The sequence below is a fragment of the Cylindrospermum sp. FACHB-282 genome, from assembly GCF_014697195.1.
In the GTDB taxonomy this organism is placed as follows: domain Bacteria; phylum Cyanobacteriota; class Cyanobacteriia; order Cyanobacteriales; family Nostocaceae; genus Cylindrospermum.
The window spans coordinates 1-115343 of the sequence record NZ_JACJRJ010000001.1; the positions used below are offsets into that span (position 1 = coordinate 1).

A 115343-nucleotide genomic window follows, 5' to 3' on the forward strand; every position below is an offset into this window, starting at 1 on the left:
AACATTCTCTCATTTAAAATGGATGTTTGAATGGTTTATCCGACACACTACCTTTGATTTTCCCACCCTTCAGATGTACGGAGCTTTTTCAAAAATCAAATATTAGTCCTATATCAATTGACGAAAGTTGAGAAATCTAGCTTTTGGTTGCGGTGAGTTATGTTGATTTTTGTCAAATTTCTGCGGATTCTTTTGACTGATAAAATCAGAAAACGTAAAGATTAATCAGATAAAAGTATCTTAGGCTCTGACTAATGGCAAATTAGTTTTAATATTTGTGATTAATCAGGGTAAGCTAATGTTACCTCAACCCAAACAGCATTGGACACCGGAACATTGGGCAAGTTGGAAGCCCTTTGGTATTGGCGAACAGTACCCTAATAATTACTGGGAAGTTCTGCGCGCAATTTGGCTTTCTCGTGACCAATTATCTTATGCTTGGGATATCCTAAATCAGGGCGTTTGTGATGGTTGTGCCCTGGGAACTACTGGGATGAAAGATTGGACGCTAGACGGTATCCATCTCTGCAATGTCCGGCTGCGGTTATTGCGGTTGAATACCATGTCAGCTTTTGACCCTAATTTACTGGCGGATGTCTCCCAACTGCAACAACAAAAAAGTGCCGAATTGCGCGACTTGGGAAGGCTCCCTTATCCAATGATGCGCCAGGGAGGAGAAAAAGGCTTTCGTCGTGTTAGCTGGGATGCGGCTTTACAAGAAATTAGCGATCGCATTCGCGCTGCAAAACCAAATCGCCTCAGTAACGCCATGGTGCGTCTGGAAAGACTTACCGGCAACCTGAGCTAGAGTTAAGTTATAGACAAACGACTTTAAACTGAGATTTTGGGGGTTGAGAACAGAAAGATGTTCAAATACAATCCTTTAGAGTGCCTACCTTCATCGGCAGAATTACCAGATTCTGATGATACTCCTGTGGATAACGAACTACAAATCTTAATTCCCAACTTATTATTAGCCATCTTAGCCACCTTATGGCAAACCCGCGATGATTGGTTTTTTGGGATTAATATGGGAATTTATTTTACACCCAGTAAACCTGCCATCGTTCCCGATGGTTTTTTGAGTTTGGGTGTAGAAAGATTTGTTGGTGAAAATGGACGTTCCAGCTATGTCCTTTGGGAAGAAGAAGGAATTCCGCCAGTTTTAGCTTTAGAAATTGTTTCTCAAACTTATAACGGCGAATACGAACAAAAGAAAATAGATTATGCCCAGTTAGGCATTTTGTATTATGTCATTTATGCACCAACACGGCTACGTCGTAGGCGTCAACGTTTAGAAGTTTATCGCTTAGTTGAAGGTAAATATATTTTACTACCAGGGGATAAAATCTGGATGCCAGAAATTGGTTTGGGCATTGACAGAGAACGGGGAACTTATCAAGGAATCACGCGAGAATGGTTGTTTTGGTATGACGAAAGTGGTAACAGATATTCTACACCTGAAGAATTAGCAGTTAAGCAACAGCAACAGCTAGAGCAAAGTCAACAACAACTTCAGGAACTTTTAACTAGGTTACAACAGAAGGGAATTGACCCAGATACAATATAAAATCAATTACAATAGACTTGCGCTGAAACTCATGGAAGTGCAACCAAGGGAGATTAAGAGTTATCTCACAAATAACGGAATAAGTCCTTTCTATAATTGGTTTGATTCTCTACGAGATAGAAAAGTAAAAGCTAAAATCAGAGCTAGACTTGACAGGGTAGAAGAGGGTAATTTAGGCGATTATAAATCACTTGGAGATGGTGTTTATGAACTGAGAATTGATTACGGTTCTGGGTATCGTATATACTTTAGTCAAGAGGGGTTAACAATTATTATTCTTTTGTGCGGTGGTGATAAAAGCACCCAGGAAAAAGATATAGAGAAAGCAAAAAAATATTGGCAAGACTATAGGAGTGGGGATGATGTCTAGAAGTATAAGCTATCATAAAAAACTTATTGCCGACCTGAAAGATCCATTAGAAGCGGCAGCTTATATAGAAGTTGTTTTAGAAGAAGGTGATCCGAAAATGTTAAGTAAGGCACTGAAAAATGTGATTGAAGCACAAGGTGGAATTGATCAGCTTTCTATACAATACAAGCAACTTTACAAGAAACTTGACCAAGGGTTATCTGAGAAAGGAGAAATTGAATTTTATTGTTTGACTGCTTTGTTGAATGCGTTAGGTTTACAGTTAGCAGTAACAGTTAAGTCAAGGTAATTCAGCGTTTTTTAAGCCTCCTCCAGTGTTAAAACTCCTGTGGGCAATCTACTAATAACCGCTGAGTTTTCAGCCATTGACGGATGAAGAGATTAGGCAATGCTACCGACGTCAACAGATACTTATTTTAATTTTGCCGGATCTCGCTTGGGCATAGAGGGTAATTTTCAATAATTAATTGTGTTTATTATAGTAGGTAATTAATCCGCTTACTGAAAGCAAAACAAAAGCCACTGTCTGGGTAGTGGCAAAAGGTCAGTTAAGAAGGTAGACATAATTAAATGTCAAATAAAAATTTTGTTCGTAGTGAGAGATTTATCGCTCGACCAAGCATTTTAAGGACTAAAGTCCTTACTACGTGCCTCTATTTTAACATTCTCAATTTAAAATCTGCAAACATTTAGAATTGGTTTTTACGTTCACTCTAATTTTGTTAGTTTCTATCTATTGCCAGATATCTAAAACTTTATGTGAAATTTCGGCTGACAATAAGAGTGGTATGAGAGTGTAAGCAAAATCTACTAAACCTAATTCATGAGTAAGCCGCTGGGAAGCAAAACTAAAAGTACTGTCTGGGTGGTGGAAAATGGTAAAATGCTATTTCGTAGTCTATCGAGTTCAGATTATCTCACCACTGAAGAACCATTAGAGATTCGTCTGGTGTCTCCAAATCGGACAATAGCGGTGACGATGCGATCGCCTGGTGCAGATTTTGAATTAGCTGCCGGTTTCCTTTACGGTGAAGGCGTGATTAACTGTAGAGAAGATATCCACCGCATCAGCTACTGTGTGGATAAGTCAGTAGACGGTGAGCAACGCTACCTTAATCGGCTTCCTGCGCGGGGAAAAATTCAATATCTACACTGGCGAGGAGAGAATTAGCACCACGTAGAACAGGCGTCACGAGAGACTAGCACTCTCGTGACGTCCTACATTAGATTATGATAAAAATAGATATGCAATATGCTCATGCACTCGTCACGATAGCGGCGGTTAATTTTGACAATTTGGTGAATTTCTATACCAAGTTACTAGAACAAAACCCAGCCAACCTGATTCCCAATGTCTATGCTGAATTTCAGCTTGCTGGTTTGCGATTAGGTATTTTTAAACCAAAACAAATACATGAATCGGAATTTAACATCAGTGCCAACAGTCCGCTAAGTTTGTGTTTAGAGGTGAGTAATTTAGAATTGGCGATCGCACATCTGGCATTTTTGGGTTACCCGCCACCCGGAGAAATTACCACAGCGTCCCACGGCAGAGAAATTTACGCCTACGATCCTAACGGCAACCGTTTAATTTTACATCAATCCCACAACTAAAGCATTTCCCTAAAATTACCTTTTTCCAATGGCTATAACTCAAAACTACAAATTAAATCTGATTCAATGGTATCCAGGTCACATTGCGAAAGCTGAAAAGAATCTCAAAGAGCAGCTAAAGCGTGTAGATGTGGTGCTGGAAGTCCGAGATGCTCGAATTCCCTTAGCGACAAACCATCCCCAAATGAATGAATGGGTAGGGGAGAAGAAGCGGGTATTGGTGCTTAATCGACTAGATATGATTTTGCCCAAAATGCGATCGCTTTGGATCGATTGGTTTCGGGAACAGGGAGAATTTGTTTATTTTACCAATGCTCAACATGGTGAAGGCATCACAGCAGTAGCAAAAGCCGCCCAAGCTGCGGGGGTAGAACTCAATCAAAGAAGACGCGATCGCGGAATGTTACCCCGTCCAGTCCGTGCTGTAGTCATTGGTTTTCCCAATGTCGGTAAATCAGCTTTGATTAACCGTCTCATAGGAAAGCGTGTCGTCGCCAGTGAAGCTCGTCCTGGCGTAACTCGCCAATTACGCTGGGTGCGAATTTCCGATCAGTTACAATTGCTAGATGCTCCTGGTGTTATCCCTGCTAGGTTAGAAAATCAAACAGCAGCATTGAAATTAGCCATTTGTGACGATATCGGCGAGGCATCTTACGATAATCAGCTAGTCGCAGCAGCATTAGTCGATTTACTCAATGAAATCCAATATGCAGAGCCTGATTTGTTGCCCAAGCTACCCTTAAAGTCTCGCTATGAACTAGATTCTACACCCTACAGCGGAGACGAGTACTTGCGCGCCTTAGCAGAGCATCGCTACAAAGGTGATATCGAACGGGCAGCTAGGCAGATGGTAACAGATTTTCGCAAAGGGCTTCTAGGAGAAATTCCTTTGGATTTACCACCGAGTGGAATTGCTTAAGCTTGCGACTGGAAATTTCGGCTATTTGTTAGGACAGGAGTTTCTTGTCCGACCCTTCCAAATCCAACCCGACTCAGGAGAACTAATTTCTATCCAACCATCCTTGGTTTTTCCAGTAACTATCACCTTAGTACCTGCTTTCACAACCTTGCCTGTTCTCCTCTGTCCAGATGAAGAACGTAAATTTGATGAGCTAGTAACAATCAGACAACTTTGTTTTTGTTCAGCTTGATTCGGATTACTTGTTACTGGCTTAACTGCATTTTCAGTAGACTTGAGAGCAACTTGTTGTGAGCGATTACTAGAAATGATCCCGAAAGTAACTACAGCGATCGCCGCACCTACCCCAATTAGCGACCGCGATTTTTGAGGAGATTTAAGAATAGAATCCAAGCGCAGCCGGGAACCTCTGAGTAATGGAGATGGATTCACAGGAGTAGTAGCTAACAGCGCCTTTTCTTTAGCCGGGATGGCGATAGTAGTGACGTCAGTTACTGATTGTAGAGTAGAAGTCTCAGCGGTTGTTACCTCATCTGGCGGCACATAGCAAGGCTTTGCCAATTCCTGAAGATATTGCATCACCTTGGTTGCAGACACATAGCCATCTGCCAAATAGTTACCTAACACCTGATTCATCGCAGATGCTACAGCTGCCGGTGAATTGCTACTGCTGAGGGGAGTGACTGCTTTAAGTGCCTCGTTTGCCGACTGGTAGCGATATTTGAAGTAATGGCGTACCATCTTATTCAAAACAGACGCCAATTGGCTGCTAACTTGGGCATGATGCTGCCACGATATCTCACCACTGACAGCATCCTCTCCAAACTGCTGGGGACTCAAGCCTGTGAGAGCTTGAATAGCAGTCATGCCTAATGCATAAATGTCACTACAAGGACGCGGTCTACCCTGACCCTGCTCACTTGGCATAAAACCTGGGGTACCAACAGCAATAGTTTCGTTTTTCAGATTTTCTGAAGTTACGAGTGAGAAGCTCTTGACTTGCTTAACAGCACCAAAATCAACCAAGACTATTTTATTGTCTGAAGCCCGGTGGATTAAATTGTCGGGTTTGATATCTCGATGAATCACCCCATGACCATGAATAAATTCTAGAATGGGTAACACTTCTTGCAGTAGTGTAATTACCTGCTCTTCGCTCCACCTCTCTCCCCGTGGCATTTCTGACGACAGCGGCTGTCCGTCGATAAACTCCTGCACCAAATAAAATTCTTCGTTTTCCTCAAAGTAAGCTAAAAGTCGGGGAATCTGGTCATGATTGCCCAAGGTTTCCAAGGATTCGGCTTCTGTATTAAACAAGCGTCTAGCTATTGGCAAAAAGTCCGGGTCGCTAGTAGCGGGTTTGAGATGTTTGACGACGCAAGTGGGGTTTCCTGGACGGCGAGTATCTTGAGCGATATAAGTATGCCCAAATCCGCCTTTGCCTAATAGTTCGACCACCTGGTATCGCTGGTCTAGTAATCTGCCGATCATGTTATAGCTGGACTGAGGTTAACTGTTAACTAGAATACACTTTTTTATGAAAGGAGTAATTTCCTGGGACTTTCTCCAGAATATTCGTGTATCCAAAAGACGAACAAATTGTATCAATGTTCCGCATTCAGAAATATTTGGACTAGGCACTTATTTTGGTTCCAGCATCGCTTCTTTAATTCATAATAGTTGTTGGAATGCCATTAACAATGTCATCAACAACAGGTAAAGGAACCCTGCGTATCTTTTACCTCAGAGATGCAAGTTTCCCAGATCCAGGATAGACATACTCATGACAGAACTCACACTACGCCTACAACAGGGAAATACCGAAACGACAGTTTCAGTGTCTCAAAATGTATTTACTATCGGTCGCTTGCCAGAATGTGACTTGTACTTACCATTTGGGGGAGTTTCCCGCAACCATGCTCGATTGGTAAAAAGTGCTGATGGTGTGTGGATGATTGAGGATTTGGGCAGTAAAAATGGAACTATAGTGAATGACGCTCTTGTTACTGTTCCTCAAGAGTTGCATCAAAATGACATTATTTTGCTAGGTAATGTTAGTTTGGTAGTGCTGTTAAGAAGTACTGCTGTACAGTCGCAGCCTCAGTATGTACCAACGGTGCCTATTAGTGAACAAAGAACAATTCTTCGCAATGTCGAACAACTGCAACAGCAATGGATAGAAGCTGATGGCAATAATGGCGGCAACAACAATAAAGATACAACCATTGCCCGCCTCAAAGACTTAGTAGATATAGCCAAAAATCTCTCTGCGGCAACATCTATAGAAGAGATTTTTTCTCAAGTACAACAAGTTGTTTTTCGCTATCTCGATAGTATTGACCGCTTGGCATTATTAATCGATGTCGATGGTTCTGGTCACTTAGAGTTAATGAATTCTGCCACCAGAAACATTTCTCAACAGCAACAGTTGGCCACTGATGGCAGTTGGATTAGTCGTAGTATCTGTCAAAAGGTGTTTGACGAAAAAGTGGTGATTCAAACCGCTGACACTCAGAAAGATGAGCGATTTGCTAGTGAACAAAGTATTTTGGTAAAAGGGATTCGCAGTGCCATGGCGGTGCCTTTATGGGATGAAAACAAAGTTGTTGGCGTTCTTTATGCCGATGCTAATCTTTCTTCTTACCATTGGGCAAATGAGGGTGAGGAAGAACTGAGCTTTTTTTCGGCTTTAGCTAATCTTGTTGCTTCTAGTGTCCAACGGTGGCTGCTGGTAGAGAAACTCAAAACCGAAGAGATGATTCGACACCGACTAGAACGTTATCATTCGCCGGCAGTTGTACAGCAGTTGATATCTGTAGGGGGTTTACCAGGTGGTCGTTTGGCTCCTGCTGAGAGTGAAATCAGCATTTTATTTGCAGATTTAGTGGGCTTTACCGCAATTTCTGAACGTTTAACACCAACTGCGATCGCTCAAATGTTAAATAAATTATTTGAAGAAATGTTGCAAGAAGTGTTTGCTTGTGGCGGCACTTTAGATAAGTATATTGGTGATTGTATTATGGCATTTTTTGGCGCTCCGGAATTGCAAATAGATCACGCTGATCGTGCTGTAGCTGCTGCTAAGGGAATGCTTACTCGTCTCCAAAGTCTCAATGACAACGGTTTTTGGCAGGAACCCTTGCAACTAAGAATTGCGATTAACAGCGGTAAAGCAGTCGTGGGTGATGTTGGTAGCTCCCAACGGGTAGACTATACGGCATTGGGAGCTACGATTAATTTGGCGGCTCGCATGGAAGCAGTTTGTCCCCCCAGTGAATGCGTGATTAGCGAAGTTACCCATACAATGCTTTCACAATCTTTGGATTTTCAGGAAATGGGGGATTATCGTTTTAAAGGTATTGATCGATTAGTCAAGGTTTATCAGACCAAATTGCATTAAGTAGACGGTTGTCAATAAATATAATTCCTCTAATAGAAGGATGTAATTGCCACTTTCGTCATTGTAAAAGATTGTTTGCTCCGCTCAAATAGTTACTATGAACCGAGAGCCGTTACGTGAGTCTTTAGGCAATATTCTGCTACCTTTGGGATTAATTTTTGGTCTAGTTCTACTTTTAAATCTCAACGTCAGCGAAAGTAACCCAGCAGAAGCATCTAGAGAAATATTAGACTCATGGTTAAAGTTAATTGTTGGCTACTTAGCAGCAGGGGCAGAAATTGCCGCTGCATTGGTGATTGGGCTGGCAGTGATTCGTGGTATCACTGTTTATCTACGGCAAGTATTTTCTCGTTCTAAACAACATCTTGATTCTACGGAAGTGGTACGTCTGCAATTGGGAAGAGCGCTGGCATTGGGATTAGAATTTACCGTTGCTAGTGATATTTTGCGAACTGCGGTTGCACCTACACGTCAGGATATTTCTAACTTAGGGGCGATTGTTCTATTGCGAACTTTGCTGAATTACTTTTTAGAACGGGAGATTAAGCAGGTGGAGCAAAGCCGTTTACTAGATAGGTAATTGGTAATGGGTAATTGGTAATGGGTAATGGGTAATTGGTAATTGGTAATGGGTAATGGGTAATTGGTAATTGGTAATTGGTAATGGGTAATAAAGTTTCTCACGAATGGTTTAGGATTGCTATATTATCTATATTTCAATTTTAAACACAGTTTGCTATGTTATGTTAAACGTGGTTAATACTTAGCAAATAGTATATTTTAGTTACCAAAGTTGAAGATTGAGCAACTAATAGTTGATTGTGAGACTAAAATTTTGGTGTAGCTTCTGTAATTGATCTGTGTAACACTAGGAAGCTACCTCAAGCTATTTTTAACCGGGAGGTCAGGTAATGGCTATCGCCACCATTAATCCCGCCACTGGGGAGAGGCTCAAAACCTTTGAGCCGCTCAAGGATGCAGAAATTGCCGCTAAACTAGATTTGGCTGGTCAGGCTTTTGATTTGTACCGCTTGACTAGTTTTCAGCAGCGATCGCACTGGCTGCAAAAAGCGGCAGAAATTTTAGAACAAGAAAAGGCAGATTTTGCCAAGTTAATGACGCTGGAAATGGGCAAACCATTCAAAGCAGCGATCGCCGAAGTAGAAAAATGCGCCCTCGTCTGTCGCTACTACGCCGAACACGCACCTGGTTTCCTGGCTGATGTGCCAGTAAAAACTGATGGTAGCCAGAGTTTTGTCCGCTATCAGCCAATGGGTGCAATTCTCGCAGTTATGCCGTGGAATTTCCCCTTCTGGCAAGTTTTCCGCTTTGCTGCACCTGCACTGATGGCGGGAAATGTCGGCTTACTTAAACACGCTTCCAATGTGCCCCAGTGCGCTTTGGCAATTGAAGATATTCTGCAACGGGCAGGTTTTCCTCAAGGTGCATTTCAAACTTTGTTAATCGGTGCTGCTAAAGTTGCCGATTTAATGGCTGATGACCGAGTCAAAGCTGCTACCTTAACAGGAAGTGAACCAGCAGGGGCATCTCTAGCCGCCGCAGCGGGTAAGCAACTGAAAAAAACTGTTTTGGAATTGGGGGGAAGTGACCCGTTTATTGTCTTAGAAAGCGCTGATTTAGAGGCAGCAGTTGCTACAGCGACAACAGCGCGGATGTTAAATAATGGGCAATCTTGTATTGCAGCCAAGCGGTTTATTGTTGCCGATGCGATCGCCGATAAATTTGAAAAACTGCTGCTAGAGAAATTCGCCGCGCTGAAAGTTGGCGATCCCATGGAGCCAGATACCGATTTAGGCCCATTGGCAACTCCCGATATTCTCCAAGAATTAGACCAGCAAGTGCAAAAAGCCGTCAAAAGTGGCGGTAAAGTCCTCATCGGCGGGCATCCTTTAGCAGATCGGACTGGGAACTTTTACCCGCCAACCATTATCATAGATATTCCCATAGACAGTCCAATTGCCCAAGAAGAATTCTTTGGCCCGGTAGCGTTATTATTCCGCATTCGGGATATTGATGCTGCTATCAAACTAGCTAATGAAATACCCTTTGGTTTGGGTGCAAGTGCTTGGACAACAAACGACCAAGAACGCGATCGCCTGATTGAGGAAATCGAAGCAGGTGCAGTATTTATCAACAGTATGGTCAAATCTGACCCCCGCTTGCCCTTTGGAGGCACTAAGCGTTCTGGGTACGGCCGAGAATTGAGCATTCAAGGCTTACATGAATTCGTCAACGTCAAAACTGTGTGGATTAAATAATTTGGGATTGGTAATTGGTAATGGGTAATTGGTAATGGGTAATTGGTAATGGGTAAAAACTAATCTCCAACCTCCAGTCTCCAACCTCCAGTCTCCAATCCCTAATCCCCAATCATCAATCCCCAATCCGCAATCTCCAGTATTAACTATTTGTTGCTAATGAGGAAATCAAATGAATACCGCTGAACTATTGGTGCAGTGTTTAGAAAACGAAGGAGTTCAATATGTTTTTGGACTCCCTGGTGAAGAAAACCTGCACGTTTTAGAAGCACTAAAACATTCTTCCATTAAATTTATTACTACTCGTCATGAACAAGGTGCAGCCTTCATGGCAGATGTTTATGGACGCTTAACAGGCAAAGCCGGAGTCTGTCTGTCTACTCTCGGCCCTGGGGCAACTAACTTAATGACCGGTGTCGCCGATGCCAACCTTGATGGTGCGCCTTTGGTAGCAATTACCGGGCAAGTGGGAACCGATAGAATGCACATCGAATCACACCAATATTTAGATTTGGTGGCAATGTTTGCACCTGTAACCAAGTGGAATAAGCAGATTGTGCGGCCGAGTATTACACCAGAAGTAGTGCGAAAGGCATTTAAGCGATCGCAATCTGAAAAACCTGGTGCAGTTCACATCGACTTGCCAGAAAATATTGCTGCCATGCCGGTAGAAGGCAAACCCTTGCATAAGGACAATATCGAAAAAACCTATGCTTCCTTTGCCAGTATTCGCGCCGCCGCCGCCGCCATTTCTCAGGCAGTTAACCCCCTCATTTTAGTTGGAAATGGGGCAATTCGTGCCCAAGCTAGTGATGCGGTGACACAATTCGCCACCCAGATGAATATCCCCGTTGCCAATACTTTCATGGGCAAAGGTGTGATTCCCTATACCCATCCCTTGGCTTTGTGGTCAGTAGGATTACAGCAAAGAGACTTTATTACTTGTGGCTTTGATAACACAGATTTAGTAATTTGTATTGGCTATGATTTGATAGAATTTTCTCCCAAAAAGTGGAATCCTGAAGGTAATATTGCGATCGTGCATATTGCCGCAGACCAATCAGAAATTGATAGTAGTTATATTCCCAAAGCCGAAGTTGTTGGTGATATTTCCGATTCTCTCAGTGAGATATTAAAATTAGCAGACAGACAAGGCAAACCTAATCCCTACGCCATCAGCTTACGGGGAGAAATTCGTGCCGATTATGAACAATATGCCAAGGATGATGGATTCCCCATTAAACCCCAAAAGTTAATTTATGACTTACGGCAAGTGATGGGCCCAGATGATATTGTCATCTCAGATGTAGGCGCACATAAAATGTGGATGGCCCGTCATTATCATTGTCATAGTCCCAATACTTGCATTATTTCTAATGGCTTTGCAGCCATGGGAATTGCCATTCCTGGTGCATTAGCAGCAAAACTCGTCAACCCTAACCGCAAAGTTGTAGCCGCAACCGGCGATGGTGGTTTTATGATGAATTGCCAAGAATTAGAAACAGCTTTGCGTGTTGGTACGCCCTTTGTCACCTTAATTTTTAATGACGGTGGCTATGGTTTAATTGAGTGGAAACAAGAAAATCAATTTGGTAAAGGTAACTCATCCTTTGTCCATTTTGGTAATCCTGATTTTGTCAAATTTGCCGAAAGCATGGGTTTAAAAGGTTATCGAGTTGAATCAGCTACCGATTTAATTCCTGTCCTCAAAGAAGCCCTAGCTCAAGATGTGCCAGCGGTGATAGATTGTCCCGTAGACTATCGCGAAAACCGCCGCTTTACCCAAAAAGCCGGCGAGTTACATTGTGATGTCTAAACATTTGTGTAAATAGTAATCTGCAACGCCACAGATTCCCGACTTCTTTGAGAAGTCGGGAATCTTGTTGTTCTGCAACGTCTCTAGATAGCGTAATTTTTCAGGTTTTTTCTATTACACAGAAGCGCAAAATCAATTTTTATACGTTTATATCTAGAATAATCATTCCTCCAATACAAACATCCCTCTCCTTACGGGATAAAATCATCATTCCTCCAATACAAACATCCCTCTCCTTACGGGATAAAATCATCATTCCTCCAATACAAACATCCCTCTCCTTCGTAAGGAGAGGGACAGGTTTTGCATAGCAAAACCAGGGTGAGGTCTCTTTCAACTCCTAGGACGCAACAATTGCACAAAGGTATCACTCACAGTATGATCTTTAGTATCAGCAGCATATTGAATTAACTTCTCCCGCAATTCCTTCGCAGCATCTAAAGGTAATAAAGTCGCTAACAAAAAATAAACGCCGCGAAATCTGGGGTCGTTGATATGGTCAATTAAACGGTCTTTTGCTTCAGCACCATCACCGAGAAAGTTTTGTACTAAGAAGAATTCCATAATTTTATCGTGGCGGAAATACCATTCTTTCTTCGCGTCGCCTTTTTCGTCTTTCCACTGACGGCTGATAACCATCTTATATTTTTCATCTTCTAAAGACATCAACACTTGATAAAATTCATCTCCAGGTAAAGCTTGTTTATCTTGCAGTCGCACTTGATAAACTGCTTCCGAAAACCTTTTTAGCGGAAATTCCTGTTTCCATTCTTGCAGGTATTCTGCCGCCATCAACTTATATTGCTGTGCTTGCAAATGGAATAAATCGGGGTATTCGTTTTGCGCTATCATCAAAGCTACGAGAGTTAAATCCATTGGATTAGAAAGAATCCGACGGGCTGCATCTAACTCTTCTGGTGAATGCTGGGAGTTGAGGGCTTGTTTCAGGTAGTCGGTGCAGGCTTTATCGTAATCATTACCCTGATTTTTAGCATCTTTGGGTAATCGCGGCTGACGGGAAATTAAGAAATCTTGAATTTGTGTTTGTTCCAGGGGTTGCAATTGATATATCTTGGCTGTTGAGGGGGGTGTCCACTCTAAGGGCTGAGTAGTCATAATAATATTGCCCCGGAAATAGCTTTCCACAAACTGAGTAATTTTCGCCCTGGTGTCAGCAGTGACTTCGTTAAGTCCGTCAATGCAGATATCTAAAGCACCGCTATAAATTAGGTTTTTCAAAAAGTCCGCATCTTGTACTTGTCCATGCAGCTTGGCTTGAATTGCCTCAATTACACCTTTATCACACTTCTGTGCCGGCAAATAAACCACAATACGCTGGGAAGTTTTCACCAGATAGCGGAGAAACATCGATTTACCCAAACCAGAATCACCTTCTAGGACAATTTGCCCTTTGATGCTGGGTAGCGCTTCGTTAATGGTGATGATTTCTTCTGAACCGGGAATTTTAACTTTAGATTCTGGGAAATATCCTTGAGGATTGAAATTATCTAACCCAGCATCTGCTAACAGGGAAGGCTTGAACGGTTCAAATAATTTACCTCGGAAGAATGGAACCCAGGTGAGGCAAAAGCCAACATAGCCAACGCCCAAAATACGCCTTACCCAAGGGTTCCAGAAGAAGATGGCTTGGACTTGGGGCGATTTGGGGTAAGCGAAGATGAGGGCTAGCCAAAAGGTAATGTGAATGAGGATAGTTTGCCAAGCATTAAAAAACCACTTCCAACCCTGAAGGTTAATTATCACTGACTGTAAAGAATCAGCTTCGTTGAATTCAGCTTTTTTGAGGTTGTTATAGTGAGTTTCAAGGATGGCAATATCTTGGGGTTGCCAAGAAGCTTTTTTGGCAACTATAGCAATCTTCATTGCTAAGTCTGTTGTTAATCCCTCCAGCCCCTTACTGAGTTCCCAAGTTTTGAGGAATAAATTCAGAATTTTAATACCTTCATCGTGTGTCAGCTTGTCTGGAATTGCTTTAGGCTTACCAACCCATTTCAGCAGCGTTTTCACGTCTTCAGTGCCACCACCAAGGAAATAAGTTAAAAAACGCCACCTTTGAAATTCTGATTGACCTTCGTAATAGATGCTATCCAAGACGACAACAATGTTATTTAGGTTTAGTTGTTCTATCTTTCCTAATGCTTTAGCCGCATAATAACGAACATTGGTGTCAACGGTTTTATCTTTGAGGATGTCAGCAATGTCTTTGACGTAGGGTTTGGCAGCATCCCCCAGGTTTCCTAATGCTTCAGCCGCATAATAACGAACATTGGTGTCAACGGTTTTATCTTTGAGGATGTCAGCAATGTCTTTGACGTAGGGTTTGGCAGCATCCCCCAGGTTTCCTAATGCTTCAGCCGCATAATAACGAACATTGGTGTCAACGGTTTTATCTTTGAGGATGTCAGCAATGTCTTTGACGTAGGGTTTGGCAGCATCCCCCAGGTTTCCTAATGCTTCAGCCGCATAATAACGAACATTGGTGTCAACGGATTTATCTTTGAGGATGTTGACCGCTTTCTGTGCAATATCTTCCGGCTTCTTAAATACTGATTTCAAGTCTTTCAGGTCATATTCAGTTAATTTGTATAGAGCATATTGCTTCACTCTGTCATGTTCATCATCAAGGGCGGCTACTATGCTGTTAATCTGCCAGTCTTGGGGCTTGGGTTTGGGTGCTTCTTTGGCGCTAACCCAAGGGAGGGTGAGGAGGAAAGAAAGGATGAAGACTAAGGGATAAAGAATTAAGGGGGAAGGCTTTTTGGTTTTGGGGGGAGTTTGCAGCATGATTTGGAGGTTAGAACCAGGGGACTTGGGGCAGAAATGAGGCGGGTAATTGTCTCCTTACTGTCTAATTGAGTGAGCCTATCCGAAAATCTAACTTCTAGGTAGATGATAAAAGCTTTTAGAAGATTTTGCTGAGGTTTTACCTTGTTATCTGCTATTTTCCTGGTATTTTGATACAAATCAAGGTTGAAGTTTTAAACGCAGAGGGGTGCAGGGTAAGGAACACGCCGATTCAAAACCTCACCCTGGTTCTGCTACGCACAACCTGTCCCTCTCCTTCGTAAGGAGAGGGGTTTGAGTCAACCCCTTCCCTACGGGACGCCAAAGGCGAACGGGGAATTCAAAATTAAAAATTAAAAATTAAAAATTAAAGACAATCAGTGGTGGGTTCAGAGCTACCACTGATTGATTGTAGACCGCTAATTCTTAGAATCAGTGGGAGCCTGTACTCGGAATTAATTAATTCAAAATTGTTTTTATTCTGACTAACAGAATTTTGTATCCCTTACGGGAGCCGTAGGCTCTATTTTGCATTTTGAATTCAAAAAAGGTCAGGAATCTTTGAGGTTTTGAAGTACTTTTGGGTAATCGGATAACTTGTGTGTACACCATAGGCAAGCAGAGAAAGAAAAAATTAGCCCCCTCTCCTTACCAAGGAGAGGGGGTTGGGGGTGAGGTTCCGGAAGTATAGCAACGCAGCGAGAGATTTTGAGTAAAAAACAGGCGTTAAATCTCTGCGTTCTTTGGCGTTAAAGTAATGCACACACCCGCTAGGAAGAAAGCTAATGCACCGACAATGGCAGCTACTATTGGTGTAATCCCTGGGGGAAATATAAACGCAAATACACTCATGGCTAATGAGAAGCCACCAAAATATATCCCTATTCCTAATCCTGCCCAGCGTTGAGGCACTAAACCCAAAATAAAGGGAATTGCCCCGTTGACAATTAAGCTAAATCCAATTACTATAAAAAATATAATGGGAATCTGTGCGCGCATATAAGGTAGCGCCAGAATTGCGAAAACAGTCGCAATGACTCCATAAAGCATTGCTTGACGATTTCCAATTTTGGTAGCGATGAAACCAGCAGGTAGGGCAGCAAATGCTAAAGCTAATCCAATACCCAACATGAGCAAGCTGATATCATCGGTGTTGAATTGCGATTTCAGGACTTTGCCTAATGCATCCATCATCAACCGGGAACCCCAAGCGATACTAAATCCCGTGGCGAATATTAAAGTTAATGGCTGTAAGGGTAAGTTTGCAGTTTCGGTGTGATGTTTCTCGGTTGGTGTTTCTGGGGGGTTGAGATAGCGCAACACCGCCGCAGCTGCTAGGAGAATGAAGGAAGCGATGGGCTACGCCCCGCTGGAAGCGATCGCAAATGCAAAAATCGGCCCTAAGCTAAGAATAAAGTTATTGGCAATTCCTCTAAATGCGCCAATGGTTCCCCCGGCTAAAGTCACGAAGCTGACGGCTAAGGGTAACTCTTTGGGTGTAGAATATCTTCCGAGTAATGCGATCGCCTTTGGCGGGGCGTAGCCCATCGCAGGCGAGCGAAAAACTGTCATCGCTAACGCCCAAGCTACCATTGCGATAGGTAAAATCCAGCGGAACACATCACCAGGCGGGATAAAGGTTACAATACAGGGGATGGCGATAAACAAAGCCGATGCCAGGATGACTCCGACGGAAATGAAGGGAAAACGACTTCCTAAAGAACGTTTGGTTTGGTCAGAAAGTCCGCCCATCAGCGGTTCCATCACTACAGCTAAGGCATTTTCTACTACTAATATACCAACTGCCAAGGAGGTGGGAAATCCAAACTGAGTTAAAAGTTTGGGCAGATATGAGTTATAAATTAACCAAGTGAGGGTAATTGCTCCTTGCAAAAGAGCTAAGGCCCAAACTTGCATCCATAAGATATTTGGCGGAGATTTTGAGGTATTCATATTTTGGCGTTGCTGAATCAGGATATGAATATCTCACGCAGAGGCGCAGAGGCGCAAAAGTAGAAATAAAAATTCAATTTTGATTCAGCAATGCCTTTAATATCCAGGACTTACGCAAAATCACGAAGAAACAAACCGCAAAGGACGCAAAGGACACAAAGGAAGAAGGGTTTGGCAGAGTTCTTGCGTAAGTCTTAATGTGAAGGAAGAGAGAGTGAGAAAAGTTTTCTTTGTCCTCTCTGGGTCTACGTTTTTAATATTCTGGAACGGAAGAATCTACTTCACGACTCCAAGCGGTGATTCCACCTTTGACGTTTGTGCCGACAATTCCGGCTTCTTTGAGAATACCCAAGGCTTTGGCAGAACGTCCACCCATTTTACAATGAGCAATTAAGCGGTGTCCGTTGAGTAATTCTTTGACTTTAGCAACGCCTCCCCCGTTTTCAATATCGGGTAAGGGTACTAGTATGGAACCGGGAATTTTGGCAATTTCGTATTCATGGGGGTTGCGGACATCCAACAGTACAAAATCTTTTGCACCGCTATCCAGCAATTGCTTCAACTCCACCACTGTCATTTCTTGAATTTCCATTTGCTGTTTTGCTTCCTCTGCTTGTGCTTGGGGAATACCGCAGAATTGTTCATAGTCTATTAGCTTTTCAATTACTGGGCGGATGGGGTTAGGACGCAGCTTTAACTCCCGGAATTTCATTTCTAAGGCGTTGTATAGCAGCAAGCGTCCGCTGAGGGTATTACCGTTACCAAGAATAATTTTGACTGTTTCCGTCGCTTGGATAATACCAATCATTCCCGGTAAAATTCCTAGTACTCCACCTTCTGCACAGGAGGGAACCATTCCTGGTGGTGGTGGTTCGGGATATAAGTCACGATAATTTGGCCCGCCTTCGTAGTTAAATACGGTGGCTTGTCCTTCAAAGCGGAAAATGGAACCGTAGACGTTGGGTTTGTTTAGCAATACGCAAGCGTCGTTGACTAGATACCTGGTGGGGAAGTTGTCGGTTCCATCAACAACGATGTCGTAAGGACGAATGATATCGAGGGCGTTTTCTGAACTCAGACGAGTTTCGTACAAATCAACCTGACAATAGGGGTTAATTTCGTGAATGCGGTTTTTCGCTGATTCAATTTTGGGTTTACCTACCCAGGATGTACCGTGAATGACTTGGCGTTGCAGGTTGGAGGTATCGACGATATCGAAATCTACAATTCCAATGCGTCCCACACCGGCTGCTGCTAAATATAACAGCAGCGGTGCACCTAGTCCACCTGTGCCAATACACAAGACACTGGCTGCTTTCAGGCGTTTTTGTCCTTCCACTCCCACTTCCGGCAAAATCAAGTGGCGGGAGTAGCGTTCGTAATCGTCTTTGTTCAACTGGATTTCATCCAGATTGGGATTGAGCATTTTCTGTTTTGATGTCGCAGTTAGGAGTATTAATGGTAACCAAAAAAGATATCCGTTGTTAATTGTTCAATTTATGTATTCGATTGTTTCGGCTTGGAACTGGTGACTATCATCTAAAGTCCAGCTTTGGAGTTCGCCTGCTTTTCTGTTTTGGACGGATATTATTATATATGAGTATTCTGTCCATGCATATAGCCTGTCCCATTCTGAGGGAATAGCGGGATAATCTGGATGGGAGTGGTAGATGCCAATGATATTTAGGTTACGGTTTCTGGCGTCCCTTTGAGTTTGTAACATGATTTGGGGCGCGATCGCATATCTTCTTCTGGTACTATATTCTCTGGGGTCATGGGCAAAATCTGCCGCTTCTGTATTCCAAGCGTTTACTGTGGGGATTACTTCCACTACAGTTTTACACCCACTAGCCAGAGAACCAAGCATTATCCCACAGCACTCCTCCGGGTAGATGCTTTCGGCATGGGTGCGGATAATTTGCCGATGTTCTGGGAGGAGTTTGATTCGCGCTGCATTCATCAAAAATTCCGGCTTTGCTCGTCAATGAAGGATTCCAGCAGGTCTTTGACTTCTACTACACTGCTGATGAGGCGATCGTAATCTGATGAGTCGAGCAGATTTAACTCAAAACAAAGCAGCAGGTGATATTCTACCTCAATCGTGGAATCATTTGCCGATTCCAAAAAATCTAATTGTTCTTCTGGATATTGGCGATCGCATCCCTGAGCTATTTTAATCGGTATCGCCGCACAGGCTAAACGAATTTGTTGTGTTAACCCCAGTAATTCCTCTTCTGGAAAACTTTTGGTCACCTCATAAACTGCAACTGTCAGTTCATGAGCTTTTTCCCATGCTTTGATTTCTCTGAAGTCTGTCATTATGATGCTCGTATCCTTGATATCTGATAGGGTGAGCAATGCCCACCCTACTACTATGCCACTAATTTTTGTGTGCGTCTCTCAAGCTAGCTACTCACATTAAATAGCCACATAGTTATTTCATTTCTTTACATTTTTATTTACAAAAACCCATCTCATCTCAAGCTACCAAGGTAACTTTTCCAGTAGCCAAGTCATAACGACCACCAGCAATTTTAAGTTTGCCTTCCTTGATTAAACTTCTTAAAATAGTTGAGCTTTCAGCCAATCTTTCGGCTTGATATTGAACATTGGCAATGACAGAATTATCTTCTATATTACCAGTTTTGCTTCTAGCATTTTCTACCGCAGGTTTGATTTCTTCCACAAAGGAGCTAATTCTTCCAGGGAGAGGATCACCTTTGACAGCAGCGGAGACTGCACCACATTTAGAATGACCCAGAACTAGGATTAATTGGGCACCCAATACAGCTGTGCCAAATTCCAAACTACCTATAGCCTCTGGAGAAACGACATTACCAGCCACTCGCACAACAAATAAATCTCCAAGACCTTGATCAAAAATCATTTCTGCGGGTACTCTAGAATCAGCACAACCTAATACAGCTGCAAACGGATATTGGGCTACGGAAGTTTCTTGTAAACGCAACTTTGATTGGTTGGGGTTGAGACGTTTCCCATTAACAAACCGTTGATTACCCTCTACCAGACTTTTCAAAGCAGCTTGAGGAGTAACAGGTTGAGGTTTCACAGCGGTAGATGGGTTATCTGCAATAGCTGGTTCTCCTTTCCACAGTACAGTGCCAGCAGCAGCAGTAGCACCAATGCCGATACTACCCACACCTGCTAATTTTAAGAAATTACGACGCCCAACAAATCCATTAATACGACTCATCAATCTACCTCCAGGGGAATAAGCAAATTTGATACGAAGTTGCTTGTATACCTAATTAAGTTATATCCTTACCCCCAACTATGGTTGAGCAGGTAAGGAGCAGTTAAAGTATGGCTGCAACAGAGTAACAAAAAAACTATGTTATTTACTGGAATATACCAAACTATAGTATTCATAGTTAAATTGTTTTATATGAAAAAATTATCGTTTCCTAAGAGGTTTCTCTATGGTTTCCTAAGGATATCCAGTCATGGGTAATACCAATTCAAAATTCACTCATAGAGCCTACGGCACACTAGGCTGTCTTGGCAGATCCTCTGAAAGAGGCACAAAATTCAAAATTCCGTTAACTCTACTCATTAACCCACCTGACAAAAGCTCCCTTATTGCCAGGAAGATATCAGAATCATGGAAGATTTAAGAGTAAGTTTTTACACAGTTTAAGAATCATTTAATCTTTTGCTTAAATAAAAAATAATATATTGACAATATAGCTTATCTTCAAATAGTAAACGTCTAGAAAAATTCCCCTCTTGCGTTCTTCTCCGCGCCTTTGCGCCTTTGCGTGAGACAAAAAAAATCCTCTAAAAACTAAAACCACCAACAAAAATATATTTTTATCGGTCGTTTAGTTAAATAACATCTCGGAAACGGTGCGTTCCTAACGCACCCTACGGTTAATGTGCTTTACCGGCACCTAAATATAATTCTCCCACTTTGGGATCATGCAATAATTCTTGTCCTGGGCCAGAGATGGCATCACGTCCTGATTCTAATACATAACCGCGATTAGCCATTTCTAAAGCTTTACGGGCATTTTGTTCTACCAAAACGATCGCAGTTCCCCCTTGATTAACTTGCTTAATTTGCTCAAATACTTGCGTTACCAAGATGGGGGATAAAGCGGCAGAAGGTTCATCTAACAGCAGTAAACTGGGTTCTAGCATCAAAGCTTTACCCATCGCTAACATTTGGCGTTCCCCACCGGAGAGAGTACCTGCACGTTGACGACGGCGATCGCTTAATCTAGGAAACATGGTAAAGATTTTGTCTTTTAGGGGTTTCAGGGGAATATTCCGGACAAAAGCCCCCATTTCTAGGTTTTCTTCCACTGTGAGAGAGGGAAAAACGTTGGCTATTTGCGGTACATAGCACATTCCCCGTTGCACAATTTGGTTGGACTTTAAACCAGCAATATTTTCGCCTTTGAAGGTAATTGTGCCTGTGTGGGGGGTCAAAAGCCCAAAAATGGTTTTTGCTAAGGTAGATTTGCCGGCACCGTTGGGGCCAATTACTGTTACCAGTTCCCCTGATTCAACCCGAAAATTTACGCCTTGTAAGATATCTACATCTTTAATATATCCGGCATGGACGTTTTGAACTTCTAATAAATAGTTATTAGTCATAGGTGATAGGTGATAGGTGATAGGTAATAGGTAATAGGTGATAGGTAATAGGTGATTGATTTCTATTACCAATTACCAATTACCCATTACCCATTACCCGTTAATTTATTCGGTTATTTTTTGCAATTCGGGTCGTTCTTCTGGGAGGATTGCTCCTTCAACTGGGCAAACTTGGAGACAAATACCACAGTCGATACAGGTGGCAAAGTCAATCCAAAACCAATCGGTTCCTTTGACGTTTTTACCTGGGCCAGGATGAATGCAAGCTACAGGACAGGCAGATTCGCAGTCAGCGACACCTTCACAAACATCAGTAACAATCGTGTGCGGCATATTCTCGATTCCCTCTCTTCTGCATCAGTTTCTAGCCTAACAATTAGCCGTGTTACGTTTTAGTGCAATGGTTCAATTGTTGGTACACCATCAGGTTTGATCCAGGCAATTTGGGCAATTTGGCGATCGCGTGCATATTTATGGATAGCTTGTGCATCTCTTCCCCCCAAGTCAATTTCTACTCGTACCAACTCGGTAGAAGCTCGCAGTTTTTGGGCATAGGCAAAGGCGGCAGCGTTAGCACTTGCTGTCTCTGGTACTACCAACCAGTTGCTAGCTGGGATTGCTTGGGGTAATTGCTGAGTAGACGAGAGTACTTGGTATAAATCCTCAATATTGAGTCCAAAACCAATTCCGGGGATATTTTCTCCTTGGGGATGATATAGCCCCAAAAGTTGGTCATAGCGACCACCTCGCCCTAAAACCTGAGCTTGGTTTTCTGTGTGACTGACGACTTCAAACACGATGCCAGTGTAGTAATCTATGGTTTGGATCAGGCTGAGGTCAAGGATGAGGGGGAATTTTTTCTCTGATTCTAGTAACTCTACTAGGGATTTGAGATTATTTACCGCTGCTTGCTGCTCTGTGTCTAGATTCAAGCTGCTGACTTGTTGCAAGACATCTGCACTGTTGCCTCGCAGATCCAACATGATTCTGGCACGTTGGCGTAATTCATCGTCGAGGGGTAGAGTATCTATGGTAATCCGGTCGAGATGTGCGATCGCCTGACGTACTTTACCTTGTAGATGAGCGGGAAAGGCATTGAGAAGCGATCGGGTAATTCCCGCTTCACCTAAGATTAAATGCCAATCCTGCAAACCCAATGCGAATAAACAATCTGCTACCAACAACAGCACTTCTGCATTTGCCAGCAATCCCCCAGTCCCCAACAACTCCACCCCAGCTTGATAATACTCTTGCTGGCGATTATGCCTACTTTCCCAGTTACGGCGAAATACATTGGCATTGTAGTACAGCCGTTGGGGATAAGTGACACCTGCCATCCGCGTCACAACGGTACGAGCAATGGAAGCTGTCAGTTCTGGACGCAACCCCAATTCTTGATCTTGGGCATTTTGCAGTTGAATCACCATCTGGCGCACAATTGCTTCACCTGCCATTAGGGTATCCATACGCTCCAAGGTTGAGGTGATAATCCTGTGATATCCCCAACGATGAAACACTTGCTGTAACCTTTCTTCAATCCAGCGTTTTTGAGTCACATCTAAGGGCAATAAATCCCTAGCTCCCGCTGCTGGTTGATACACCATTATTTTTTCTTCCCACCAAACAAACCACCAAACAAACCGCCACCTCCAGTATTATCTGGCTGCTTACCTCCATTTTTTGGAGATGAATTCACCTGACTAGCACCGGATTGTCTCCCTAAAGCCTTTTCTATTTTGGGTATCCATTCCAAAGCTGATTCGTCTTTAGGGTTTAATTTCAGGGCGTTGTCAAAGTGAATTTTTGCCATTTTCAACTGATTTTGCCGTAAATAGACCATTGCAATCAAGCTATGGCTACGACTATTTTTCGGCTCTAGTTTCAGGGCGTCCTGTAATTCTACTTTGGCTTGGGCTAATTGGTTTTTATCAATTAAGGTTTGAGCGCGGCGGATGTACTGTTCAGCTGCTGAGTCTTCTTTAGGTAGTGCTGCTGGTGGTGGTGGTGCTAGATTTTTGGCTGCATTTGGCGTTGTCGTACTGGGGTTAATTTTGGCTGGGGGTGTTGACCCTGCCAATGATTGGCCAGCAATCCGCATTAAGTAGACTAAATTTAACTCACTAATTTGGGCAATGACTTGCGGCACTTGCTGCAACGCATCAAATTGAGTTTCAGCAATTTTAGCGATCGCACTTTTATAGAAAAGATCGATATTGGGAGCATTAGCTAATTGCTTGGCCAAGTTGCTGTGCAGTTCCACCGCCGATGATTCTTGTACTAGGCGCTTGCCCATTTGCGACAAAACTAGGATGTATTCGGTGCGAGTGCGTTCCAAAGAAAGTTTTTCATAAGCTGGGTTAACCAGCTTAGATAACAATTCACTGGATAGCTGTTTTTCAGCTTCACTCGCAGCAACACGGCTATCAGGGTGCAAGCGACGGGCAATACTGAGATAGCGTTTGCGGATATCTTTGACATCCGCATCAACTGCAACGCACAAAACTGCGTGATGGTCTATGAAATCATATTTAAAAAGTCCACGATCTATTCTCAAAGACATATACAGCTGTTGCACCCAAGGAGCAGTTATATTCTCTCCAGTTTACTTTGCCAGATTAGTCAATTGTTTAGTTGATAACACTGAATTAGCGAGGTTATAATGATTTATTATTTACTCCGCCATCACCCCTCATTACCAAGTTGAAAGGGGCGGAACTTGCATCAATGCATCACTGAGGCTGTCGTGAAGATGACTATTAGTGGCAAGGATTCTACCAGACTCAATTTTGAAGGGAGTACCATCGTAGGCGGTGATTTTACCCCCAGCTTCTTGTAACAAAATCACGCCAGCGGCGATATCCCAAGGAGCAATACCCCTTTCCCAGTAGCCATCAACACGCCCACAGGCAACATAAGCTAAATCTAGAGATGCTGAACCACCGCGCCTGACTCCTTGGGTAAGATGGGTGAGGTGACAAAATTCCGCGTAGTTGTTGTCAGATGTTTCGCGGCGATCGTAGGCGAATCCTGTCGTTAGCAAGCTTTTACTCAGTTCAGCTGTTTGGGAAACCGTGATGGGGCGGCGGTTGCGCGTTGCTCCCAAGCCAGCGGCAGCACGGAATAGTTCATCATGGAAGGGGTCATAAATTACGCCGACTTGGGGAACGCCATTAATTAACAACCCAATGGAAACGGCAAAACACGGGTATTGATGGGCATAGTTGGTTGTGCCATCTAGGGGATCAATTGCCCAGAGGTATTCATTATCTTGATTTCCTAATTTACCCGACTCTTCAGCGAGGATAGAGTGTTCAGGAAGATGGCAGTGCAAAACTTCTAAAATCAACTTTTCTGAAGCTTTATCGGCGGCGGTGACTAAATCACCAGGGCGTCCCTTTTCAATAATTGCCCCTTCTAACTTACCGAAATAATCTTGCAACACGACACCAGCAGCTAAGGCCGCCTCTGTGGCAATATCTAGAAAAATTTGTAGGTTAGTCATTGGTCATTGGTCAAACAGGTCAATTGTCCCCCTTCCAGTATCCAGTATTCAGTCCTATACTTACCGATTCATGCGGCGGAATTGTGCGGGGGTCAGACGCATGGGTTTTGCGGTATTCCAAATTCCTTGCCCCATGAGTCTAGCCCATTGTTGGGCACGTTCTAAACGCTGGTCATATTTGTGATTAGGCGATCGCCCTACGAATAGTGCATACCCTTGTTTCACTAATTCTTCGTTTAACAATACTTTATCTTTCCACACATAAGCCAAAGTCCGCCCAATTTTGTCTTGCGCTTCGAGATCAAATTCCAGCACTACGGGTTTTTCTACATTGCCAATCAGCGTTTCTAACAGTTGTTTAGCCTCATCTCCCCAAGGACGCTGTCTCACATCTGGGGCATCAATCCCAATTAACCGCACTTGGGAAATCAAATTTGGTTGCTCTGCCATACCTAGCACTTCCAAACTTTGTCCACTCACTACCCGCGCTACTTTTACCTGAGCCTGATTTTCTGCTCCCTGATTTTTCGCTTGACAACTCACCAGCAGGAGCAAGCAAGCTAATATTGCCATGTTTCGCGCCCAGACGCCCAGACGTGCCGCCAAAGTTGGCATTTGCGCCCAGACGCCTAGACGCCAAGGCGCAAACAAAACCCTATTCCTCATCTAAGGGTAAACCCGCTTTAACTTTCCCCCTACCAAAATAGCGCCCAAATTGGAGTTCATAGACTTCATCTTCGTCTTGTGTCTCTACTTCCAAGTCAGAACGGGCATAACTCACACACAGTAGAGCATAACCTTTGCGGCGCAATTCTGGCGACAGTCCAATGGCTTCCGGTTGGTAAATCTCTCCTGAGATGACTCTGACGGCACAGGTAGTGCAAGCCCCATTACGGCAGGAAAACGGCAGTTCTACCCCTTGGTGTTCGGCAGTGTGCAGGATGTAGCGGTCTTCGGGTACTTGCAGGGTGTGTATTTTGCCAGTAGCGCGATCGTGAACTTTAATCGTGTATTTCCGATCCATCTTGATGATTGAAAATGTGGGGTCTCAGACTAATTATAAAAATGTCTTCTCTAATCTTTGCATTTTTTTGAATTTCATCGTACAATCGTAAGTCATGGCACCTGGAGAGGTGGCCGAGTGGTTGAAGGCGCAGACCTGGAAAGTCTGTTATGCAGAAATGTATACGAGGGTTCGAATCCCTCCCTCTCCGTTTTACTGAGACAAGAATACCCGTCCCTATATAGGGCGGGCAGCGGCAATAAAGCTAGTTCACATAGAAATGATTGATTTGAGGCAGACCTGTACAAGCGGTCTAGTTTGATTTTTTGCTGATCGCCCAATCAAAATATGACAATCGCTAAAATAACACGCTCAACCAATCCAAATTGATTTTATTTTCGGGCTTTTTTCCGGGATCGTTCCAGCAAGCCAGCACTCACTAGGATGAGTGAACCCACGATAGTTGTAGGTTCAGGAACTTCCTCAAGATTCCCATTTTTAACATCCAAGGCTGATGAAGTAACATAATCACCCACATCCACAACCCCAAAACCGAGGTTGTAGGTTCCAGCAGAATTAAAGGTGTAGCTAAAGGTATTGAAACCTGTATTTGTTTGGAAACTGCCAGATGTTCCAGACTGTAATGCATTGGTGAAGTCAGCGAGCTTGATAACGTTGTTGTTCACCAGAAAAAAACCGAAGTCTTTGTTACTGGTTTCGTTAGTAGAAAATCGCCATTCAAAACTTAATTTATCCCCAGCTTGAGCAGTGATTACAGATTTAATTGCCGATCCCTCATAAGCTTGACCATCATCATCTAGGGATTCGGCATCTAAGCCAAGAAAGTCTTGCAAATTTGGGTTTGGACTTGCTTCTTCTGGGTTATTGCCTGATAAATTGTAATAACCAGAGGCTTGAGGGGAATCATCCTGAAAGTTGGCGTTGTCATTGCTCAAGCTCGCTTCACCTGGTTGAGTATACACATCACCCAATTTGTCCCAACTGCTGAAGTCTACAGAAACAGCTTGTGAGGGGCTGGCAGCTAAACCGAAGCTGGCAAGGCTAAGAATACCTGTAGTGATAGCAGAATGCTTGATCAAATGAGAAACAGACATAAAATACCTCCTTTGATATTTAACTATCCTAAACTTGGCAAGCAAAAATTGCTACACGCATAAACACTGGTTTCTTATTTCTCCCCTTCAGGGAGGAACAAAGAAAATCAAAGAGGCTGCACTTAGAACAAGAAATTATTGGCACTGGCAAGTGTCCCTTGGTCAACACCTTGAACTGTAATCAAGGATGTGGAACGAGCGGAACCAAGTAAGCCATCTGGATCAATAAGTACATTTGTATCGCTGCCAGTAGTACGAAAATTCAAGTAGCCCTGTACCGTGGCAGTTGCATAGTCGAGGCTACCGAGACTGTAGCTCTGGAACAGTTGTGTCAAGACAATTTTGTCGATACCAGCTTGAAAATCAGTGATGGTATCGCCGGCATCCCGGATACTGGTATAGATAAACTGGTCGCTGCCAGCCCCACCAGTTAACATATCTCCACCTTGGAAGCCTGTAATGTAGTCGCTGCTGGAAGAGCCAGTTAGGGTGTCGCGGCCAGCAGTACCGTTAATCACCGTGTCATTGTCCGTAATGCCGACATTGATTGTGGGGAAGACAAGCTGATTGTAATTGGCATCAACACTGGCTGCAGTTATGACAATCGTGCCGCTATGGCTGCCTTCTACTACCGCATCATCTACTGCCGTCACCGTGACATTTCGCGCGACATTCCAGTTCTGGGCAGTGAAGGTGAGAGTATTGGTATCGCTTGTGAGTTGGTTGCTGCTATTGATGCTAATGGTGACATCAGCGGTGGGTTGACTATTAAGGACAAGAGAGTAACTGTCAGTAGCGCCGCCTTCGGTGACGTTGGTGCTGCCACCAGTTTCATTGATAATCAGGTTTGGGGTATCGTTGTCACTAATGTTGGCGCTGACAGGGTTAATGGTAATGCCGTCGTAGTCAGTATCGCTGCTGGTGGCTGTATATTGGATGGTGGCGACGCGATCGCCTTGTGCGACTGCATCATTGACGGCAGTCACCGTGACAGTTTGGGCGACATTCCAGTTGTTGGCAGTGAAGGTGAGATTATTGGTATCGCTTGTGAGTTGGTTGCCGCTATTGATGCTAATGGTGACATTAGCGGTGGGTTGACTATTAAGGACAAGAGAGTAACTGTCAGTAGCGCCGCCTTCGGTGACGTTGGTGCTACCACCAGTTTGGCTGATAATGATCCCTGGGGTATCGTTGTCACTAATGTTGACGCTGACAGGGTTGATGGTAATGCCGTCGTAGTCAGTATCGCTGCTGGTGGCTGTATATTGGATGGTGGCGACGCGATCGCCTTGTGCGACGGCATCATTGACGGCAGTCACCGTGACATTTTGAGCGACATTCCAGTTGTTGGCAGTGAAGGTGAGAGTATTGGTATTGCTTGTGAGTTGGTTGCCGCTATTGATGCTAATGGTGACATTAGCGGTGGGTTGACTATTAAGGACAAGAGAGTAACTGTCAGTAGCGCCGCCTTCGGTGACGTTGGTGCTGCCATCAGTTTGGCTGATGATGATGCCTGTATCCGTGGCGCTATATTCAAATGCTCCAATATCAGGTTGGCTGTCACGGGTCAAACCACGGGCATCAGTTGTTGATCCGCCCTCAACTCCTGCATCAATGGCGGGACTGCCCTTCAGCAAAGGACGTACTAGTACACCGTCAATCTCTTGGAGTTCGCCCAGTTGAGGGTCAATAACTTGAGCGTTGGCTGTTACTTTAGAGTTTTTAGGCTGTGGTTCGGGATACTCAATATTACCGCCGCCATCAAGTAACTGGTACGCGACTTGCTGACCTGTTCCTTGACCATCGTTTGCTGTATTGTTGGCAACGATTGAATTGGTAAGGGTTGTTTGTTGCGATGGCTCAACAACCCAAAACGCCCCTCCGTTTTCTCCGGCATAGTTATCAACAATCGTGGAGTTGGTGACGTTGAGTGTGGCAGTTGCGCTGGGGTTAATGGCGATTGCACCACCAAAACCACCATCTGTGTCAGTGGCGGTGTTTCCAGAAAAGGTGCTGTTCTCGATATTGATGACTGCATTTGCTGAAGTTGAATCCCCATCTAGCCACAATGCACCACCTTGTTTCTCGGTGGTGTTGTTGGCAAGGGTAACATTGCGGATTGTTACATTACCATTGGCTCGTATTCCCCCTCCCTGGGCATTGCCTTTACTGTTGGTAGTGGTCGTGTTGTTAATAATCGTGCTATTTTCAACAATTACCTGATCGGGGTTGTAGATGTACAGATAGAGCGCTCCCCCGCCACCAACGCTTTCATTTCCCTCAAACCAGCTGTCACTGATCCTAATTGTGCCCCCGACAGTGCTAGAAGTAGGGTTAGGCCCAGAAGGGTTTGCTCCATCTGTGAAAATTGCTCCGCCCTCAAGGGTTGCGGTGTTATTGACGAAAACTGAATTTTCTACAGTGAGTGAACCTAATAGGTTATACACTGCTCCGCCTGACACACCACGGTTATTGGTGAATTCGCTATCTTTGATACTCAGTGAGCCATCATTCTCAGTAGCGATCGCCCCTGCACTAAAGCCTGACCCTGTCGCTGTACCATCATTGTTGTCGAAGCTGCTGTTAATTATTGTTGCATGGCTAGTATAGCCTACCTGAACTCCTCCACCTTGATCGGCGGTATTATTGTTAACCTGAGAATTAATTAACGTTAAACTACTGTAAGAACTAACTTGAATTCCCCCACCTTTGCCTGTGGTTTTTCCGTTGGTAATAATCAAGTCTTTTATAGTAGCGTCTTCGGATTGCGCTATAAAAAACACTCGGCTGGCATTATTACCACTAATGGTTAAATTTGCTGCTCCACTGCCATCGATTGTGATACTTTCTGTAATAGATAGTTGACCACTGGTGAGGGTGATAGTTTCATTCGCCAGACTAGATGCAAATTCGATAGTGTCACCCGCTTGAGCATTGGCGAGTGCATCTCTCAATGAACCAGGTCCACTATCTTGGGAGTTGGTGACAGTTATGATAGACATTTAGAAATTTCTCCAAAAAACTTTTACTTCAATAGTGATTCTGATTAACTAGAGTGGGAAATCGAAATGACTGTTTTCCAAAATCACAAGTAGGACTTGCAAATTGATCGATCTAAAACTGGCTATGCAAATGCAACTTTTATTTCTGTTTAAGGTGTTTTCGTATAAAGTTACTAGCCAGATGAAGAGAAAATTTCTATAGAAGGAGCTTATACTAAGTTTTGATGAATTTTTATGCTTGAAGCAAGCGTAACTGATGGTACTTAGGAAAATAAACGTGGTTTCTACCGAAAAATTATGTTTTGTAAACAAGCATCTAAGGACTAAATAAGTATAAATACTTATTTGGTTGATGCCATGAGTAAATTTGCTGAAAAATTGTCATTTAAGGAATAGGAGAGCGGGCACTCCGTGACATCAAAGCAGAATTGCGGGAAACTGAGAGCAGATATATTAGGAACGGAGAACCTAATGAGTTGGACTAAAGTTCTTGCAGCCGATGCCCTTTCATCTGGTGCGCGACAAGTGGTGAAAGTAGGTAATCGGAATATCCTGCTTTTGAACCACGAAAATCAGTTTTATGCTGTTGATAACATTTGTCCTCACTTAAAACTACCGTTGAAAAGTAGCAAAATCACAGAAGATGGTGCGATCGTTTGTTCTTTCCATCGCAGTGCTTTTGACCTAAGTACTGGTGAGGTGAAAACATGGTGTCCCTGGCCGCCTGGAGTAGGCAAGCTACTCTCAATGGTTTCACAACCAAAAACACTACCCGTCTTCCCTATTCGCGTGGAAGAAGGCAGTATCTGGATTGATTTGCAAGAGGGATAATTAAATCGCTTTCGTTGCCGGACAATCAGATACAAAGCCGAGTAAATGCACTGTGCTATGATCAAATCGCTCATCTGGCAGTGCTGAATAATTGCGGCTGGAAGGGGTATGACCGAATCTAGCAAAAACAACAACATTCACTCCTGCAATCACCAAGTTAAGTATAGGTTTGGATTCAGGTTTGACTTTGAGGGATAGCTTCTGTGCAATGTTTTCGTGGCCTTGCTATCGTTCGGGATCTCGGCTTGTCGGCTATTGTCCGGCGCAAATGTATCAGCAATCAAATATTTGCAATTCACATACAGAGGATGATTATCCTCTGTACTGTTCTAATTTTTTGTCAATTCCCAAACCTTACCAAGGGCCTGAGATAGCAAAGGTAATTCCTGGTGTCTGTATATTCACAAACATAATTTGTCCATTAGGTGAGAAACAAACGCCAGCGAACTCATTTGTATTTAAGGCATTCCGGGCAAATTTATAGAGTGAGCCAGTTGGTGTCACGCCCACAATAAAGTCAGTACCGCCGCCATCCTCACACAGGAAGATATCATTATTGGGCGCAACGACTATGTTATCAGGGAAATCTAGAGTACCCGAATTGTTAGGTTCTATGTACAGCCGGAGTGTCTCTGTGGACGGAGTGTAGCGCCAGACTTGACCTAATCCAGCACTACCGCCACTAGTACAACAGAAATAGATATCTCCATTACCATAGAAAATACCTTCGCCACGAGCAAACTTGGCGGCTCCTAGGTTAAAGCCCGCAACCCGCACTGTATCGCTAGCAGGATCGGGGTTAGCAATCTGAACCCAACTCACTGCGTGGGATTGACCGACTGTAAACCCTGTTGTGGTGTTTGCTTGGGGTATTGCAGTAATTTTCAAAGCATACAGTGTGCCCCCTGCACTCAGATTATTTGGTGTATTGGGCACGAAGCGATATAACAAGCTATCATCCCGGTCTTCGGTCAGATAGACATAACCTGTGTTGGGGTCTACTGCTGCTGCTTCGTGATTGAACCGACCCATCGCTACCAGAGGTACAGGCGTTACAAACCCAGTTGCACTACTAGGCACCTCAAATATATAGCCATGCTTCTTGTTACCAACTTCAAAACTCTCTTCACAACTAAGCCACGATCCCCAAGGTGTTGGGCCACCAGCACAGTTGCGGTATGTACCAGCTAGAGTACCGTAGTGGCTAACTAAAGCGCCATTAGAACTGACTACCAACGTTGTGGTGCCACCTCTTCCTTTGGTGTCGTATTTTTGAGAGTTAGGTGCGCCTACACGAGTACTCGATGATGAGTTGAGTTCATGGTTGCGGATCAAAACTGTATTGCCATTAGCTCCTGCAAACGCCCCCATACCGTCGTGTCCACCTGGGACTGTGTAGCCATCGTTCATCATTTGCCCCGTCTCAGACAATCTCACATAAGAGAAGCCGGCAGGCAAATCTAGAACACCTAAGGGGTCAGTTACAAGGGCACCGTAGGGCCCAGCTGCTAAAGTGCGTTTAGCGTAGAAAGCTTGTAAGGGTGATAAGAGTAAAGCACCGGCAGTTCCCGCACCGGCCAAGGAGAAAAATTGACGTCTTGATAAGGTCACTGCATACTCCGTAATTTTGGAATCAAAGTCTACTGACAGCAAATGAATCAGTAGCCATTATGGAGAAGATGCAGTCAATTTGTGTTAAGGGCAATCTAAGATGTCTTTATGTTTATAAGATAGATAAATTAAAAATTAAAGTTATGACCACCGATAACTATATCATTCGGTCAATGAGCAGGTCGGAAGTTGATTTGGCGATCGCTTATGCTGCGGCTGAAGGCTGGAATCCGGGCAAATATGATGCTGAGTGTTTTTATCAGGTTGACAAAAACGGTTTTTTATTGGGAGAGTTGAACGATGAGCCTGTGGGGTGCATTTCTGCTATGGCTTACGATCAGCACTATGGCTTTATTGGATTTTATATTGTGCGTCCGCAATTTCGGGGGCGGGGGTTTGGGCTGAAACTTTGGCAAGCAGCAATGGCTTATCTAGGGGCTGATCGCAACATCGGCTTAGATGGGTTGATTGTCCAACAGGAGAACTACCAGAAATCTGGTTTCCAAATCGCCTACAACCATATTCGTTATGAGACTCTGGGCGGCGGCGTTGTGCCTCCTGGTGTTGTAGAATTGAGTACATTGCCTTTTGCAGAGTTGGCGGCTTACGATCGCCAATTGTTCCCAGCCGAGCGATCGCTATTTTTGCAAAATTGGATTCAGCAACCAGAGAGTTCTGCTTTAGGAGTTCTCACAGACGGGCATCTTGTGGGTTATGGAGTCATCCGGGCTAGCCACACAGGTTTTAGAATTGGGCCGCTGTTTGCTAACGACGAACAGATTGCCGAGACACTTTTTCAAGCCTTACTTGCCAAATGTCCTGATGCTCCCGTGTTTCTCGATATACCAGATGCTAATCCAAATGCGAACGCCCTCGTTCAACGCCACAAGATGCAGCTAGTCTTTGAAGCGGCACGGATGTATACAAAAACGATTCCTAGTTTCCCCATCAACCGCGTGTTTGGTGTGACGAGCATGGAACTTGGCTAGAGATGGGTCATCTAAATTTTACCCAAAAAATTCTGTAGTGATTTTTGAGCGACAATAGAGATAGATGTAGGGAACTGGTGTTTGTTTCCTGCCATTACTCAAAACCTCAAATAGCTTTCTAGCAAGCTGCAAATGGAGGTAAAAAACATGATGTACGATGTTATCATCCCTAACAGCACCACATACCTAATTGTTAAAATCTTTGTGCTGATTTTAGCGTTGTTGTTGTGGTTTACAATCACTGCTGCCCCAGTTGTTTAGAAACTAACTCGCGTGATCCCAGTCACTGAGTAATTCATTAGCTTGCTTTGTCTTGTTGGATTTGCGGAGTGGTACTTGAGGAGTACCAAGATCCACATCAGGAAAGGACTGTTGTTTTTTCTTGGTGGTTCTTTTTTCTTGTATGTTGGAATCCGTCTGTGTGGTTTTCATGGCTCAATGAATTTGCGATTAAATCTTGAACATCAATGTATATCATCACTTTTCAAGGAGTAAGCCTCTACAGCAGGATTTTTTTTAATTATTAATCTATAAAATGCTGGGATACTGGAGGATGAGCGAGAGAAAAGCCGCGCCGTATGGGTTTTATAGCAGCTAACTCCACCCGAAAACTTACTTTGTCGCTGCTAGAACTACTCGTTGCTGTTAAAGTCCAGTTACCAGGGCGCAAGTGCCAAAAGAAAGAATTAGCTGACTGTGTAGCTAATTTTTCACCATTTAACCACCACTCTACAGCCGTTGCAGATGTTCCTGCTAGCTTGAATTCTAATTTTTGTTTCGCTGTTTCACCGGGATACAGCAAAAATAAATCGCCATTATGGGGAGATAAAATCCGCAGATTCCCAGCAGCAAAACTTGATTGTTGCTGTCTTGCTAGCCATTCATTATACTCTGATGGCAATTGGAAATGGTGCTGATTTCCGTAAGCAAGTTTGTCTTCTGGGTAGAAATATTCTTGCACGACAGAGGTACAATCTGATGTTGGTTTTAACCCAGAAATTGCACAAATTGGTAGTTGTACTAAACCCTTTGGAGATAGAAAATCTGCTGGTTCCTGATGTTCATGCAGATGTAACATGATTCGATTCCACAAAGGCGCTGCACCTGTAACTCCAGAAACCTGGCGCATTGGTTCGCCGTTGAAATTACCTACCCAAGTAGCAACGGTGTAATTGCTAGAAAAGCCAACTGTCCAAGTATCACGAAAATTGGAGGAAGTCCCAGTTTTAACAGCAGTGGGAAAGGGTAAATTTAAAACAGAGTCTACACCAAAGGAGGTGGCACGGGCGTGGCGATCACTTAACATATCAGTAATTAATTGCCATGTCTGTGAATTTTGGATTTTAGATTTTAGATTTTGGATTGGGGAATCGGAAAAAGCCGTTACTAGCTGCGTCGCCTCTCCCTGTCGTGCCATAGTGACATAAGCCCTTGCTAGTTCCCATAAACTGACTTCACCACTACCGAGAGTTAAGCCCAAACCATAATATTCTGGAGTTTGATTTAGGTGTTCAAACCCTAATTGATGCAGACGTTCCAGGAAAGTCTGCACACCTACCTTTTCTAACACTTTTACCGCTGGTACATTCAAGGAATTAGCCAAAGCAACTCGCACCCGCACAGGGCCGAGAAAGCTTTCTGTATAATCTGTTGGACTATAAAGTTTCGCACCGGGAATGGCATAGTGAGAAGGCACATCTGCCAAAATGGTATTCGGGCGAATCACACCTTTTTCTAAAGCTAATTCATATACAAAAGGCTTGAGGGTAGAACCTGGTTGACGCAGCGCCTGTACTCCATCATTTCGCCCTAATTTAACTTCATTAAAATAATCAGGGGAACCGACATAAGCTAAAACCTCCCCGGTGTGATTGTCAATTACCAACGCCGCCGCATCATGGACATTGTTAGCAGCGAGTGAAGAAATTACTTGCTGTACCTGTGCTTCCACAAACTGCTGCAAAGGACGATCTATGGTTGTTTGAATTCTGGTAGATTCTATTTCCCCTCTTTGCTTGGGAGGCGGGGTTCTTTGATCTGCTAGCCAAAACAAAAAGTGAGGTGCTGCAATAATTCCCTTTTGACGGGATTGAAATACTACTTTTTCTGTATATATGCGTTCTGCTGTTGGGCGAGTAATATGCCCATCTAATACCATTTGATTGAGTACATATTTCTGTCTTTTTTTCAACCGTTCCCAATGTTCGTAAGGGTTAAAATATGTGGGATTATTGGGAATAGCGGCGAGGAGACTTGCTTGGGCGAGATTCAAATCACTGGCTGATATAGAAAAATAAGTCTGGGCGGCTGCTTCCACACCATAGATATTTCCTCCCATTGGTAGACGATTAACATAAGCGGAAAGGATTTGATTTTTATTCATCCCCGCAGTTAACCGCCAAGATAGCCAAATCTCTTGCAATTTACCTGATAAAGTGCGGGAAACGGGATCTAACATCCGCGCTAACTGCATGGTAATTGTGGAAGCACCGGAAACAATTTTTTTGGCGTGAATGGCTTCTCTGATGGCGCGGATAACTGCTTTTGTATCCAACGCCCCATGATGATAAAAGCTGCCGTCTTCAGCGGCGATAATAGCATTGATAAATTGGGGGGAAATCTGCTTTAATGGGACTATGGCGGTATGCTCTTGATCGCGGGTGAGCAATGTGCCTAGTGGTAAACCGTGGCGATCGCTAAATTGCATCGCTAACTGAGTTTGGGCAATGTCTGCGGCGTGAATGGGTGCAAAGTAAGGCAGCGATCGCACCACAAGGCACAGCAGCAGTACAGCGATGACAGCTTTACCCGTTTTGCTGAGTTGACGCTGAATTCGGATTAACATCTGCCAAACTAACTTCATCAGCGAATCCTCAGCCCCAGATAACTTACCTTCCCTTAATAATTCAGCAGATGTAAATTAGTTTTGGGAAAAAATCAATACTTCTTAATAGTTAAAAACTATATAGCGAGCCAAAAGATCCCCGACTTCTTCAAGAAGTCGGGGATCTGAGCCTTTCGGTATTTGCAAATCAAAGAGTATTGGTATAGGACTATTATTTAATGTTTGAAAAAGACACTCCGGTTTTGACAACAACTTATTAATCAGCAAGTTGACTTTATTACTCATTTAAAACCTATTGACTGATAATTTTGGACTTTAGATTGTATATTTGATTTCCGTCTAAAATCCAAAAGCAGTTGTTTACAGCAGTTTTCATCTATTTGAACCACATTTGTCGTAGGGGTACAGCATTGCTGTGCCCCTACCGCGTGATCTATAGTACAAGTACTATCCCGTAAAACAGCGCGTATGGATGCGCTCATTTTGTATTAAAAAGTGCTAAGTAAGTAGGCATGATTGGATATCATCAGCGATGGCGATTGCTACTCTTCGAGAAGGCTCCGCCAACGTCGTTTTTCCTCGCAATGACAAGTGTAGATTATATTTATTTAAGCCCACCTACTTGTATTACGCTTCCTTAATAAACCGCAAAGGATGCACGCGCGCAGCGATGCCCAAAGGGCTGTAGAGCGCAAAGAAGAGAATAGAATAAGTAAAGTAATATTTTGAGTAATAATTATTTGGCATTACTATAGAATATGAAGATGAAAAATTTTATCCAATTACTATTTGTTTGCACCCTTGTATTAGCATTGGCGGGTTGTAATTTCGTTGGTATTAATCCAGGTAAAGAAAAATTACCAGCAGTTTCTCAACTCACACCGCCAAATTTACCAGACTGGATTGAACAAATTAGTCCCTTAGGAGACGCGAAACCTCTAAATCAAATTCGCATCAGGTTTAAAGAGGCTTTAATTCCTGTTGAAACTTTGGACAGTCAAGAACAACAGCACTTATTATCTAAAATTACACTTTGGCCGCCTTTACCTGGTAGCTTTAGATTTTTAACACCGCGCATGGTGGGATTTCAAGCTGATAAAGCTTTGCCAAAAGCCACCAGATTTCAAGTGACTCTCAAATCAGGTTTATCAGATTTAAAAAATCACCGCTTAGATAAAGATTTAGCTTGGACTTTCAATACTGAATCTATCGCCTTGACTAATTTGCCAGGTGTGAACCCAATTGAAAAAGGCGATATTGAACCGATTGATTTACAGCCAAAGTTGCAATTTAACTCAAATTTAGAACTAGATTTAGCTTCAGTGCAAGAGCATTTACAGCTAATTTCAGAAGACAAAAAACAAGTTGTGCGGTTTAAGGTTGAATTAGCCAAAGAAGAAAAACTAGAAACTGAAGATCCTTTAGAAAAACTTGACCCTTCCGCCCGCAATTGGATTTATGATCTCATCCCTCAGCGAAACCTTGAAAAGGCTACCCGTTATCGCTTAGAATTTTCTCCGGGGATACTACCTGCTTATGGCAATCTCCCTAGTGAAAAGGAGTTTGTCACTAAGTTAACAACTTATTCTCCTTTAGCATTTCAGAAAATTAACTATTATGGACAGCCAGATGCAGGGGGAACCTATGGCAGATTTCTTAAAGGTAGTCCTCAGCTAGAATTTAATAATATCTTGGTGGCAGATTCAGCTAGAGAAAATATCAAAATTAATCCTGCACCAAAAGCAATTTCCCGAACTATTCAAATTAACGACGAAGATAGAATTGTCACTATTAATCCTTATGCTTTAGAACCAGATAAAACTTATACAATTACTATTGGTGGTTATCTTAAAGATAAGTTTGGGCAGACTTTGGGTAAACCTTTCACTCTCAAGTATGACACTGGCGATTTAGCAGGGGATATTTGGGCACCAGCAGAGTTAAATATTTTCCCCACGGGTAAAGATTTACAGCTAAATATTAATACCGTAAATCTGCCAGAAGCAAAATACAAAGCAGCTTATCGAGTAGTGCAGCCGACAGATTTAGTTTATTTCAGAAATGGTAATGATTTATTACCAAAAACCGCTGAATGGCAAAGCTTCAAGGTATCAGGTAAGAAAAATCAATCTGTTGATATAACTATTCCCCTACGAGAAAAAATTGGCGCTGCTACGGGAATGCTAGCTTATGGAGTGCAAGCACGCACTAATAAATATCAGGAGAATGGTAAGGAACTGTGGCGAGAATCTACGACTTATGGCTTAGTTGAATTAACGAATTTGGGCGTATTTACTCAGTGGTTTCCAGAGTCGGGATTAATTCGCGTTAATCATCTCGCTGATGGTTCATCGGTGAAAGCTGCTGCTATCGAAATATATCAATCAAAATTAGATGCAAAATCCCGCCCTCAACCTTTACCTTGCGCTACAGGTAAAACTGATGAAAATGGACTTTTTAGAGTTCAGAGTCAGGATTTACAGCAATGTTTTGCAGATAAACAAAGGTTTGTAAAACCACCAGAGTTGTTAGTAATTGCCCGTGAAGATAAAGATTGGGCATTTGCTAGAACTGAGGAATATAGTGGTGTTTATGGTTATGGTATTGATGCAGGTTGGCAAGATAGTAAGCCGGAATCGCGAGGGGTAATTTTTTCAGATAGACAGTTATATCAGCCAGGTGAAAAAGCTTGGTTAACTGGTTTTGCTGACTATTTAGAAAATGGCGAAATTAATCAAGATAACAATGCAGTTTATCAAGTAACTTTGGTAAATCCCGATGGACAAAAAACAGATTTAGGTACGCAAACTACAAATGAGTTTGGTACGTTTTCTCTAGAGTTACCAATCAAGACTAGTCAACGGTTAGGTTACTATAATATCCAAGCGAAGGGGAAGGATGGGAAAGAGATTTCGGGAAAATTTCGAGTAGCTGAGTTTAAACCGCCTAATTTTAAAGTTGAACTCAATTTAGATAAAAAATTTGCTCTGATTGATGAAAAGGTTGAGGTGAAAGCAGCAAGTAATTATTTATTTGGTGCGCCTGTGGAAGGGGGAGAAGCAAAATATTTTATTACGCGTCAGCAGGCTAATTTTATTCCTAAAGATTGGGAGGAATTTAATTTTGGTAGACAATGGTTTTGGCCAGAAGAAAGTCCGGCGATTCCTGCTGATGTGTTGCAAACTAATACCCAGCTAGATGCTAATGGTAAAAGTAGTCAAACTGTAACGGTGGCTAAAGATTTACCTTATCCGATGACTTACCGGGTGGATGTGCAAGTTGCAGATGTTTCTAATCTGTCTGTGGCGAATTCTCAAACTTTTACAGCTTTACCGAGTAATCGTCTGATTGGGTTAAAAAGTAATTTTGTGGCTGATGCGGGGAAAGCTTTTCCTGTTGAGGTTATTGTAACTGAACCGACAGGGAAAGTTTTAGAGGGACAACGGGTGCGTCTGGAATTACAACAGATGAAATATAGCAGCGTTACCCAGTCGGTAGAAGGTAGCCAAACGCCGAAAAATCAAGTTGAATATAAGACGGTTTCCCAAACAGAAATCACATCTGCTAGTAATCCACAATCGGTAAATTTGACTCCAACTGAATCGGGTTCTTACCGCATCAGGGCTAATTTTAGAGATGGAAAAGGCGAATTAACCGCTACAGATTTACAAATTTGGGCTACTGGAGAAAATCCTGTGTTTTGGGGTTCGACAGAAAAAGATGTTTTGGAAGTTAAGCTGGATAAAAAAGAGTTTAAACCTGGTGAAACTGCAACGGTATTAATTCAATCTCCTTATCCCGAAGCAGAGTTATATTTTGCGGTAATTAAAGATAAAACTCTCTATCAACAAATTGTTAAAGTTAAGGGAGGCGCACCACAAATTCAGTTTCAAGTTACGCCGGAAATGTTGCCAAATGCAGCGGTGGAAGCTGTTTTAGTTCGGCAAGGTAAACCAATTAATCAGGTGGAAGCTGGTAATTTAGATAATTTGGTACGCATTGGTTTTGCACCTTTTAAAGTTAATTTGGCTGATAAGTATTTGAAAGTGCAAGTTAACCCGGTTCTTGCTTCTCTGGAACCTGGTGCTGAAGAAACTGTTCAACTGGAATTAAAAGACAGTCAGGGAAATCCCGCCAAAGGACAGTTTACAGTTATGGTGGTGAATGAGGCGGTGTTACAACTTTCTGGTTATCGTCCGCCAAATTTGGTAGATACTGTATATGCTGAACAGCCTATATCTACGCGCTTTAATGATAATCGCCGGGATGTGAGATTAAGAAAACCAACTTTAGCTTTTGCTAAAGGTTGGGGTTATGGTGGTGGGTTGTCAAATGCTGCTGCAAATACTCGTACTCGTAAAGATTTCCAAGCTTTAGCTTATTACAATGGTTCGGTGATAACTGATGCTGAGGGTAAGGCGATAGTTACCTTTAAATTACCAGATGATTTAACTACATGGCGGGTGATGGCTGTGGCTACTGATGGAAATCTGCGTTTTGGTAATGGGGAAACGACTTTTATCACGACAAAGCCACTTTTAACTAACGCTATTTTGCCACAGTTCGCTCGGATTGGCGATCGCATTCTCGCAGGTTTATCAGTCACCAACAACACTGGTACTACCGGAAATTTGGCAATTAATGGCGAACTTAGCGGTAATCTGAAGTTTGCTGAAAATAACCCCACATCTGCAACCTTGCAAACCAAAGTGGAAACCGCAACTCAAGCTTATCGCTTTCCCATGGTGGCGGGTAATGTGGGAGTTAGTCAAGTTCGCTTCACCACTCAGCTAAATAATACCGCCGCTGATGCTTTTGAAGTACCTTTAGAAATTAAGCCGCTGGAAATTACAGAACAAGTTGTAGAAACTGGTGTAACCGAAAAGCAGGTAAAGATACCACTGAATGTTAACAAAAATGTCTTAACAGAAGCGGGAGGTTTAGATATTCAACTAGCCAGTACCTTAATTCCCGAAATTAAAGCACCTGCAAAACAGGTTTTAGGAGATGAAGATTTACCATTTACAGAACCTGCTGCAAGTCAATTGTTGATTGCTGCTAATCTGCAAACTCTAGGAAAACAATATAGTCAGACATTTGCTGAATTTAATCCTCAAAATCAAGCAAAGCTAGCAATTGAAGAATTGCAAAAACTCCAAATCGCTGATAATGGTTTTGCAAGTTTCCCAGGGCAAGAAAAATCTGACCCTTGGGTTTCTACCTACGCAGCGGAATCTCTAGCTAAAGCTAATCAGATGTTTCCTGGTTTAGTGAATTCGGGAATGCTAACTCGTCTCAAGTCTTATTTGCAAACGGTTCTCGCAAATCCAGGACAATACGACTATTGCAAACAAAAACTTTGTAAAAATCAACTGCAACTCAATGCCTTAATAGCTTTAGCAGAATTGGGAGACAAACGCAATAGCTTTCTTTCAGATATTTATCAACAGCGGGAAGCTTTTGATGTAGTCACCCAAATAAAACTAGCGAGATATTTATCTCAGTTTCCCGAATGGCAAGATGAAGCGCAAATTATGCGAGTTCAGTTGCAAAAGAATATCTATGAAACTGGACGCACAGCAGTTGTGAATTTACCTTCTAGCTGGGGATGGATGAGTTCAAATACTGCAACGCAGTCGCAAGCTTTACGGTTATTTATTGCCCAAGAAGCTAAACCAGAAATTATTGATAAGTTATTGCAAAGTCTTCTGGCACTCCGCCGCAATGGCACATGGCAAAATAGTTATAATAACGCCCAAGCCCTCACAGCTTTGGTGGAATATAGCCAACTACAACTCACACCGCCTAATTTTGTCGCTTCAGTAAAATTAGCTGGGAAAAAGTTAGGAGAAAACCGTTTTGATGGTTACAAAAATTCTAGCTTGGGATTAAATATGCCGATGAATAAATTACCCCGTGGGAGTCATGATTTACTGCTGCAAAAATCTGGTAAAGGTACTTTGCATTATTTAGTGGCTTATAAATATCGCTTGCAAGGTAATCAATCAGGGCGGTTTAACGGTTTACGGATAACACGAGAAATTAGCAAAGTCGGCGAAGAAAAGATATTGCAAAAAGCAGGAATCTATGCTAAGAATGATCCCTTAACTTTACAACCAGGACAAGTATTTGATATAGGTTTGGAAGTCATTGCTGATCATCCTGTGGAACATTTGGTAATTACAGATCCCCTACCCGCAGGATTTGAAGCGGTGGATGAGAGTTTTCAAACCTCTACACCTGCATTGCTCCCCAAAGCCGACAATTGGCAACTTGGCTTTAAAACAATATATCGCGATCGCATTTTAGCCTATGCCGATCACCTCGAACCAGGAGTTTATAGCCTCCATTACTTGGTGCGTTCCGTTACACCCGGTACATTCCTCTGGCCTGGTGCCCAAGTACATCTGCAATATGCACCAGAAGAATTTGGACGTACTGGTGATTCAACATTAGTACTAGAAGAGAGTAAGTCGTAGGGTGCGTTCCCAACGCACCGTTTTCGAGATTAGTATTTCGGCTCCCTTTAATGTTAAACAAGGGCGTCCAACCACCATTTTTAATAAAGCGGTATTTGATCAGGTGCGCTCCAGCTTTACTTTTATCCGTCGTTGAGTTCTTTGGGATCTGTTATCGCTTTCAGCGGTAAGCAAATCGTAAAAGTTGCCCCTTGATTGGCTGTGCTGCTGGCTGTGATGCTACCATGATGAGCTTCTAAAATCCGCTTGGCGATCGCCAATCCCAGTCCGTTACCATTACCTTGACGGGAGGGATTTGTGGTATAAAACTGCTCAAAAATCCGGGGTAAATCATTTTCACTGATACCCGGCCCTTGGTCTTTAATAGTTATAACTGCTAGTTTCCCCTCATTGTACCCAGAAATAAAAACCTGAGAATTGGGTACAGAGTGTTTGATTGCATTGTCCAACACATTTAAAATAGCCTGTAACAGCCGCTCCGGATCGCCCTGTAGCACTATATCAACTACATTTACTCGCGCAGATATGCCGATTGCTTGCATTCTGGGTTCCATTGCACCAACAGCACGGTTAATCAGACCAAGCAATGAGATGGGTTGTTGTTCCAGTTGAGACACACCCGCTTCCAAGCGTCCTAAATCGAGCAAGTCATGAATCAGTCGTGATAAGCGTTTAATCTCGTTCTCAATAGTTTGGAAAAAGCGATCGCGCAATTCTGGTTCTTCATAAGCTCCACTTCTCAATGCATCTACCGTTACCTGAACATTGCTGATGGGTGTGCGGAGTTCGTGAGATACATTTGCTAAAAAAACCCGTCGCTCTTGATCAAGGGAAGCCAACCTTTCACTCATCCGGTTTAGCTCTGTTGCTAACTGATCTAACTCATTGTTTTCATGAATATCCAGCTTATCGCCAAAATGACCACTACCCAAGCGAATCGCAAAGTTTCCCATAGTTTCAATTGGTTTTGAAAGACTGCGAGCAAAACGAGTGCTAATCAGCGCACATAGCAAGATTGTGAGTGATAGCGTTCCCAACACACTCCAAATCACTTTAGTAAACTGATTCTGAACCTGATTCAGAGTCACAGACATTCGCAATACACCCAGTAGTTGACCATTACGCACAATTGGTCTAGCAACATAGAGGCGATCTTCGTTTGATAAAACTCCTTTGGCAAAACCTCGTTGCGGACGATTTTGCAAAGCTGCCGACATACCAGTAACCTGGTACCAGTCTGTGACCTTTTTATCTCCATTTGGGTCAGAAGTGGCTAGCAGAAGACCTTGTTGATTAAAAATGCGGAGAGTGACATTTTGTGGCGCACCATACCGCTGCACCAGCACCTGTACTTTCTGTAGATTATTTTCTGCTAACGCATCTCCTGCACTCTGGCTTAAGGCATTTGTCCAGTTATCCAAATCCATTTGTCTTGTTCTCATGAAGTAGGCATGGAATGACAACAGGATGTAACCTACCATCAAGGAAGTTCCTAAGGTTATCAGTAGCAGATATGTGGCTAACAGCTTGGCATGAATGGTATTCGATTTTATACTTGGTAACCAGCCCATGATTTAGACTAATCCCCAGAACGACGGCGCAACACTGCTTTTACTCGTGCCAGCAGTTCACGGGTGTTAAATGGCTTGGTGACATAATCATCTGCTCCTGCTTCCAAGCCCCAAATTTTATCAATATCCTGATCTTTGGCTGTTAGCATGACGATAGGAACATCTGAAAACGCCCGAATTCGCCAACAAACTTCCATCCCGCTAACCTCCGGTAGCATTAGGTCGAGCAAAATTACATCCGGCACTTCTTTGTGGAACTGTTTGATGGCACTATGCCCGTCTGCTGCCGTTGTCACTGTATAGCCTTCTTTTTGCAGCGTGTAAGTAAGGCTCTCGCGTAAGGATACTTCGTCATCCACCAGTAAGACGTGCGGCATTTTACAACATTAGTACTAACTATTAATTTTAGCCTGTCAAGAAGTTGCTTTTCTGGCATCCATCTCAGGATACAAATGACTTGAAGAACTTGCAAAAAGGCGAAAAAGGCGATCGCTTAAATTTTTCCTCAATGCGTGAAGTCACTAGAGTTTAGGCAATTAAGGTTCAGGCGCAGCACAGACAGTTGACTTGCGGCGAAAAACATGGTATGCACGGGTGCATTAGCGGGGAGTGGTGTCTATGTCAGTAATAATGACGCGGGCTGAATAACTGAATTAAACTGTAGATAATATCAAGCAATTCTTGCTAAAAGCTACACTTACGTAAATTTAATGGCATTGTTAAATATATATATCTAAAATCTAATCCTCTTATATTAAACGCAAGATATGTCAGTGCATCAACCTAGTTTTGGGGAGACCGCCTTGATTATTGGTGTTCACAACCAAGAAAACCACGATTTACAATTAAATCCTGCGCCTGTGGGTGCTCTAGCTACCAGACAAGGAACTATTTCTCAGTTTCTCGCTCCTCTCACTCAGGATACTTTTAAGCAGGTCGTTCAGGAAGTTGAGCAAAAATTACAGATTGTCCATCAAACCCTGTCAATGTTGGATTCTCAGGGATTTGACACAATTTTGCAAGAAATGCTGCATTCCATTACCTTGAAAATCGGGGAACTACTGGGGGCAGACCGCACGACAATATTTTTGTTGGATGAAGAAAAACAAGAACTCTGGTCTATTTTGGCTGAGGGAGAAGGTAATCGCTCTCTAGAAATTCGCGTTCCTGCCAATAAAGGGATTGCGGGTGAAGTCTCGACTTTTAAGTATGTAATCAATATCCCCTTTGATTTTTATAACGATCCACGTTCTGTATTTGCACGGGAACAAGAAAAAAGAACTGGCTACCGCACCTACACAATGTTGGCTTTGCCGCTGTTGACTGAACAGGGAAAATTAGTCGCGGTAGTGCAATTATTGAATAAATTAAAACCCGTAAATTATCCAGATGCTCCACTTTCAGAGCGCATTGATACCAGGGGCTTTACTAGCGCTGATGAGGATTTATTTCAAGAATTTGCTCCTTCGATTCGACTGATTTTAGAGTCGTCTCGCTCCTTTTATGTCGCTACCCAAAAACAAAGAGCGGTAGCGGCGCTGATGAAGGCGATTAAGTCCCTGAGTCAAAGTAGTCTTGATTTAGAAGATACTCTGAAGCGGGTGATGGATGAGGCGAAGGAACTGATGAACGCCGATCGCAGTACACTATGGTTGATAGATCGCGATCGCCATGAGTTGTGGACGAAAATTCCCCAAGACGGGGGAAGCGCCAAGGAGTTGCGAGTACCAATAGGTAAAGGTTTTGCCGGCATAGTCGCTGCATCTGGCAAAAAGCTGAATATTCCCTTCGACTTGTATGACCATCCAGACTCTGATACTGCTAAACAAATTGACCAGCAAAATGGTTATCGCACCTGTAATTTACTTTGTATGCCAGTATTTAACACCGATCAAGAATTGATTGGCGTTACCCAGTTAGTCAATAAAAAGAAATTAGGCGATTTTCCAGCTTATAATCCGGCTGACTGGCCCAATGCTCCCGAACTCTTTCAAGCGAGTTTTGACCGCAATGATGAAGAGTTTATGGAAGCTTTTAATATTCAAGCGGGAGTAGCTTTGCAAAATGCCCAGTTGTTCGCCAAAGTCAAGCAACAAGAACAAATGCAGCGGGACATTCTCCGGAGTCTTTCTGATGGTGTAATTTCTACTGATAAAGCTGGACTGATTATCACTGCTAATGAAAGCGCCAAGTCCTTGCTAGGTCTAAATCAAGAACACCGTTTAGAAGGTCAATTAATTAGTGATGTCATTAGCCTCAAAGAAGGAGATTTTACGAAGTGGTTTAGAGATGCTTTGTGTAGGGAAGATTCAAAAAACTCTCGGCAATATTACCCTGATCGCGGACTCGTGACTACTGGCACTGAACAGCACAGCATCAATTTATCATTGAACACAATGGCTGATGTTAGTGAACAAGAGCAGGTGTCTGGGGTGCTGGTGGTGATGGAAGATATCAGCGATGAGAAGCGCCTCAAAAGTACCATGTACCGCTATATGACCCAGGAATTAGCGGAAGAACTGCTGAAACTGGATGATGCGAAATTGGGAGGCGATCGCAAAGAAGTTTCTATTTTATTCTCTGATATCCGTGGCTACACCTCTTTAACAGAGAATTTGGAAGCTGAAGAAGTGGTGAGTATGCTCAACGATTATTTTGAATCAATGGTAGAGGCAGTCTTTAAGCATAAAGGCACTCTAGACAAATATATCGGCGATGCCATCATGGCTGTGTTTGGTTCCCCCCTAGCCTTAGAAGAACACGCCTGGATGGCGGTGCAAACATCTCTAGAAATGCGCGATCGCTTAGTCGAATTTAATCACCGTCGCCACGCAGCTAATAAGCCGATGATTAGCATCGGCATTGGTATCAATTCTGATACTGTGATTAGTGGCAATATTGGCTCTAGCAAGCGGATGGAATTTACCGCCATTGGCGATGGTGTTAATCTTGGCTCCCGACTAGAAAGCATTACTAAACAGTATGGTTGCGATATCGTTCTTAGTGATAATACATATCAACCCTGTCAAAATAATATTTGGGCTAGGGAACTAGATTACATTCGCGTCAAAGGCAGAAATGAACCATTAGCCATCTACGAATTATTGGGTTTACGTTCTGACCCCATTAGTAGCGCCAAACTGCAAGTAATTGAGCATTATCACAAAGGGCGGGAATATTATCTCAACCGTCAGTTTACATCTGCCAATGCTGAGTTCGCCAAAGTCTTAGCAATTGAATGTCATGACAAAGCCGCTATGTTATATCTGCGCCGATGTCAACATTGGTTACAGTCACCCCCATCAGATGCAGATTGGGATGAGGGCGTCTGGACATTTAAAGAAAAATAAGTTTTCTAAAATTACCACCCTGATGGGAAGCCAAAACGGTTAAAACTGTGACTGTAAAAATGCAGCCTTCCAAAACCAAGAAATTGGCCATGAGACTTTTCACCTGTGGGAAAAGCCGTAACTCCAAATAGATAAATACCCTCAAAAGAGGGATTTTGCCACGGTTTCAGAGCAATTGTGATGGTCTTACCTGGAGGAACTGGCTCTTCAAATCTTAAAGATACTGTTCGCGTTTTTTGGTTGCTAGTCGCATCTTTTAGTTTTACCCTCTGCTGTTTGCCGGAGCGATTTCCTTCAAAAGCAAAACTGTTGTGGAGGTCATAGCGAATATCGTCTACTCCTTCACGCTGGTTAATCGTTATTCTTTGCAAGGGTTCCCCTGCATCTTCTGGCAAGGTGACAGTAAAATAGTATGTCGCACCCCATACTCTAACATCATTGAAAGTAGTCGCTGTCTCCACCAAGCGCGGGGGATGGACAAAGTATACCGTGCCATCTTGAAACTGAATTGCGTCAGCATTTCCCCCAATCACTGAGATAGCAATTAATGTTGTGCTGAATAAACGTGCAAGGCGCATTCAAATTCTAAAATTTAATCTCTGGTTTAATTATCATTAAAAAAATAAATAAATTTGTTTTTGTTATAATTTCGCAATCAAACTTAATAACATCAAAAATAACTGTGATGCGATCGCTTGGATTGTTAAGGATAATTGATTTCTATTGTCAAATTAACTTCTGTAGTTAAAACTAAAAAGACAACACCAGCAATTATTCCTATGAACGCTATTTCTTCCAACATTGAATTTAAGCGCCCAACTTGGCAAACCGCCATTATGTTGACTTTGGGCTTCTGGCTGAGTGCTAGCCTAGTTTTAGATTGGGTAATTATGCCTAGTCTTTACCTCTCTGGCATGATGAACCAAGCTGGTTTTAGTACAGCAGGCTATGTGATTTTTTGGAATTTTAATCGCATGGAGTTATTATCTGCTGCTGTAGTATTGACTAGCGTGCTGGCTTTGAACAAAACTCAATCTCAATGGCGTCAGCGCGGTATTGCTCTATCTGTACTATTGCTCGCTGTATCTTTACTTAATACTTATTTTTTCACTCCGCAAATGTGCGCGGTAGGCATTCAACTCAATGTATTTGAAGCTGCTGCGACAATTCCCGCGACAATGAATTTACTACACGGCGGTTATTGGTTACTAGAAGCCGTGAAGTTGGTAGCTGGTGGTATGCTTTTTAGCTGGTGCTGGCGGCAAGCTTAAGCTAAGTGCGGATTATTGGCAAATGAAATGTATAGGTTGTAGTTGCGTTGTCTTTTTCCAAGCGCAACTACGAGGATGAAAGTTAAGGCGTTGGTTCAGAATCGGGTTCAGCCTCATTGCTCGGTAACAGCAGGCGAATTGAGAGGATGGCAAATCCTACAGCAGCGATCGCTTTTAATAAGCGAGTGGGTAATAATTCCGCTACTGCTCCCCCGGCTAAGGCGCCCAAAAAGCTGGTTAACAGCAGTGCCCCCGCTGTACCGAAAAACACAGCCTTCTGAGATTGACTCCGACCAGAAAGTGCGATCGCCGCTAACTGACTTTTGTCACCTAATTCTGAGAGAAAAACTGTAATAAAGCTCAGTCCTAAAAGATGCCAGTCCATAATTAAATTTCTCTATAGTTAATTACTCGTAAATACATCCCAAAATAGCATCAGAGAAATCAGCAGCAACATGACGCCTGCTGATTTTTCTACTGTTTTTGGGCTAAGTCGGTTAGCAATCCAACCACCCAAAAGTACGCCTAATAAGCTGGTGGTTATCAATGCAGCCCCAGAACCGATAAACACCACCCACGGTGCATGAGATTCTGCACTCATTAACAAAGTGGAGAGTTGAGTTTTATCACCTATTTCTGCAAGAAAAATCGTAATAAAGGTTGTGCCGAAAACTACCGCTGCTGATTCCTGTTTTTTGGGACTATTGACAACTACAGATGTCCGTGGCTCAATGATTGAGACTATTTCTAAAGAAGGCTTTTCTTCTAGGGATACTGCCTGTGCAGTCATTAGGAGAGAATCGTGGCTATCTGTTGGTTCTGGCTGGTTTTCAGTCTCAGATATGCCAGAAGAGCTTCTAGGTGCAGAGTCAAGTTTCACAGGCAGTAGTTATAGGGCTAGGTTGTTTTCATATTCTTCTCATTTTCTCAGATGTTTGTCATAAATTGCAACTGTTCAGGCTAAATTGCTGAAATATATAGCTTTATATACCAACAGCTTGGTCAAAACGCAGCATTTCCAAACTGCGATCGCCATATACTCCTTCTATTTGCTCACGACAGCAGTCTATGGCAAAATCGTTGAGTTCTTCTGGCTCAATCCCATACATATCCTGAAACGCTTCTACCTCCACACGGCAGAAACGCGGACGATGGTCATAGATGCGGCATTCTCGCGTAGTATGGTTAAAATTAACGCACCATCCCCCTTCACCCACCATACTGAGGTACAGTTCCAGTTCTGCTGGTGAGAGATACTCATCTAAGTCTGGACGCTCTGCTGGATCAAGATGACAGCAGGCTCCACATTGCTTTATACATTGCCAAGTTGCCATTGTTAAAACCTCTGCTGAAAACCTTATCCTGAAGCTATTTTACTTTTTTATGATTTTTTTATAATTTTGTTAAGTAAATTAAATGCTGTAGTCCGTCGCCAGATATGATCTATTGCGGGTTTGGCAACAGAGCTATTAAATTTTTTAAGACACTTGGGAGGATAAGAAGAAAAATGCTTGACACTTTATTTAACACCTTAGCCGGGATCAATTGGGAAGTTGTTTTCCAGCTGCTTTCTATAGCGCTAATCGTAATTGCTGGCCCAGCGGTAATTTTTGTGCTGGCATTTCGCAACGGCAACCTTTAAGAGTTCTGAGTGCTGAGTCCTGTTAGCGTAGCGGGGCATAGCTATTACTGAGTCAAAGAAAATTTCTTAATCCGCGACTCATAACTCAGCACTCATAACTCAGAATTCAGCACTGATAAAGCCTGAAGGGCAGCTTGGATAATACCGTCATACAGTGGTTGAGATAAATCAACCCTTTTGGCGTCTTGACGATTGACGCCCAGTAAGCCGATTGTATCTCCTGGCTGCATGACTAAAACTTTGCCTTCAGGATTTTTAATTCTTAACTCTGACCCAATACTGTTTTGATAGACACCGCAAGTATATTGACGCTGCTTGTGCTCAAAGGTAGCGCGTAGCGGTGTTGGTGGCGAGGTAAATATGTGAGACAAACTTGGGAGTCTGACGCCGATTAACTCCATTTCAATAGTGGTGTTGCCATTAAAGTCATTTTCTCGGAGTTTGTAAGCGATATCTACTCGCGGCGGTAGGGGGAAGTAGTCGCGCCAACGCCAGGCGATCGCTTTAATTTTATATTGCTGATGCTCAACGGTTTGGGCCAGGGTAAGTTTAATGTGACCTTTACCAACGATTGATTGCTCTAAAACTTGGACATTGGGTGTCCAGAATACGGGATCGGGGTTGTCAATACCGCAGGGATGGAGAGCGTTTAGCTGTTGATAAAGCTGATGATTGATTTCGTGGAGATTCGCTTGAGCATCAATTTTCAGGAGTGGTTTGAGGTGTTGGGGTTCTAGACATTGGTTAGCAAACTCACTCAAACGCGATCGCAAAGCGAGCAAATTCTCTGCTGGGAAAGAAAATCCCCCCGCGGCTTTGTGTCCGCCAAACTTACCGAGCAAATCATGACAATATTCCAAAGCTGAAAACACATTAAACTCAGGAATTCCCCGCGCTGAACCGCGAATATGTTTTTCATCCTCATAAGTACCGATGAACACAGGCACACCGTAGCGTTCCACCAACCGAGAAGCGACAATACCAATAACGCCGTGGTGCCAATTGGGTTGGACTACAACTAATACTCGGTCGAATTGCAGAGATGTGGCATATAAATCTTCTACAAATGCGATCGCTTGTTGCTCAATTTCCTCACACATTTTTTGGCGACTGAGGTTTATTTGTTCGCACTGCATTGCTCTCTCCAGTGCTATCCCCATATCATCAGTAGTCAGCAACTCAATTACCGTCTGGGGATTCCCAATCCGACCAATAGCATTAATGCGCGGCCCCAGACGAAAACCAATATCTTCCGGTTTCAACGTTTTGGCATTTTGGTTTTGGGAAGATTGTCCTCCTTCTCCCTCTCTCCTAGCCTGCACTCCAGCTATTTGAATCAACGCCTGTACCCCAGGTAACTGAGATTTAGGTAAATGCTTCAAACCACGCTTTACCCAGCGACGGTTTACACCAATTAAAGGAGCTAAATCGGCGATCGTTCCCAATGTAAACAATGCTAACATCGGCTGAATCAATCCCTTAGTTTCCCCTAACTGTTGTGCTAAAGATACCGCCAGGATATAGGCAACACCAACACCAGCCACACCCCGATAAGGTGAAGATTCGGCGATTAATTTGGGGTTGAGGATAGCGTTAGCTGGGGGCAATTTTTGGGGGATATCGTGGTGGTCGGTGATAATGACCTTTAGACCAAGTTCTCTAGCTCTAGCAACTGGTTCAAATGCAGATATACCATTATCTACAGTGAGAATTATGCCTATACCTTCGCTGTGGAATTCTTCCACAATGCGTTTGTTAATGCCGTAGCCTTCATGCATCCGACTGGGGATAGCGTAATCGACCTGAGCACCTAAAGTGCCCAGACTCCGCAGCAGTAATGCAGTACTAGTCATACCATCTGCATCATAGTCTCCGCAGATGGCAATTTTCTCTTGACTAGCGATCGCATTTTGCAACAACTCAATACTCATCGCCAAGTCTGGGAATTCTTCTAACGGCGAAGGTAAAACTAAAGATTCTGGATCTAAAAATGCTTGTGCTTGTTCTGGTGTTTCAATACCGCGATTAATCAGCAACTGGCTGACAATCGGTGAGAGATTTGTCAAAATAGCCAGATGTTGGGCAAATTCTGTTTTCTGTGGGTATATTTGCCAGCGCTGATTAGGTAAGCGTCGAGAAGGTTTGGCGATTTCAGTTACAGGTCTGTCTAGCACTAATAAATGGGTAATTAAGAAAAAGGTAATTGCTAATATCCTAATAGATATTCTGGCAGTAGAGGACGTTAGATGAAACCGATTTACAGATAAATAGACAACAGTAGAGATTAAGCAAGAATTGTCTTTGCATTGTGTTTGAATCGATAGTATACGATACTATTAGCCTAAATTTTGGGTAATTAATTTAGTTCTATTACTTAGATTTATCACAAATCAGTAAACCAAAGGATAAAATAAAAACAAATCAACAAAAGGCAGTCTTTATGACAACCCAAATCAGTGAAATTAAATCCCCCACTGAACTGGTAATCTCTTGGGAAGCCTTACCCGATGATTTTCAGTTAGAGGATGAACCAGTGGAAAATACAGGACAGCCAATTTTGGCTGGTGCTTTGCGAGAAAGCTTAGAAATTGCAGGTTTCATTCAACCTCAGATGTTAATAGCCTCGAATTTTGGTCTGTGTGCAACATTAGACGGTCAATTTGTCGTTAAAGCACCTGATTGGCTGTATGTGCCCTCGGTTAAGGAGATTTTAGACGAACGCAGAAGCTACACACCTAATTTAGAAGGGGATGTTCCGGCTGTAGTGATAGAATTTTTATCCAACACTGAAGGTGGAGAATATTCTGTTAAGCCAACTCATCCACTAGGAAAATGGTTTTTCTACGAGCAAATTTTGCAGGTTCCCATTTATGTAATTTTCGATCCTGATGGTGGGTTATTAGAATATTATCAACTGGAAAACGGACACTACAAGTTAAAGCAAGCAGACGAAAATGGTCGCCATTGGATTGATTCAATGGGTTTATTTTTGGGCACTTGGAGAGGAGCAAAAGAAGCCCGGACTGGTTATTGGTTACGGTGGTGGGATGAGGCAGGTAATTTGTTACCTTGGTCTGTAGAACGGATTGAACAAGAAAGCCAACGTGCTGAACAAGAAAGCCAACGTGCTGAACAAGAAAGCCAACGTGCTGAACAGGAAAGCCAACGTGCTGAACAGGAAAGCCAACGTGCTGAACAGGAACGGCAGGAAAAAGAAAGGCTAATAGCTTATTTAAAATCTCAGGGCATCGACCCCAATAATTTGCCCACAGGAATGCCTTAGCTTGAAATTCTCCCCACCTGATTATACCTCCGGCTCCCGTAAGGGATAGGTTGTAGCTTGCTTCTGCGAAGCCGTAGGTGGGGTTAATTAACGGATTTCCCATAACTCACAACACATTTACACGACCATCGTTGAGAATGTAGATAGAGCGATCGCCTGGATTGCTACGACCAGGACGGATTTCTACGCGCAATGTGCCAAAGTTGGGTTTAGAAACAATTGCTTTGAGTGGCCACCCTTTGTCATTCCAGAAGATAACAGAAAGATTCGGCTGCAAACTATCTCCCTGGGCCAATTGTAATTCCTGTCCAGGTTCCAAGTTAATTGGCTGCGTTCCTGGTGATTTCTCCAGTTTTACTAAATTAGAAGTGCGGTTTACAACTTCCAAGCGGATGTATTGACCAGGTGTAAACTGAAGTGGACGTGGGCCACACTGAGAAGCGCAAGTCCCAGCCAGTGTAAGGTTAGAGTCATTGGTTGAGGTCAACAACAAGGCTGTAGCGATTAATGTTGCAGATATTAACTTAGACATGGAACTACATTTGTAATTTTGTAGATTTTAATACCTAAAGTTAACACTATATATAGTACATTGACTATTCCTTTAGTAAAGAATAATACTCTAGTGTTAGAGTAGATCCGTTGCAGCGTGTTGAAGTCAAAAAGATCGGTCAAAAATTGTCAACAAGACCCATCTCTAAAAAAATATGCTCTTTGCCTTTAGGTTAAATCAAGAATAAATTTATTTTTGAGGCACAAAGTTAGCGATGAATCAGAGCAATAACTATTCCAATTCCGTGATGCAGCTTGGATCTAAACTAGAAGATTCGCAAATTACAACCTTCCTTCAAGAATCAGAGGGTAAATGGTATTCTGAGCGGCGCTACTACGCTCTGCCAAATGGCAAAATTAAGGACGTAAAAAAGATAGTTAGTATGCGGTTTTTGGAGCAGGGAAGCGCGGAATTAATTGATCTAGCAAAACTGCACGAATTGCCTGAAGAGGCTACCATCAGATGTGGTTCCTATGTTGAATGGAGCAATATAGATTTAGACACAGGTGATGAAGGGTCTAAGCGTTGGACAGTGTTGGGTACACTGGGAACAACTATGTATTTTGGCCGCAATTTTCCCGTACCTAGGCTAGTAATAGCACAATATTACTTCCGAGATCCCAAAACTATTTACTTATGGACAGAAGAAAACGGCTCTCTTTTCGAGGAAGAATTAAAACTAATTGGTAAAAATTATCGCACCCGGCAAACTGTCATTTCCCGTGCTGGTCATCAGCAGATGATTGCTCAGTACATGGAAAAGCTCATCCAATAAGCTATTGGCTGATCCTACTGCTGAAGATATCAGGCTTGTTCATTAATGAGATATTTTTGACAGTTCCTGATATCTTGGCCGTTATTTCCCTAATTTGTCTGGCGAACGTAAAAGATATTGATCTAGGAAAATGGAAGTTTAAAAAACTGGGATTGTCTGCCCACAACTAAAGAAATCCAGTTTTTTATTTAACCATAATCTTTTAAAAAAAACCTTTAAAGGTAATATCTGACAGTAGTCACAACTCGACTTTTTTTAGCACGTAAAGCTGTTTTTAAGAACAAAGTCGTTTGGTTATGCAACAGACCGTCCCACCACTTGCGAGTCACAAAAGCAGGAATAATCACAGTTGTGAAAACGCCGGGATGAAGCTCTTCAAACTGCGCGACAAAATCAACAATCGGGTCAATAACTGACCGATAAGGCGAGTCAATAATTTCCAAAGGAATATCTGACTCCGATTGTCGCCATTTTTCTTGCAATTTTTCGCGATTTATAGAAACAAAATCGTGCATTAAATCATCTGTTCTTTCTGTTGCTAAATTAACAACTTAAATATCTCTACCAAGTTGATTAAGTAAAACTTTAAGATAATTAAATCCTACTCTTGATACTTTATTGCCTATGAACCAATTTTATTAGAAAATTTTAATTAGGAGTAGGTGCTTCCAGCCAGATTTCTGCCTCATCTGCTAGTAAATTTTGTGCTGCTTCCAGCATTGATGCAGCTATGTCTTTGAGGTCTTCGCGATTATGCAAGTAGGTTTTTAAGGCTTCCATAGGGTCAATGCTGCTACTCGCACTCAATTCAGGGATACGAGGTCTAGCCAACTGACTGAGTAATTCTGGTTGGATAGTGTAGGTGTGAGCGGAACTTAAAGCAGTATGCAGCGAGGAGCTATCAATTAGATCCAATTGTTCTGATCGCAGTTTGTAAATTAACCGCACTACAGCATCTTGTAGATTATGTTTTGCGATCGCTTTCATTAATAACCCTTGTGGATCATCAGCTTTCGACACATCCACCTCAATGGTGCGGAAAGTTCGGACTGGTAAGGGGCAAAATTTCCACTCAACGCTCCCCCGCTCCAGTTCAATCATCACATAACCTTTGTCTTCCTTTTCTTCGCTAAAATCCACCCGTTCAATGCTTCCCGGATAAATCACAGGGGGGTTGTTGGATTTATGCAAGTTCTGGTGGTGATGAACATGACCCAGTGCGACATAATCAAAACAAGGTCGCGTTAGCAAAGATAGAGGCAGAGTAAAACCTTTACCCACCGCTAAAAAGCGTTCTGCTCCCAAGGTAGCATTGTCAGCCATCAAGTGAGCTAAAAGCACCGTCGGCACATCAGGGTCAAGGCGGCGAATTTCCGCTTCTAGAACAACTTGCAGACGTTCAGTTAACAATTGACCTACTTCCGCCAAAGACAAACCCTCAGTTTCTTGGCGAGTCATCAAAGTAGAACGGGTTAGCCAAGGGAGAGTGATCACTTGCACTTTGCCATTGCGGGTTTCGATGTGGTGGGTAGTTAAGGTATCCCCCACGACAAATCCCGGCACTCCCAAGGTGCGATAAATATTTAGACTTGCTCCTCCCTGTCCTTGGGAATGTTGGTCATGATTACCCACTAGCAGCACTGTGGGAATATCGGCATCAACCAAACGGCGAAACTGGCTGGCAAAAGCTCCTTGGACGTAGGGTGGCGGTGTGGCATCAGGAAAAGCATCGCCGCCAAATATGACTAGATCGACAGGTGATGCGATCGCTCGGTCAATACACAATGACAAAGTATTGACAAAATCCTCCAAACGTGTGTTTAAGCCCGTCACAGGATTAATCCGTCCGTGGGAGAAACCGCTACCTAGATGGATGTCTGAGAGGTGGAGAATTTTAATCATAATTAGCCAGTGGTCAATTGTCCTTTGTCTGTTTTCTCAAGCTTAATACTAATGACTAATGACCAATGACCAATGACCAATGACCAATGACCAATGACCAATGACCAATGACCAATGACCACTGACCAATTACTAAATATGAATTCCACATTCTGTTTTATTACTTCCCCGCCAGCGTCCGGCCCGTTCGTCTTCGCCTTGGCCTACTTTGGTGGTGATGGGTTCATCGCCAATGCTGGGATAACCTTCGTCGTGGAGAGGGTTGTAAATCACCCCGTGTTCAGCGACATAAACCCAGCTGTTTTCCCGTGTCCAGCTAGCTAAGGGATTAACTTTTAACCGCCCTTTGCCATCCAACTCAAATACGGGCATATTAGCACGGGTTACGGCTTGGTCACGGCGGCGTCCGGTAATCCAAGCGATGGTGTTCAGTTCCTCTAGACCTCTGAGTAGTGGTTCAATTTTTGTAATGTGATGGAATTGGGTAATATCTTTGTCCCAAAGTGCTTCGCCGTATTTAGCAGTAAAGGCTTCGCGGGTGTCTAGGTCTGGAGTTTTGTAAGTTTTCAAATCCAGGTTGTAAACTTCTTCACTTTTGGCGACTAGTTCTAGGGTTTGGGGGAAGTGGTAGAGGGTATTGAGAAATATCACCGGGACTGGATGCTTGAGTTCACTATATAGAATGTGGGTAATTATCATGTCATCCACGTTAAAGGCGCTGGTTTGCACCAGTCCCGTGGGGATATTTTCTATAGACCATGCCAGGATGTCTTTGGGAGTTGCAGTTTCAAACTGTTGATTTAATTGCTCTAAGTCAAAATTTGCCGTTTGGTTCCTAGATGCCGTGGAAACTGTCATGATAATTCTCAGGTGGGATTAAATATTTTTTTACCTTGATTAAACTTAATTTTACCTGATCAAACCACATATCCCGCCCGGAAATTAGGTAATTATTTTGTTCGGTTATCACTACAAGCTTGTGGATAGTATTTAAGTATCTTTTATGAGACATTACTTGGTTTATGTAAAGAGACTTTACACGATTTTAAGTTTTACTGAGCTTTGCATAGATAGTTATATTCTTACTGCTATGTTAAAAGAATCTTTAAAATAAAAGGCTTTTACTAAAATGAATGATTCAAAATTACCCAATGCATTGGGTCAATCCCTAGTTATGGGCGCTTTAATCATTTTGACCAGTATTGGAATTATCACGATTATGAATGTGTTCTAGGAACAAGACAAAAAATTTTAGCTAAAAAACCTTGTGTAACCCCGTTCAAAAATGAGCGGGATTTTTACATTTTGTTACAAAGCATTATTTTTTTTTGGAACAAAAATCTGGACGCAATCATCCGTAATCCTGTAAATCTAGTTTGTAGAAGGGTTTATCCTTCACAAAACACTGACACCTAGTTACAGATGATAAAAAAGATGAAACTTGCCAATACCCAGCAAAGAAGTTTAAAAAAGTTCTTCGCTGCTGTTACTTTATTAACACCCCTAATGATGGCGATTCCGGTTTATGCTGAAAAGCCTGAACAGGTTAAACAGTTGCTGGACACGAATAAATGTCCCAAATGTGACTTAACCCGTGCAAACCTGAGTCGCAGAAATTTAGTTCGCGCTGATCTCTATCAAGCTAATCTCAGTAGTGCAGACTTGAATGGTGCAGACTTAAGCGGTGCTAACTTGAGAAATGCTGATTTGAGTAAGGCGGAGCTATTTCGTGCTAAACTGTTCCGTGCTGACTTGGCGAGCGCGAACCTAACTAATGCAGACTTGAGTGGGGCTGACTTAAGTGGGGCTGACTTGAGAAATGCCAATTTGAGTAGTACTAATTTAACTAACGTTGACCTCCGAGGGGTAGATCTGAGTGGTGTTAATCTCAGTAATGCCAATTTGAGGAATGTGCGACTCGATAATGTTAACCTCAGAGGTGTGAATCTGAATGGTGTAGACCTGAGTGGTGTAGACCTGAGAAATTTTAACTTTAATGGTGTCTCTCTTAATGGTGTCATTCTCAGTAGAGCAAATTTGAATGGTTTTAATTTGCGAGGTGTGGAACTGAGGAATGCCAATCTTAGTTATGCCAACTTGCAAAATGCTGACTTAAGTAATGCCAAACTTAATAATGCTGACCTGCAAAGTGCTAGTCTGGATTATGCTGACTTGCGGGGTGCTGAACTGATTGGTAGCAAACTCAGTGGTGCTAGCTTAGAGAATGCTGATTTGCGGGGCGCTAATCTAGATGTAAGTAGTTTACCTGACAATATTCGTGCTGATGCTGGTGATTACAGCAGATGGGGAGATTATCAGTATAACAAACGCGAATACAAGAATGCGATCGCCTATTACAACAAAACAATTGCACTTAGTCCCGATGATGCAGCCGCTTACACCAATCGCGGTTTGGCTTTTAGCCAATTAAAAAATTATCAATCCGCATTAACCGATTTCAACCGAGCAATTGAAATTGACCCTAATTATGCCAAAGTATATAATAGTAGGGGATTAACGCGCATTGAGCAAGAAGAATATCAAAGCGCTTTAGCTGATTTTGAGCAAGCAATTCGTCTTAATCCTAACTATGCTGAAGCTTACAACGGCAGGGCAACAATTAGCCGCATCAAAAAAGACTATGCAGCAGTGATTGTTGATGCATCCATGGCTATTAGAATCAATTCTAAATTGGCAGAGGCATATAATAATAGAGGTTTAGCCAGATTTGCCCAGCAAGACTATCAAGAATCTATTAAAGATTATGACTTAGCTATTCGTAATTCTAGCAACTGGGCTTGGGCATATTTTAACCGGGGATTTGCCAAATATACGATTGGTGAATATAAAGATGCTACTGAAGATTATGACAAGGCAATTGAGATAGATCAAGGCTATGTTGATGCTTACTATCAGCGTAGTTTATCCCGCTTTGCCCGCAAGAAATATGAAGATGCGATTAAAGATTGCGATCGCGTGATTCAAAGAGATCCAAATTATGGGGAAGCTTACGAAAATAAGGGTAATTCTTTTTTGGCTTGGAAAAAGAAACCAGAAGCAAGACAGGCTTTTGAGCAAGCTGTGAGAATTTATTCACAAAAACAGGATAATATTAGTCTGCAACGAGTCAAGGAAATTATCTCTGGATTTTAAGTTGGGTATCTTGCTTGCTTCAAATAGTAGAGGTGAGTAAGATACATACCCACAAGCAAATGATGTTATTTAAACTAATCTAAGGTGTAGCAAAGCATTATTAGCTGCTTCTTTCTCCGCATCTTTCTTTTTTTTACCTTTCCCTTCACCATAAAGGTTACCATTTATCTCAACTTGAACAGTGAATTCTTTGTTGTGATCTGAACCAGTTTCTTTTATTGTATTGTATGTGGGAATATCAAACCCACTTTTTTGAGCGTATTGTTGTAGTAAACCTTTAGCATTTTCTAAATTTTCTAAAGTGATATTTTCAGGTATTTTATCTTCAACTATCGATGCAAATAAAGGATATACCAATTCTTGAACAGCTTGGATACCTGAGTCTAGATAATAGGCACCAATAATCGCTTCAAAAGTATTACTTAATAAAGATTCTTTCTGTCCGCCATTTTGTGATCTTTCACCCTTTCCTAATAATAACCACTGTCCCAGATTTAACTGATTAGCTAATTTGCCCAACTGAGGATTATCAACTAGACGCTCTTTTAATTTACTTAATTCACCTTCAGAAATATCCCCATACTCTTGATAAATATAAGCCCCGGCTAAAAAACCTAAAATACAATCACCTAAAAATTCTAATTGTTCGTTATCTTTACTGATTCTATTTTCATATGCATAAGAGCGATGGGTTAAAGCTCGCTCCAATAATAAAACATTTTCAAAGGGGATATAATTAAGAATATCGCCTAAACGTTCTTTAATTAATATTTCTTGACTAGAGAGTTGTTCTGTGCGTTTTTGACTTCTATTTTGCTCTTGTAAAAGGTTTTGTAAAAGCCTCTGCTTATATTTAGCAACTTCTTGTTCTTCTTTAGCCTGAATGCCTTGCAATAAACGATAAATACTATCTATGGCACGGAAAGTATCTTCTGTGGAAAATGGTGTATTATGCGCCCATTTATTGCGAATATCAATAATTTCACTGGTAAAAGCTCTTTCAACGGCAGATAGATGGGGTTTAAAAACTTTTTCCCATCTTTTGATCATCACAGAAAGTAGTGATGATATATCCTGTTGTAAACTTTCTTCTGTAGTTCGTTTTAAAGTGGTATCTTGAGATAAGCATTGTCCAGCTTGAGTGAGCCATTGATTACCGTAAACGAGTCTCATTTTCTCTTCAACATAAGGATATAAACCCTGAGAGAGTAATTTCAAACATTTACCAATTGCATCATGGTTAGCTAACATAGTTATGCACAAGTAATTTTGAAAAAAGGCTTTTTGATTTGAAGTGGATGATTAATTTCATATATATGAATCAGTTTATACTAGTAAATGTGTGAATGTCAAATGCGATTAATTTTATACAGTAAACCTGGTTGTCATCTGTGCGAAGGGTTGCAGGAAAAGCTGGAACAAATCCAAAATATTGCTTTTGAGTTGGAAATTCGGGATATTACTAGTCGTGAAGATTGGTTTGTTTCGTATCAGTATGAGGTGCCGGTTTTGGTTTTAACGAACCGCAGAGGCGCAGAGGACGCGGAGGAAGAGGTGATTTCGGAGCTTTTGCCTCGTCCTTCTCCTCGTGCTACTGTGCAGCAGTTGGAAAAAATGCTGTACAAGTATTTATCCAAATAGAAAAAAATAATGCAGAATAATCGCAAGAGAAGCTTGTGACGAGGTTCACCAGATGAAATTGCGGGAATTACTAGCGGCTGTAGATGGTGTTGAAGAGTTGGCTGGTTTGGCGGATGCTGAGGTTAAGGGATTGAAGACTAATTCCTATGCTTGCGGTGTGGGAGATTTGTTTATTGGGATGCCGGGAACTAGGGTGGATGGTGGGGAATTTTGGCCGAGTGCTTTAGCATCGGGTGCTGTAGCGGCGATTGTCTCCTCGGATGCGATCGCTAAAAATCCTCCCACACCTGAAGCTGTTGTCATTAGTGCAAACAACATGAATACAGCTTGCGCCCAGATAGCAGGGGCTTTTTACGGTTATCCAGGGCAAAAACTCAAATTGGTGGGTGTGACGGGTACAAATGGCAAAACTACCACTACTCACCTGATTGAATTTCTCCTCACCAAAGCTAATTTAGCTACAGCTTTGATGGGAACTCTCTACACTCGTTGGCCTGGTTTTGAGCAAACTGCTATCCACACGACACCGTTTGCTGTGGAATTGCAACAACAGCTAGGGGAAGCTGTGAATGCTGGTTGTGAGTTTGGGGTGATGGAAGTTAGTTCCCACGCTTTAGCCCAAGGCCGGGTGTTGGGTTGTTCTTTTGAGGTGGGGGTGTTTAGCAATCTCACTCAAGACCATCTGGACTATCACCGGGATATGGAAGATTATTTTGCCGCTAAAGCGTTATTATTTAGCCCTGATTATCTCCAAGGACGGGCGATAATTAATGCTGATGACGCTTACGGACAGCGGTTAATTGGGTCGTTGAGTTCAGAACAGGTTTGGAGTTACAGCGTCAATGATGCCAATACTGATTTGTGGATGAGTGACTTGAGTTATCAGCCTCATGGTGTTAGCGGTAAACTGCATACCCCAAAGGGTGATGTGGCTTTTCGGTCTCCTTTGGTCGGTCAATATAATTTAGAGAATCTTTTGGCAGCGGTAGGTGCTGTTTTACATTTAGGGCTAGATTTGGAGTTAGTAGCCTCGGTGATTCCTGAGTTTCCCGGTGTTCCTGGACGGATGGAACGGGTACAGATTAGTGAAGGGCAAGAAATCAGCGTGATTGTAGATTATGCCCATACACCAGATAGTTTGGAAAACTTGCTCAAAGCCGCACGTCCGTTTATTCCTGGTAAAATGATTTGTGTGTTTGGTTGTGGAGGCGATCGCGATCGCACCAAGCGCCCACTCATGGGAAAAATCGCCGCCGAATTAGCAGATGTGGCAGTGGTGACATCAGATAATCCCCGCACCGAAGACCCAGAAAAAATCTTGCAAGATGTGTTAGCCGGGATTCCCGCAACTATTCAACCAACAGTGATTTGCGATCGCGCGATCGCCATACGTACCGCCATTTTACAAGCTAAACCTGGTGATGGCGTATTGCTGGCTGGTAAAGGTCATGAAGACTACCAAATTCTCGGCACTGAAAAAATCCATTTTGACGACCGAGAACAGGCACGGGAAGCTTTACTCTCAAGAATCCAAGGTTAACGCCCAAGTAGCAAACTTACGCAACTATCAAATACAGGAACTGAATTTTAATTTCGTAGTCAACAATTTAGTGCTGTATTACTGAAGTACAGACGACGAACAAATCTCTGTACCAGTTGCGTAAGTCCTAAGTAGAGGCGCCAGCGGTAGGGTCTCTACAAAGAAAAAATTTAGGCACACCAGGGTAGAGAAATATCAATAAATACATAAAGGCAAGATGAATTTATTTAAATCAAGAAAAACTTGCCACAGTCTATCTTGAATGATAAACTCCCTTAATCTCATAACTAATAATTCAATCATTTATACTTCACCTTTATTACTGTGACTGCTTGACCAATTATTTATACATCAGGGTGAAAATAGAAGATAACATTATTGCTTCCTTCATCCTTCTTTGTCTTTTCTTCTTCAACGTACAAAATGAATTTTTCTCTGACTCAGGATCTATCTATTTATCATCTAGCTGTTGGTGGACAGACTCCGCTCCAATCATTAACTCTCAATCCTGCTACTCTGCTATCTCTGGTGAGGGCACAAATTGACTTACTAATTGAGCAGCAGATTGTCGCCACTTTATGGGTAAAGCTACCACCAGGGAAAATTTGGCAATCAGAACTAGCGCGTTATCAGTCCTCAATGGGTGTTTCTGGGATTATCTATAATTGCCCAACTAGTTCAAGTGGCAGAGAAGAAGAGAAAGACAAAAAAAGTGAGGCTTGTATCCCTGTTGGTGACTCTATCAGCGTGCAGTTACTACCCAATAGCCAACTGCGACGGGAATACTTTTTAATGGTTTTATCGCCCCAGTTTTGCAGTTTAATTTTGGCTGAACGTCCGCTTAATAGAGCTAAAAATAACATCTTGTTCAGAAAAAATATTCATAAAAATCTCCCATTATTAGCGATAAATACTGTTGAAGGAACCATCATTCAGCAGGTGTTAGCAGGTATTAAACAAGCCCAGGCTCCAGAATCATCCCCAATTGTACCTGCTGATTTTATTTGCCCCAGTGTACCCGAACCAACACTGATGAACCAGTTGTTAATCAAACAACTCCAACGACAGGAAGAAATGAATCGGCAAATCATGGCTAGGCGCGTTGCCAAATTGCAGCAGCGAAATCAAACCCTAGAGAACAAAGAGCACCTTAAGGATGAATACTTAATTAATGTCTGTCAGGAGTTGCGAACACCCCTAACCCACATGAAAACCGCCTTATCGCTGTTAAATTCCCCTAATCTAAAACCAATCCAGCGACAACGTTATTTACAGATGTTAAATAACCAGTGCGATCGCCAAAATTCCCTAATCACTGGACTGTTGGATCTACTCGATCTAGAACGCAATATAGATGAGAGCAAATTAGAGTCCATACGCCTCTGTGACGTTGTGCCTGGGGTAGTCAGTACCTACCAACCCGTAGCCCACGAAAAAGGCATCATGCTAGCTTACACCGTCCCCACTCAACTGCCAGCTATTTGGTGCGTGAGTGGTGGACTGAGGCAGATTGTCATTAATTTGCTGCATAACAGCATGAAGTTTACCCCCAACGGTGGGCAAGTGTGGGTGCGTGCGCGTCTTCAAGGCAATCATGTGCAATTAGAATTCCGCGACACAGGTATTGGTATTGCCGAAAATGAAATTCCCAAAATCTTTGACCGCTTTTATCGTGTGCGTACAGGATTAACTGAAGACTCTAGCGGCGCTGGCTTAGGGTTAACAATCGTAGAAAAACTGCTGAGGCGTAGCGGTGGTTATATTTCTGTTAAAAGTAAGCTCTATGAAGGTTCTACCTTTACAGTACACTTAGCGACTGTCGGCGAAAAGCCAGGAAGATGAACCACCCCAGATAGTTCAAAAGTCTAGATGGTGAAACCTTTAAATTATGAATTATGAAGCCCTAACTTATGTTTACTACTAACCTCTAAAGGCAGGAAAATTGTTAACACTTCCCCATAGTGCGGACGCTGGCGCACAATCAGCTTGCCACCAATAGCCTGAAACAAATGCTTTGTTGCAGCAATATTTAAACTAATCGTTCCCGTTTCCGGTTGAAACATTAGCAGTTGACCAAGGGCCTTGCGAATTGGTGGCGTTGCAGGTGTAGCAGCAATACTTGCATCTTTGCATTGGAATTGGGGCGATAATTGTAACTTTAGTTGGTCTCCAGCGGGGATGACATGGACTTGAATATGGCCCCCTGGGGGTAAGCTGCGAGTGAAATTCTCCATCAAACCCGTAAGTACCTGATCTAGCATAGTGGGATTACTTACCACCGTTGGTAGTTGCTGCGGTAACACCACATCCAAAGTTATGTTTCGTCGCTTCGCCGCTTGTTGCCAACGAGGAATACTTTGTTGCAAGACTTGATCTAGAGACATCGGCGTTAGTTGAGTGCTGGAAAATCGCACCGAGGAACAAGTTTCTAGTTCTGCTGCCTTAAACAGCAACTCCATCCGGTCAATTTGCTCAGTACACTCGTGGTCAATAACTTCTAAACGATTAATCACATTAGTTGGCAAATCCCGCCGCTTCAGCAGTAAGCGAGTCATCGTCCGAATAGTTGTCAGTGGAGTGCGGACTTCGTGAGCAAAGGCTTGCAATAACTCCACATCAGGACGGGGAGGGGAAGAGAGGGAGATGGGGGTCTGGGGGTCTGGGGAGATAGCGGGACTAGATACCACCGTATCCGCTTCTGGCTCTGTTAATTCCTGAAGTAGCAACCGACTAAACTGAATTATCGTGTGGTAATCTGGGGCGGTTGGAGAATACTTTTGTACCAATACATCTAAATCAGCAAAAAATTCTGGATTAGTCAGTATTACCCTAGCTCCTAGCGCTCGCCATGCCTGCTGGACTACCCCTGGCTCAAAGGAAAATGAAAACTCTTTTTTACCATTCTTGTGTTCTGCCAAAACCAGCACTAATCTAAATTTATCAGTGAACACCAAGCAAAACTGCTCCGAACCTAGAGGATCGGTAGGTAGCAATGGTAATATCGATTCTTCGGAAGCAATTTTATCTACCGTCACAGCAACAGGCGGCATTTGAAATGGCATCAGTGCCAAGGGGTTAAAGGGTTTTGCCGTAAAAGTTACCCTTTGTAAGTTTTGAGTCAGTTTTGGTTGACTAAATAGCGGTGCTGGTGCAGCTAAAACCAAGCCTTGGATAGTGTCAGGTGAAGCCTTTTCTAAAGTGTTGAGTAGCAAATGTTCTGTCGCTGCTAGGCTGACGCGCCATTGCTGCTCGGCTTTGGCAGATCCACATTCAGCTACCCTTGATTGACTTTCGGCTAAAACTTCGCTCAGACTCGGCAAGATCCATTCGTACACAGGTTTTCACCCCTTGATTCAAGAGCTTCTAACAGCAGCTAGGCATTGCATCGTATACTTACGAGGTTATAGTGATTTGTGTATTCACGACAGTGGTATAACCGAACAATTGAGGCGCAATTTCCCCTGTTTTCTTCATCAGTCCTTAGTCATTCGTTGTAAATGTCATGAAATTTTGAGCAGGGAGCGCTAAATGTCCTCAAATCTGATAGCATCAAATGACCGCTGTGGAGCGGCAGCATCTACCCTTGGCAAAGCCACTGGGTTTTTACCTCTTCATTTGTAGAGAGCCAAACGCTCTACAAACAGAGCTACTACCTTTATTTAGTCGGCATAAAAACTAAATTGGCGCTTCGTATTAAGTTATCCCAGTTTGAAGTTTCAGCAATCTAGGCGTTTAGCTTCAGCTACTTTTTCCCCTTTAATTGTTTTTTAAGATTTGCTCCTCAGCATCACACACCGGTCAATTAATCGCTTCACGTACTCAAGTCGGAGATAAAAATGAAAAAGCTTATTCCTTTTCTAATCAGCGGCGTTCTGGTAGCTGGTGTTTTTGGTTGCCAAGAAGCTCCTAAAACTAGTTCCGAAAATTCTAGCACTACCAATGAATCTGCCCAAGCACCAGTAAAACAGGCATCTCAGACAACGGAAACTACTGCTAAAGATGCTACTGAAAAGACCAAACCAGCAGATGCTACTACTGCTAAAGATGCTACTGAAAAGACCAAAATAGCAGATGCTACTACTGCTAAAGGTGCTACTGAAAAGACCAAACCAGTAGTCACAGCAGGATCTGACAATGTCAAAACCTTAGCTTTGGACAAGTTAAAGGAAAAGTTACCCGGCAGTAATTTAGTAGTGGAAAGTAAAGAAGGTGTTGTTACTGTTACTGGCACAGTGCCCGCTGAAGCGGATTTGAAGAAAATTGAACCCATCGTTAAGCAACTAAATGGTGTTAAGAGTGTGAAGGTAGAAGCAAAAGTGGCAACTGATAAAAAGCCATAGAACTTAGAGTAGTTTGCAGTTGCATGGACTAGTTACTGGCAATTGAAACTACTGTAGAGACGATATTAATCGTCTCTACAGATTTTTTTAATTATAATATTTAAGATCGGCTAATTACTTACGGTCTGCTTAGTTTTGTTACTAATTGTTTTATCCAACTTTTCAGACTGCTTTCATGGTTTTTAGATGCGTCCCCTGACGCATCCTACGTAGCTTGCTTCTTGCCGAATTAGGGGTTATGGTAGCAATGGAACAGGAATGTACGTTAATCCCTACAAATAAAACTGGTGAGATGTAAAGAATAGTTGCTGTATATGGTTCTTGTGTAATCCATAGGGATAATTTTTGTATTTTGAATAGCCGAAAAAGTTTGGTGAATTCAAGAGTTTCTCTATCGTATTTGCCTACTTTACATAACACTAAAATGTATAAAAATATTGCTGCTGCTCTTTTCGCCTTAACGTTACCAGTACTCATGCCTCAGATGGCATACTCTGAGACTGTGATGCAAAAAGTTGCCCGGACAGGGGTGCTAAAGGCTGGTACAAGTAAAGATGCCTTACCTTTTGCCTACGCTGACAGTCAGGGTAAATTAACTGGTTATTCTGTAGATATGCTGGGTATTATTCAACAGCAATTAGAAAAAGAACTGGGTAGAAAAATTCAACTTAAATTAGTCGGACTTTCTCCAGCAGAGCGAATTCCTAATATAGTCAACCGACAAGTTGATATTGTTTGTGATGCTAGTAGTTTCACTTGGGAACGGGACAAAAAAGTTGATTTTTCTGTCAGTTATGGGGTTACTGGTACTCAAATATTAATCAAGAAGGGAAGTAATTTAGGTGCTCCTGAGTCTCTAATTGGTAAGCGTGTGGGTGTGCTGGCCCAAACAACCAATGAGCAAGCAATCAAGCAAGTACAACCTCAAGCTAAACTGGTGTATTTGAAGACGAGGGCAGAGGGATATACTGCTTTACAACAGGGTAAAATTGATGCTTTTGCCTCTGATAGCATTCTGTTAGAGGGATGGTTGCAAACAGCGAAAAGTCCAGATGATTTTGCGATTGCACCCCCGCGCCCTTATTCACGAGAGGGAATTGCTTGTATGGTACCGGAAAATAACTCAAAATTCCTCGACTCGGTGAATTATTCTCTAGTCAAGTTTATGCAAGGATTTGTCAACGGGAAGCCAAAATATGCTGCTATTTTTGACCGTTGGTTTGGTTCCCAAGGTGCTGTGTATCTGAATCGGGATTTACGCGATTTAACGGTGGAAACGATGCAACTGATGATCGAATTGCGCGAGGAGATTCCCCAAGGTGATTTGTAGGTTTTATTTAACGCACTGTTTCGCGGATTGATTCAGCATCAATGGGTTTCATGAGGTAAACCTTTAACATTTGCCAGATGATTCCCATAACTAGGGGGATTTTTTGGAAAAATTTGACAATCTTGGGGCGATCGCTATTTTTCAAGGCTATCAGTTTGAGGTTATTCTCAGAACACTGCTCTAACCGCCAGAAAAATTCCGGGTGATCTGTATTTAAGATCAGGGGAAATGCTCTGGCCGCTGTTTTATTCGTCTCTGCAATCACTTGATTATTGTATTTGCGGGGATGAATACCAATGGCTTCATAAAAATCAGCCCGTTCAAAAACTGTCATGGTGTGGGTAGCGAACACCGTCAGCAAAAAGAACCGCACCCATAAACGCGATCGCCAATTGTTCCATAACCGCGGTTGCGATCGCAAAAGTGCTTTAAAGAAATCCCCGTGTCGATTCTCATCCTGACACCAACTCTCAAACTTCCGGAACAGGGGATACACTTGGTACTCTGGATGCGCTTGCATATGGCGGAACACCAAAATATAGCGCCAGTAACCAATTTTCTCTGATAGGTAAACCGTGTAAATAATCCACTCTGGGGGGAAGAATGTATAAGTACGGCTTTTAGTTAAATAGCTTAAGTCTAGGGAGAGGTTAAAATCTGCCATTGACTTATTCAAAAATCCTGCATGGCGTGCTTCATCCCGTGCCAAAAAATTAAAGGCATCAGACAAAAGCGGGTTGCTATCCTTCAGTCTGCGAGACAACTCTTTAAACAGCAGAAACCCAGAAAACTCTGAAGTACAAGAACGTTCTAAAAAGTCAATAAAAGCACGGCGCTTTTCCCCCTGAATATGATCCCAAGACTGCTTAAATTCCTCATCACGCACGAAGTGATGACGGTTATAATCAGCCCTGAGTTCTTCAACCACTGCCCGCAACTCAGCTTCATGAGCCGAGAAATCCATTTTGGCTACAGCATCAAAGTCCGTAGTATAAAACCGGGGCGTTAACAATGTTTCCTGAACAGGTGCTTTAATACCCGACTTCAGTAACTCCGCCTGGGGGGTTTCCAGAGACTTAATCATGAGACTCCTTTTACTATTTTATCTATATAAAGGTTATATAAACATAAATAGTTATTATTAGTCATCAGTTAAATTATTGAAAAATAACTGGCGCTAGATAACCTGTTAGACAGCCCTGTAAGCACAGTTTAAATACCTATTTAAAATCAGTTTTAGTCCCACTGAAGGAGCTTCTCAGTACAAGTCTGCATTCAAAGGTAATGAATTTAAATTAATTGAAATTCTCGGTAAAAATCTAAAGAAATATTAATACCTTGATAGCTATACAAAGAAATAATAGTTAAATAATTTAGGGAGAAATGAAAATAGTTAGGATTTACATCAGCAATTGTACTTGCTAGATCAAGAGGTGTAGATCCTCGATAAACCTAGAATAGTGATCTTTTAACTCTAACTGGCAGACATCCTGAGTCGGTGACTGTCTGGAAACCTGGCCCTGGAAAAAGAAGGAAACAATAATGAGTAGTAATCTAGCCATCAAACTGCGCTCTGGCACTCAACAAGCTCATACAGAGGCAGAAAATGTGGGATTCATGAAATGTTTTCTCAAAGGAGTTGTAGATAGAGACTGCTTCGCTAAATTTTTGGCAAATTTGTATTATATCTACAGCGAACTAGAAGCAGCAATTGAGAGGCACCGAGAGCATCCTGTAATGAGTCAGGCTTATTTTCCTGAACTTAACCGCCAAAGCTCTTTAGAGCAAGATATGGTATTCTATTATGGAAATGACTGGCAAAGGCAAATCACACCCTCACCCGCTGCCCAAGCCTACATTAACCGGATTCGGGAAATTTCTGCTAATGACCCTCTGTTGTTGCTAGGTCATAGTTATACCCGCTACATGGGCGACCTCTCAGGGGGTCAGATGTTACAAAAAATTGCTCAATCAGCCCTGAAGTTATCTGGCTACGAAGGTACATCCTTTTACAATTTTGAGCAAATTCCTGATAAAAAGGCATTTAAGGACAATTATCGTCAAGTATTGAACGCCATGCCTATCGATGATGCGATCGCTAAATGGATTGTAGCAGAAGCAAACAATGCCTTCCTGTTTAATTGGCAGATGGCTCAGGAATTAGAGGGCTATTTAATCAAGTCCCTTGGTCAAGTTTTATTTGATAGCTTAACTCGCCCCTATAACCCTGGTAGCACGGAAGTAACTGCTGCTAATTAATTTTTTGCATCGGCATTTAGTTGCAAAGATTTACCTTCAGTTCATCTAGGGGTTTCATTAAAATTATCCTTTCATTGGCGATTCCTGATCCAAAATCTATTCGTTAGATGGGTAGACTCGGCGCGCAGCGCGGCATCACCCAAGATATTGGGTGAAAACGAGATTATATAAGCCGCCTTCCTTGCCTTGGAACCGCCAATTTAGGACAGGTTTTTCCCCAAGGGCACGCCACGGTTCCCTCCCAGCGCTGAGTACAAAGCACAAGCTACAGATAAGCGTTGCGCCTCTTCTAGAAGCACGCCCTTTGTGTAGCCGCGAATTCTATTCTCTAGGGCTAATTCTAGTATTTTTTATATAAACCGGGTTTCTTTGCGTAATTTCTAGCTGTTTGGTTTGAATCAACAAAATTCTGCTCTATTGGCAATTTGTTTACCACAGAAGCAAACAAATTGCAGTTTTTATTATCCATACAACCAATTACTAGTACCTGACAGCGGAAATAAAAATAGTATTCAAAATTAACAAAAAGCTGACTTTTTGAATTTTGAATTTTGAATTCCGCTTTCGCCGTACTAGGCGGTATGTTCGCAGTTACTCGGAGGTTTTAATGGTTTTTCTATTACCTGGTGTTAAGTTCGATCTGGATCTGATTCAAAAGTATGATACTCGCGCTCCCAGATACACCAGCTATCCACCCGCTACAGAATTAAGCGAAACATTTACCGCAAACGACTTTCAAGCTGCAATCGCCGCTTCAAATCAACGGAAAACCCCCCTGTCTTTATATTTCCACATTCCGTTTTGTCAGAGTGCCTGCTATTTCTGCGGTTGTAATACGGTAATTTCTAATAACAAGAATATTGCCAAACCTTACCTAGAGCATTTGGTTCAAGAAATCAAGAACACCACAGCCTTAATTGACCCAGATAGAAAAGTGCTTCAGGTTCACTGGGGTGGTGGTACGCCTAATTATTTAGAACTTGATCAAGTAGAATTCTTGTGGAACAACATCACTCAACACTTCAATATTGATCCACAAGCAGAAGTTTCTATTGAAATCAATCCTCGCTATGTCGATAGAAACTACATTTTATTTCTTAGACAGCTTGGATTTAACCGCATTAGTTTTGGCATCCAAGATTTTAACACTCAAGTCCAAGTAGCGGTGAATCGCATCCAGCCTGAAAAAATGCTCTTTGATGTCATGAGTTGGGTCAAGGAAGCCAAATTTGAAAGTGTGAATGTAGACTTAATTTATGGACTACCCCATCAAACTCTCCAGACATTTCGGGAGACTGTAGAAAAGACAATTGCCTTAGATCCTGACCGGATTGTGGTTTTTAACTTTGCTTATGTCCCGTGGATTAAAGCAGTGCAGAAAAATATATCTCAAGATGCACTACCCCCAGCCCAGGAAAAGTTAGAAATTCTCAAAATGACTATTGAGGAGTTAACCAATAACCAATATCTATTTATTGGCATGGATCATTTTGCTAAAATTGACGATGAATTGGCAGTTGCTCAACGCCATGGCACCCTGAAGCGGAACTTTCAAGGCTACACCACCCATGCCGAAACAGAACTTTTCGGATTCGGTGCCACATCTATCAGTATGTTAGAAGATGCTTATGCCCAAAACCACAAGCAATTAAAGGATTATTATCAAGCAGTGGTAGCGGGTTTTATCCCAACTAGTAAAGGCGTCAAACTAAGTCAGGATGACATTATTAGACGAGATGTGATTATGTCGATTATGTCTCACTTTCATTTGCATAAGCCAGACATCGAAAACAAACATCACATCAGTTTTGATGAATATTTCTCTGAGGAGTTAGAAGAACTAATCCCCCTAGTAGCTGATGGACTTGTGAGTTTATCAACCAACGACATTCAGATTACAGATATTGGCAGGTTGTTGGTGAGAAATATTGCTGTAATCTTCGACACTCATACAAGAATGAGAGAGACAAAATTCTCCCGTGCAATTTGAGTATTGGTAATGGGTGATGGGGTTTCATTAAAGTTATCTAAAATTGGCGGTTCCTGATCCAAAATCTACTCGTTAGATGGGTAAACTCGGTGCTTTTTGGCGGCATCACCCAAGATATTGTGTGAAAACGAGATTATATAAGCCGCCAACTAGCGTTGGCTGACCAATTTTGGACGGGTTTTTTCCAAGGGAAAATTCTCTATTTTGGGAATTTTCTACTATTACCTGTGCTATTTCTTTGCCCCAGTTAGTGAACAGCAATCAACACAGTCGTCTAATTACGTAAAATTAGTCAGAAAGAGTTATATACATAATATTTAACTAAATCCCTTAGAGGATGTTTGAAAAGTATTGGGCGAATATAATTCGCTACTACACAAACGAAGTCCGCCTGCGCGGACTAACGGTAAATCAAGCTTTTTGAACCCACGTTCGCGTAGCGTTCCGCAGGAAAGGTGGGTAAAGTCTCGTGTAGCCAAGCCACTGCGTTGGGGAGGCAGCGCGGTGGACGGTTTCCCCGGCATAAAGCGACTGCCGTCGGCTCCGCCGACTTGAAGCAAGTGGCGCGCGACTTCTAGTCGCCAAGGGAAGTAATAAATTAGACTTTTCAAACAACCTCTTAGGTAAGTAAGGCAGAAAATATTTTTTCAGGCATCACCAAAAAGTTAGATAGTTTAATTATTCCGTAAGATAGAGACAAAAATAAATATATAGCTAGATTATATCTAATTTTTTGCTTCTGTTTATTTAAGCAGTACCCAAAGCATTTGGTAATTTTTATTTAACTGCATATTCAGCTATTTTCTCTATCTTTTGATTTTTTTGATTTATCTCATTTGATGGAGATAAATGTAAAGAGGAATTGATAACTTAGATACAGATTAGATTTTTGAGTTTTGAGGCAGTTTATGAATATTATTGCATGGATAGTTTTAGGTCTATTAGCTGGTGCGATCGCTAAAGCAATTTATCCAGGTTATCAAGGCGGCGGCATCCTCTCCACAATGATTTTGGGTATTATCGGCGCTTTCGTTGGTGGCACTGTGTTTACGCTTATCCGAACAGGAACCCTACAAATTACGGCGGCTGGTGCTGGTTTAAGCATTCCTGGTCTTTTAGTTGCTATCATCGGCGCAATGATTGCCATCTACCTGTGGGGACTGTTGAGAAGAAGCAGCAATGCCTAACATTAGATATTAAGAAGAGGAATTGATTTGCTAAGTGCAAGATTTCGTAAATTCTGATATTTATAATCCGAGATTTATAACTTGTAGTTGCCCTATTCTCGCTCAAAGGCAACTATAAGAAGGAGCAAGTATCAAAATTTAGGAAAAACTGCACTAATTCCTCTAACAAATAGCCAAAAAATCTTGTATCGAATCATTTAGTGGAGAAAAATAAGCGGATGTTTTTTCACAAAAAAGAACCGATTCATGCAGTCAAGGTTAGTGAAGCTAACCCTCGTTTTGCTCAGTTACTTCTAGAGCAGTTCGGCGGAGCAACTGGAGAACTATCAGCGGCTCTGCAATATTGGGTGCAATCCTTTCATGTCGAAAATGCGGGAATTCGCGATATGCTCCAAGATATTGCTATCGAAGAATTTGGGCATTTAGAGATGGTTGGTAAGCTGATCGAAGCTCATACCAAAAATATCGATCAAACAGAGGCTTATAAAAGTACTCTCTTCGCCGTTCGCGGAATTGGCCCCCATTTTCTTGATAGTCAAGGTAATGCTTGGACTGCAAATTACTTGAATGAGGGTGGGGATGTGGTGCGTGATTTACGTGCTAATCTGGCGGCAGAAGGTGGCGCTCGTCAAACTTATGAAGCGTTGATTAAGCTAGCCTCAGATGAGGGAACTAAAGAGACTTTGGTTCATTTGTTAACGCGAGAGATTTCTCATACCAATATGTTTATGAAGGCTCTAGATTCCTTGGGTAAGTTGACTGATCCTTTCTTTGGCAATGTTCAACCTGACGAAACTGTTGCGCTTTATTACAACCTCTCTACAAACGGAAATGCTCAGGATGACCGTGGCCCTTGGAATTCTGAACCAACATTCAAATACATCGCTAATCCCTTAGAGACTCATTCCTAAATTAATAGCGGGTTATAGATGGATACAATGCCGCTGGTATTGATGAGGGTGGGGTATTTTTCCACCCCAAATTTTATGAATCCCCCAGCTTCTAGCCGTCTACTTACCCAAAAGTCCTCTAAAACCTCAAAGAGTCCCGACGGAAAGCCCTCTCCTTGATAAGGAGAGGGACAGGCAAAGCGAAAGCAGAACCAGGGTGAGGTTTTGTTTCCTCGGTTCGATAAACCAGAAATTGCATTAGACATAGCAGTAAAAATTAAATATGCATTATCCAGAACCCTTGTAGAGACGTTCCATGAAAATGAAACCCCATTCCTCATAAGTAGTTTGTATATATAAGATTAGTTTTAGTTTGTCAATTCTGCTTGACAAACTGTAATAATTCCGTTAAATTTATTTACATAAGCTAAAAAACAAAAAAACCTATGTACACCACTATTAACGAAAACGGTATTCTAAATAACTACGCAAATGAACCAAAGATGTACTATGCTACCTTCCCCAGTCAAGAGCAGCAAATTCGTTACGCTCTGGGTGGTGCAGTAGCTGGTTTATTCGTCACCGCGATAATTTTAGTTGCCTTAGGCGTTAGCTAAAAAAACAGATTTCCATATCGCTATCTCTAATTGAGATTAATCTTCTCCCAACTACCTCGGCCATCAAGCTGAGGTTTTTTGTTACTGCTGGGTGGTAAATTAGGAATTTTGACAGCAAGGGCATAACAGCAAGGATAAATGGGTTTGCCATGCTAGAAAAAACCTCCTCCTGAGAAGGTACACTGCATTGCTAAACTAACCATTGTCCTGTGTTCAATCTGTTATTACTAAAAAGCCATTAGCTGAGGTAGCAATTATGACAAAGTATGATAAGATATTCAACTCAAAAGAAACCTCCGAAGAATCACTGAGTCCAGAAGAAGCCGTAGCTGCGATCGCAGTCATCACTGCACTTGCTGAGTCCACCGTTGACGAAGTAGAAGCAGAACGCTTAGTCATTAACCTCTGGGAATTCGAGGTTTTTGAGGAATATTCAGAAGATGAAATTGCCGAAATAGTCGATAGACTTCTAGGCATTGCCGAAGATGAGGGACTTGGGGCCCTGTTTAATACCGCCAGTGCCAGCCTCTCTGATGAATTAGTGCTTGATGGTTTTGCTGCTGGGGTCATCATGGTTTTAGACGAAGAAAAACTGATTATCCCCAAACAAAAACAGCCTTATCTCAAAAAGCTACAAGCAGCCTTGGAACTTGAAGAGGGGGAAGCAGAAGAAATTATCCAAGAGGTAATTGCCGCTTTTCAAGAAGCAGAAAATGAAGAATTCGCAGAAGATGAAGATGAAACATTAATCATCGAAGACTTTAGTCAACAGGTGTATGAGTCACCTTTGGGGAATTTTACAGTGCCAATTCCGGTTGATGCTGAACAAGGAGGTAGGGTTCAAAGTCAAGATGGCGTAGTCGGTTTTTCTGATGACTTCGGCACGTTGCTGAGAATTGATTATTATCCTCTCCCACCAGAACAGTTAGAGGAAATGGAGTCTACTGGACAGGAAGAATATCTCCAATCAATTCTCATAGAAAAGTATGTACCCCAGGCGATTTTTGCCCATGTACCAGGTGCTGAGGTCAAGCATACCGAATATCTGGAAGAAACCTGGGAGGGGTCTTACTATGCCTTAGTTGATATGCCCAAAGGTTCGACAATCTCCAAGCAAGAAAATAACGGAACTGCCATCAGATTAGATGCATACCGAGGGCTACTGGCTTTGGTAAATGGGGAATTTTTGTATATAGTTAGCAGCCAGCGCAGCTTTTTTAATGGCGACACTCCCGGTACTCTTGAAGAAGAAGCCGAAGAAATCAAGGATAATATTTTAAACTTTTTGGAGACCATAGAGTTTAATTAGGCTGAATATTTTTGTCTCTAGCAAGGGGCAATGTCTGAGAACAAACCCCCTTGTTTAATCTGGCAATTTTTCTAATAATTAAAAACACTTTCTTTCTCTATACTCAATACTGCTTAGAGCTTAACCGAACCGTATTAGAAGTATCTGGGCTAGTTACCATCCTTTAACTAAATCTCAGAAACGGCTTTGGCGGTACAGTTGCTGCCGAATTGAATATTTGAAAAAGCTAAAATAATACTCATGTCTGAGAAGACTGCAATAACTGTCGCATATATTGAGCAGATACATTCTCAGGAAAAACATTTAAAAAGTCATTTAGGTCTTGGATAGCTGCACGGATACCCTCCAAAGAAGCACCTTGAGATAAAGCATATCGATATAATTTCTCCACTGGTTGAGTATACTGAGCAGCCAAATAGTAAAGGGCTAAGTTAAAGGTATTATGCCAGTCTTGATGATCTTGTTCGTAATGCTGTTTAGCAAGCTTAATAGCAACAGCAAGGTCAGCCCTTGCTTTATCTGCTTGATTCAGGGTTTGATAGGCTAAAGCGCGAGCATACAAATACTTATCATCGTTACATTTTAAGTTGATAGCGTGGTTGAAATCTACAAGAGCTTCATTGTATTGCTGAAGTATCAGGTAAGTATAACCCCGATTTTTCAGCGACCAGTGGTCTTTTGGGTCAAGTTCAACAGCACGTCCCAAGTCTTGTAGTGCTTCATTGTAGCGCTGCATTTGGCGATAAATAAAACCCCGACGTGCCAGCACCCATTGGTAATTAGGGTTAAATTCAATGTTGCCGTCTAAGCCTTGGGGTGCTTCATTGTAGCGCTGCATTTGGCGATAAATAAAACCCCGAAATCCCGTTGCTGGTGTCCATTGGTAATTGGTATTAAGTTCAATGGCACGGTTTAAGTCTTGCAGTGATTCATTGTAGCGCTGCATACGTCGGTAAGTATCACCCCGACTGGCGATCGCCCATTGGTAATTGGGGTCAAGTTCAATAGCACGATTTAAGTCTTGCAGTGATTCATTGTAGCGCTGCATCCAGCAATAAGTTACACCCCGATGTGCTAGCACCCATTGGTCATCGGGGTCAAGTTCAATAGCACGGTTTAAATCTTGCAGTGCTTGATTGTAGCGGTGCATGAGGCGGTAAGTCACACCTCGACTGGCAATCGCCCATCGGTAATTAGAATCAAGTTCAATGGCGCGGTTAAAGTCTTGCAGTGCTTCATCGTAGCACTGTATATAGCAGTAAGTCTCACCTCGGACTGTTAAATACTCAGCCTTTTCAGGCGCTAACTTTATAGCCTCGGTTAAATCTTCCAGAGCTTTTGAATATTGATGAGATTGAGAGTAAATATAACTACGCCAGTCTAAAGCTACTACACGCCACTTGTCCTCAAGACTAGCATCGCTCAACAGTGTTGTGAGCATTTCAGGGGCAGCTGAATAGCGTTTTTCTTCATAAGCTTTTAACCAATTGGTTAGCTTCTCACCCCAACGCTGAACTTCACCATAATCCGCATCTTTACCAGCCTGACACATTGTTGTTGCCCAATCTTGGGCAAAAGCGCGTTGATTTTTGAGAGCAGCAAGGAATTCATTGAGAGCTAGAGGCAAGTGCTTTTGTGGTGATTGGCACAAGCGGTGATATAAAACGTTAAGCTTATGGCTTTGCCAGGTTTTATCCTGCCAGGCTTTTACTTCCTTCAATTGCAACTCATGACCCAGCCTGTCGTAGTAATTTGCTAGCTTGCTATGCAGGTCAGCCCAACCTTGCGGTGATGAAAGGCGTTTATGGCGTAACATTTGCATTTTAACGACATCATGATAAGCCCAGCCATCAGTACGCTCGTTCACAAAGGATGTTTCTTTCAGCCAACTAAACAGCGCATCAGCTTCTTCTTCTCCTCTCAACTGAGCTACAATATCCCGATTCAAACACCGAGGAATGGCAGCATCAAGGGCTACTTGTCGCCTTTTGGGTTCATCAATCCATTTTAAAAAGCGTTCTACTGCATTGCTGCTTGGTTCAACTACTTGGTTGGGGTCGTTGGGATGAGCATCTGCTAGCATTGCCACCAGCAACGGCAAATTTCCAGCAAGGCGTAAAATCACTTCGATAACGCGACTGTTAGTAATTCCTTTACGAGTTAGATATAGTTGGGCTTCTTCCTCTGTAAATGGTTCTAAAGGAAAACGAACTATTAACCCCTCGTAGGGTGTCCAATAGTTTCTATCTAACTCTTGCCGACCAGTAATGGTTATCAATATATTGAGAGACACTGCACCGTAGTGACCCTGTATAATTTCCTGTAGCCAGTTATCTAAAAATTCTCCAGTGCGCTCATAAGTATCAAAAAACAGAGCAACACCAATCTTTTCTGCCACTTTAGAAATATCTTGCAAAAACAGAGGAGTTAGAACCTCTACAGGTTCTTGGACTAAAAGTATTTCGTTGTTATTCGTCAATTTTTTAGCCACATAAGATGCCCATTCGCCAGCTTGCGTAGCTACAGCATCTTCGTCTACAAAGTCAAATACAGCACCGCCAACGGGAATTCCACGGCCCAGACGTACACCAGCTTTAACTACAGTTTTTCCGACAAAAGCAGAAAAGCCTTGAGGAGCTTCTGGATCGGTTTCTAATTCTAGACACTTCTGGCGGTAAACTTTGTAGCGTTCAGTGAACTGCGCCAGTTTGTGACCTTGCCGTTCCAACTCCTCAGCTAAACGATTCATTACTTGTGGGACACTTTTCTCAGCTTCATCAATGTAAGCCGTGATAATTTTTGCTTCCTCCGCAATCTTGCGAAACTGCCGTAACAGGGTAGTTTTACCAACCCCACCTTGACCCCAAATATTAAACAGAAAGCGACGACGATCATCTTCAATTGGTAATTCCAGATTGTGGCGAAATTGCTTCACTTGGTCTTCACGACCTACAAAACCTGATTGTTGACGTTGCTTAAGAATATCTTGTAGGCTTTTAGGCTTGTTTTGGGAGTTGCTCACAGGATTGGGTTTTCAGGTGTTTATACTTATACAGTAACTACTATCTAGGTGTAAAATCAACGAAGCTTTATTTATTGTCTTGTAAAGCCTGAAAACCTTGCTGTAATAAAAAACTGGAGTTTAGACTAAATCTGTCTTCTATAGCTTTTAGTCTAAACTCCAGTCTGGCGCTATGTTGATTTTAGCCATAAGCGCACTATTCAAAAATTTTGAATTACAGCAGATTCGAGGTTTATGAGGTACACTGACCGATTCAAATTCAAGTTTTAAAACCACCTTCTGAAATTGGTGTACCTCACTTACTTCAAAAGTGCTGTAAAAAAATATTTAATTAATTTTGAATTTTGAATTGGAGCGAAGCGACGGTCATGGTCAATCACGTCAAAATTGCTCCACCCATCAACCGCTCATACCGATATTTCAATTCTTCTTTCATCAAACGCCAACGGTCTAAAGTTGCATCTGTTTCTATTACCTTCTCCGCTGCTTGTCGGGCTAAGATTAATACTTCCTCATCTTCCACCAAACTGGCTAAAGTAAAATCTGCTACTCCAGATTGGCGAGTTCCCAGCACTTCCCCAGGGCCGCGAAAACGCATATCCATTTCTGAGATGAAAAAGCCATCTTGGGACTGTTCCAACACCTTCAGCCTTTGTTGCGCTTCGGGACTTCGAGAACTGCTCATCAGCAAACAGTAGGACTGCGCTGCACCCCGACCGACACGCCCCCGTAATTGGTGCAGTTGTGATAAACCGAATCTCTCTGCATTTTCAATGAGCATTACAGTGGCGTTAGGCACGTCTACACCAACCTCAACCACGGTGGTAGAAACTAAAATTTGCGTTTCGTTATCGCGGAATTTGGTAATCGATTCATCCTTTTGGGCTGAACTCATGCGACCGTGCAACAATCCCACTTGAAAGTCGGGGAAAATGCTTTCTTGTAACTTTTGATGCTCCTCTACAGCCGATCGCAAATCGAGTTTTTCTGATTCTTCCACCAAGGGCAAAACCACATAAATTTGCCTACCTTGGGCAACTTCTCGGCGCATTAAATCGTAAGCTTGGGGGCGTTCCTGACCAGATAAAACCGTTGTTTGAATCTTTTGCCGTCCTGGTGGTAACTCATCAATTTGGCTCACATCCAAGTCACCATGTACCGTCAATGCCAGTGTCCGGGGAATAGGAGTGGCGGTCATAGTTAACACATGGGGTTGCTCGCCTTTTTGCTGCAACTTCGCCCGTTGTTGTACCCCAAAGCGATGTTGTTCATCAATCACCACTAACCCCAGTTGCTGGAAGTTTACCGGGTCTTGAATTAAGGCATGAGTTCCCACCAGCAGGGGTAATTCACCGGTTTCTAACTGGGAGTGAATTTGTCGCCTTTTAACAACTTTAGTGGAACCTGTCAGCAATTCCACGGGTAAATGCAGCAGGTTAAACCAGCTTACTAACTTGCGATAATGCTGTTCTGCCAAAACTTCAGTAGGAGCCATTAATGCCGCTTGGTAGCCAGATTGAATTGCAGCGAGGATAGCTACCACAGCAACGACGGTTTTACCCGAACCCACATCTCCCTGCACCAAACGATTCATCGGTGTAGATTTTTGCAAATCGTTGAGGATATCATTGATTACTCTTTGCTGGGCGCCGGTGAGTTGGAACGGTAGTATTTTGTTGAATTTTTCTAATAGCTGACCTTTGGGAGCAAGGATAGCGCTAGTTTGGATTTGTCGTGCTTGCTGCTGTCGTTGCAGTAAACCGAGTTGGAGATAGAAAAATTCGTCAAAGACTAGGCGACGACGGGCAACTTTGAGGGTGTCGCTATCTTCGGGGAAGTGGATGTTGGCGATCGCATCCTTCAATTCCATCAAACCATACTTCTGGCGTAAACCACTGGGCAAAGGATCTTTCATCTGAGCCGCAGAAGGCAAAGCAGCAATTACCGCCTGTCGTACCATATTCGCCACCACACCCTCAGTTAGAGCATAAATCGGCACTACCCGCCCAATGGTCAGGGAATCAATCGTATCTCCTGGATGTGCCAAAACTTCTAGTTCTGGGTTATCCAACGTCAAGCCGTATTTACTTCCTTTCACCAATCCACAAGCCGCCACCACACTACCCACAGGATAACGGCGTTTTAAACTTTCCTGCCATCCGCGACTGCTAAAACGCGCACCAGCGTAAAAACGCCCAACTTTGATTTCGCCAGTGTTATCTTTCAGTATCAGTTCTAAGATTGATAATTTCTTATTTTTAGGGCTAGTAAAAAAGTTACAACGCTTCACCGTCGCTATTATTGTTACTGTTTCACCTCCCTGCAACTCACGGATATTCACCTGACGCGCATAGTCAATGTGGTCGCGGGGATAGTAGAATAGCAAATCACGCACAGTAGATAAACCCAGACGCGCCAAATTTTCAGCTTTTCTGATGCCAATTTCTGGCAAATCGCTGATTTTTTGGTCTATTTTTGGGGCAAGTCTTTGACTAATATCAGGGATAATTTGAGATTTGGGATTTGGGATTTTGGATTGATAAGTTTTCCCCTCTTCCTCTACTCCCTTGCTTAAGAGCTCACCCTGATCTTTTTGGTCTTTTTGCAGTTCGTAGAGATACCTGCGAGCCTCGGCTACTAAATGTTGTCTCTCTTCAACTCCCAAATTTGGATAGTCAACAAACTTCACCGCTAACTCTTGCCAGCGGCGCCGTTCAGTAGGGGGTAAAACTGTGGGGAATTTACCGAAAGTTAGGCTGAGAAACTCACTAAAGCGGTATTGCTTACCCACCAAATCTGTAAAGCCATGTTCAGCCTCTATTCCCAAGGCTTTATGCAATCGTATCCAATCCGGTGTGTCATTAGTCATTGGTCATTAATCATTAATATTGAGACAAAGGACAAAAGACTAATCTTCAAACCAACTGGCACGCCATGCGGCTTCAGCTTCAGCTACCATAAGTTCTCGCTGCCTTTTTTGATACTCCCGTCCTAGCTTGTTGAGTTGAACTAAGATATTCCGAATCTGCTTGCGTGCTGATAAAAGTGTCATGTCAGCAAATTCAATTTCTCCCAGCCGCAGGTTAATAGCCATGATTTGTGTCAGGCTAGAATCTTCTGACTCCTGCTCATTTTCAATTTCAATTACTAAGTTTAATAGGTTGGGTGGTCCTGGTATGACTTCAGCAGAGGCTTCAGATACAGCTGCCGCCGCCGCTAAAATAGGTTCTGGTAATTTTTTGGGTAAAACCCCAGCTTTTTGTAATAAAACATTAGCATTATGGGAGACTTTCTTGAGTATATCCTGGGTTGCTTCCTCCAATTCTTGTTGCCATTCTGCTAGTTCCATCGGGTCAGAGAGGTCACTAAATTTTGGATTGCTTCTACTCTCCTCAACTTCTTCAACTTCCTCAACTTCTTCAACTTCTTCAACTTCTTCAACTTCCTCAACTTCCTCAACTTCTTCACTTTTCATATAAGTGAGCAATTCCTCAGCTGCCTGTTGACTCAACTTGCGGACAGCTTGTTGCAATTTTTGCCGCTGATTCAACGACAAACTCAGGAAATTTTCCGCATATCCCTGGGTACAGAGGTGGTAAGTTGCCAGAATCAACTGTTTGGATAGGGCTTGCCCCAAGGTGACTAAATAACTAGCATAAGCGCTTTGGAGTTCTGTTGCGATCGCCCCAATAGCCTCTTTCAGCACTGCAATATCCCGCTCAATTCGCTCGATTGCTCTCGCCATATCTTCTTGTTATTGTCCATCTGCACCTTATTATGGTACAAATGTACGATTTTTTGTGAAAAGAATTGTCTAGAAAAACTTAGATTTTGCCTGACAAATTGGGGATGATCCTCCCTTCAGGTGGATTTACCTGGACAAAACCCCCAATAAAATACAGGCCAGCATAGTTTGCATGACCTGTCTCAAAACAGTTATTAGTCAAGAGTCTATAGCCCATAGTTAAAACCATCATAATTTATTGATTTTTAACTAATGACTAATGACTAATGACTAATGACTAATTTACTTAGTACCCATTTGTGCAGCAACTTCATCAGCAAAGCTAATTTCTTGCTTTTCAATGCCTTCGCCTAGCACAAAGCGGACAAAGCGACCCACTTGGATATCTTCGCCTATTTGACGCTTGACTTGCTTGACCAGGTCTTCCACGGAGATGCTTTGATCACGGATGTAAGGCTGATCTAGCAAAGTCAGTTCTTTCAGGCGTTTTTCAATCCGTCCCTGAACAATCTTTTCTTTGATGTTCTCTGGTTTGTTCGCTAAATCATCCCGCCCCATTTCCACATCTTTTTCTTTTTGGGCAACTTCAGCAGGGATTTGGTCTAAAGACACAAACTCGACATTTGGACAAGCTGCAACTTGCATCGCTGCGTTCCGTGCCAAGGCTTGGAACTCTTCGTTAACAGCGGCTGAATCAGTTTCAGAGTTGAGTTCGACTAACACACCAACTCGACCGCCAGTGTGAATGTAGCTGTCTACTATACCTGATGTGCCTTTGGCGATCGCAAAATTGACAAAGCGCCGTACCTGAATATTTTCTCCCAGGGTAGCAATAACTTGCTTAATGGCTTCGTCTACAGTAACGCCGGCATTGTCAATATAGGGTTGAGCTAGCAAAGACTCCACACTATCAGCCGTTGCTGCTTGCTTGGCTAGGCTTTTAACCAAAGCTTTAAAAGCATCATTACGGGCAACAAAATCGGTTTGGCAGTTGACTTCTATGAGTACACCCACCTGGCCACCTGGCTTAATGTAGGTATCTACTAGACCTTCTGCCGCAATGCGATCGCTTTTTTTACCCGCCGAAGCAATGCCCTTTTGTCGCAGCCAATCTCCGGCTTTTTCTATATCGCCGTCAGTTTCTTTCAGCGCCTTTTTGCAGTCCATCATGCCGGCACCAGTTTTTTGGCGTAGCTCTTGGACGAGTTTTGCAGATATTTCCGCCATGTTGCCTCAATTCCTAACTTGACATCGAGTTGTAATTGCTCACTAGTGTGAAACAGTTGCCCATCAATCTATAAAAATCTAGTTTTGTTTGCTGGCTTTTAAGTACAATTACTCAAGATAAAGCAGCCATAAAATCAGTGTTGAGTACTTCTATCTTACTCACGAGAATGCCAAGTATGAAGTGATGAAGCAACTTTGATTTTAACTTCATCCTTCATCTGATAAAAAAATGCTAACAATTGCTCACATTTTCTTCCTAATAATGTTAGCACTCTCCCCTTCTGAGTATCTCCTGGGTCGCTAATCGGCGGTTAGAAACCGCAACTACACAAACAAAACGCAAAGTGGCATCCGGTCGGGAAGGCCACCTGCGTGGGTTTCAAACATCTAGTTTTTCCTTAGTCCAGGTCGGTGGACTTTGTTTGTATGGCCGCGATTTCTCATCCCCTTGGCTCTAAGTTGAAACTCATGGGTGCTGACGACATCCGACAGTTATTTATGCTTCTTCTTCATCACCATCGGGAATCAGGGCGTCAGTATACTCCGTTTCTTCGTAGTCGTACTCATCGCCTTCGTATTCTTCGTAATCTTCTTCACCTTCCAGCTGACCATGACGCCCTTCATAAATGGCATCCGCCAATTTACCGACAATCAGCTTAATTGACCTGATGGCGTCATCATTAGCTGGGATGGGAATATCAACTACATCTGGGTCACAGTTTGTATCTAACATAGACACAATCGGAATTCCCAGTTTTTGGCATTCTTGAACTGCGTTATACTCCCGTCGTTGGTCTACAATTACCACGACATCGGGCACTTTCCGCATAGTTTTAATGCCGCCCAAGTATTTCTGTAGCTTCGCCATTTCCCGACGCAGCATCGAAGCTTCTTTTTTTGGCAATAAATCTAGGGCGCCGGTTTCTTCGCGGCGTTCCAAATCTTTCAGCCTGTCTGCTCTGGTTTTAATGGTCGCCCAGTTGGTCAGCATTCCGCCTAACCAACGTTGGTTAATGTAGTGAGAACCACAACGGCTAGCTTCTTGGGCAATAATTCCGGCTGCTTGGCGCTTAGTACCCACAAACAGGAATTTTTTACCCTGCTCTGATTGCGATCGCATATAGTTATATGCCGCATCCATCAATTGGGCAGTTTGCACCAAGTCGATGATGTGTACACCATTGCGGGAAGTGTAGATGTAAGGAGACATCTTCGGGTTCCAACGTCGGGTTTGGTGCCCAAAGTGAACCCCTGACTCCATCATTTGAGCCAACGAAACAACTGGCATATTTTTTAACTCCGATTCGGGTTAAACCTCCACCCAGGCGTATTTCCCATAAGGAAACACCCGAATTCCCGGATGTGCGAGATTAATGAACTTTTCTAGGGTAGCACAATAATGCTGGCTGTGAAGGGAAGCCTAGATTTTTCAGTGATTGGGAAATTTGCTAAAAGGCGCTTTTTGTTTAAACAACATTTTTTAGCCATTCAAACGGCTTTTTTCTGATTTTTTTATTTGTTTATTTTTGAATTTTGAATTGTTTAAAGTTCATATCTCTTGCCATAGCCTTAAATACCCCATTACTAGCTTTTAATATCTTCCAAGTGTCCCCTGACGCTTAACCTCCTTTTCAGCAACCCAAAAAACCAAAAGACCCAAGATTAAATATCCCATTCCATTAAACAAGGCAATAGCAAGCTCATGCCAGTCTAAATTTGAATTACGTACCATTATATGCCGCAGTATCACCGTGCCTGGTATCATGGGCAGCACTGGGCCCAAAAACCGGAGCGGTTGGCTCCAACTCTCAGGGGGAAATGCCAGCAAAAGTAATAATCCAAACCCAAGCAGCCCCAGCAATTGCTGCACACGTTTAAACAGCAACGCCAAAGCTCCCATTGAGAAAGAAATACCATAAGCTCCCAGTAAAACTGTAATTAGCGGCAAAATCAGACTCGGCGAAAAATGTAGCTGACGTCCAGTAAAAAATGTAATCACCAGCAAAACAGCTACAACCAAAACTAGATGTATTGTCAGGCTAGCAAATGCTCGCGCTAGCAAAATCATCGGGGCGCCGTATGGAGAAAGGAAGAGTTGCTCTAGTGTGCCAATCTGCGCCTCCGTTTGTAGCCCAAGAGAAATATTATTGACAGTAAATATTACTAAATTCCAAAGTACATACCCAAACACAATTGCATCCAATCGAGTACCAAACTGCATACTAGAACCAGCAATATAGCGAGCGCTAAGGAACAGCCCATAAAACAAAACAGTAATAGTAATCACTGCGGCAATTGCATCAAGCGGATAGCGGGTAAACTCTATCCAGACACGTTTAAGTTCGGCTTGGAACAGTTTAAGCATCACTGTTTTCTCGCAGTAGTTCTAAGTATATTTGCGTTAGATCAGCCTGTTCCTGTTTGACTTGCACTAGAGGCAAAGGATTAAGTACTTCTAATATCTGATATAGCCCTTGTGGCGTTCCCGAATAACCAATTTGTTCATCAACAACTGTTGCTCCTAATGCCAAAATTTTGTTAATTCGCCCTGAATCTAACTGTTCTTGAATGTTGATGATATATGTAGAGTCAGAAAATCGCCTGATAATTTCTTGAGTTGGTTCCAAAGTTATAAGCTTGCCATTTTGAATAATAGCTACCCAATCTGATAACTCTTCCGCCACTTCAATTTGATGCGTAGTCAGCAGTACAGCGCAGCCTTCTGCGGCCACCTCACGAACTAAACCTTTAACTTCCTGGCTTGCTTCTGCATCCAGCCCCAAAATAGGCTCATCTAACAGCAATAGTCGGGGATGGTGAACTAAAGCCACTGCAATAGCTAATTTTTGCTGCATACCGCGAGAAAGCCCTTGAACCGGAGTGCGACGCTTATGCAGAAGTCCAAATCGCTCCAACATATAAATACCTTGTTGATAGGCAACTTTACGGTTCAAGCCTCTTAAAATACCAAAATACTCCAGGTTTTCTTCCGCAGTCAGCTGCCAGTAGAGGTTACGCGTTCCTTCTAAGACTGCACCCAATCTCCGCAACGCTTGCGGTTGGCGATGAGGATCAAAACCTTCAATTTTCACCCAACCCCTATCAGGCTGAATGAGACCGGCAATCATTTTAATGCTGGTTGTTTTACCTGCTCCATTATGACCAAGAAAAGCCAATATTTCTCCAGCATTAATGCTAAAAGAAACCCCACGCACTGCTTCAACTAGCTTTCCATGCTGTCGGTATGCTTTTTGCAGGTTATGTGTCTCTAGTACCGTCATGGGTTTTATCAAATGTAAATAATAAATGATCTCGCCATCACAAAAGTTCTTATAAAAGTGATGAAGAAAATAAATATCGAGTTTACACAAGCCAATACTTGAAATCTTCGCTTTAGATTGTAATTTGTCTCGCAACTCTTAACGCAACACTGGCTTTACAAATATAATTCAGTCCTAAGGATATTACTCCTATACTTTAGACATATTAAAGTCTAGTGTTAGAATAAATCAGCCCTATTTTTACTTGCTTTATATTTCCAGAGAGAGAGCTTTCTATAATTTATTGTTGGATGGATATAAAGAAAACTTCCCTCAGGGGATATAAATACTGGTAGTAGCTCATTGCATTTTAATATCAGCCTTACTAAAAAGCATATAATTTATTGATTAAATCAGCTAAAAGTATAATTTTAGTCAAAGATACTAAAAGAAATTATGCATAATCACAGCCTATTAACTTTCCCAAAATCAAGCTAGCTTACACTAGCAATTTCTCCTTAATCTCGTAGATTCAAGCTAAATTGTTGGAGAAATGATATTAGAAATCATTTCTTATTTATTTATAAAACTTATTCTCTATAGTATTTTTTACTTTATTTCTTAAGTAAGAAAGCAAAAAAAAAAGTTTTTTTTGATGAACCAAAAAAATAAATACTGCTAAATTAAAAAGTAGGCGGTTGAAAAATAATAGTTATCGAGCAAAAAATTATTTGTCGTCATGTCAACTAAGTTTGCTAACTTAGGTCAAGGCTTGTCATCCAAGGATTTCTAATAGCTTAAATATGCAGGCTAAGTTTAGGCTATAAACAATTAGTTGAAGTCAAAGCTTTTTCGAGTTAGTACAGTGTCCGCGTCATCGGAATATTGACATCAAGTTTTGCTTGCAGACAAATATTTTAGTTACTTACTAACTGACTTTTTCAACCGTTCATAACAGAAACAAGGGAGTAAAAATGGCGATGGTTGCAACTAAATATTTGCTGAATACAGATGAAATCCGGCAAATTCAAATGTTAATGGCTCTGCTTTTGTGTATACCGCCTCAAAGTAAATTGCGCGAGGTGTTCGACAGGGCATTAGCAGCTTCAGAAAGTCAAACATTGAATAGAATCAAACCATGTACCGATGCGAGTATAGCTGGTTTAAGAGATTGGTTTGAATCTCTGATGATTCAAGGAGGACTGACACCGGAAGAACAAAGTTTGCTGGATTGGCAAAGTAATTCAGATAATATGTCCGCAGCTATTAAGGAGTTTACTTCCATTCAAGACAAGACAAATCTGAAGATTAGCTTCCAGCAAAAATCCTAAGCTGGAACTTAGTCAAGTCGATCAATTTGGAGGTGTTTTATGTCTACTACCACTCTTGAGAAATCATCTGTAGATTACCTTGAGCAGTTATTTAACCAAGCTGCAATTGATGCAGAATTCAGTAGTGAACTTTCGAGAAATCCTGAAGTATTTGGCATCTCAAATGATGTCAAAATGGTGCTACCACCATCAGTTGAAATGCAAGATCAGTCCTTTTTTGAATTGTTCAATGATGCTTTGGGTGAACTCAACCAAATCGTAGCTTGTGCAAGTACTTGTAGCGCAAAGATTTTCACCATCGTCTGTGACGGATCGACGAAGTAATGATATGTCACATATTAGTTTTTGAGGTAATAGCCTCATAAGCTATATCCAGGCTAGCAACACATTTAATACCGTGATGCTAGCCTAGTTTATTTATTTTTTGGCTTCTGTTTAGAGGCTAGCCGCAAATTTAATTATAGTCCAATACGGTTTGGTTAAGGCTTAAGTTTTTATCAAAGTCAATTTTTTGAACCAACCGCAAAGGACGCATGCGCGCAGCGATGCCCGTTGGCGTAAGCCTGCCGTTAGGCATAGGGCTGTAGAACGCAAAGAAAGAGAAGGAAGAAGTACTGAGCCGTATTTAATTATAGTCGCTGTATAACTATGTTTGATAATTCTCTGCTACTGGAAATTGCCAGCCGTGCTAGTAATCTAGTTGAGCGTACTCTCATCGTTCAAAAATTAGCTAATAATCAAGGGCAGATAATATTTACTACAGATATTAGCCCTTTCGATTATTGGAATATTAAGAAGCTATCTGGTAAATTATCTGGACAGTTAATCAAGGATTCTTATCAGCGAGGGACAGTTAATATATCGATTATTGATGATCTACAAAAACTATTGCTTGATTATAAATTATATCAATTAAATTTACACCAATTGTCTGATGACCAGAAGTTAGAGTTTACTAAACCACATATTAAATGGTTGCAAGTATATCAAGCAGCTTTGTTAACATTAGACCTACCGAGAGATAACTTTTATGTTACTGACTGGTACGAACCAGAAATTTATTATGGCAATTTTGCGAAAGTTTGTGAACCTTTTCTCCGGCTAATACAAAATGAATTGCAGTCCTTATGTGATGCGGTTAATGTATCTCCAGACCAATATAAAATAAATCCGCAAGTAGTCACAGATATTCAACTACAGTTTCTAAATCGTTTTGATATGTCCTTAGCTTGGGCACTGGAGGCAGATATTAATGTTTACTGCTCTCGAAACCAAATTACTAAAGCGCCTGATGCTGTTGATGCATATATCGATTATCTAGAAAAAACCTTTAAAAATAAACAAGATTATCATTGCTTTTATTACAAGTTTCCAGTGCTGGCAAAAACCCTAGCTCAAGCCACCAAATTTATCTGCGATTTTGGCGAAGAACTCATACAACGTTTAACAAGTGATGCTAATGAAATTAGTACTACTTTCTTTGGTAACAAACAACTTTCCCAAATAAAATCCTTTAATTTGGGTAAATCTGACTACCATGCTGGCGGCAAAAGTGTTGTCATTGTTGAACTAGAACTAGATAACTCAGAACTAGCAACTATTGTTTACAAGCCTCGTTGTATTAAGTCTGAAGCGGCTATGCAAGGTTTGTTAGCAGCTTTGGCTAAAAATAAAGTTGTTGAATTTGCTAGTTATCAAGTGCTTTGTAAAGATGGCTATGGTTATGCAGAGTTTATTCCCTCCAATAGAACTTATGTCCAAGAAGAGGAGAAAATACAGAGATTTTATCAACAATTAGGGGGATATTTAGGCATATTTCATATATTAGGTGGTAGTGATCTGCATTATGAAAATATTCTTGTTGCTGATGGTAATGCCTTCATTTGTGACTGCGAAACTGTTTTGGAAGTAGTACCGCCAGGGAGGGATTTATTCTCAGATACAGTGTTTGATTCTGTATTTAAAACAGCTTTGCTGGCATGGCCTCGTGACAATGCAAGCGATAACAGTATTGATACCAACATCAGCGGCTACAGTGGCGGTGAATCTTACCAAATACCATTTGCTATCCCCACAATTAATCAGCACCGTATGTCATTAGCTCTAGCCGTTGAACATCAAGTTGGTGTTTTCGTTGAGCTAGAAGCGACGAATCGAATATATTATAACGGTCAGCTAGTGAGGCCGCAAGATTATAAAAATTGTATTGTCGAAGGTTTTAACCAAGTTTATGACTGGTTTCAAGAAAATTCTACTACAGCCATAACGCTGATCACAGAATTATTTACACCATCGTTAGTGCGCTTTATCAATTGGGGTACAGAAGCCTATGGGAAGTTAATTGTCTCAGCTAGACATCCAAAATGCCTCGCCGAACCATTGGAAGTGGATTTGCTGTTTCACAGTTTAATCGTACATCGGCGGCAATGGGACAAGGAGGGCAAGTTAGCTGATTTGGAATTAGCGGGAATGTGGCAATTAGATATTCCCCTATTTACAGCAAAGGCAACTAGCTGTGATGAGTTGATTTATAACTACCAACAATCATTACCAGAAACTTTGGCGATTTCACCCTTGGATAATGCAATTAGAAGGATTCAGAAATTATCTTCAGAAAACCGCAACCGCCAAAATCACTATATCTATACCAGCTTGTCCACTGAAGAGATTAATAGCCCACATTTCATTGCTGCTGCTGTTAATTATGCCCAGCAAATAGCGTTGCAGTTATGCGAGATGCTTCAACCTCCATCTAGTAAAGCTCCTTGGACAAACTACGAATTTACAGCCTTGGGAAAACGCCAGGTGAATATCAGGGGAGATTTGTACGACGGTACAGCAGGAATTTGCTTATTTTTAGCTTACCTGGATGCAATTCAACCACAGCCAGAATTTCGCCAAGTGGCAGAGCGATCGCTATTGTATTCTATAGAGCAACGCAACACTACATTAATTGGCGCATTCCAAGGCGAGACGGGCTTGATTTACTTGTTGACGCATCTAGCCCAGCTATGGAATCAACCGCAGTTGCTCGATTTGGCTGTGGAATTGACTGATGAGTTAATACCGCGTATTAGCCAAGACCATTATTTTGATATTCTGCATGGCGTCGCTGGGATTATTCCTGTGATGCTCAGTCTAGCAGAGGCTACTTCTGGTAAAGGCATCGATTGCGCTCATCTGTGTGCTCAACACTTACTACAACACGCGATTTGTCAGGGTAATACACTCAGTTGGCGCCATCATCAACAGGGGAACGTCCAAGGAAATTTGACAGGCTTTTCTCACGGTGCGGGGGGAATTGGTTGGGCGCTAATTTTGCTTGGTTGTCACACTAACCAACCTGAATATATAGAAGCAGGTCGCCAAGCTTTTGCTTATGAAGCCACCCAATTTGATGCCGTTCACCTTGATTGGTATGACTTACGCACCTCAGTGATGACAGCAGACCCCAATGAACCACATTTTGCTAATGCTTGGTGTAATGGTGCAGCGGGTATTGGTTTGAGCCGTATTGCTAGTTGGGCAACTTTAGGGAAAACAGATGATGATATATTGAGCGATGCTTACAGGGCACTAAATGCAACTTTACGTAATTTTCAAGCATTGGGAAATGATACTTTGTGTCATGGAAAAGCAGGTAATGCCGAGCTATTATTGCGGTTTTCTCTGTTGAGAAATGAACCTTCTTTTCAAATGGAAGCTAATGTACAAGCTCAGGCACAGTGGCACAATTTTGAAAAGGCTCGTTGTTGGATTTGCGGGACTGGAGGTAATGATATATCTCCCGATTTAATGCTGGGATTGGCAGGTATTGGTATGCACTTTTTACGTTTAGCTTATCCGCAACGTGTGCCTTCACCTTTGTTACTTGACCCGCCACCTAAATAAAAATAATATAGCAACTAATGTATCTCCAAATGTGGAAGTATTAAGTTTTTTGGGGATTGAAGTTTTTTTAAACTAAGGGAAAACCAACTATGTCCAAAGAAGCTGTTTTGCAGTTTTATCAATTTGTCTTAAATTCGCCAGCATTAAAAGACAATTTTAGCGCCATCACTGGATTGCCAGAGTTGATTAAGCTTGGGGCAAAGTATAACTACATTTTTAATCAGGAAGATATCGCGGAAGCATCTGCTATTTATGCTCAAAAAAGCAGCGAAACTGAAGATAAAAATGGTCAAATAGGGCTGTTTAAAAAAACTGATGCTGATTTCAGCGAGAAACATTCTCAGTTTTACCACTATGAATTTAAATTTTCGGATGTTTCAGGTTTTGAAGAAATAGATCAGGAGATAGAAAAGCTCAAAATTAAACCGAGTACAGTGGATATGGAGTTATATGAAAAAAGCTTTCGAGATGAAGATTTTAATTTTGCCTCGATATCTCCTGACTCTCCTGAATTTAAACAGCAGTATGATGAAATTATGAAGCCTTGTTTTGATTCAAAAATCTCTTTACCAGAACATGAATACACACAGCGTCAATTTCACTTAATTAATCTGGATCTTCATGTTGATCATTTGCTCTATGAAGATTATTTAATGACAAAAGTTAGATTAGTTAAGCTACTCGAAAAATTGTTTGGATTTGAAATTAAGTTCTCTGGCAGCTTATGGTATCCACCAAATGCTTATAGATTATGGCACACTAATGAAAATCAACCAGGCTGGAGGATGTACCTAATTGATTTCGATGAGTTTGAATCAAACTCAGAAAGTCAGGCTTTTTTCCGCTACATGAACCCCCAAACTAAAGAGTTAGTTACTATTGAAGATAAACCTAAATTGATCAGGTTTTTTAAGGTAGAGCAAGAGGAAGATAAATTATTTTGGCATTGCATTGTTAATGCAACAAAATTTAACAGATGGAGTTTTGGGTTTCTTGTTTCTGATGACTGGATGGATAATTTTTTGCTAAGAAATAGCAATAAAAAGTAGGTGATGGTGAATAGCTATTTTCTCGGTAGACGTTGCTTCGACTTTCCACACTCAGATTTCTGTCACTCACTAGGAGCTACTATGATTAACTTTGATGCAATGACCGATGAAACAATAACTGATGAAAGAAAGTACTTTTATTGGTTAATGAATATTGACGAGATGCCAGAATTTCTTCCCAAAGCTAAAAATATAGCAGATGCTTATCTGAAAGCAGGGGAAGAGCGAATGTTAGATGACAGCAATCAAGACTTTCCAAAACTATACAGGTTTTTTGATTACACACCTGAAGCTTTCGATGAACGCCTACAAAAAATTTATGATGGTCTTGTTAAGGATTATGCTGAATTTAACCTTGATGAAGCTTTAAAGGTATACACTCGTTCTGTTTTGATTGAAAGATTACGGAACTTTGCCCCTTTCAACCTAACCGATGGTGCTTGGCTACAAAGGGTTGCTGGTGCAGGTACTTCTACAGATGTTGAGTCTTTGTTGTTCTCTATATGGTCTGATGAAGTAGGAAATGGTGATCCAACAAAGAACCATAGTAATGTATACAAAACACTTCTAAACAGTCTCAATGTTGAAATGCCAAGTGAGGCTTCATATCCGTTTGTTAAACAGGAAAACCTCTTTGATTCTGCTTTTACAAATCCAACATTTCAATTAGCAGTATCTCAGTTTCCTAAAACTTTCTTTCCAGAATTAATAGGCATGACCTTGTATCTAGAGTGGGAAAGCACTCCATCCATAGCACCTCTAGTCAAGATACTAGAACGGCGTGATATTAATCCCCAGTTCTTCAGTTTACATGTTGCTATTGACAATCCATCGAGTGGTCATGGTGCAATTGCTAAACAAGCAGTAGAACGTTATCTTGATGAAATTCGTCAATCTAGTGGTGAGAAAGAAGTTCAAGAGCAGTGGAGGCGTATATGGATTGGATATGTAACTTTTGCCACCACAGGAACACTCGGTGAAGATTTAGCAAAATATTTCGCTTCGGAGGCTCAGAAGACACCAAAAAAAAAGGCACAAGATAAAATGATTGCTTTAATCAAGAAGAAAGCGCCTTTTGCAAGTACTATACATGACGGTAAGTCAGTACACAGTAAACTTATCAATCAGTGGTTTTCTGATCCACAAGGTTTTGTTAAAGCTCTAGAAACTTCATCCTATGTTGAGCCTGGAAGTGCAAGTAATAGCCAATTTATGCGGCTATTAGCCTTTGATGGCCCTATGTACAAGATTTTTACAGAAGCGGAGATTGAAATCATCAAGGAGTGGATACTAACTCTCAAAGAACAACCGCCTAGCCCAACTCCCCCAGTTGAAGACAGCGCCGAAAAAATGAAACAGCTCATCATCAATAAAGGTGAATTTATTGAGGCTAGTGGAGGTGATCATCATGGTTCAAGATCCTTGAGTGATAACGGTACAACAAAGCGAGTAGATGAGTGGTTCCAAGAGCCAATTCCTTTCATGAAAGCTATGGTGAACAATAACTTTGTGAACACTACAGATGTTGAAAGTAGTCGCCTAATTGAACTGATCACAGCAAGAGGAATGGCAGGAGTCTTTTCAAATGATGAAGTAGAGACGATCCGCCAATGGATAAGAGATGGGGCAAAAATTCCAGATGAAGAAGTCCAGCCAGTTGCACCTCCAATCGCGCCAACAACGCTTTTCTCTGAATCTATACAAATAGCGTCGAGACTGGGTAAAAGAGTACACAGGATACTGGGTCAGGGCACAGTTAACTAACTAGTTGCCTCTTAAAATTTCAGGAAAATGAGCAAATTTGAGTTTGAAGTGGTCACTATTGCCGATATTGAAAAAACTGGATTTTTAGATATAGAGGCATCCCAAGTTAAGACTATCTCTTGTCAGGGACGAGTTGATTTTCGTGTCGAAGATTTGGAGAATGGGGTGAGTTTGGAGTTGGTGGCGATTCCGGGGGGTGAGTTCGTGATGGGTTCACCCAATGATGAGGAATGGCGAAATTGGTATGGGAATGCTTTTCCAAGTCTCAGGGATGTGAATGTAGAAGGGCCTCAACACAGGGTGGTGATTAACCCGCTCTGGATGAGTAAATATCCTGTGACTCAAGCTCAGTGGCGAGCTGTTGCAGCGCTTCCTAAAGTTGAGCGTGACCTAGATCCTGAGCCATCTAACTTTCAAGGCTCACGCCATCCTGTGGAGTCGATATTCTGGTCTGATGCAGTGGAATTTTGCGATCGCCTATCCCAAAAGACAGGACAACAGTATCAATTACCCAGTGAGTCCCAGTGGGAATATGCATGTCGTGGGGGAACAACCACACCCTTTTACTTTGGTGAAACGATTACAACAGAGTTAGGGAATTACCGGGGAACTGATTGGCGATTTCTGGACAAAACTTACCCAGGATTCTATGGTCGAGGTGATCGGGGAATTTATCGTCAGCAAACAACTGAAGTGGGAATCTTTCCTCCTAACCCCTTTGGACTTTATGATATGCACGGGAATGTGTGGGAGTGGTGCCTAGATCACTGGCATGATAACTACCAAGGAGCGCCCACCGATGGCAGTGCATGGGTTACAGGTGGTGATGATAGCTGTCGGATAGTGCGCGGTGGTTCCTGGCCCTATTTCCCCGGTCTGTGCCGTTCAGCGACCCGCCACAAGTATGCCTTGGGTATCTGGCATATCGGTATCGGATTTCGGATTGTTTGCTCTACTTGACGGTAAATCCTCGTCTTTCTATGATGCTTGCTGCATTTCGGCGTAGGCTTGGTAAACGCCTTTGACGTTATACCAATTCAAGAAAATTCGGGCAATTTCTAAAGCTAACTGAGGTTTACCTAAATCAATTAACCATTGCAAAAAAGGAGCCATTGTCTTTTCATTTAATGCGCCATTAAGTGAAAGAATGCCCCAAAGTAAGCGATGAAACCATGTCATTTGAATCATCATTTTTACATCCCAAGTGGGATGCTTTTGATAAAACAAAACTCCCATGCGTCCGCGTTGAATTTCTTGATCAATGAGGCGGGGAATTTGTTCTAGATTAAATGGTGGATGCCAATGATAGCCGACTGCTTCAGGACATTTAATTAGTTGTAAACCTAGCTTTTTTAGCCTGACACCTAGTTCTAAATCTTCCCAGCCATAGAGTTGAAAACCAGTATCAAATAATCCGGCTTTTTCTAACCAATGTTTGGGAATGGCGACGTTACCAGTAGCAAAGAAGGCGGCAGAAAAATCTGTAATTTTATAGGGTTCGGCGGTGGGGTTGTCGAAATTAGCAGTGTTAATGACTGCACCGTAGGTAAAAAAGCGATCGCATCCTAATTTCTCTTTTCCTTGCACCAACGCCTCAGCATGGGCTTGCAGAAAGTTTTTCAGCACCACCAAATCGCTATCAATAAAAATGATTGTGTCTCCCAGTGCCTTCTCTACCCCCAAATTTCGCGCCGCAGCTGGCCCAGCATGATCCTGTAAGAAGCTTCGCACATGGGGAAATTCTTCTTGGTGTGCCGCTAACCATTCCAATGTGCCATCAGTAGAGCCATCGTCTACCAAGACAATCTCATAACCAGTAACGGCACTGGATGCACTCAAATCCTGTATTTCCAAGGCACGGAGGCACTTGGATAAAATCGGCTGGCGATTGTAAGTTGGTATCACAACGCTGAAAAACACAGTCTCACCCACAACACTATTATCCATTTCCAGGATAGGACAAAAAAATCACTGTCATGGTTTCCTCAAAGATATTGGGCTTGTAGAGCGGAGATTAATAGTTTTTCCCTATTCCCCAGTACCCAATCCCCAGATGCCGTTGCATAGAGAAAGTATACAGGGGTTAGTTTAGATATAATGATGACTCATTCTTTGTTTTCCTAAGTGGAGAAATTAATGGGTCGCGCCAAAAAGGTTGTCCTGGCATATTCTGGTGGAGTTGATACTTCTGTTTGCATCCCCTACCTGATGAAAGAGTGGGGAGTCGAAGAGGTGATTACACTCGCAGCAGATTTAGGTCAGGGAGATGAATTAGAGCCAATTCGAGAAAAAGCTCTGAAATCGGGTGCAAGTGAATCCCTTGTGGCGGATGTTAAAGACAGCTTCGTTAAAGATTACGCTTTTCCCGCGATTCAAGCTAATGCCCTTTATGAAAATCGCTATCCTCTAGGAACTGCCCTAGCTCGGCCGCTGATTGCCAAAATATTAGTAGAAGCAGCTGCAAAATACGGTGCTGATGCGATCGCACACGGTTGTACTGGCAAAGGTAACGATCAGGTGCGCTTTGATGTCTCCTGTGCTGCCCTGAATCCCAATCTCAAGATACTCGCACCAGCAAGGGAATGGGGCATGAGTCGTGAGCAAACAATCGCCTATGGTGAGAAATTTGGCATCCCCGCACCAGTTAAAAAATCCTCTCCCTACAGTATTGATAAAAATTTGCTTGGTCGGAGCATCGAAGCTGGTTCCCTGGAAGATCCAGCAGTTGAACCACCAGAAGAAATTTATCAAATGACCAAAGCGATCGCCGACACACCCAATGAGCCAGAATACATTGAAATCGGTTTCGACAAAGGTCTTCCTACCACCATCAACGGTATATCCAAAAACCCAGTTGAATTAATTGAACAACTCAATCAGGTGGTGGGAAATCACGGCATCGGGCGAATCGACATGATCGAAAACCGCTTGGTGGGCATCAAATCGCGAGAAATATACGAATCACCTGCCATGTTGGTGCTAATTCATGCCCATCGCGATTTAGAAAGCCTAACTTTGACGGCAGATGTCAGCCACTATAAACGGGGACTAGAAGAGACTTATACTCAACTTGTTTACAACGGCCTGTGGTACAGTCCACTCAAAGCAGCATTAGATGCCTTTATTCAAAAGACACAAGAGCGAGTGTCTGGAGTTGTGCGGGTGAAACTTTTCAAAGGCAATGCCACAATAGTTGGTCGTTGGAGTGATAAATCCCTCTACAGCCCCGACTTGGCAACCTACGGTGCAGAAGACCAATTTGACCACAAGGCAGCTGAAGGATTTATCTATGTTTGGGGGCTACCAACTCGCATTTGGGCACAGCAAACTAGAGGTTAGTATCGCTGCGCGGAATTCAAAATTCAAAAAGCTGACATAATCAGCTTTTCGTTTATTTTGAATGGTTGGCGTATTTTCGCCGTGCTGTACTAAGTAATTTTGGATTTTGGATTTTAGATTAATCCAAAATCCCACCCACTACTCACCTGCTTGATGCTTGACTTGGCGGGACTCCCACCACAAGGGCACAACGATCACGGCAATTAAGATTAGCAATGCGGCGATCGCAAATTGACTCACCCAAGCAACCAATTGCTCTAGGGAGATAATTTTGCCAGCAAAGAAAGCTAATGTCACCATCGCACTAGCCCAAGCAGTGGCCCCTGCCAAGTTGTATACAAAGAATTTTCCAAAGGACATTTCAGCTATACCAGCTAGTGGCGCCGCAAAAATTCGCAATAATGCGAAAAAGCGCCCAAAAAACACAGCTTTAGCAGCATTTTCACTAAATTGATCTTTAATACTCAGCAATCGAACTTCAGAAATCCGGAAGAAACTACCAACTTTTAACAGGAAAGGCCAACCGCCGACTCTCCCAATCCAATAACCGCAATTGCCGCCAATTACAGCACCAGTAACGGCATCACCGAGAACCAGCCAGTAATTTAGTTCATCGCTACCAGCAAGGAAACCACCTACTAGAGTCACAGTTTCACCAGGAAGAGGAATGCCCAAATTTTCTAGCAAAATCCCCAAGAAAATTGCCCAATAGCCGTAACTGTGGGCAATTTCCTGGATATTTTCTAGTGAAATTAGCTCAAAAGACATCCTGCACCGCCACCTTTACAAATTTTTACTTTTACTATATCTTTGCTTGTTTTTGCTTGGGGTGTCAATCAAGCCGCTACACGCACTAATTAGCCTTTAATCGAATTTGACACTCTCCACGGACAAAGCCGGAAGATGATTACAGAGAATTAGGTAGGAGCAGTGAACTACCGCTGAAAGCTTTTGTTGACCAACTTAAATCAGACCTACCCACAAATGACTAGCAATGAGTAGATGTGGGTAGGAATTAAGTTACAGTTACAAACCCCACCCTCACCGTAGCAGGATAGAGGATTTTGAGGAATTCGTTAACCTTAGTTTTTGACTGTTGACTGCATAATATTTGACTTTTGGCAATTAAATTACAATGTATTTATAAAAAAGAACAAAAAAACAGAAATTTTATAAAAATTTTGTAAAAGATAAGTTTGATACCGAAATTACCAGGCACTTATGCTTATACTGTATGTGTAATTATAAATTATACGGCGTAAATACGGAAACAAACCCGCTCAACTGCATTACTGAAATCCCCCAAACAGTTGGATAAATTAGTAATTTTACTGTTGAAACCGAAGCAGTACTGATGTCAAATTTTCATTTGTTAAGTGTATCAATTACCTAGTTAAAAACATGACTCTCACACAAGAACGCCAAGTGATTTTGTTCAAACCCCAAGGAGCTATAGACTTGCAGGGAGGTATGGCTTTGAGCCAAAAGATGGCTGAAATAAAGCCCCAACCTCATCAACTTTGGGTTATCGATCTGGCCGCAGTGGATTTCATGGATAGTTCTGGCTTAGTCCCCTTGGTAAAAGGACTAAAAGCCGCACGTCAGAGTGGTTGCCGCTTAGTTCTTTGCAACGTGCAAACCCCTGTACGGTTAATTTTGGAACTTACCCAACTGGATACGGTGTTTGAAATCTTTAACAGCCATGAAGATATTCTCTCTATCGTCTAGAATAACAACTTAGTACTAGCAAGCTGAATCTCTATTACACCGAAGAAAAAATGGTGAAGTCAAGCAATGCCTGCATTTTTTAATGCGTACCTCTAAAAGAGACATTTAATAAGATAGTTCTGAGTTCAATTTGCTTCGGCTTTAAAACTAATAACCCTGGTACACAAAAGTTCTCAATATTACTGAATCCATCAATTTACTAGCTGTTGATGCTATACTATGGATGTAATATTATACACCATATTATTTGGTGATATTTTTGATTCCTCCTTTGGGAATTTTTTTTTGTTTTAATTACTACAATGCTGACTAATTGGACATTGACAGCCGTAATTTCTGATTTAGGTTTTTCTGAATTTCTGCCGTTAATTAATCTATAAGTCTCAGGTATTTGGGGAAAAATAGAAATTGTTGACAGGTGGCATCAATCATTAAAACCACCATTGGCTGAAACTCTATTAGACTTATCCGGGAATAAAAACTTTATTGGCCTGAAACCTAGCTCTGGAGAGGGTTTTAGATTTTACTGCTTTGCATAAGCTAAGAAGCAAACTATGTAAAGGGTTCAGCTATTTTGAGCTTTATTTGTAGACAGGTCTATTGATAAGACAGCCAAGTGGCTTCTGTGCCTTTCGGCTATATTCTGGTAAATTTATTTGTTCGCGTAGGGTGCTACAGGCAATCGTGTTTACCACTGCCAAACTACTTAGTACAAGGCATACACAATCACGTTTCCGTAGCGTAACCTGGGCAATTTATAGAAATTGAAATTCTGCTGATAACTTGTCAAAAGCAGCAATAGACTGTTAATTAACCCTTGGATTAATTACCATTATTGATATGTTTAGGCATTTTGGGGAGTGGACATATTACTTTGTCCAGATGGCATAGGGGGGAAATTCGGCAAATCAATGCCGCTATGAGTAGTATGGCGGGTTTTTACTGCTAAACGGTAACTCACACTTTGTAACTCTGCCTGTAGTTGGCGATTTTCCCGTTGGAGCACTGTTACCTTTTCTCTCACTGGAGCCATACGCTCCTCAAATTTACGACGGTAAATTTGAGGTAACTCCTGTACTACTTGCTCCAACATCCGACTGCGATCAGTGAGTTCTTGCACTGACTGCCGCAATTGGTAAATTTCGGCGTCACGAACTGTAATTTGCTCTTGGTAGAATGTCACCTGTTGTTCAACGGCTTGGAGTTGTTCTCGTAAAGCCTTAAACTGACTCAGATCACGCTCTGGCTCCGAGCGCTGGGGCATGAAATTAGTATTCCCTTTTACCAGCCGGAATAGTTCTTGAGATAGCTGCTGTACTAATTGATCGCGGAGTTGCAACTCTTGGCGCAACTGCGATACTTCCGTAGAAAGAGCTTGGATGTTGGGGGTGTCAGATTGGCTCACAGTGGCTTACAGCTCTCTTGGTATAACTGCGATGATATTGCCTTTGGCAAGTACTTGTTAATGTAGCATTCCCAGCTTAAATCAGGAAAAACTCCAAAGAAAATTTTTTGTATTTTTACCTAAAATTATACTGAGTGCTGCATTTCATGCAACACTCAGTACTTAAATCTCAGAACTCAGGAATTTTTTAGACGGGTGCAGCCACTTTTGCAGGTTTTTCTTCGTGGACTTCTTGCTTAACTGTTAGGTAACGAATTACCTCTTCGCTTAAGCGCATAGCACGTTCTAAGGGGGCGATCGCTTTTGCTGGTGCAGTGTAGTTGAATTGAATGTAGATGCCGTCCCGGTGCTTTTTGATTTCATAGGCCAGGCGACGCTTGCCACGATTTTGAATTTCGATCTCCTCAGATCCCTGCTCACGAAGCAAGTTCTGATATTTAGCAATTGCTTGCTCTACCTGTTCGTCTCCCAAGTCAGGACGGAGGATGTACATTGTCTCGTAAACTGTCGTCATGGTTTTTAGTCTCCTTATGGACAAATTGGCTGCTGATGTTAATTTATACATAGATAGCTGTTTAAGATACCAGCACCTATCAACATCGGAAGCAACAAGGAACTATAATCTTACCAGTTTTCAATTTGAATCATTAGCCCAATCTGCCGAAGTCAAGGATATTAATCAAGTTTATGGCGCAGCGCTATTTGCGAGTTCAAAATCAAGAAGGACAGATTTACTATGGGTTACTACAGCTATCCCTCAATGTAGAAGTGTTGGATGCTCCGCCTTGGTTGCATGGCCAACCCACTAATTTAATCTTGGAACCAGATAACTACCAAATTTTGGCGCCCTGTGCGCCCTCAAAAATTGTGGCAGTAGGCAAGAATTATGCAGACCATGCGGCAGAGATGGGAACTTCAGTGCCTGCGGAACCGCTGATCTTTCTCAAGCCGCCTACATCCATCATTGCCTCAGAGTCAGAGATTAAGTATCCTGAACAGTCCCAGCAGGTGGACTACGAAGGGGAATTAGCAATAGTGATTGGCGATCGCACCTGTGACTGTACACCAGAGTTAGCCCAAACCAAAATTTGGGGTTATACCATCGCCAATGATGTGACAGCACGAGATTTACAAAAACAAGATGGTCAATGGACAAGAGCCAAAGGTTTTGATACGTTCTGTCCCTTGGGGCCTTGGGTGGTAAGGGAATTAAATCCAGGAGCCAAATTGCAGACTTTTTTGAATGACGAGCCAAATCCAGTGCAATCTGCCTGTATCGATCAAATGGTATTTCCCCCAGATTTTTTGGTGTCCTATATCAGTAAAGTCATGACGCTGCTGCCAGGGGATGTAGTACTAACGGGTACGCCTTTTGGAGTTGGTGCATTGCACTTAGGCGATCGCGTCCGCGTAGAAATTGAAGGTATTGGTCGCTTAGAAAATACCGTGGTAGCCCGTTAACACCTAGCGCACTTGCATATGCACCGCATCGGAAATCGTCGGTATTTCCGCATAACGCCCGCTCAGTGACTGGATAACAGAATATACCACAGATGCCACTATACCTAAAAAGATGGTGCTGGCTACCGTTTCTATTGCAAAGCCAGCACCAGGAATCGGCGCCAAAATTTCTAACAATAGAGAGCACAAAAATATAATGATGTCCAAAAGAATTGCCTGCATGGTGTTGAAACGGATGAAGTGATTGATTTTTTCGTTTCTGACCACCAATAAAAACAAGGCGAAGAAAACGATTATTTCAGCATAGGGTATGCTTCTGTAGATTCCTCCCAAAAGAAAAATCGGCAAAAAAACGATTTTTAAGACAGGGAACTGTTCAAATAAATATTTACCGAAACCTGTGCCCTCAATCAGGGGCAGCAAATACGGTAAACAAGCAAAAATCCGGTCAGAAACCGTTGTAGACCCGCGCCAAGTCATTGTGCGTTCTCCTGTGGTGAAATTTCAACATTTACTTGAGCCTAGGATAACGCAGTTACTTAGTCTTGCTAGCAAATCAGATTATTCTATATGGGCAATGTGGAAGCCCATCATGCACTTATACTGCTCTGGCTGCTGCTCATTGAATTTGCGAATAGCTTGACCACAGCGCAGTTGACCTCCACGCCAGCGGGGTTGACCGCTCCCATCGGCAAGTAGACAAGACTGGCAAACCTGCTCAGGAGCAAGGATTTGATCTTCCATTAAAATGACTAGCATCCAATCCCTCCATAAATCCTTATTGCTACCCACATTGCGTTTTGGAGAGGACACGCTTGGTAGACGCCCAAAGAGCAGAGTAAGGCAGGATAAGCGCTGGCTACGCGTCGTCAACTCCTGTGAGTTTATGGCCCAGATATGCCAAGAGAGCATCCTCCGGCGCTGTTGTTGGCAAAAATATGGCTAATAGCCAAAAGTTGCTAAGTGAACCTAAATTTATTGTATGTTGTATATTTTGGAGATTAGGATATTTAGTAAAAAGTAATACATAAATTCTGACGCCAAGTTTTAACAGCAAGCCAGTGGGATCAATTGCATCCCCGTTAAGTTAGTGATAGTGATTGTCAAACTTGATGATAATTAACCCATTAATTTATCTAGCGTCTAATAATAAATAGGTCAGCACTAATAAACGTCAATAGTCAATAGTCAAAAAAATATTGAACTACCGACTATCAGACTGTTACCTCGGTGCTGGTGCTACGGCTAATCAAAATCCATGCTTTGTGTAAATTTCCATAAGGATAGTTGAAGTGACCAAGACTAACTCAGACTTTCTGACATCCACCGATCCCGCCATTGGGGAGTTAATTAACCAAGAACTACAGCGTCAACGTGACCACTTAGAGTTGATTGCTAGTGAAAACTTTACCTCCGCCGCTGTACTGGCGTCCCAAGGTTCAGTACTGACCAATAAATATGCTGAAGGCTTGCCTGGTAAACGCTACTATGGTGGCTGTGAGTTTATTGACAAAATTGAGCAACTGGCAATTGACCGAGCCAAACAGTTGTTTGGTGCTGCTCATGCCAATGTCCAACCACATTCTGGCGCACAGGCGAATTTTGCAGTCTTTTTGACACTGCTACAACCAGGGGACAAAATCATGGGGATGGATTTGTCTCATGGGGGACATCTCACCCACGGTTCTCCGGTAAATGTTTCGGGTAAGTGGTTCCAAGTTTCTCACTACGGCGTTAGCCAGCAAACAGAGCAATTGGATTATGATCAAATCCGCGAGCTGGCGCTGAGGGAGCGCCCTAAGCTGCTGATTTGTGGTTATTCTGCTTATCCCCGTGTCATTGACTTTGCCAAGTTTCGCAGCATCGCTGATGAAATTGGTGCTTATTTACTGGCGGATATTGCTCACATTGCTGGTTTAGTAGCTACTGGTCTCCATCCCAATCCCATTCCTGATTGTGATGTGGTGACAACAACTACGCATAAAACTTTACGCGGCCCTAGGGGTGGTTTAATCTTGACCCGTGATGCAGAACTTGGTAAAAAGCTAGATAAATCTGTTTTCCCTGGCACTCAAGGGGGCCCATTAGAACACGTCATTGCTGGTAAAGCAGTAGCTTTTGGTGAAGCTTTGAAGCCAGAGTTTACTACTTATTCTGCCCACGTGATTGAAAATGCCCGTGCTTTAGCAAATCAACTGCAAAGCCGGGGACTAAAGCTAGTGTCAAATGGCACGGATAACCATTTAATGCTAGTGGATTTACAGTCTATTGGCATGACGGGTAAACGGGCGGATCAGTTGGTGAGTGGTATAAATATTACGGCAAACAAAAATACAGTTCCTTTTGATCCCCAGTCACCTTTTGTTACCAGTGGTCTGAGGTTGGGTTCTCCAGCTATGACTACGCGGGGTTTGGGTGTTGCAGAATTTGCGGAGATTGGAAATATTATTGCCGATCGCCTGCTTGACCCTGATTCTGACACAGTCACCCAAGATTGTCGCCGACGGGTGGCAACATTGTGCGATCGCTTCCCCTTGTATTCTCACCTAGAGATTCCCGTACCAGTGCTAGCTTAAGCAATTTGAGATTTGAGATTTTGGATTGCCGTCTAAAATCTCAAATTCTCATGCTGATAACTGACCCAAATGTAGTAGATATAGGTAGAAACAGCCCTCACTCACTTGTGTCTAATAAACTACGTATAAGAAAATACCAATGCCTTCTCAGATATATCATCTGATTGCCTTCCTTCTCGCCGCAGTAGTCGTACTCTGGACTACGCCTGATGTCAAAAACATTGGCCTAAAAAGTGGACGTGTAGATCAACCAGGCGATCGCAAAGTTCATCAACGTCCAATGGTACGCCTAGGAGGAGTTTCTATCTTCGCCGGCACTTTTGCCTCCCTATTAATTGTCTGGTGGTTAGGCGGATTTGGCAATTTGTCGCCAGAAAAAGAATGGCAAATTTGGGGCGTTATTTTAGGAGGTGTCGGCTTTTTTCTCATCGGTTTAGCAGACGATTTATTAAACCTATCGCCCCTAGGACGCCTGCTAATGCAAGTTATTGTGGCAGCCGCTGCATGGAAAGCAGGCGTAAGTATAGATTTTATTAGCGTTCCCACAGTCGGCATAGTTAACCTAGCAGGGCTGAGTTTACCAATCACAATCATTTGGCTAGTAGGGATGGTCAATGCCATTAACTGGATTGACGGCTTAGATGGATTAGCCGCTGGGGTATCTGGAATTGCCGCTGTAGTGATGCTGGTAGTATCCCTATTTATGCGCCAACCAGCAGCAGCCCTAATTGCTGCCGCTTTAGCAGGTGCAGCCCTAGGCTTTCTCCGCTATAATTTCAACCCCGCACAAATCTTTATGGGAGATGGCGGGGCTTATTTTATGGGGTTCACCCTAGCCGCTGTCGGTGTAATTGGTTTAGTCAAAATCCCTGCTTTCACTGCTGTATTATTGCCTTATCTAATTTTGGCAGTGCCGATTGTTGATATGTCAGCCGTGATTTTAGCGCGGTTACGTCGGGGTAAATCGCCTTTTGTAGCGGATAAAAGTCATTTGCATCACCGACTGCTACAAGCAGGCTTATCCCACAGATTAACAGTTTTGTTCATTTACTCTTTAACTCTATGGGTGGGAAGCTTGGCTTTAGCTATTGCTGGCATCCCTAGCGGCATTACTTACGCCTGTGCTGCCACCTCACTTTTAAGTTACGCTATCTGGCGAGTATGGAAACTTTCTCGACAGTCTTGATTTTCGTTAAAACTAGACCATCAAAACTCACAATAAAACCACTGAATTTATTTAGGACAAAAAATGAAATATGTATTTTTATCTCCCCAGCGCTGATAATAAAGCGTCCTTTTTACAAACTGTGTGAATTTATTCATCGGTTTCCCAATGCCCATCCCACGGGAAGCGCAATAAAGATAAAATAAAAGAATAAATTTAAATTCATGCTGTGTTTATGGCAACCCAACTCCGTGAAGCCAAATCCCTAACTGAACTGGTAATCTCTTGGGAAGCGTTGCCCAACGATTTTCAATTAGAGGATGAACCAGTGGAGAATACCGGTCAACCACTTTTAGCAGGTGCCTTGCGTGAAAGCCTAGAAATTAGTGGATTCATCAAACCCCAGATGTTGATAGCCTCAAATTTTGGTCTTTGTGCAACCGTCAACGAGCAATTGATTATCAAAGCACCTGACTGGGTTTATGTGCCATCAGTTAAAGAAATTTTGGGAAATCGCAAAAGTTATACACCCCATTTAGAAGGTGAGATTCCAGAAATTGTCATGGAATTTCTCTCCGACACAGAAGGGGGCGAATATTCAGTAAAGCGAACTTATCCACCAGGAAAATGGTTTTTCTACGAGCAAATTTTGCAGGTTCCCATCTACATTATTTTTGAACCAGAAAGCGGTTTATTGGAATTTTATCAACTAGAAAATAAACGCTACGAGTTAAAGCAACCCGACGAAAATGGTCGTCATTGGGTTGAGACAATGGGCTTATTTTTGGGAACTTGGCAAGGAACAAAAGAAACTCGCCCTGGTTATTGGTTACGCTGGTGGGATGAAGCTGGTAATTTGTTACCTTGGGCTGTGGAGCAAATTGAACAAGAACGCCAACGAGCCGAACAAGAACGCCAGCAAAAAGAACGATTGATTGCTTATTTACAATCTCAAGGTATTGACCCGAATAATTTGCCCCCGTTGGAGTAAACACATAACAATAAATAACAATGATATAGGAATCAGCTTGGATTCCTGAAAAGGATTTAAAATAAAAAACCTTACATAATTAGGATTAGGACTTACACACCGAACAAATTCACCATTTTTTCAGAGTGTTTAAATGGTTTTTTTATAAGTCTCTTGACCCATCCTACCTGTAGGATGCGTTCCCTAACGCATCAAAAAAGCCTAAAAAGAGGGTAAATTTCTATGGTGCGTAAGTCCTAAAGTCATAATTTTTCCTAGCAATTAACCATTCCTAAATCCGATGAGTTCAGAAATTATTTGTGTTGGTACTGAAATGCTGCTAGGAGATATCCTCAACAGCAATGCTCAATATCTTGCCCAGCAGTTAGCCCAGTTAGGCATCCCCCACTACTATCAAACAGTGGTTGGGGATAATCCAGAAAGACTCAAGCAAGTTATAGAAATTGCTGCTTCCAGAGTGCAAATTCTTATTTTTACCGGTGGTCTTGGCCCCACACCAGATGACCTCACTTGTGAAACCATCGCCGATTTTTTTGGTGTCCCCTTGGTAGAAGACCCAGAAGTTATTGAAGATATAGCTGAGAAATTCGCTCAACGCGGTCGGGAAATGACACCAAGCAACCGCAAACAAGCCTTGATTCCCCAAGGAGCAAAAGTTTTACCCAACCCCACAGGCACTGCACCCGGTATCATTTGGCAACCCCGACCAGATTTAACGATTTTCACCTTTCCTGGTGTTCCCAGTGAAATGTATCGGATGTGGGAAGAAACGGCAGTCCCCTTTCTCAAAAGCCAAGGTTGGGGTCAGGAAATTATTCACAGCCGGAGTTTAAGATTTTGGGGAATTGGTGAATCTGCTTTGGCAGAAAAAGTCTCTGCTTATTTGAATTTACCTAACCCGACGGTAGCGCCTTATGCAGGTAAGGGAGAAGTCAGGCTGCGAGTTTCTGCTAAAGCAACTTCAGCAGCAGCCGCAGAGGAGTTAATTGCACCAATTGCCAAACAACTAATAGATATTGCAGGTTTAGATTATTACGGCGCTGATAATGAAACCCTGGCTTCTGTGGTGGGTAAGTTGTTACGGACATCAGGGGAAACCTTATCGGTAGCTGAATCCTGCACTGGTGGAGGTTTAGGGCAAATGTTGACCGAGATTTCTGGTAGTTCTGAATACTTTTGGGGTGGGGTGATTTCTTATGATAATTCGGTGAAGGTTGGGTTGCTGGGGGTTAACCCAGAAGATTTAGATAAGTTTGGCGCTGTGAGTGCGACTGTAGCTGAACAGATGGCCATTGGGGTAAAAACCCGTCTCTCAACTACTTGGGGATTAAGTATTACAGGAATTGCTGGCCCAACTGGGGGAACTGATGACAAGCCGGTGGGTTTGGTGTATGTCGGTTTAGCGGGGCCAAAGGATGAAGTGACAAGTTTTGAATATCGCTTTGGGACTATCCGGGGACGTGCTTTAACTCGTCATGTGAGTGCAAATGCAGCGTTGGATAATTTGCGCCGGCGGTTGTTGACAAGGTAGGGAATAGGCGATGTCTACGACAAGCATCTCTTGACCCATTCTACCCGTAGCGTGGGTTCCCTAACGCACGAATTACCGCAAGCACCTCTTGACGCATTCTACCCGTAGTGTGCGTTCCCTAACGCACGAATTACCGCTTTTAATCAACTAGTTAGTCTGGTTGAGGCATTTGGATTTTCTCTATCACGGATTAATGGCAGTCACCATATTTTTACTCATCCGAATATTCCTGAACTTGTTAATCTGCAAAATCGAAATGGTAAAGCTGTTACCTATCAAATTCGTCAATTTCAGATTTTGATTGAAGAATATGCACTCACTTTGGTGGATGAAGGATGAAAAACGATCACATTAATATCTTCTACAGTGAAGAAGATGAAGGCTATATTGCGGATATTCCTGATTTGAAATACTGTTCTGCATTAGGTTCAACAGAAGAAGAAGCTCTCCGGTTCGTATTGCAAGCAAAAGCAGCATGGTTAGAAGTCGCCAAAATCGAAGGTAGACCAATTCCTGAACCGAGATATCGACCTGCAATTTACCAAATAGCTTGAGAATTAGGGAGGGGCGATGTCTACGACGGGCTTCGTCTACGCATTTTTTAAACTTCACTTACGCACTGTACAAATTTACCCTCGTTCCAGGTTCTTCCAATCGTTTTTTGATGCTTCTCTTGACGCTACTCGTAGTGTGCGTTCCCTAACGCACAAATTACCACTTTTAATCAACTAGTTACTCTGGTTGAGGCATTTGGATTTTCTCCCTTACGGATGCTCAGTTAATTTATTTATTTATCTTATTTTTAAATAGAAAATTATGTATTAAACTAAAAATAATCAAGCTGTAGCTGCAAAATAAAGCAATACTAACACTAGTAAATGCAGGAACATTGAAGAATTTAATCAGCCATTGAATTACAATTATGGCTACGATGCTAAAAATAAAACTAGCTATAAAAGCTACTAAATTTTTGGGCAAAATATTCTCCTATTTATATTTGATTTAGGCTTAACTTACTAATAGTTTGTTGAGTCTCATAAATACAGTCATAAATGTTACTGATAAACCTGGTTAATCAGCTTGTTTGGCTTAATTTAAGATTTTAATTAAACTTGTTGACGAGTTTAATTATCTCGAAGCTAAAAAGTGATATTAAATCTGCGACTTATGCTACGCTATTTTCCGTATATAAATATTTTACAAATAATCGCGTTTCCTATGTAGAGATGGAAAAAAAGGCGATCGCTTGATTAGTCTAGCCAATTTCAGGAAAATCACACCTTCATTGAATGGTAACTAAATAATGATTTAACTTTTGATTAATAGCTTCTATGACATTAGATTCTTCAGGTGTAATTACCCCATCTAAATTAGCAATTTTTTCACATTGAGCTAGTAAAGGTACAGCAAAATCACTATTTATTTGCTCAAGTAATCTTTCTAAAGATGGTGGTGATTTGATGTGTGCTGCAATTGCCTCAATTGAGGCAGGGCTAAGGTTAGCAGCTTGTAATTCTGGCAAAATATCCTCCCAAGATTTATCTGGATTACCTGCTAACACAACATGAACTAGTATTTGATCCATAATCTTCTCTTGAGAAATAGCAGCTTCGAGATATTTTTCGCTCTCCGCTTGAACATCTATCAAGGTTGCTTTTAAAGTTAATGGATTCTGCTTTGCCTCATAAAATTTACAAGCTGCATAACCTAATGCATAGATCATTACTGCATTTGAACTAGCCCCAATTAAGGCTCCAACACCTGGCGTAATTCGCAACAGACCCAAACCAGCTTTAATTGCTGTTTTTCCACCTAATCAGCCCCAAACAGCGAATTGAAAAAAGATGGTTTTTGAACAGATAATTTACCGTCTGTTTGAGGTACTGACAAAGAGGAATTGAGTTTTACTTCTAACTCAAATTCTTGTTGCCAATCTGGAAAATCTTCTCCTGTCTCTCTTCCATATATTTTGACTTTTGTAATAGATTGAATATTTAAATTCATTAATGCATCACGAATCGGTGGAACTAATGTTTGCTGCTCTGGAACCTTGGCTGATTCCAGCATTATTTGTAGACAATCTTGTTTTAGAGTGGTTTTTGTCTTAATACTGGGCGAGTTTAACCACTCATTTACCAGAGTATTAATCGCACCTGTATCACCCTGCTTTGCAAGTTCTATAGTATTTGGCTGTGTCATTTTTAGTAGCGGTGAGCAGTTTATACCTCCTTCTAGTGTTCCCACTTATAAGCAACTAATAACACTATCATTCGTCCTTATCAACATCATCAGCCGTCAAGAGTGCTTGTGAACTATGGCGCACATAAAGCACGCCGTCACGAATTGCGAACAAAATATTTAGTACGAACAAAGCAAAAAAATGTCATATCCGATACAGTCATTTAACAACCATCAGTTATCCTACTCTGATTCATCAGCACAACCTATTACGGGATCGCTTGCAGTATTGTTCATAGTTTGTTACAAAAGTACAAAGAACTTCTAGAGACCAAAAACCTAATGTTCGGCGGACTTACTGGTTTAACAGATCCCAAAGGCACTGATTGGGGAGAGCGGATGCTCAATACAGTCGCTAGCCAAACGATTCGCCACCTGTTTACCCAAAGCGAGTCAGTAGAAGTCTTTGTGCGCTGCTATCCCTCCAGCAAACTGTTGCAAGGCAGCATTGACAGCTTTAAAATGAGCGGACGTGGCTTGGTGATTCGGAGAGATTTTGCAGTTGAGGAAATGTCTTTTGAAACTGATGCGGTTGCTATTGACTTTGGCTCGGTGATGAGTGGCAAACTCAACCTCAAGCAACCCACCCAAGCAGTAGCTCAAGTGATTTTGTCAGAAGATGGGATTAATGATTCTTTTAGGGCGGAACTGGTAAAGAAGCGCTTGCTTAACCTTTCTGTCCCAGCCTTGACGGCTTTATCTGGGGGTGAACCTGTTTCTTTTACGGAAGTCCAAGTAAAGTTATTGCCACACAATCGCCTGCATCTTGTAGCACAGGCGGATTTAAACAACGGTGAACTCATCCCCCTGAGTATGACTGTTGGTATCAGCATTGAAAGACGGCGGCGGGTTTCTTTTAAAGACCCGAAAATTGAACTTGATCTGGTGCCTGAAGCGCAACGAGAAATTTCCCAAACTTTGAGCGTGGCACTGGTGGAAATTTTGGATAATATGGTCGATTTAGATCGCTTTGACCTCGATGGGGTGAAAATGCGTCTCAACCGTTTAGATACTGAGGGACAAAGGTTAATTTTTAGCGGATATGCGGAAATAGAACGAATTCCCCGTAGTTCTTGAGATGAAAAATAAATTAAATGCCGCCTAAAAAAAATCTAGGCGGCGGTTTAATTTTTTGGGTATTTGATTAAAAATTAATTTTTAGCGGCCTATACCCACATATTGGAACCCAGCCCGCACCATTTCTTCAGGATTGAGGAAGTTACGACCGTCAATGATGACGGCATGGTTCATTAATTTTGCCATTTTGACATAGTCCAAGGTGCTAAACTGCTGCCATTCGGTGACGAGTACTAAAGCATCGCAGCCATCAGCTAGCCGTTCGGCATCGGTTTCTACTAGGACGCCAGAAATACCATGACGTAGACCTGTTTGGGAAACAATGGGGTCGTAGGCTTTGACTTTGGCTCCCAGTCGGTTTAGCTGTTCAATGAGGTTAAGTGCTGGGGCATCGCGCAAATCGTCGGTATCTGGCTTGAAGGTGAGTCCGAGTAGTCCGACAGTTTTACCTTTGAGGATTTTCAGGACTTGTTGGAGTTTTTCTAGAGCAATTAGCCGTTGGCGTTCGTTGACGCTGACAGATGCTTTCATTAGCTGGGCTTCGTAGCCGTAATCATCAGCGGTGTGAATGAGGGCGGAGACGTCTTTGGGGAAGCAGGAACCACCCCAACCAATGCCAGCTTGTAAGAATTTATTACCGATGCGGGAGTCTAGACCGATGCCTTTTGCTACTTGGGTGACATCAGCACCGACGCGATCGCAAATATTGGCAACTTCGTTAATAAAACTAATCTTGGTGGCCAAAAAGGCATTAGCGGCGTATTTGATCATTTCTGCTGAACTCAGGTCTGTTGCCAGTACTGGTACAGGTGCTAAAGACTGATCAACGGCGTACTGACGCTCGACAATTGGGGCATACAGTTCTTTCATTAAGGCGATCGCTTTTTGACTATTGCCGCCCAAGACAATGCGATCAGGGTTAAATGTATCGTAAACTGCCGAACCTTCACGCAGAAACTCTGGATTACTGACTACATCAAACTGGGCTGTAATCTCAGGTAGATTCTCGTCAATTGCTACCCCACCTGCGGGTACTAGTGTTTTCTGACGTTCAGCAATGCCATCTAAAACAATCATCCGCACCCAGTCACCAGAACCAATAGGCACTGTAGATTTATTGACGATTACCTTATAACCACCGTTGAGATTTACCCCAATGCCACGAGCTACAGCTTCTACATAACGGGTATCACTTTCACCAGTGGGCAAAGGAGGGG

General features: G+C 42.3%; 94 protein-coding genes, 1 tRNA gene and 3 pseudogenes (1 of these 98 running past the window's edge). 48 read left to right on the forward strand and 50 right to left on the reverse strand.

Annotation, left to right across the window (positions count from 1 at the left end; all coding sequences use genetic code 11):
- Positions 1–298: 298 nt before the first annotated feature.
- The 7 genes and pseudogenes from H6G32_RS00005 to ylqF all read left to right on the forward strand — a co-directional run.
- Positions 299–763: pseudogene (locus H6G32_RS00005) on the forward strand (molybdopterin-dependent oxidoreductase); the annotation flags it as partial.
- A gap of 102 nt (positions 764–865) precedes the next feature.
- Positions 866–1570 (forward strand): Uma2 family endonuclease, encoded by a 705-nt coding sequence (locus tag H6G32_RS00010; protein ID WP_190453017.1) that lies wholly within the window; start codon positions 866–868, stop codon positions 1568–1570.
- A gap of 31 nt (positions 1571–1601) precedes the next feature.
- Positions 1602–1940 carry a type II toxin-antitoxin system RelE/ParE family toxin gene (locus H6G32_RS00015; RefSeq protein ID WP_242046455.1) on the forward strand — a complete coding sequence of 113 codons (339 nt, stop codon included), beginning with the start codon at positions 1602–1604 and terminating at the stop codon, positions 1938–1940.
- Entirely contained in the window at positions 1933–2229 is a 297-nt protein-coding gene (locus H6G32_RS00020; RefSeq protein WP_190453484.1) for a helix-turn-helix domain-containing transcriptional regulator, read from the forward strand. The genes H6G32_RS00015 and H6G32_RS00020 overlap by 8 nt, the downstream gene beginning before the upstream one ends.
- A 534-nt stretch (positions 2230–2763) precedes the next feature.
- Positions 2764–3051, forward strand: a pseudogene (locus H6G32_RS00025) (formate dehydrogenase accessory sulfurtransferase FdhD); the annotation flags it as partial.
- Positions 3052–3185: 134 nt separating this feature from the next.
- Positions 3186–3554 carry a VOC family protein gene (locus H6G32_RS00030; protein ID WP_190453019.1) on the forward strand — a complete coding sequence of 123 codons (369 nt, stop codon included), beginning with the start codon at positions 3186–3188 and terminating at the stop codon, positions 3552–3554.
- Between the two features lie 28 nt (positions 3555–3582).
- Entirely contained in the window at positions 3583–4473 is an 891-nt protein-coding gene (gene ylqF, locus H6G32_RS00035) for a ribosome biogenesis GTPase YlqF (RefSeq protein ID WP_190453023.1), read from the forward strand.
- 21 nt (positions 4474–4494) lie between these two features.
- Here ylqF and H6G32_RS00040 read toward each other — a convergent pair whose 3' ends face one another.
- On the reverse strand, positions 4495–5964 hold the full coding sequence (locus H6G32_RS00040; protein ID WP_190453026.1) for a serine/threonine protein kinase: 1470 nt from the start codon (positions 5962–5964) through the stop codon (positions 4495–4497).
- Positions 5965–6256: 292 nt separating this feature from the next.
- On the opposite strand from H6G32_RS00040, the gene H6G32_RS00045 reads away from it, so the two are divergent.
- The 4 genes from H6G32_RS00045 (at position 6257) to H6G32_RS00060 (ending at position 11968) form a co-directional block, all read left to right on the forward strand.
- Positions 6257–7873 (forward strand): adenylate/guanylate cyclase domain-containing protein, encoded by a 1617-nt coding sequence (locus H6G32_RS00045; protein WP_190453028.1) that lies wholly within the window; start codon positions 6257–6259, stop codon positions 7871–7873.
- Between the two features lie 97 nt (positions 7874–7970).
- Positions 7971–8453: a DUF1622 domain-containing protein gene (locus H6G32_RS00050; RefSeq protein WP_190453030.1), complete on the forward strand. Its 483-nt coding sequence runs from the start codon at positions 7971–7973 to the stop codon at positions 8451–8453.
- A 331-nt stretch (positions 8454–8784) separates the two neighbouring features.
- Positions 8785–10152, forward strand: coding sequence for an NAD-dependent succinate-semialdehyde dehydrogenase (locus H6G32_RS00055; RefSeq protein ID WP_190453032.1), 1368 nt, complete (start codon positions 8785–8787; stop codon positions 10150–10152).
- Between the two features lie 172 nt (positions 10153–10324).
- Entirely contained in the window at positions 10325–11968 is a 1644-nt protein-coding gene (locus H6G32_RS00060) for an acetolactate synthase large subunit (protein WP_190453034.1), read from the forward strand.
- A 333-nt stretch (positions 11969–12301) separates the two neighbouring features.
- On the opposite strand, the gene H6G32_RS00065 is transcribed toward H6G32_RS00060, so the two are convergent.
- The 13 genes and pseudogenes from H6G32_RS00065 to H6G32_RS00125 all read right to left on the reverse strand — a co-directional run bounded on the left by H6G32_RS00065 (position 12302) and on the right by H6G32_RS00125 (position 25872).
- The gene (locus tag H6G32_RS00065) at positions 12302–14773 is read right to left on the reverse strand and encodes a HEAT repeat domain-containing protein (RefSeq protein WP_190453036.1); all 2472 of its coding nucleotides are present in this window, start codon (positions 14771–14773) and stop codon (positions 12302–12304) included.
- A gap of 726 nt (positions 14774–15499) precedes the next feature.
- A pseudogene (locus H6G32_RS00070) lies at positions 15500–16726 on the reverse strand (MFS transporter).
- 253 nt (positions 16727–16979) lie between these two features.
- Positions 16980–18152: a molybdopterin-synthase adenylyltransferase MoeB gene (gene moeB, locus H6G32_RS00075; protein ID WP_190453040.1), complete on the reverse strand. Its 1173-nt coding sequence runs from the start codon at positions 18150–18152 to the stop codon at positions 16980–16982.
- Between the two features lie 66 nt (positions 18153–18218).
- The gene (locus H6G32_RS00080; protein WP_190453042.1) at positions 18219–18686 is read right to left on the reverse strand and encodes a Mov34/MPN/PAD-1 family protein; all 468 of its coding nucleotides are present in this window, start codon (positions 18684–18686) and stop codon (positions 18219–18221) included.
- Entirely contained in the window at positions 18686–19045 is a 360-nt protein-coding gene (locus H6G32_RS00085) for a four helix bundle protein (RefSeq protein ID WP_190453044.1), read from the reverse strand. The genes H6G32_RS00080 and H6G32_RS00085 overlap by 1 nt, the downstream gene beginning before the upstream one ends.
- A 160-nt stretch (positions 19046–19205) precedes the next feature.
- Positions 19206–19940 (reverse strand): carbonic anhydrase, encoded by a 735-nt coding sequence (locus H6G32_RS00090; RefSeq protein WP_190453047.1) that lies wholly within the window; start codon positions 19938–19940, stop codon positions 19206–19208.
- Between the two features lie 677 nt (positions 19941–20617).
- Positions 20618–21346, reverse strand: coding sequence for an ABC transporter ATP-binding protein (locus H6G32_RS00095; protein WP_190453049.1), 729 nt, complete (start codon positions 21344–21346; stop codon positions 20618–20620).
- Positions 21347–21451: 105 nt separating this feature from the next.
- The gene (locus tag H6G32_RS00100) at positions 21452–21679 is read right to left on the reverse strand and encodes an indolepyruvate ferredoxin oxidoreductase subunit alpha (protein ID WP_190453052.1); all 228 of its coding nucleotides are present in this window, start codon (positions 21677–21679) and stop codon (positions 21452–21454) included.
- 59 nt (positions 21680–21738) lie between these two features.
- Positions 21739–22950: an ATP phosphoribosyltransferase regulatory subunit gene (locus tag H6G32_RS00105; protein ID WP_190453055.1), complete on the reverse strand. Its 1212-nt coding sequence runs from the start codon at positions 22948–22950 to the stop codon at positions 21739–21741.
- Entirely contained in the window at positions 22950–23906 is a 957-nt protein-coding gene (locus H6G32_RS00110; protein WP_190453058.1) for a J domain-containing protein, read from the reverse strand. Before H6G32_RS00110 ends, H6G32_RS00105 begins: the two co-directional genes overlap by 1 nt.
- Before the next feature lie 132 nt (positions 23907–24038).
- The gene (locus H6G32_RS00115) at positions 24039–24848 is read right to left on the reverse strand and encodes an inositol monophosphatase family protein (RefSeq protein WP_190453061.1); all 810 of its coding nucleotides are present in this window, start codon (positions 24846–24848) and stop codon (positions 24039–24041) included.
- A gap of 60 nt (positions 24849–24908) precedes the next feature.
- Positions 24909–25463 (reverse strand): thermonuclease family protein, encoded by a 555-nt coding sequence (locus H6G32_RS00120; protein ID WP_190453487.1) that lies wholly within the window; start codon positions 25461–25463, stop codon positions 24909–24911.
- Positions 25464–25503: 40 nt separating this feature from the next.
- A complete protein-coding gene (locus H6G32_RS00125; protein WP_190453064.1) occupies positions 25504–25872 on the reverse strand; it encodes a 2Fe-2S iron-sulfur cluster-binding protein in 369 nt (122 codons plus the stop codon).
- A 103-nt stretch (positions 25873–25975) separates the two neighbouring features.
- Here H6G32_RS00125 and H6G32_RS00130 point away from each other — a divergent pair.
- Positions 25976–26062: transfer RNA gene (locus H6G32_RS00130), tRNA-Ser, on the forward strand.
- A gap of 181 nt (positions 26063–26243) precedes the next feature.
- On the opposite strand, the gene H6G32_RS00135 is transcribed toward H6G32_RS00130, so the two are convergent.
- Complete coding sequence (locus H6G32_RS00135) at positions 26244–26966, reverse strand: PEP-CTERM sorting domain-containing protein (RefSeq protein ID WP_190453067.1); 723 nt, start codon at positions 26964–26966, stop codon at positions 26244–26246.
- Positions 26967–27088: 122 nt separating this feature from the next.
- Positions 27089–29968 carry a beta strand repeat-containing protein gene (locus H6G32_RS00140; protein ID WP_190453070.1) on the reverse strand — a complete coding sequence of 960 codons (2880 nt, stop codon included), beginning with the start codon at positions 29966–29968 and terminating at the stop codon, positions 27089–27091.
- Between the two features lie 471 nt (positions 29969–30439).
- Between H6G32_RS00140 and H6G32_RS00145 the strand changes: the two genes are divergently transcribed.
- Positions 30440–30799: a Rieske (2Fe-2S) protein gene (locus tag H6G32_RS00145; RefSeq protein WP_190453073.1), complete on the forward strand. Its 360-nt coding sequence runs from the start codon at positions 30440–30442 to the stop codon at positions 30797–30799.
- A gap of 354 nt (positions 30800–31153) precedes the next feature.
- Here H6G32_RS00145 and H6G32_RS00150 read toward each other — a convergent pair whose 3' ends face one another.
- A complete protein-coding gene (locus tag H6G32_RS00150) occupies positions 31154–32410 on the reverse strand; it encodes an alkaline phosphatase PhoX (RefSeq protein WP_190453076.1) in 1257 nt (418 codons plus the stop codon).
- Between the two features lie 143 nt (positions 32411–32553).
- On the opposite strand from H6G32_RS00150, the gene H6G32_RS00155 reads away from it, so the two are divergent.
- Entirely contained in the window at positions 32554–33399 is an 846-nt protein-coding gene (locus tag H6G32_RS00155; protein ID WP_190453079.1) for a GNAT family N-acetyltransferase, read from the forward strand.
- Between the two features lie 264 nt (positions 33400–33663).
- On the opposite strand, the gene H6G32_RS00160 is transcribed toward H6G32_RS00155, so the two are convergent.
- Positions 33664–33831 carry a hypothetical protein gene (locus tag H6G32_RS00160; protein ID WP_190453082.1) on the reverse strand — a complete coding sequence of 56 codons (168 nt, stop codon included), beginning with the start codon at positions 33829–33831 and terminating at the stop codon, positions 33664–33666.
- Positions 33832–33922: 91 nt separating this feature from the next.
- The gene (gene pbpC / locus H6G32_RS00165) at positions 33923–36262 is read right to left on the reverse strand and encodes a penicillin-binding protein 1C (protein ID WP_190453084.1); all 2340 of its coding nucleotides are present in this window, start codon (positions 36260–36262) and stop codon (positions 33923–33925) included.
- Between the two features lie 740 nt (positions 36263–37002).
- On the opposite strand from pbpC, the gene H6G32_RS00170 reads away from it, so the two are divergent.
- Complete coding sequence (locus H6G32_RS00170; protein ID WP_190453087.1) at positions 37003–42723, forward strand: alpha-2-macroglobulin family protein; 5721 nt, start codon at positions 37003–37005, stop codon at positions 42721–42723.
- Between the two features lie 122 nt (positions 42724–42845).
- On the opposite strand, the gene H6G32_RS00175 is transcribed toward H6G32_RS00170, so the two are convergent.
- Entirely contained in the window at positions 42846–44294 is a 1449-nt protein-coding gene (locus tag H6G32_RS00175; RefSeq protein WP_190453089.1) for a sensor histidine kinase, read from the reverse strand.
- Positions 44295–44302: 8 nt separating this feature from the next.
- On the reverse strand, positions 44303–44671 hold the full coding sequence (locus tag H6G32_RS00180) for a response regulator transcription factor (RefSeq protein WP_015206230.1): 369 nt from the start codon (positions 44669–44671) through the stop codon (positions 44303–44305).
- 390 nt (positions 44672–45061) lie between these two features.
- Between H6G32_RS00180 and H6G32_RS00185 the strand changes: the two genes are divergently transcribed.
- The gene (locus tag H6G32_RS00185; RefSeq protein WP_190453092.1) at positions 45062–47644 is read left to right on the forward strand and encodes an adenylate/guanylate cyclase domain-containing protein; all 2583 of its coding nucleotides are present in this window, start codon (positions 45062–45064) and stop codon (positions 47642–47644) included.
- 11 nt (positions 47645–47655) lie between these two features.
- On the opposite strand, the gene H6G32_RS00190 is transcribed toward H6G32_RS00185, so the two are convergent.
- Positions 47656–48222: a DUF2808 domain-containing protein gene (locus H6G32_RS00190; protein WP_190453094.1), complete on the reverse strand. Its 567-nt coding sequence runs from the start codon at positions 48220–48222 to the stop codon at positions 47656–47658.
- Between the two features lie 201 nt (positions 48223–48423).
- On the opposite strand from H6G32_RS00190, the gene H6G32_RS00195 reads away from it, so the two are divergent.
- Positions 48424–48915 (forward strand): hypothetical protein, encoded by a 492-nt coding sequence (locus H6G32_RS00195; protein WP_190453097.1) that lies wholly within the window; start codon positions 48424–48426, stop codon positions 48913–48915.
- Positions 48916–48997: 82 nt separating this feature from the next.
- Here the strand turns inward: H6G32_RS00195 and H6G32_RS00200 are convergent, their stop codons facing one another.
- The 3 genes from H6G32_RS00200 to H6G32_RS00210 all read right to left on the reverse strand — a co-directional run bounded on the left by H6G32_RS00200 (position 48998) and on the right by H6G32_RS00210 (position 50249).
- Positions 48998–49300, reverse strand: coding sequence for a TMEM165/GDT1 family protein (locus H6G32_RS00200; protein ID WP_190453099.1), 303 nt, complete (start codon positions 49298–49300; stop codon positions 48998–49000).
- 18 nt (positions 49301–49318) lie between these two features.
- A complete protein-coding gene (locus H6G32_RS00205; RefSeq protein WP_190453102.1) occupies positions 49319–49795 on the reverse strand; it encodes a TMEM165/GDT1 family protein in 477 nt (158 codons plus the stop codon).
- A gap of 103 nt (positions 49796–49898) precedes the next feature.
- Positions 49899–50249 carry a YkgJ family cysteine cluster protein gene (locus H6G32_RS00210; protein WP_190453105.1) on the reverse strand — a complete coding sequence of 117 codons (351 nt, stop codon included), beginning with the start codon at positions 50247–50249 and terminating at the stop codon, positions 49899–49901.
- Positions 50250–50422: 173 nt separating this feature from the next.
- Here H6G32_RS00210 and psb30 point away from each other — a divergent pair, with 173 nt between their 5' ends.
- Entirely contained in the window at positions 50423–50557 is a 135-nt protein-coding gene (gene psb30, locus H6G32_RS00215) for a photosystem II reaction center protein Ycf12/Psb30 (RefSeq protein WP_190453108.1), read from the forward strand.
- A gap of 92 nt (positions 50558–50649) precedes the next feature.
- On the opposite strand, the gene recJ is transcribed toward psb30, so the two are convergent.
- Positions 50650–52731: a single-stranded-DNA-specific exonuclease RecJ gene (recJ, locus tag H6G32_RS00220; RefSeq protein ID WP_190453111.1), complete on the reverse strand. Its 2082-nt coding sequence runs from the start codon at positions 52729–52731 to the stop codon at positions 50650–50652.
- Between the two features lie 266 nt (positions 52732–52997).
- On the opposite strand from recJ, the gene H6G32_RS00225 reads away from it, so the two are divergent.
- Positions 52998–53840, forward strand: a complete 843-nt coding sequence (locus H6G32_RS00225; RefSeq protein WP_190453113.1) for a Uma2 family endonuclease — start codon at positions 52998–53000, stop codon at positions 53838–53840.
- 106 nt (positions 53841–53946) lie between these two features.
- On the opposite strand, the gene H6G32_RS00230 is transcribed toward H6G32_RS00225, so the two are convergent.
- Positions 53947–54372 (reverse strand): hypothetical protein, encoded by a 426-nt coding sequence (locus tag H6G32_RS00230; RefSeq protein ID WP_190453116.1) that lies wholly within the window; start codon positions 54370–54372, stop codon positions 53947–53949.
- A 268-nt stretch (positions 54373–54640) separates the two neighbouring features.
- On the opposite strand from H6G32_RS00230, the gene H6G32_RS00235 reads away from it, so the two are divergent.
- Positions 54641–55168 (forward strand): phycobiliprotein lyase, encoded by a 528-nt coding sequence (locus H6G32_RS00235; RefSeq protein ID WP_190453118.1) that lies wholly within the window; start codon positions 54641–54643, stop codon positions 55166–55168.
- Positions 55169–55383: 215 nt separating this feature from the next.
- Here H6G32_RS00235 and H6G32_RS00240 read toward each other — a convergent pair whose 3' ends face one another.
- The 3 genes from H6G32_RS00240 to cysH all read right to left on the reverse strand — a co-directional run bounded on the left by H6G32_RS00240 (position 55384) and on the right by cysH (position 57928).
- Entirely contained in the window at positions 55384–55683 is a 300-nt protein-coding gene (locus H6G32_RS00240) for a hypothetical protein (protein WP_242046456.1), read from the reverse strand.
- A gap of 133 nt (positions 55684–55816) precedes the next feature.
- Positions 55817–57070, reverse strand: a complete 1254-nt coding sequence (gene sbcD, locus H6G32_RS00245) for an exonuclease subunit SbcD (protein ID WP_190453122.1) — start codon at positions 57068–57070, stop codon at positions 55817–55819.
- Between the two features lie 132 nt (positions 57071–57202).
- A complete protein-coding gene (gene cysH / locus H6G32_RS00250; RefSeq protein WP_190453125.1) occupies positions 57203–57928 on the reverse strand; it encodes a phosphoadenosine phosphosulfate reductase in 726 nt (241 codons plus the stop codon).
- Positions 57929–58504: 576 nt separating this feature from the next.
- Here cysH and H6G32_RS00255 point away from each other — a divergent pair.
- Complete coding sequence (locus H6G32_RS00255) at positions 58505–60223, forward strand: pentapeptide repeat-containing protein (RefSeq protein WP_242046457.1); 1719 nt, start codon at positions 58505–58507, stop codon at positions 60221–60223.
- A gap of 69 nt (positions 60224–60292) precedes the next feature.
- On the opposite strand, the gene rnc is transcribed toward H6G32_RS00255, so the two are convergent.
- Positions 60293–61474: a ribonuclease III gene (gene rnc / locus H6G32_RS00260; RefSeq protein ID WP_190453131.1), complete on the reverse strand. Its 1182-nt coding sequence runs from the start codon at positions 61472–61474 to the stop codon at positions 60293–60295.
- A gap of 102 nt (positions 61475–61576) precedes the next feature.
- On the opposite strand from rnc, the gene H6G32_RS00265 reads away from it, so the two are divergent.
- The 3 genes from H6G32_RS00265 (at position 61577) to H6G32_RS00275 (ending at position 65246) form a co-directional block, all read left to right on the forward strand.
- The gene (locus tag H6G32_RS00265; protein ID WP_190453134.1) at positions 61577–61864 is read left to right on the forward strand and encodes a glutaredoxin family protein; all 288 of its coding nucleotides are present in this window, start codon (positions 61577–61579) and stop codon (positions 61862–61864) included.
- A gap of 52 nt (positions 61865–61916) precedes the next feature.
- A complete protein-coding gene (locus tag H6G32_RS00270; RefSeq protein ID WP_190453137.1) occupies positions 61917–63404 on the forward strand; it encodes a UDP-N-acetylmuramoyl-L-alanyl-D-glutamate--2,6-diaminopimelate ligase in 1488 nt (495 codons plus the stop codon).
- A gap of 423 nt (positions 63405–63827) precedes the next feature.
- Positions 63828–65246 (forward strand): DICT sensory domain-containing protein, encoded by a 1419-nt coding sequence (locus tag H6G32_RS00275; RefSeq protein WP_190453139.1) that lies wholly within the window; start codon positions 63828–63830, stop codon positions 65244–65246.
- Between the two features lie 44 nt (positions 65247–65290).
- Here the strand turns inward: H6G32_RS00275 and H6G32_RS00280 are convergent, their stop codons facing one another.
- Positions 65291–66739, reverse strand: coding sequence for a sensor histidine kinase (locus H6G32_RS00280; protein ID WP_190453141.1), 1449 nt, complete (start codon positions 66737–66739; stop codon positions 65291–65293).
- A gap of 501 nt (positions 66740–67240) precedes the next feature.
- Between H6G32_RS00280 and H6G32_RS00285 the strand changes: the two genes are divergently transcribed.
- Both H6G32_RS00285 and H6G32_RS00290 read left to right on the forward strand, forming a co-directional pair.
- Positions 67241–67744 carry a BON domain-containing protein gene (locus tag H6G32_RS00285; RefSeq protein ID WP_190453143.1) on the forward strand — a complete coding sequence of 168 codons (504 nt, stop codon included), beginning with the start codon at positions 67241–67243 and terminating at the stop codon, positions 67742–67744.
- Between the two features lie 424 nt (positions 67745–68168).
- Entirely contained in the window at positions 68169–69074 is a 906-nt protein-coding gene (locus H6G32_RS00290) for an amino acid ABC transporter substrate-binding protein (RefSeq protein ID WP_190453145.1), read from the forward strand.
- Positions 69075–69081: 7 nt separating this feature from the next.
- On the opposite strand, the gene acsF is transcribed toward H6G32_RS00290, so the two are convergent.
- A complete protein-coding gene (acsF, locus tag H6G32_RS00295; protein WP_190453147.1) occupies positions 69082–70158 on the reverse strand; it encodes a magnesium-protoporphyrin IX monomethyl ester (oxidative) cyclase in 1077 nt (358 codons plus the stop codon).
- Between the two features lie 458 nt (positions 70159–70616).
- On the opposite strand from acsF, the gene H6G32_RS00300 reads away from it, so the two are divergent.
- From H6G32_RS00300 to H6G32_RS00315, 4 genes are all read left to right on the forward strand, one after another.
- Positions 70617–71333: a biliverdin-producing heme oxygenase gene (locus H6G32_RS00300; RefSeq protein WP_190453150.1), complete on the forward strand. Its 717-nt coding sequence runs from the start codon at positions 70617–70619 to the stop codon at positions 71331–71333.
- A 607-nt stretch (positions 71334–71940) separates the two neighbouring features.
- Positions 71941–73323 carry an oxygen-independent coproporphyrinogen III oxidase gene (gene hemN, locus H6G32_RS00305; RefSeq protein ID WP_190453153.1) on the forward strand — a complete coding sequence of 461 codons (1383 nt, stop codon included), beginning with the start codon at positions 71941–71943 and terminating at the stop codon, positions 73321–73323.
- Positions 73324–74231: 908 nt separating this feature from the next.
- Positions 74232–74510 carry a GlsB/YeaQ/YmgE family stress response membrane protein gene (locus H6G32_RS00310; RefSeq protein WP_190453156.1) on the forward strand — a complete coding sequence of 93 codons (279 nt, stop codon included), beginning with the start codon at positions 74232–74234 and terminating at the stop codon, positions 74508–74510.
- Positions 74511–74728: 218 nt separating this feature from the next.
- Positions 74729–75421 carry a manganese catalase family protein gene (locus tag H6G32_RS00315; protein WP_190453159.1) on the forward strand — a complete coding sequence of 231 codons (693 nt, stop codon included), beginning with the start codon at positions 74729–74731 and terminating at the stop codon, positions 75419–75421.
- On the opposite strand, the gene H6G32_RS00320 is transcribed toward H6G32_RS00315, so the two are convergent.
- On the reverse strand, positions 75418–75666 hold the full coding sequence (locus tag H6G32_RS00320) for a hypothetical protein (protein WP_190453163.1): 249 nt from the start codon (positions 75664–75666) through the stop codon (positions 75418–75420). The two genes, H6G32_RS00315 and H6G32_RS00320, sit on opposite strands and share 4 nt — an antisense overlap.
- A 180-nt stretch (positions 75667–75846) precedes the next feature.
- Between H6G32_RS00320 and psb34 the strand changes: the two genes are divergently transcribed.
- Positions 75847–76017, forward strand: coding sequence for a photosystem II assembly protein Psb34 (gene psb34 / locus H6G32_RS00325; RefSeq protein WP_190453166.1), 171 nt, complete (start codon positions 75847–75849; stop codon positions 76015–76017).
- Between the two features lie 256 nt (positions 76018–76273).
- Complete coding sequence (locus tag H6G32_RS00330) at positions 76274–77326, forward strand: hypothetical protein (RefSeq protein WP_190453170.1); 1053 nt, start codon at positions 76274–76276, stop codon at positions 77324–77326.
- Positions 77327–77564: 238 nt separating this feature from the next.
- Here H6G32_RS00330 and H6G32_RS27210 read toward each other — a convergent pair whose 3' ends face one another.
- The 7 genes from H6G32_RS27210 to H6G32_RS00365 form a co-directional block, all read right to left on the reverse strand.
- The gene (locus H6G32_RS27210) at positions 77565–80348 is read right to left on the reverse strand and encodes a tetratricopeptide repeat protein (RefSeq protein ID WP_190453174.1); all 2784 of its coding nucleotides are present in this window, start codon (positions 80346–80348) and stop codon (positions 77565–77567) included.
- A gap of 376 nt (positions 80349–80724) precedes the next feature.
- Positions 80725–83217, reverse strand: coding sequence for an ATP-dependent DNA helicase RecG (gene recG, locus H6G32_RS00340; RefSeq protein ID WP_190453175.1), 2493 nt, complete (start codon positions 83215–83217; stop codon positions 80725–80727).
- 39 nt (positions 83218–83256) lie between these two features.
- On the reverse strand, positions 83257–84093 hold the full coding sequence (locus H6G32_RS00345; RefSeq protein ID WP_190453178.1) for a hypothetical protein: 837 nt from the start codon (positions 84091–84093) through the stop codon (positions 83257–83259).
- Between the two features lie 282 nt (positions 84094–84375).
- Positions 84376–85320 (reverse strand): translation elongation factor Ts, encoded by a 945-nt coding sequence (gene tsf, locus H6G32_RS00350; protein ID WP_190453180.1) that lies wholly within the window; start codon positions 85318–85320, stop codon positions 84376–84378.
- A gap of 496 nt (positions 85321–85816) precedes the next feature.
- Positions 85817–86608 carry a 30S ribosomal protein S2 gene (gene rpsB / locus H6G32_RS00355; protein WP_190453182.1) on the reverse strand — a complete coding sequence of 264 codons (792 nt, stop codon included), beginning with the start codon at positions 86606–86608 and terminating at the stop codon, positions 85817–85819.
- Positions 86609–86911: 303 nt separating this feature from the next.
- Entirely contained in the window at positions 86912–87685 is a 774-nt protein-coding gene (locus H6G32_RS00360) for an ABC transporter permease (RefSeq protein ID WP_190453183.1), read from the reverse strand.
- The gene (locus H6G32_RS00365) at positions 87678–88601 is read right to left on the reverse strand and encodes an ABC transporter ATP-binding protein (protein WP_190453185.1); all 924 of its coding nucleotides are present in this window, start codon (positions 88599–88601) and stop codon (positions 87678–87680) included. The genes H6G32_RS00360 and H6G32_RS00365 overlap by 8 nt, the downstream gene beginning before the upstream one ends.
- A 959-nt stretch (positions 88602–89560) precedes the next feature.
- Between H6G32_RS00365 and H6G32_RS00370 the strand changes: the two genes are divergently transcribed.
- From H6G32_RS00370 to H6G32_RS00395, 6 genes are all read left to right on the forward strand, one after another.
- Positions 89561–89911, forward strand: coding sequence for a DurN family substrate-assisted peptide maturase (locus H6G32_RS00370; RefSeq protein ID WP_206757955.1), 351 nt, complete (start codon positions 89561–89563; stop codon positions 89909–89911).
- A gap of 39 nt (positions 89912–89950) precedes the next feature.
- Positions 89951–90235, forward strand: coding sequence for a cinnamycin family lantibiotic (locus tag H6G32_RS00375; protein WP_190453189.1), 285 nt, complete (start codon positions 89951–89953; stop codon positions 90233–90235).
- 324 nt (positions 90236–90559) lie between these two features.
- Complete coding sequence (locus tag H6G32_RS00380) at positions 90560–93802, forward strand: type 2 lanthipeptide synthetase LanM family protein (protein WP_190453191.1); 3243 nt, start codon at positions 90560–90562, stop codon at positions 93800–93802.
- Positions 93803–93891: 89 nt separating this feature from the next.
- Positions 93892–94851: a Nif11-like leader peptide family natural product precursor gene (locus tag H6G32_RS00385; RefSeq protein WP_190453193.1), complete on the forward strand. Its 960-nt coding sequence runs from the start codon at positions 93892–93894 to the stop codon at positions 94849–94851.
- Between the two features lie 81 nt (positions 94852–94932).
- Complete coding sequence (locus H6G32_RS00390; RefSeq protein WP_190453195.1) at positions 94933–96615, forward strand: iron-containing redox enzyme family protein; 1683 nt, start codon at positions 94933–94935, stop codon at positions 96613–96615.
- Positions 96616–96642: 27 nt separating this feature from the next.
- Positions 96643–97575, forward strand: a complete 933-nt coding sequence (locus tag H6G32_RS00395; protein WP_190453197.1) for a formylglycine-generating enzyme family protein — start codon at positions 96643–96645, stop codon at positions 97573–97575.
- A gap of 18 nt (positions 97576–97593) precedes the next feature.
- On the opposite strand, the gene H6G32_RS00400 is transcribed toward H6G32_RS00395, so the two are convergent.
- On the reverse strand, positions 97594–98562 hold the full coding sequence (locus H6G32_RS00400; protein ID WP_190453200.1) for a glycosyltransferase family 2 protein: 969 nt from the start codon (positions 98560–98562) through the stop codon (positions 97594–97596).
- 189 nt (positions 98563–98751) lie between these two features.
- Between H6G32_RS00400 and H6G32_RS00405 the strand changes: the two genes are divergently transcribed.
- Positions 98752–99954: an argininosuccinate synthase gene (locus H6G32_RS00405; RefSeq protein ID WP_190453202.1), complete on the forward strand. Its 1203-nt coding sequence runs from the start codon at positions 98752–98754 to the stop codon at positions 99952–99954.
- Between the two features lie 138 nt (positions 99955–100092).
- On the opposite strand, the gene H6G32_RS00410 is transcribed toward H6G32_RS00405, so the two are convergent.
- The gene (locus H6G32_RS00410) at positions 100093–100722 is read right to left on the reverse strand and encodes a DedA family protein (protein WP_190453204.1); all 630 of its coding nucleotides are present in this window, start codon (positions 100720–100722) and stop codon (positions 100093–100095) included.
- 633 nt (positions 100723–101355) lie between these two features.
- Here H6G32_RS00410 and H6G32_RS00415 point away from each other — a divergent pair.
- Complete coding sequence (locus H6G32_RS00415) at positions 101356–101682, forward strand: STAS domain-containing protein (protein ID WP_190453206.1); 327 nt, start codon at positions 101356–101358, stop codon at positions 101680–101682.
- Positions 101683–102526: 844 nt separating this feature from the next.
- Here the strand turns inward: H6G32_RS00415 and H6G32_RS00420 are convergent.
- Both H6G32_RS00420 and rpsF read right to left on the reverse strand, forming a co-directional pair.
- On the reverse strand, positions 102527–103087 hold the full coding sequence (locus tag H6G32_RS00420; RefSeq protein ID WP_190453208.1) for an Npun_F5560 family protein: 561 nt from the start codon (positions 103085–103087) through the stop codon (positions 102527–102529).
- Between the two features lie 187 nt (positions 103088–103274).
- Positions 103275–103601: a 30S ribosomal protein S6 gene (rpsF, locus tag H6G32_RS00425; protein ID WP_190453210.1), complete on the reverse strand. Its 327-nt coding sequence runs from the start codon at positions 103599–103601 to the stop codon at positions 103275–103277.
- A gap of 173 nt (positions 103602–103774) precedes the next feature.
- On the opposite strand from rpsF, the gene H6G32_RS00430 reads away from it, so the two are divergent.
- Positions 103775–104548 (forward strand): fumarylacetoacetate hydrolase family protein, encoded by a 774-nt coding sequence (locus tag H6G32_RS00430; protein ID WP_190453212.1) that lies wholly within the window; start codon positions 103775–103777, stop codon positions 104546–104548.
- A gap of 3 nt (positions 104549–104551) precedes the next feature.
- Here the strand turns inward: H6G32_RS00430 and H6G32_RS00435 are convergent, their stop codons facing one another.
- Together H6G32_RS00435 and H6G32_RS00440 are read right to left on the reverse strand one after the other, a co-directional pair.
- The gene (locus H6G32_RS00435) at positions 104552–105028 is read right to left on the reverse strand and encodes a Tic20 family protein (protein WP_190453215.1); all 477 of its coding nucleotides are present in this window, start codon (positions 105026–105028) and stop codon (positions 104552–104554) included.
- An 81-nt stretch (positions 105029–105109) separates the two neighbouring features.
- A complete protein-coding gene (locus tag H6G32_RS00440) occupies positions 105110–105307 on the reverse strand; it encodes a hypothetical protein (RefSeq protein ID WP_190453219.1) in 198 nt (65 codons plus the stop codon).
- Between the two features lie 533 nt (positions 105308–105840).
- Between H6G32_RS00440 and glyA the strand changes: the two genes are divergently transcribed.
- From glyA to H6G32_RS00470, 6 genes are all read left to right on the forward strand, one after another.
- Positions 105841–107124, forward strand: coding sequence for a serine hydroxymethyltransferase (gene glyA / locus H6G32_RS00445; protein WP_190453221.1), 1284 nt, complete (start codon positions 105841–105843; stop codon positions 107122–107124).
- 139 nt (positions 107125–107263) lie between these two features.
- Positions 107264–108310: a glycosyltransferase family 4 protein gene (locus tag H6G32_RS00450; protein WP_190453224.1), complete on the forward strand. Its 1047-nt coding sequence runs from the start codon at positions 107264–107266 to the stop codon at positions 108308–108310.
- 214 nt (positions 108311–108524) lie between these two features.
- Positions 108525–109280 carry a Uma2 family endonuclease gene (locus H6G32_RS00455; RefSeq protein WP_190453226.1) on the forward strand — a complete coding sequence of 252 codons (756 nt, stop codon included), beginning with the start codon at positions 108525–108527 and terminating at the stop codon, positions 109278–109280.
- A gap of 280 nt (positions 109281–109560) precedes the next feature.
- Entirely contained in the window at positions 109561–110811 is a 1251-nt protein-coding gene (locus H6G32_RS00460; RefSeq protein ID WP_190453229.1) for a competence/damage-inducible protein A, read from the forward strand.
- Positions 110812–110940: 129 nt separating this feature from the next.
- Positions 110941–111150 (forward strand): type II toxin-antitoxin system HicA family toxin, encoded by a 210-nt coding sequence (locus H6G32_RS00465; protein ID WP_190453490.1) that lies wholly within the window; start codon positions 110941–110943, stop codon positions 111148–111150.
- Entirely contained in the window at positions 111147–111365 is a 219-nt protein-coding gene (locus H6G32_RS00470) for a type II toxin-antitoxin system HicB family antitoxin (RefSeq protein ID WP_190453232.1), read from the forward strand. Before H6G32_RS00465 ends, H6G32_RS00470 begins: the two co-directional genes overlap by 4 nt.
- 728 nt (positions 111366–112093) lie before the next feature.
- Here H6G32_RS00470 and H6G32_RS26570 read toward each other — a convergent pair.
- The gene (locus tag H6G32_RS26570; RefSeq protein ID WP_242046458.1) at positions 112094–112534 is read right to left on the reverse strand and encodes a hypothetical protein; all 441 of its coding nucleotides are present in this window, start codon (positions 112532–112534) and stop codon (positions 112094–112096) included.
- A gap of 89 nt (positions 112535–112623) precedes the next feature.
- Complete coding sequence (locus H6G32_RS26575) at positions 112624–113010, reverse strand: hypothetical protein (protein WP_242046459.1); 387 nt, start codon at positions 113008–113010, stop codon at positions 112624–112626.
- A gap of 321 nt (positions 113011–113331) precedes the next feature.
- Between H6G32_RS26575 and H6G32_RS00480 the strand changes: the two genes are divergently transcribed.
- Positions 113332–114126 (forward strand): LmeA family phospholipid-binding protein, encoded by a 795-nt coding sequence (locus H6G32_RS00480; RefSeq protein ID WP_190453235.1) that lies wholly within the window; start codon positions 113332–113334, stop codon positions 114124–114126.
- An 81-nt stretch (positions 114127–114207) separates the two neighbouring features.
- Here the strand turns inward: H6G32_RS00480 and H6G32_RS00485 are convergent, their stop codons facing one another.
- On the reverse strand, positions 114208–115343 hold the 3' portion of the coding sequence (locus tag H6G32_RS00485; protein WP_190453239.1) for a UDP-glucose dehydrogenase family protein. Its footprint extends 256 nt past the window's final position; 1136 of the gene's 1392 nt are visible here — the last part of the coding sequence; its start codon lies beyond the right edge, outside the window; its stop codon occupies positions 114208–114210.

Coding starts and splice junctions, on each gene's coding strand:
- H6G32_RS00010 (WP_190453017.1), top strand. CDS start 866: ATGTTCAAATACAATCCTTTAGAGTGCCTACCTTCATCGGCAGAATTA.
- H6G32_RS00015 (WP_242046455.1), top strand. CDS start 1,602: ATGGAAGTGCAACCAAGGGAGATTAAGAGTTATCTCACAAATAACGGA.
- H6G32_RS00020 (WP_190453484.1), top strand. CDS start 1,933: ATGTCTAGAAGTATAAGCTATCATAAAAAACTTATTGCCGACCTGAAA.
- H6G32_RS00030 (WP_190453019.1), top strand. CDS start 3,186: ATGCAATATGCTCATGCACTCGTCACGATAGCGGCGGTTAATTTTGAC.
- ylqF (WP_190453023.1), top strand. CDS start 3,583: ATGGCTATAACTCAAAACTACAAATTAAATCTGATTCAATGGTATCCA.
- H6G32_RS00040 (WP_190453026.1), bottom strand. CDS start 5,964: ATGATCGGCAGATTACTAGACCAGCGATACCAGGTGGTCGAACTATTA.
- H6G32_RS00045 (WP_190453028.1), top strand. CDS start 6,257: ATGACAGAACTCACACTACGCCTACAACAGGGAAATACCGAAACGACA.
- H6G32_RS00050 (WP_190453030.1), top strand. CDS start 7,971: ATGAACCGAGAGCCGTTACGTGAGTCTTTAGGCAATATTCTGCTACCT.
- H6G32_RS00055 (WP_190453032.1), top strand. CDS start 8,785: ATGGCTATCGCCACCATTAATCCCGCCACTGGGGAGAGGCTCAAAACC.
- H6G32_RS00060 (WP_190453034.1), top strand. CDS start 10,325: ATGAATACCGCTGAACTATTGGTGCAGTGTTTAGAAAACGAAGGAGTT.
- H6G32_RS00065 (WP_190453036.1), bottom strand. CDS start 14,773: ATGCTGCAAACTCCCCCCAAAACCAAAAAGCCTTCCCCCTTAATTCTT.
- moeB (WP_190453040.1), bottom strand. CDS start 18,152: ATGCTCAATCCCAATCTGGATGAAATCCAGTTGAACAAAGACGATTAC.
- H6G32_RS00080 (WP_190453042.1), bottom strand. CDS start 18,686: ATGAATGCAGCGCGAATCAAACTCCTCCCAGAACATCGGCAAATTATC.
- H6G32_RS00085 (WP_190453044.1), bottom strand. CDS start 19,045: ATGACAGACTTCAGAGAAATCAAAGCATGGGAAAAAGCTCATGAACTG.
- H6G32_RS00090 (WP_190453047.1), bottom strand. CDS start 19,940: ATGAGTCGTATTAATGGATTTGTTGGGCGTCGTAATTTCTTAAAATTA.
- H6G32_RS00095 (WP_190453049.1), bottom strand. CDS start 21,346: ATGACTAATAACTATTTATTAGAAGTTCAAAACGTCCATGCCGGATAT.
- H6G32_RS00100 (WP_190453052.1), bottom strand. CDS start 21,679: ATGCCGCACACGATTGTTACTGATGTTTGTGAAGGTGTCGCTGACTGC.
- H6G32_RS00105 (WP_190453055.1), bottom strand. CDS start 22,950: ATGGTGTATCAACCAGCAGCGGGAGCTAGGGATTTATTGCCCTTAGAT.
- H6G32_RS00110 (WP_190453058.1), bottom strand. CDS start 23,906: ATGTCTTTGAGAATAGATCGTGGACTTTTTAAATATGATTTCATAGAC.
- H6G32_RS00115 (WP_190453061.1), bottom strand. CDS start 24,848: ATGACTAACCTACAAATTTTTCTAGATATTGCCACAGAGGCGGCCTTA.
- H6G32_RS00120 (WP_190453487.1), bottom strand. CDS start 25,463: ATGCCAACTTTGGCGGCACGTCTGGGCGTCTGGGCGCGAAACATGGCA.
- H6G32_RS00125 (WP_190453064.1), bottom strand. CDS start 25,872: ATGGATCGGAAATACACGATTAAAGTTCACGATCGCGCTACTGGCAAA.
- H6G32_RS00135 (WP_190453067.1), bottom strand. CDS start 26,966: ATGTCTGTTTCTCATTTGATCAAGCATTCTGCTATCACTACAGGTATT.
- H6G32_RS00140 (WP_190453070.1), bottom strand. CDS start 29,968: ATGTCTATCATAACTGTCACCAACTCCCAAGATAGTGGACCTGGTTCA.
- H6G32_RS00145 (WP_190453073.1), top strand. CDS start 30,440: ATGAGTTGGACTAAAGTTCTTGCAGCCGATGCCCTTTCATCTGGTGCG.
- H6G32_RS00155 (WP_190453079.1), top strand. CDS start 32,554: ATGACCACCGATAACTATATCATTCGGTCAATGAGCAGGTCGGAAGTT.
- H6G32_RS00160 (WP_190453082.1), bottom strand. CDS start 33,831: ATGAAAACCACACAGACGGATTCCAACATACAAGAAAAAAGAACCACC.
- pbpC (WP_190453084.1), bottom strand. CDS start 36,262: ATGAAGTTAGTTTGGCAGATGTTAATCCGAATTCAGCGTCAACTCAGC.
- H6G32_RS00170 (WP_190453087.1), top strand. CDS start 37,003: ATGAAGATGAAAAATTTTATCCAATTACTATTTGTTTGCACCCTTGTA.
- H6G32_RS00175 (WP_190453089.1), bottom strand. CDS start 44,294: ATGGGCTGGTTACCAAGTATAAAATCGAATACCATTCATGCCAAGCTG.
- H6G32_RS00180 (WP_015206230.1), bottom strand. CDS start 44,671: ATGCCGCACGTCTTACTGGTGGATGACGAAGTATCCTTACGCGAGAGC.
- H6G32_RS00185 (WP_190453092.1), top strand. CDS start 45,062: ATGTCAGTGCATCAACCTAGTTTTGGGGAGACCGCCTTGATTATTGGT.
- H6G32_RS00190 (WP_190453094.1), bottom strand. CDS start 48,222: ATGCGCCTTGCACGTTTATTCAGCACAACATTAATTGCTATCTCAGTG.
- H6G32_RS00195 (WP_190453097.1), top strand. CDS start 48,424: ATGAACGCTATTTCTTCCAACATTGAATTTAAGCGCCCAACTTGGCAA.
- H6G32_RS00200 (WP_190453099.1), bottom strand. CDS start 49,300: ATGGACTGGCATCTTTTAGGACTGAGCTTTATTACAGTTTTTCTCTCA.
- H6G32_RS00210 (WP_190453105.1), bottom strand. CDS start 50,249: ATGGCAACTTGGCAATGTATAAAGCAATGTGGAGCCTGCTGTCATCTT.
- psb30 (WP_190453108.1), top strand. CDS start 50,423: ATGCTTGACACTTTATTTAACACCTTAGCCGGGATCAATTGGGAAGTT.
- H6G32_RS00225 (WP_190453113.1), top strand. CDS start 52,998: ATGACAACCCAAATCAGTGAAATTAAATCCCCCACTGAACTGGTAATC.
- H6G32_RS00230 (WP_190453116.1), bottom strand. CDS start 54,372: ATGTCTAAGTTAATATCTGCAACATTAATCGCTACAGCCTTGTTGTTG.
- H6G32_RS00235 (WP_190453118.1), top strand. CDS start 54,641: ATGCAGCTTGGATCTAAACTAGAAGATTCGCAAATTACAACCTTCCTT.
- H6G32_RS00240 (WP_242046456.1), bottom strand. CDS start 55,683: ATGCACGATTTTGTTTCTATAAATCGCGAAAAATTGCAAGAAAAATGG.
- sbcD (WP_190453122.1), bottom strand. CDS start 57,070: ATGATTAAAATTCTCCACCTCTCAGACATCCATCTAGGTAGCGGTTTC.
- cysH (WP_190453125.1), bottom strand. CDS start 57,928: ATGACAGTTTCCACGGCATCTAGGAACCAAACGGCAAATTTTGACTTA.
- H6G32_RS00255 (WP_242046457.1), top strand. CDS start 58,505: ATGAAACTTGCCAATACCCAGCAAAGAAGTTTAAAAAAGTTCTTCGCT.
- rnc (WP_190453131.1), bottom strand. CDS start 61,474: ATGTTAGCTAACCATGATGCAATTGGTAAATGTTTGAAATTACTCTCT.
- H6G32_RS00265 (WP_190453134.1), top strand. CDS start 61,577: ATGCGATTAATTTTATACAGTAAACCTGGTTGTCATCTGTGCGAAGGG.
- H6G32_RS00270 (WP_190453137.1), top strand. CDS start 61,917: ATGAAATTGCGGGAATTACTAGCGGCTGTAGATGGTGTTGAAGAGTTG.
- H6G32_RS00275 (WP_190453139.1), top strand. CDS start 63,828: ATGAATTTTTCTCTGACTCAGGATCTATCTATTTATCATCTAGCTGTT.
- H6G32_RS00285 (WP_190453143.1), top strand. CDS start 67,241: ATGAAAAAGCTTATTCCTTTTCTAATCAGCGGCGTTCTGGTAGCTGGT.
- H6G32_RS00290 (WP_190453145.1), top strand. CDS start 68,169: ATGTATAAAAATATTGCTGCTGCTCTTTTCGCCTTAACGTTACCAGTA.
- acsF (WP_190453147.1), bottom strand. CDS start 70,158: ATGATTAAGTCTCTGGAAACCCCCCAGGCGGAGTTACTGAAGTCGGGT.
- H6G32_RS00300 (WP_190453150.1), top strand. CDS start 70,617: ATGAGTAGTAATCTAGCCATCAAACTGCGCTCTGGCACTCAACAAGCT.
- hemN (WP_190453153.1), top strand. CDS start 71,941: ATGGTTTTTCTATTACCTGGTGTTAAGTTCGATCTGGATCTGATTCAA.
- H6G32_RS00310 (WP_190453156.1), top strand. CDS start 74,232: ATGAATATTATTGCATGGATAGTTTTAGGTCTATTAGCTGGTGCGATC.
- H6G32_RS00315 (WP_190453159.1), top strand. CDS start 74,729: ATGTTTTTTCACAAAAAAGAACCGATTCATGCAGTCAAGGTTAGTGAA.
- H6G32_RS00320 (WP_190453163.1), bottom strand. CDS start 75,666: ATGTCTAATGCAATTTCTGGTTTATCGAACCGAGGAAACAAAACCTCA.
- psb34 (WP_190453166.1), top strand. CDS start 75,847: ATGTACACCACTATTAACGAAAACGGTATTCTAAATAACTACGCAAAT.
- H6G32_RS00330 (WP_190453170.1), top strand. CDS start 76,274: ATGACAAAGTATGATAAGATATTCAACTCAAAAGAAACCTCCGAAGAA.
- recG (WP_190453175.1), bottom strand. CDS start 83,217: ATGACTAATGACACACCGGATTGGATACGATTGCATAAAGCCTTGGGA.
- H6G32_RS00345 (WP_190453178.1), bottom strand. CDS start 84,093: ATGGCGAGAGCAATCGAGCGAATTGAGCGGGATATTGCAGTGCTGAAA.
- tsf (WP_190453180.1), bottom strand. CDS start 85,320: ATGGCGGAAATATCTGCAAAACTCGTCCAAGAGCTACGCCAAAAAACT.
- rpsB (WP_190453182.1), bottom strand. CDS start 86,608: ATGCCAGTTGTTTCGTTGGCTCAAATGATGGAGTCAGGGGTTCACTTT.
- H6G32_RS00360 (WP_190453183.1), bottom strand. CDS start 87,685: ATGCTTAAACTGTTCCAAGCCGAACTTAAACGTGTCTGGATAGAGTTT.
- H6G32_RS00365 (WP_190453185.1), bottom strand. CDS start 88,601: ATGACGGTACTAGAGACACATAACCTGCAAAAAGCATACCGACAGCAT.
- H6G32_RS00370 (WP_206757955.1), top strand. CDS start 89,561: ATGGTTGCAACTAAATATTTGCTGAATACAGATGAAATCCGGCAAATT.
- H6G32_RS00375 (WP_190453189.1), top strand. CDS start 89,951: ATGTCTACTACCACTCTTGAGAAATCATCTGTAGATTACCTTGAGCAG.
- H6G32_RS00380 (WP_190453191.1), top strand. CDS start 90,560: ATGTTTGATAATTCTCTGCTACTGGAAATTGCCAGCCGTGCTAGTAAT.
- H6G32_RS00385 (WP_190453193.1), top strand. CDS start 93,892: ATGTCCAAAGAAGCTGTTTTGCAGTTTTATCAATTTGTCTTAAATTCG.
- H6G32_RS00390 (WP_190453195.1), top strand. CDS start 94,933: ATGATTAACTTTGATGCAATGACCGATGAAACAATAACTGATGAAAGA.
- H6G32_RS00395 (WP_190453197.1), top strand. CDS start 96,643: ATGAGCAAATTTGAGTTTGAAGTGGTCACTATTGCCGATATTGAAAAA.
- H6G32_RS00400 (WP_190453200.1), bottom strand. CDS start 98,562: ATGGATAATAGTGTTGTGGGTGAGACTGTGTTTTTCAGCGTTGTGATA.
- H6G32_RS00405 (WP_190453202.1), top strand. CDS start 98,752: ATGGGTCGCGCCAAAAAGGTTGTCCTGGCATATTCTGGTGGAGTTGAT.
- H6G32_RS00410 (WP_190453204.1), bottom strand. CDS start 100,722: ATGTCTTTTGAGCTAATTTCACTAGAAAATATCCAGGAAATTGCCCAC.
- H6G32_RS00415 (WP_190453206.1), top strand. CDS start 101,356: ATGACTCTCACACAAGAACGCCAAGTGATTTTGTTCAAACCCCAAGGA.
- rpsF (WP_190453210.1), bottom strand. CDS start 103,601: ATGACGACAGTTTACGAGACAATGTACATCCTCCGTCCTGACTTGGGA.
- H6G32_RS00430 (WP_190453212.1), top strand. CDS start 103,775: ATGGCGCAGCGCTATTTGCGAGTTCAAAATCAAGAAGGACAGATTTAC.
- H6G32_RS00435 (WP_190453215.1), bottom strand. CDS start 105,028: ATGACTTGGCGCGGGTCTACAACGGTTTCTGACCGGATTTTTGCTTGT.
- H6G32_RS00440 (WP_190453219.1), bottom strand. CDS start 105,307: ATGCTAGTCATTTTAATGGAAGATCAAATCCTTGCTCCTGAGCAGGTT.
- H6G32_RS00450 (WP_190453224.1), top strand. CDS start 107,264: ATGCCTTCTCAGATATATCATCTGATTGCCTTCCTTCTCGCCGCAGTA.
- H6G32_RS00455 (WP_190453226.1), top strand. CDS start 108,525: ATGGCAACCCAACTCCGTGAAGCCAAATCCCTAACTGAACTGGTAATC.
- H6G32_RS00460 (WP_190453229.1), top strand. CDS start 109,561: ATGAGTTCAGAAATTATTTGTGTTGGTACTGAAATGCTGCTAGGAGAT.
- H6G32_RS00470 (WP_190453232.1), top strand. CDS start 111,147: ATGAAAAACGATCACATTAATATCTTCTACAGTGAAGAAGATGAAGGC.
- H6G32_RS26570 (WP_242046458.1), bottom strand. CDS start 112,534: ATGATCTATGCATTAGGTTATGCAGCTTGTAAATTTTATGAGGCAAAG.
- H6G32_RS26575 (WP_242046459.1), bottom strand. CDS start 113,010: ATGACACAGCCAAATACTATAGAACTTGCAAAGCAGGGTGATACAGGT.
- H6G32_RS00480 (WP_190453235.1), top strand. CDS start 113,332: ATGTTCGGCGGACTTACTGGTTTAACAGATCCCAAAGGCACTGATTGG.